Raw genomic sequence first — 112,360 nt, forward strand, 5'->3', positions numbered from 1 at the left:
GCTCCCCCGACCCAGTCATCACAACCAGGCCCGAAGGGCAACTTCTCTATCTTACTGATCTCGTTCCCGTTGTCAAATCGCTGTTTTCGCGACCTGCTCGAGAGAACAAGGCAGTTCCCGCAACCGGATGACCCTGACGAGTCTTCGTGGTTTTGGGAGGTGTTCGTTACTTGACGGGAGCCGGTCCGAGGACCTCCGCTCAACCGTTTGGGGCGAACAGGTAATAACTTACGCGGGATCCCGGGGTCCGGCAAATCACGCCCGTCGCCCGGGCGTGTCGCGTGCCACCGCAGGGGTCGCTGGCACACTGGTGGCCGGAAGAGGAGACCGCATGACCGCCCCCGCACCCCGCCCCCGCCGCCGCCTGCTCGGACGCATCGCGAGCTGGCCGGCCGCCATGATCATCCGCGCCGTCTTCACGCGCGACGCACGCGCGACGATCGACGAGATGGCGCGGCACGTTCCCTCCATACGTCTTCACGAGCGCCGCGGGGTCCCCTATGGAAGGCGGGGGCGCTCGACGACTCTCGACGTGTTCGCCCCGGCATCCGCCACCGGCCCCCTCCCCACCGTCGTCTGGATCCATGGCGGCGCCTGGATCTCCGGTTCGAAGGAGGACGTCGCCCCCTACCTGCGCATCCTCGCCTCCGAAGGTTTCGCCGCGATCGGTCTCAACTACACGCGGGGACCCGAGGGCGCATACCCGCTCGCCGTGCACCAACTCGTCGAGGCACTGCGCGTGATCGACGACCGCGCCGAGGAGTTCGGGGTCGACCGCCGCCGGATCGTGCTCGCCGGCGACTCGGCGGGGGCGCAGCTCGCGAGCCAGCTCGCCGCGTTGATCACGCACCCCGCGTACGCGCAGGAGATGGGCATCACGCCTCCCCTGCATGTCGACCAGCTCGTCGGGGTCGTGCTGAACTGCGGTGTCTACGATCTCGCCGCCCTCTCGCATGTGCGGGGGATCATCGGCTGGGGATTCCGCTCGGCGATGTGGGCGTACTCCGGCACGAGGGACTGGGCCGACGACGACAGCGGCGCGACGATGTCGACGATCGACCGGGTGACGGCCGACTTCCCCCCGACCTTCCTCTCCGGAGGCAACGGCGACGGGCTCACCCGCGTGCAGTCCCGTCCCCTCGCCGCGCGCCTCGCGGAACTCGGGGTCGACACGACCACGCTGTTCTGGCCGGACGACCACGAACCGGCACTCCCCCACGAGTACCAGTTCCACCTCGACCTCCCCGACGCGCGCGAAGCCCTGCGTCGGACGCTCGAGTTCCTGCGCACGCACACCCGCTGAACGGGCGGAGCGCGCGGCTCAGTCCCAGCTGTGCACGGGGCTGCCGTCTTCGGCCCGCACCAGGTAGTCCTGCAGCATGCCGTGCAGCGCCTGCGACCGCGACTCGCCGGCACGCTCGCGAGCGAACACGTTCTCGCGCTGCCACACCGCACCGTTGCGACCCGTCGCGCAGCGCTGCTCGATGATGCCGAGGTAGCGGTCGCGCGCGGCGGGGTCGACGCCGTAGGCATCGAGTCCTTCGGCGGCCATCGGCAGCAGCCGGCGCAGCACCAGCTCACGCGGGCTCACCCAGCCGACCTCCGGCCAGTACAGTCGGCCGTCGATGCCGTCGCGGGCACCCGCGTGCAGGTTCTCGGCTGCGGCGTCGAAGCTCATCTGCGTCCACAGCGGCCGGTCGGCCTCGGCGAGCGTGTGCACCAGGCCGTAGTAGAAGGCCGTGTCGGCGAGCACGTCGACCACGCTGGGTCCCGCCGGCAGCACCCGGTTCTCGACCCGGAGGTGCGCGGTGCCGTCGACCGTGTCGTAGATCGGCCGGTTCCACCGGTACACGGTTCCGTTGTGCATGCGCAGCTCGGCCAGCGACGGCGCACGCCCCTCGGCGAGCTCGGCGAAGGGGTCTTCGTCGGTCACCGCGGGGAGCAGCGCGGGGAAGTAGCGGGAGTTCTCCTCGAACAGGTCGAAGATCGAGGTCACCCAGCGCTCCCCGAACCACACGCGCGGCCGCACGCCCTGGTTCTTCAGTTCCTGCGAACGCGTGTCGGTCGCCTGCTCGAACATCGGGATGCGCGTCTCGTGCCAGAGCGCCCGGCCGGCGAAGAAGGGGGAGTTGGCGGCGAGCGCGACCTGCACGCCCGCGATCGCCTGCGCGGCGTTCCAGTACGAGGCGAACGCATCGGGCTCGACCTGCAGGTGCAACTGCACCGACGTGCACGCCGCCTCGGGGAGGATCGTGTCGGTGACGATGTCGAGGTGCTCCCGACCGCCGTCGGGCAGCAGGGAACCCTCGAGCTTCAACTCGATGTCCTCTCCGCGCGCCGCGAGCACCTGCTGTCCGAGTAGGCCGTACCGCGGGTCGGCCGAGATCCAGCGCTCGGTGAAGTGGTGCTCGTCGAGCGTCGGCAGCATCCCGATCATCGCGATCGAATTGCCGGTCGCCGCCCGCACCCGCTCGTCGGCCGCATTCATGGCGGCGCGCAATGACGTCTCCAGCTCGGGCATCCGTCCGCCGCCGATCGGACGCGGGGCGACGTTCACCTCGATGTTGAAGCGACCGAGCTCGGTCTGGAAGGCGGGGCTGGCGATCGCCTCGAGCGCCGACTCGTTCGCCATCGCCGGGTCACCCGACGGGTCGACGAGGTTCAGCTCGATCTCGAGCCCCAACTGCGGGTCGGTGCCCTCGAACCGTCCGTCGGCGAGCATCTCGCCCAACGCGTCGAGACACACCTCGGTCTTCGCCCGGAAGCGGGTGCGGTCCTGGCGCGTGAAGGTGCGCTGTTCGATGCTGTCGCCCATGCTTCGACGCTAGCGGCCCGCGGCTGGACACGGCCCGCGCCCGGCGGACGTTTCAGCATTGTGACGACCGGCACGTTCGTTATATGTTCGGGGCATGACCAGTGACAGCAGCCCGACGTCCGCGACCCCGATGGCGGATGCCGCGACGGCGACCCGCAATGAGCGCGCACTCGAGGGCGGCATCGTCACCGACCTCGAAGGCCGCATGACCTACGGCTCCTACCTCGCGCTCGACCAGCTGCTCACCGCGCAGCGACCGGTGAGCTCTCCCGAGCACCACGACGAGATGCTGTTCATCATCCAGCACCAGACCACCGAGCTGTGGCTCAAGCAGCTGTTGCACGAACTGTCGTCGGCCCGCGACCTGCTCGCCAACGACGACCTGCGCGAGGCGCTCAAGCGCATCGCGCGCGTCAAGCGCATCCAAGACGTCATGACGCAGCAGTGGGCGGTGCTCGCCACCCTCACCCCCACCGAGTACGCGCAGTTCCGCGGCGCGCTGGGCAACTCCTCGGGATTCCAGTCGGTGCAGTACCGCGCGGTCGAGTTCGCCCTCGGCAACAAGAACGAGAAGATGCTCGGCGTCTTCCGCGACCACCCCGCGAACCACGCGCTGCTGACCGCCGAGTGGCACAAGCCCACCCTCTACGACGAGTTCCTGCGCTTCGCCGCCCGCCGCGGCCTGCCCGTGCCCGCCGAGATCCTCGACCGCGATGTGCGGCTGCCCTACCGCGAGACGCCGGAGCTCGTGCCCGCGATCCGCGAGATCTACCAGGACCCGAGCCGGTACTGGGACCTGTACGAGGCGTGCGAAGACCTGGTCGACCTGGAGGACAATTTCCAGTTCTGGCGGTTCCGGCACCTCAAGACCGTCTCGCGCACGATCGGCATGAAGGTCGGCACGGGCGGATCGAGCGGCGTCGGCTTCCTGCAGCGCGCACTCGACCTGACGTTCTTCCCCGAGCTCTACACGGTCCGCACCGAGATCGGCGCCTGATGCGGGCGGCGACCTTCTTCGACGGCGAGGAATGGCGCGACGGCGTCGTCGAGATCGTCGACGGGCGGATGCGCGTGCGCGACGCCGTGCCCGACGACAGCCTCCCGCGGCTGGACGGCCTGATCACGGCGGGGTTCACCGACCATCACGTGCACCTGCAGCTCGTCGACGTCGCACCTCTCGCCCGGTCGGTACTCGGTCGGGTCGTCGACCTCGGCGCGAACCCGACGGTCGTGGCGCGGCTCGCCGCCCGCCACAACTCAGGACATGCGGTCGATGCCGGCGAGCCGATCCGGGCCGCGGCGGTCGCGACCCCCGGGCCGAGCGCCGTCGGTCCTGAGGTGGTGCTGCAGGTCGCCGACGACGGTCCGACGATCGAGTACGCCGGCGCCTTCCTCACCGCGCCCGGCGGCTACCCCTCCGACCGCGAATGGGCGCCGGACGGGTCGGTGCGCGAGGTGATCGATGCCGCGCAGGCGGCCGCCGCGGTCGACGAGATGGCGGATGCCGGAGCGCACACAATCAAGGTCGCGAGCAACACCGTTGCCGGGCCGGTGTTCGGCGATGCGCTCATCCGCGCGATCGTCGATCTCGCGGCCGCCCGCGGGCTGCCCGTCGTCGCCCACGCCGAGGGGCCCGGTGAAGCGCAGCGCCTCGCCGGTCTCGGCGTCGCGAGCCTCGCGCACGCCCCGTTCACCGAGCGCCTCGACGATGCCGAGGTCGTCCGCCAGGCGGCATCCGTGGCGTGGATCTCGACCCTCGCGATCCACGACCGGCCGACCCGCGACGTCGTGATCGACAACGTGCGCCGCTTCCACGCCGCCGGCGGCACCGTGCGCTACGGCACCGACATGGGCAACGGCCCCACCCCGGCGGGCCTGAACCCCGCCGAGATCGGCGCGCTGCGGGAGGCGGGGGTCACGGGCGCGGCGCTGCTGCGCGCCCTCGCCCCCGGCGACGCCCGAGCATCCGACGCGCGACTGCTCCTGCTGCCGGGCACAGCCCCCGCCGATGCCGACCCGCTGGCCGCCCGGCTCCTCTCCCCCGACGATCTGAAGGTGTGACATGACCGACCTCGCCGCCGTCCCGACCGAGGACTCCGCCACCGCGCTCCTCGACGAGGCCCGTGCGCTCGACGCCGCCGACCCGCTGCGCGCCCACCTCGACGCCTTCGTCGAGGCGCCGGGCGTGCGCGCCTACCTCGACGGCAACTCGCTCGGCCGCCCGCTGCGCGACATGCCCGAGAAACTCGCAGCCTTCGTGCGCGACGACTGGGGCACCCGCCTCATCCGCTCGTGGGACGAGCAGTGGATGGCGCTGCCGATGGAGCTCGGCGACCGGATCGGCCGCGTGGCCCTCGGCGCCGCGGCGGGACAGACCGTCGTCGCCGACTCGACGAGCGTGCTCATCTACAAGCTGATGCGCGCCGCCGCGGCGGCCGACCCGACGCGCACCGAGCTCGTGATGGAACAGGGCAACTTCCCCACCGACCGGTTCCTCACCGAGGGCGTCGCGGCCGAAGCGGGCCTGACGGTGCGCTGGATCGAGCCAGACCCGGTGCACGGCGTGCAGGTCGCCGACGTCGCCGCCGTCGTCTCGGAGCGCACCGCACTCGTCTCGCTCAGTCACATCGACTACCGCTCCGGCGCCCTCGCCGACATGCGCGCCATCACCGAGGCCGCGCATGCCGTCGGCGCGCTGGTGATGTGGGACCTCTGCCACTCGGCCGGCGTCGTGCCGATGCAGCTCGACGACTGGGGCGTCGACATGGCGGTCGGCTGCACCTACAAGTACCTCAACGGCGGGCCCGGTTCCCCGGCCTTCGCGTACCTGAACCGCCGCCACCACGGCGTGCTTCGTCAGCCGATCCAGGGGTGGTGGAGCGCCGCCGACATCTTCGCCATGGGACCGGAGTACGTGCCGGCGGGCGACATCCGCCAGCTGCTCAGCGGCACCCCTCCGGTGACCTCGATGCTGGCGATGCAGGGGATGCTCGACCTCATCGAGCAGTCGACGATCGACGCCGTGCGCCAGAAGTCGGTCTCGCTCACCGACCTCGCCGTGCGGGCGTACGACGTCGAGCTCGCTCCGCTCGGCGTGCGTCTGCTCAGCCCCCGCGACGCCGAACTGCGCGGAGGGCACGTCACGATCGGCCACCCCGACTTCCGCGACGTCACCCGGCGACTGTGGGCCGACGGCGTCATCCCCGACTTCCGGTTCCCCGACGGCATCCGCCTGGGGTTGTCTCCGTTGAGCACGTCGCACGTCGAGACGGTCATCGGCGTGCTCGCGGTGCGCGACGCGCTGCGCGCATGACGGCCCCGGTGGCGGTCGTGGAGGACGCGGCATCCGTCGTAGACGACATCGACGCCCGGCCCGGCAGCACCGCCTCGCTGCTGCGCACGGTCGTCGGGCTGTTCCTGCGCCCGCTGGGTGGATGGATCTCGGCTGCCGACCTGGTGACCCTCGCAGGCGACCTCGACATCGCGCCGGCGCTCGCCCGCACGGGCATCGCCCGACTCAAGCAGAAGGACCTACTGCTGCCCGAGCGCCGTGACGCCGTGGGCTACCGTCTGAACCCGGCCGCGCTGGCGATGTTGCAGCGCGGCGACCGGCGCATCTTCGCCATGCGGCAGATGGCGGACGCCGACACCTGGTGCCTCGTGTCGTTCTCGATCCCCGAGACCGAGCGGGCCGTGCGGCATCAGTTGCGCCGCCGCCTGCAGTGGATCGGGGCCGGGGCCGTGTCGTCGGCGCTGTGGATCTGCCCCGGCCATCTGCAGGACGAGGTGCCGCAGATCGTCGACGAGGTCGGCGCCCGGGCGTGGGTCACGCTGTTCCCGGCGGGAATGCCGGTCACCGACCGCACGCCGGCCGAGGCGGCGGCCGCGTGGTGGGATCTCGATGGCCTGGCCGACGAGCACCGCCGGTTCCAGGAGTCGCTGACCTCGCTGCCCGCCGAGCCGTTCGCCGCCTACGTGCACCTGATCGACCGCTGGCGCACCCTGCCGTACCGCGACCCCGGCCTGCCGCCGTCGATGCTGCCCGCCGAGTGGCCGGGCACCCGCAGTTTCGCCGAGTTCGAGTGGCTGTCGGGCACGCTCGAGGCGCCGGCCATGGCGCATGTGCGCCGCGTGACCTCGCGCTGACCCGCACTCCCTCCCCTCCCGCTCCCCTCGTCCCCGCTCCCACCTGGCCGTGAGGGGTCAAGACACGCCGTGTCGGGCGGGCGGGATGCGGCGTGTCTTGACCCCTCACCGGGAGTGAGCGGGCCTCGAGGGAGGGCGACCGGGCGGGCAGACCGTCAGGCGTCGAGGCCGGCGAAGAAGCCGCGCACGTGCTCGCGGAGACGCTCGATGCGCAGGTCGCGGGCGAGTTCGCGGTCGAAGCCCTCATAGGCCAGCGGGGGCAACCGACGCACGTTGTCCGAGCATCCGAAGTTCGCGCACACGAGGGTGCCGACGGTGTCGCCCTTGCGGCCGGCCGGGCCGGTCTTGCGGGCGACGAACAGCTGCACGTCGTTGCGGAGCGTGACGTCTTCGCACCACGAGCACTGGGCGCGGGCGACCACGCGCTGCTCGGCCCGCTGCAGCAGCACGCCGACCGGCGCGCCGTCGATCTCGGCGACGACGTACGCCCGGCGGGGGGCCTTGGGGTCGACCCAGCCGAGGTAATCGAGGCGGTCGAGGTCGATGTCGGCGAAGCCGGCGGGCAGGTTCAGGTCGGAGACCTCTTTGCGGGAGGCGTTGCGGAAGGAGGCGCGGATGGCGCGCTCGTCGAGGGGACGCATGATGTCGGATGCTTTCGTTCGAGTGCTCGCGCTCCCGACGGGAGCGACGAAGCGAGGTGGGGTGGAGGGGACGGGTCGCACGGACCCGGGTTCGACGGAACTCCGGAGACGGCATCCGCCTCCGGCCGATCGTCAGCCTCTGCCGGCGGCGCGGTGCGCGCCTGCGGCTCCTACCCGCGCCACCCGGGCGCTCCTCGAGAACATCACCCCGAGAGCCTATACCCGCGGGGACGCGCGAAGGCCCGCCCCGTGCGTGACGGGGCGGGCCTTCGGATGCCGGATGCTAGGCGGTCAGCGTGGGGACCTCGTAGCGACGCGGGGTGCCGAACCGGTGCGCCGAGATCGACACGGCCTGCTCGCGCAGGAAGGTCAGCATCTCGATGCGTCCGGCGCTGAGCACCGGGTTGCCGTACACGGCGACGGCCGGCGAGCCCCCCGTGCGGGCGGCGGTGTCGGCGAGGTCGCCGCCGACGAGGCGGATGCGTCCGCCGGTCTGCGCGAGGCGGGCGGCACGAGCCGTCCAGACCGTGTCGTTCTCGACGGCGACCGTGACGCCCGCGGCGCGCAGCCACGAGGTGACGGATGCCGGCAGCTCGCGCGCGGTGCTCACGGTGATCGACGCGCCCGTGCGCAGACCGGCGGCGAGCACCCGGACCGCGTGCAACGGCGAGGCGTCTTCGATGCGGACCGTGACCGGGACCGCCTGGTAGCGCAGCGCGTTCTGCTCGGTCTCGAGGCCCGTCGCGTCGACGACCGCCCCGAACTCGGCCTTCCACGCGGCGACATCGGTCGACAGGGCGCCGGACAGCCAGGCGCGCTCGTCGTCGGAGACGTCTCCCGCGGCTCGCAGCGCGGCCTTCGACAGCGCGTCGGCGGGAGCATCCGCCGTCACGGGGGCGTCGACCCAGTGCGAGAGTCCGATGAGGTAGCTCGGGCCGCCGGCCTTCGTGCCCGCGCCGACGGCCGCCTTCTTCCATCCGCCGAACGGCTGACGCTGCACGATCGCGCCGGTGGTGCCGCGGTTGACGTAGAGGTTTCCGGCCTGCACGTTGGCGAGCCACTGCGCGACCTCGTCCTCGTCGAGGGAGTGCAGCCCCGAGGTGAGGCCGTAGTCGATCGCGTTGACGAGGGCGGTGGCCTCGTCGAGCGTCTTCGCGGTCATGATGCCCAGCACCGGACCGAAGTACTCCGTGAGGTGGAACGGGCTGCCGGCGGCGACGCCGTCGCGGATGCCGGGGCGCCAGTACTGTCCGGCGTCGTCGAGCTTCTCGGGCTTCAGCACCCAGCTCTCGCCCGACTCGAGGGTCGTGAGGGCGTGGAGCAGCTTGCCCTCGGCCGGTCCGATGAGCGGCCCGATGCGGCTGGAGCCGTCCCACGGCTCACCGACCTTGTACGAGCCGACCGCGTCGACGAGCTGGCGGCGGAACCGCTCGCTCTCGGCGACCGTTCCGACGAGGATCACGAGCGACGCCGCCGAGCACTTCTGGCCCGCGTGGCCGAACGCCGAGTAGGCGACGTCCTTCGCGGCGAGGTCGAGGTCGGCGCTCGGGGTGACGATGATGGCGTTCTTGCCGCTCGTCTCGGCGAGCAGCGGCAGGTCGTTGCGGAACCCGCGGAACAGCTCGGCCGTCTCGTACCCGCCGGTGAGGATCACGCGCTCGACGGCCGGGTGGCTGATGAGCTGCGTGCCGAGCTGACGCTCCTCGAGCTGCACGTACTGCAGCACCTCGCGGGGCACACCCGCCTCCCACAGTGCCTCGACCATCACGGCACCCGAGCGCGCGGCCTGCGCGGCGGGCTTGATGACCACCGGCGACCCGGCGGCGAGGGCGGCGAGCGTCGAGCCCGCGGGGATCGCGACGGGGAAGTTCCACGGCGGGGTGACCACGGTCAGCCCCACCGGGCGGTGCTCCGCGCCGGGGATCTGCTCGGCGCGCTTCGCGCTCTCCGCGTAGTAGTGCGCGAAGTCGATCGCCTCTGAGACCTCGGGGTCGCCCTGCTCGAGCACCTTTCCGGCCTCCGAGCCCATGACCTCGAGCAGGTCGGCGCGGCGCGCCTCGAGCACGTCGCCCGCGCGGTGCAGGATCTCGGCGCGACCCGCCGCGCCCAGCGCGCGCCAGGCCTCGCCCGCGGCCACGGCCTCGTCGATCACGGCGTCGAGGGCCGCGGCATCCGAGAGGGTGTGCGTGCGCACCGTCTCGGCACCCAGGGCCGACGCCTGCATGCGCGAGCGGATGCCGTCGCCCCACGCGCGGTTCGCAGCGAGGCTCGGGTCGGTGTCGGGGGTGTTCTCGAAGCCGTCGCGGGGAGCCGGGGCGGGCGCCTGCGTGCGGTCCTGCGTGCGGTTGGGCCCGGGGACCTCGGTCGGCATGGATGCGATCGACGCGCGGAAGCGGTCGCGCTCGCGGGCGAACAGCTCGGGGTGCGTGTCGAGGTCGAACACGGCCGACATGAAGTTGTCGGTCGATGCTCCCTCTTCGAGGCGACGGATCAGGTAGGCGATCGCGACGTCGAACTCGGCCGGGTGCACGACCGGGGTGTAGAGCAGCAGCGAACCGACCGTGCGACGCACGACCGCGGCCTGCGCGGAGGCCATGCCGAGCAGCATCTCGAACTCGATGCCGGCGGTGGCGCCGCGCTGCTGCGCGAGGAGCCAGGCGAGGGCGATGTCGAAGAGGTTGTGGCCGGCGATGCCGATGCGCACGTTGCCGATGCGGTCGGCATGCAGCGCATAGTCGAGCACGGCCTTGTACGAGGCGTCCGACGCCTCCTTGCTGTGCCAGGTGGCGAGCGGCCAGTCGTGCGACTCGGCGTCGACGCGCTCCATGGGGAGGTTCGCGCCCTTCACGACGCGCACCTTGATCGGCGCTCCGCCGTCGGCCATGCGGGCCGCCGCCCACTCCTGCAGGCGGATCATGGCGCCGAGGGCATCCGGCAGGTAGGCCTGCAGCACGATGCCCGCCTCGAGTCCGCGGAACTCGGGACGCTCCAGGATGGTCGTGAAGACCGCGATGGTGAGATCGAGGTCCTTGTACTCCTCCATGTCGAGGTTGATGAACTTGCCGCGCTTCACGGCGATCGCGTACAGCGGGGCGAGGGCGTCGACCGCGTGCGCGACGGCGTCGTCGAAGGCCCACGGGCTGTGCGGCGCCACGGTCGACGAGACCTTGATCGAGACGTAGTCGACGTCGTCGCGCTCGAGCAGACGGCGGGTGCCGGCGAGCCGGCGGGCGGCCTCCTCCTCGCCGAGGATGGCCTCGCCGAGCAGGTTCACGTTGAGGTGCACGCCGTCGGTGGCCTTGATGCGCGCGATGGCCTTACCGAGCTTGGCGTCGGTCGCGTCGACGATGAGGTGGCGCACCATGCCGCGCAGTACGCGACGGCTGATCGGCACGACGATGCCGGGGAACGCGGGGGCGAGGGCGCCGCCCAGCTTGATGAGGCCGCGCAGGGCGCCGGGGAGGAACGCGGGCGTCAGCGGCACGAGGTCGCGGAGGTTCGCCGCTGCGACCTTCAGGTCTTCGGGGCGCACGACGCCGTCGACGAAGCCGACCGTGAAGTCGAGCCCGTGGGGGTCGCTCAGCACGCCGGCGAGGCGCTTGGCGGCGGTGTCGGCGGGAACCTCGCGGCTCTCGACGAGCCAGCGCTGCACGAGCGCGACGGCGTCGTCGGCGAGGGCGGCGAGCTCGTCGTGCCCGGTGGGAACGGCCGCGGCGCGGGGAGCGCTCGGGGCGGGAGTGGTCTGCGTCATCGGGATCCTCTGCAGTTCGGGCGCGCTCGCGCGCGTGCGTCGAGTCTCAGTGTGCGCTCCCGCATCCGTCATGAAAAGCGAACGTTTACGATGTATACCGTTCGGTTGCATCGACGATTGAGGAAGGGTTGGGATGTTCGAACTGCGCCGCCTGCGGCTCCTGCACGAACTGCGCCTGCGCGGCACGATCGCCGACGTCGCCGCGGCCCTCTCCTTCAGCCCCTCGACCGTGTCGCAGCAGCTCGCACAACTCGAACGCGAGGCGGGCGTCGCCCTGCTCGAACCCGATGGGCGCCGGGTGCGCCTCACCGCCCAGGGGCGCCTGCTCGCCGATCACGCCGCCCGCGCGCTCGAGCTCGACGAGTCGGCACGCGCCGAGCTGTCGTCGTCGCAGCACGCCCCCAGCCGGGTGCGCATCGCCGTCATGCCGACCGCCGCCGAGGCCCTGGTGCCGGTCGCGCTCACCCTGCTCGACGAGCGGATGCCGGGGCTGCGACTCGAGATGGTCGAACTGCCGCCCGAGATCGCGCTGTTCGAGCTGCAGGCCCGCGCCTTCGACCTGGTCGTCGCCGAGCAGTACCCGGGGCACTCGCGCGAGATCAGCGAGGGGGTCGACCGCACGCTGCTCGGCCGCGACCCGATCCGGCTCGCAGTGCCGCGCGACGATCGCGCCGGCGGACTCGCCGACCTGCACGACCGGGCCTGGGTGCTCGAGCCGCAGGGGGCGGCCGTGCGGCGGTGGGCCGTGCAGCAGTGCCGCGCCGCCGGGTTCGAGCCCGACGTGCGCTTCGAGGCCACGGACCTCGTCTCGCACGCGCGACTCGTGGCGGCCGGCCACGCGGTCGCGATGCTTCCCGATCTGGTGTGGACGGCGGGGCGGTCGAGCGTGCGACTGCTCGACCTGCCGGGGTCGCCCGTGCGCGAGATCTTCGCCGCGACCCGTTCATCGTCGCGCGACAGCGCCGCGGTGGTCACCGTGCGCGATGCCCTGGCCGACGCACTAGCCCGGCACGATCCGCGCTGACGGCCGGCGCGGTTGTCACGGGTGACGCGCATTGTCAATCCCATCGCCGCTTCCGAACGGCGGGTGCGAGGGTGGCATTTCACCGACCCACAGATGAAGGGAGATGCCATGAGCGGCACCGACGACATCAAGAACAACGCCGAGAAGCTGGCCGGAAAGGTCAAGGAGGGCGTGGGCAAGGCCACCGACAACGACCGTCTCGAGGCCGAGGGCCACGCGGACCAGACCGACGCATCCGTCAAGCAGGCGGGCGAGAACGTCAAGGACGCCGGCCGCAACGTGAAGGATGCGTTCGACCACTGATCCCGCCGGGCTGCGCTCTTCGTGCAGCTGCGCCGGACATGGAGAAGGCCCGCCACTCGGGCGGGCCTTCTCTTTCGGCTCTAGCTGCGTCGGCTGCCGCTGATCGATCGGATCAGCCACGCGATGACGGCGATCGCGAGGAGCACCAGACCCACCCACAGGAGGAACTGCAGCGACTGCACGAGTCCTCCGGTGATCGCGAGGATCACGGCGATGACGATGACGATGATGAGGAGGATGTTCATCGTTCTTCCCTTCTCTCCGAGGCGGGCGCCCCGATTGCTGTGACTGTCAAGGTAGCGATCGGAACGGCCCGAAGCAGAGGGGGTTGACGAGGACACCTCGACGATGCCATGAGGAGGGATCATGCCCGGAGGGCGTAACAACTCACTGAAGGACCCCGAGCTCTACGAGGAGCTCCGCGACGACGGAGCCTCGAAGGAGAAGGCCGCGCGCATCTCGAACGCCGCGGCCCGCGACGGACGGAAGAAGGTCGGCGCGCGCGGCGGGAAGAGCGGCGACTACGACGACTGGACCGTCGACGAGCTGCGCAAGCGCGCCAAGGAACTCGGCATCACCGGGTACAGCGGCAAGCGCAAGGCGGAACTCATCTCGATGCTGCGGAACCACTAGGCGACCCGGGTGGCACGCTTCGGCATCGAAGAGGAGTTCGTGCTCCTCGACGAGGACACCCTCGTTCCCCTCGTCGTCGTCGACGGCATCCACCAGCGGTTGCAGGGCCCGACGGGCGGCGGCCGCGTGATGGCCGAGTTCCTCACCTCGCAGTTCGAGTGCGTGACGGATCCCCTCGCCACCACGAGCGAGGCGCGCGCTCAGCTGAGCACGCTCCGCGGATTGATGAGCGCGCAGGCCGCCCCGGAGCGTGCGATCATCGCCGCCACCGGCACCCCCTTCGCGACCACGCGTCGCGTCTCGATCTCACCGTCGCCGCACTACGACGTCGTCGCCGCGCAACTGGCCCACATCACGCGCGGCCACGAGGTGAACGGCCTGCACGTGCACGTCGAGATCACCGACGACGACGAACGCGTGCGCGCGCTCAACCGGGTGCGCGGATGGCTTCCCGTGCTCTCCGCCCTCACCGGCAACAGCCCGTTCATCGAAGGACTGCCCTCGGGGTACGCGAGTTGGCGGAGCATCCTGATCCGTCGCCTGCCGACGTCGTGGTGCCCGCCGCTGGTGACCGACATCGCCGACTACCACGCGCACGTCGACCGGCTCATCGCCCTCGGGGCGATCGCGGAGGCGTCGTCGCTGGGCTGGGCCGCGCGCCTCTCGGATCGCTACCCCACCGTCGAGGTGCGCGTGAGCGACACCCAACTCGACGTCGACGACACGCTCTTCGCCGCCGCGCTCACCCGGGCGATCGTGTTGAGCGACGACGAGCGGGTGGCCCCCGGGACGATCGACGGCATCGACGCGTCGCTCTGGATGGCCGCGCGCTACGGCATGGACGCCCGTCTCGTCGACCCGACCAGCGACGGCGTCGCGGATGCCTGGGCCATCGCCGAGCGCATGCTCGACGCCGCGGGTCCCGTGCTGCAGGAGCACGGCGATGCCGAGTTCGTGGCGGAGCACCTGGCGAGGATCCGAGCCGACGGCACGGGTGCGCAGCGTCAGGAGAGGGCCTACGCCGAGGGCGGGCTGGCCGGGCTCCGCGCGCTGTATCGGGACGGGACGGCGGCACACGAGGGGTAGTTCCCGGGCGGGGGCTCCGGCGTGGGCGATGGAGGGGTTCGGCGTCGGTGGCCGGGCCCCGGGTCTGCGGGCCCGGCGTCGGTGGCCGGGAGTAATGTTCGCCTGTGAGTTCCTTCTCCCGCACGCAGCGTCTGGTCATCTCGATCGCGGTGCTCGCCTCGTTCGTGACGTTCCTCGACGGCACGGTCGTCAACGTCGCACTGCCGGCCATCAGCCGCGAGCTCGGCGGGGGCATCACCACCCAGCAGTGGGTCGTCGACGCCTACCTCATCACCCTGAGCGCGCTGATCCTGCTCGCCGGTTCCGTCTCCGACGCCTACGGGCGCGTGCTCGTGATGCGGGTCGGGCTCATCGCGTTCGGTGTCGCATCCGTCGCCGTCGCCGCGGCCCCCGATCCGCTGGTGCTCATCATCGCGCGCGCCGCGCAGGGGGCCGCGGGGGCGCTGCTCGTGCCGAGTTCGCTCGCCCTCATCACCGCGACCATGCGGTCGGACGTGCAGTCCCGCGCGATCGGCGTGTGGACGGCGTTCACCACCGCCGCACAGCTCGTCGGGCCGCTGCTCGGCGGGGTGTTCGTCGACTACCTGTCGTGGCGCTTCGTCTTCCTCATCAACGTGGTGCCCATCGCCGTCACCCTCGTGCTCCTGTCGCGCCTGCGGCTCGACGAGCGTCCGAGCGGACGCGGCGTCGACTGGTGGAGCGGGGCGCTCTGCGCGACGGGGCTCGGAGCCGTGGTCTTCGCCCTCATCGAGCAGCCGAACTACGGGTGGACGTCGCCGGTGATCTGGGTGCCGGGCGTCGTCGGCGCGGTGCTGTTCGCGTGGTTCCTGCTGCGGCAGCGCGGCTCCGGATCGCCCCTCATGCCGCTGTCGCTGTTCCGGGTGCGCGACTTCGGCTGGGGCAACCTCGCCACCCTCTTCGTCTACGCGGCGCTGTCGCTCAACGGTTTCGTCGTGGGCGTGTACCTGCAGCAGGGCGCGGGGCTGAGCGCGACCGCCGCGGGGCTGGCGAGCCTGCCGATGACGGTGCTGATGATCCTGGTCAGCTCGCGTGCGGGCGCCTGGGCGGGGCGGTGGGGTCCGCGCATCTTCATGACCGTGGGTCCGGCGATCATGGCGGTGGGCGCGCTCATGCTGCTGACCGTGTCGACGGACTTCGACTACTGGTGGCAGGTGCTGCCGGCGATGATCGTGATGGGCCTCGGGCTCGCCCTCACCGTCGCACCGCTCACCGCGGCGATCCTCGGGGCGATCGACCAGGAGCGATCGGGCATCGCCTCGGCCGTGAACAACGCCGTCTCGCGCGTCGCGGGTCTGCTGGTCGTCGCGATGCTCTCGACGATCGTCGGCGGATCGCTCGACCTCGGCGGCTTCCACAACGCCGCCTGGGTGACTGCCACGCTGCTCGTGCTCGGAGCGCTCGTGTCGTGGATCGGCATCCGCCGCAACCCCGCCGAGACCCCCGCCCCCGCCTGACCTGCCCCTGCCCCTGCCTGGGCCGCACGGTCCCGCAGATCTGCACGATCTCGCAGGGATACAGCCCAGAGGCTGCGACATCCCGCCGATCTGCGAGAGTATGCGCGACCGCGCGCGAGTTCGACAATCTGCACCATCACGCAGAACTGCTGGATCTCGCAGGGACACAACCCTGACGCTGCGACATCCCGCCGATCTGCGAGAGTCTGCACGAGCCCGCCGCCCCCCCGCTGCGGGATCGATGTGGGGCGGGGCACATCGATCCCGCGAGCGGGTCAGGAGCGGTGGCGACGGCGCAGGGCTGCGACGCCGGCCGTGGCGGCACCGGCGGCGACCAAGCCGCCCGCGAGCGCCAGTAGTCCGACGGGCACGGAGCCCCCGGTCGCAGCCAGGCCATCGGATGCTCCGGCCGAGCCCGCGGCACCACCATCGGCACCGCCCGCGCCGCCCGCCCCGTTGCCTGCTCCCCCGCCCGGGGTGCCCGGGGCGCCGGGGGTCCCGGGGGTCCCGGGCGTGCCCGGGGTTCCGGGGTCGACCGGCGTGCCAGGATCGGCCGCAGCGGCGACGGGTGCGCTCTCGACCGCCGCAGCGTCGAGCGCGGTCACGACCCACGTGTCGCCCACCGCGGCGGCAGCCGCGGCATCCGCGTCCGCAGCATCCGCATCCACCGCATCCGCCACACCCACCGGAAGCGTGAACGCGAGGTCGGCGGCGCCGCCGGCCCAGACCGTATCGACGAGCGTGCCTTCGCCGGCGACGATCTCGTCGGCGGTTCCCGTGCCGCGGTAGATCGCGTACTGCCGGGCTTCCGCCGTATCGCCCGCCTGCCAGGTGAGGCGGCCGTCGGCGACGGCGGCATCGACCGGGGCCGCGACCTCACCGTCGGACAGCCACGGCTTCGCCGGCACGATCGTCGGATGCGCGAACGCCTCGGCGCGGAGCAGCTCGATCGCGCTGTTCTTCGCCTGGTTCTTCGGCTGCTGGTCGGCGGGAAGCGCCGCGAGGTTGCTCGGCTTCATGTCGTTGTAGCTGAAGAGCACGCTGCCGTCGATGCCGTCGAGCTTCTGGTTGAAGCGGATCTGGTTCGGCACTTCCTCGGGGTTCATCCACGCGGCCTCCCACCCGCCGTTGTTCACGTGCTTGTAGAGCGCGTGCCCGACGTACACCTGGGTGCGACTGTCGGCGGCGGTGTCGCTCCACCACTGCGCGAGCTCGCCGTACGGCGCGGCCGCCTGGTCGAAGCTCCAGTAGATCTGCGGGGTGACGTAGTCGATCAGCTCGTCCTGCACCCAGCCGCGGGTGTCGGCGAACACGGCGCTGCTGTAGGTCTGTGACGAGCCGGTCGGCGTGTTCGATCCGGCGGGGTTCAGCGCCTTGTGCTCCCAGATGCCGAAGGGGCTGATGCCGAGCTGCACGGCCGTGCCCGCTTCGGTGTTGTGCGCGTCGACCGCGCCTGCGACCTGCTCGACGAGTCCGGTGATGTTGTCGCGGCGCCAGGCCTCGATGCCGGCGGCGGTGTCGGGGTATCCGGCGGTGAGGCCGAATTCCTCGAAGGTGGACCGGTCTTCTCCGGCCTGACCGAAGAACACGTTCACACCGTCGACCGTGATGCGGTACGGGTAGAAGTAGTCGTCGAAGTGGATGGCGTCGACGTCGTAGTTCTCGACGATCTCGGCGACGGAGGCGGCGACGTAGGCCGGAACCTCGGGCTGGCCGGGGTCGAGGAAGAGCTTCTCCTCGAACGACAGCACCCAGTCGGGATGCTGCACGGCGAAGTTGTCGTCGGCGAGGATGCCCGCCTCGTTCAGCGCCGCGATGTAGGCGGGGATCGAGAGCGCCTTCACCTCGTCGGCCGTCATGCCGAGGGCGGTGAGGATGGCGGGGGCCGTCATCTTCGTGTTCGTGACGCGGTAGGGGTTGAGCCAGGCGTGGAACTCCATGCCGCGCGCGTGGGTGGCGTCGACCATCTTCTTCAGAGGGTCGTATCCGGGGTCGGTGCCCTGCGGTCCGCCGAGGAACTCCGACCAGGGGTTGAGCGCCGAGGGGTAGTACGCATCGAGCAGCGGGCGCACCTGGAAGATGACCGCGTTCATGTTCCAGGACTCGAAGTCGTCGAGAACGGTGGCGTACTTCGCGTCGAAGTCCGCGGCATCCGCGGGCTTGCCGAAGTTGAGGTTGCCGATCGTGCCGACCCAGGCACTCGAGAAGCGGCGGTTCTCGGCCGCGAGCGACGTGGGGATCGAGACCTGCTCCCCCGAGCCGGGGTAGGTGTAGACCGGATCGGTGCCGTAGCCGTAGGCTCCGGCGGCGTCCTTCACGAACTTGTAGAGCGGCTCCTCGTCGGGAGCGGCGGCGGCAGCGGCGGTCGGGATGCCGAGCAGCAGGGCGGCGGCGGTCGCGGCGGCAAGGGTTCTTCTCGACATCGAGTCCTCGTTCACGTCGGTGTTCACGGCGATAATCTTTTCCACAACGAGCATTGTTAGTGGAACTAACTAACAGCGTGCCACAGCATCCGTGAGAAGGCCAGACCCCGCCGCCACCCCGAGACGACGAAGGGGCCCCGACCATCCGGTCGAGACCCCTCCGAGAAGACGTCGTCAGCTGACGGGGCTGAGCGTCTTCGCGATGTGCGTGTGCACGGCGGTCAGCCACGAGAGCAGGAACTCGGTGGTCGACTCGTCGGTCACCTCGCCGTCCTCGGTGATGAGACCCTCGCGCATGTGCACGTAGGCCTCGGGCTGCGCGAGCTCCGGCGACGCGAGGAACGAGAGGATCGAGCGCAGGTGCTGCTGGGCGACGGCGGTGCCGATGGCGCCGATCGATGCCCCGATCACGGCGGAGGGCTTGCCGGCGAAGCTGTTCTGACCCCACGGACGGCTCGCGGTGTCGAGGGCGTTCTTGAGCACGCCGGGCACGGAGCGGTTGTACTCGGGGGTGATCACGACGATGCCGTCGGATGCCTCGATGGCCTTCTTGAAGGCGGCGGCCTCGGCGGGGATCGCGCCGTCGTTGTCGGCGGAGTAGAAGGGCAGATCCGCGAGGGGGATCTCGGTGAGGTTGAGCCCGGCCTGCGGGGCGAGCTTGACGAGCGCCTTCGAGAGGCGGCGGTTGATCGAGGTCGACGAGATGCTGCCGACGAGGAACCGGACGTTGTAGGTGGTGGTCATGCGCGATCCTTCCGTTACATGCAGATGCATACACATCTAACCACTCCCACCCCCTCCCCTATTCCCCCGTCGGTTACTGTCCCCCTATGCCATCGCGGTCGCTCCCTCCCACCCCTTCCCGCTCCCGTCGCACTTTCTGTCGCCTGCCGGGCCGTCGGGCGACAGTTTTCGCGACGGGAGTGATGGTGGGAGTGGTGGGGGTGCTGGGGTTGGTGGGGTGCGGGACAGAGGACGGGGCGGCCGGGGCGGGCGGGGCGGGGATGCCGGGCGGGGCGCCGGACTACCAGCTCGGCGGCGCGTACGAACCCGCGGCGGGAGTGCGGATCGTGGGGCGCGATCACAGCGCGGAGCCCGCGGCGGATGCCTGGTCGATCTGCTACGTCAACGCCTTCCAGACGCAGCCCGGCGAACTCGACCTGTGGGACGACGACCTTCTGCTGCAGCGCGGCGGCGCACCGGTGTTCGATCCGGATTGGCCGGACGAGGCGCTCGTCGACACATCGGCACCCGAGAAGCGCGAGCGCATCGCGGCCCTCGTGACCCCGTGGATCGAGGGATGCGCGGACGCCGGCTTCGACGCGGTCGAATTCGACAACCTCGACTCCTTCACGCGGTCGGACGGCGCGCTGAGCCTCGACCACAACCTTGCCCTGGCGACCGTTCTCGTCGACGCCGCGCACGCCGCGGGCCTCGCCGCCGGACAGAAGAACGCCGCCGAACACGCCGAGGCCCTGCATGATCGCGCGGGCTTCGACTTCGCCGTCGTCGAGGAGTGCGCGGCGTACGACGAGTGCGACGCGTACACCGACGTGTACGGCGACCAGGTCGTCGACATCGAGTACACCGACGAACTGCCCCGCCCCTTCGCCGACATGTGCGCCGACCCCGCGTCGCCGGACTCCATGGTGCTGCGCGACCGCGACCTGCGCACCCCCGACGACGAGGGCTACGTGTTCGAGGTGTGCGCCGACTGAGGTTGCGGTCGACGGGACGTCCGGTCCCGCGCATCCGCCTTCCTCGACGGGACAGCCGGCCCCTGCATCCGCCCTTCCTCTGGCGACCGGAACACTGCCATGCTGTGCGCATGACCGAGACGACCGCGGCACGCGGCAACGCCTGGCAGCGCTTCTGGAACCGGGGCGGCTGGTGGAAGGCGCTGATCGCGGCCATCGCGTACCTCGCCCTCTACCAGGGCTTCAGCATCCTGGTCGTCGGCCCCGTCTGGGGAGGCGAGGTCGAGGCCGACACCTTCTCGACCCCGCAGAGCGTGTTCTTCGGCTTGTTCCTCCCGCTGCTCTTCGGCACGGTGGCGCTGATCGTGTTCGTCGGCTCACTCGACTGGTTCGGGCCGCTGTTCCGACGCCAGCCCGTGCGCGGACGGTGGTGGATGTGGATCGCCGTCGTGCTGGTGCTCCTCCCGATCGGCCTGCGCCTGGTCGGCATCGACTACGCGAGCTACGGGCTCCCCGTCGTCGCGCTGACCTTCGCCACCGGACTCCTCATCGGCGCCACCGAAGAGGTGCTGACGCGCGGCATCGCGGTGAAGCTCCTGCGTGACGCCGGGCATCGCGAGGTCGTCGTGGCCGTGATCTCGTCGGCGCTGTTCGCGTTGCTGCACGCGGTGAACATCTTCCTCGGCCAGCCCGTGCTCACCGTGCTCCTCACGATGGCGTTCACGTTCGGCTTCGGCATGATGATGTACCTCGTGCTGCGGGCGACGGGCAGCCTGATCTGGACGATCCTCCTGCACGGGCTGACCGACCCGACCACGTTCCTCGCCTCGGGGGGCATCGACGTGGCCCACGGCCCGACCGACCCGTTCCTCACCCTGGCCGGTCCGTTCAACCTGGTCTTCGTGGCCGCCGGGTTGCTCGCGCTGTTCTTCATCCGCGGGCGGGTCGGGAACGTTGTCAACCCGCGGACGGCAGGGCGACGGATGCCCCAGGCTGGAGCCTCGACAGGAAGGACTCTCATGAGTGACGACAGCACCGCGGGCCCGAGCGCCTACCCCGACCAGCGCAGCCCGTACGACGCCGCCGCGGATGCGGCCGCCGAGCCCGCGAACGACGACAAGGTCTTCACGCCGGACGACGGAGAGGACGCCGGCCCCGACGACACCGACGGTCTCGACCAGAGCCCCAGCCTGCGCCGCTAGGTCCGTCTCCCCCCGCCCCCGTCTCACACACGGATGCGGGATCGATATGTCAGGCCCAGGGCCGATTTAAGAAGACATATCGATCCCGCATCGCGGGGTCCCGCATCGCGGGGTCCCGGCCAGGGGCCGGGCGGGGGGTGCTCAGATGCGGTCGTCCTCGACGACCGTCGTCGTGCCGCGGGTGCGGCTGCGACGCGAGACGAGCAGGATGATGCCGATGATCGCCGTGATGGCGCCCGCGGCCATGAGGATGTAGCCGACGAGGTCGAGGTTCACCCAATCCACCTGCACGTTGAGGGCGAACGCGAGGATCGCGCCGATGACGAACAGGACGATTCCGGTTCCGATGCTCATAACGTGTTCTCCTTCCGGCGTCCCACGACGCCGTCGACCCATGGTGGCGCTCCCACCTCGCTCACAGGAAGGGGTTGACACGGCGGCATGGAGCATCCGGGCCGTCTCGTCAAGTCCCTTCAGACGGCGGCTCCGCGCGCGCGAGACTGCGACAGATCGATCCGACAGGAGCTCGCAATGTCTGCATCCGCCCCCACCCTCGACGCGCTCACCGGTGTCGGAGCGCCCCCGACCGGCGACGACGCCGTTCGCCTCACCCCGCGCGGCCCGCTCAGCGCCGCCGTGCTGAACCGCCTCACCGATTCGGCGCACGCCGGTGTGCGCCACGGCATCCCCCTGGCTGTGCAGGCCGCCGACGCGCTCGACGCGGCCGACGAGATCGTGCGCGACGACGACGTGCAGTTCGCACTCTTCCTGCTCTACTCGTCGTCGTACGGCTCGCTCCCCCAGCTCGACGCCGAGCTCGAGTGGGACGCCGAGCTCATCGAGGCCCGCCGCGTGCTCGAAGCGGGATTCGAGAGCGAGCTGCGCGCGACCGTGCCGGTGCCCGAGCTCCCCGAGCCGACGGTGGATGCCGTGGGCCGCGCGCTCTTCGCCCTCGCCGCCGCCGACTCGGGCCCCAGCCTGTCGCGCTTCATCGCGAAGAAGGCCACGCGCGAGCAGGCGACCGAGATGCTCGTGCAGCGCTCGGTGTACACCCTGCGCGAGGCCGACCCGCACTCGTGGGCCATTCCGCGGCTGACAGGTCGGGCGAAGGCCGCGCTCGTCGAGATCCAGTCCGACGAGTACGGCGGCGGGCGGCCCGACCGCGTGCACCAGAACCTCTTCGCGGCGGCGATGCGAGCCGCCGGCCTCGATGCGAGCTACGGCGCCTACGTCGACGACGTGCCGGCCATCACCCTCGCGTCGTTCAACCTCATGTCGTTGTTCGGCCTGAACCGCCGACTCGTCGGCGCCATCGTCGGTCATCTCGCCGCGTACGAGATGACCTCGTCGATCCCCTGCCGGTTGTACGCCGACGGGCTGCGCCGGCTCGGCTTCGACCACGACGTCGTGCAGTACTTCGATGAGCACGTCGAGGCGGATGCCGTGCACGAGCAGATCGCCGGACGCGACCTCGCCGGCGCGCTCGCCGAGGACCGCCCGGAACTGCTCGACGACATCTTCTTCGGCGCCGCCGCGTGCCTCACGGTCGACGGGTGGATGGGCGGGCACGTGCTCGACGCCTGGACCGCCGGGGAGTCGTCGCTGCGCGGGGCGGGTGCGAACGCGAGTGCGGGTGCGGAGGGCGCGTCGTGAGTGCCGACCGCGAGCGGGCGACCGTGACCCCGTACCCCGACGGGCCGCTCCTGGTGCGCGGCGACATCGAACTGCGCCGCGCCGACGGCGAGGTGATCGAGACGACGCGCCGCACGGTCGCCCTCTGCCGATGCGGTTTGTCGACCATCAAGCCGTTCTGCGACGGCACGCACAAGGCCTCCGGGTTCCGCACCGACGACGAGCTGCTGTAGCCCCGACGGCGTCCGCCACCTGCACGGAACCTCCCCACCTGCACGGAGGATTCGACGGATGCTCCGTGCATCCGTGCGAAGTCCGTGCAGCCGACCGCGGGGCCCCGCCGCCGTCACCTGCACGGAACCTTCCCGCCTGCACGGAGGAATTCGACGGACGCTCCGTGCATCCGTGCGAGGTCCGTGCAGCGGGCCGGTGCGCCCCGCCGCCGTCACCTGCACGGAGCCTCCCCACCCGCACGGAGGACTCGACGGATGCTCCGTGCATCCGTGCGAAGTCCGTGCAGCTGGCCGCCGCGGGGGCACCCCGCCGCCGGGCAACGGGCGACCGGTGGGGACCGGCGACGTCAGCCGGCGAGGGTCGCCAGGTGCCGGTCGAGCACGGCCGCGACGCGGGCAGCCTCGTCGGGCTCGCGACTCCAGAGCAGCTGCAGCGCGAGACCGTCGAGCAGGGCGTGCAGGCGATCGGCCTCGGCCTCAGCCTCGGCATCCGTCATCGCGCCCGCGGCGCCCGACCGGGCCAGCTCGCCGAGTGCGAGAACGCACACCCGTCGCACCCCGTCGCTGAGCTGTCGCACCGACTCCTGCAGCGAGGCGTCGGTCAGCGCGAGACTGCCGAGCTGCATCTGCACGATCATCTCGGCGCGCCGCGTCTCGTCGAGGGGCAGCACCTCCCGCAGAACGGCGCGCACGAGCGGCAGCCCCTCCCCGGAATGCGCACGGATGCGGTCGCCCACCACCTGCTGGATCCGGTCGAGGCAGAACGAGCGCAGCGCGGCCTGGGTCGGGAACGCCCGACGGAGTGACGCCGTCGCCAGCCCGGCCTCGTCTGCCACCTTGCGCACCGAGAGTCCGGCCAGTCCCTCACGGGCGAGCACCCGCCACGCCGCATCGCCGATCTCGCGGTCGCGTTCGGCGTGATCGATCAGTCGGGGCATCCCCTCACCGTACCGGCGCCGCCTGTGCGGCCGGCTTCTTCGGCCACAGGGTGTAGCTGATCGCCCAGATCAGGTCGATCGCCACGACGATGCCGAGGATGCGGAAGAACCCCAGCAACTGCTCCGTGCGAGCGGGGTCGCCGACCAGGAGGATGAGCCCCCCGAGGATGCCGGCGGCGATCGCGGCGGCGAGCAACGTGCGCACGACGTCCTTCCAGCACGCCGCCGTGTACGCCCATCCACTGAGCGGCACGCGGGGAGGGGCTCCGTCGAATCGCGTCGCGAACTTGGCATCGAGCCAGGCGATCATGCGGTGCCCGTAGGCGATCGAGATGCCGATGTAGAGCGCGGCCAGCCCGTGGTGCCACGACGCGGTGCCCCCGCCGAGCAGGTCGACGGCGACGAGTCCGAGCAGCACCACGTCGATGACGGGGGCGGCGATGAGCAATGCGGCTCCGAGCCGCGGCTTGCGAGCGATGTACCGCAGCGAGAGCCCGGCGATGAGAGCGAGCCAGAACCCGATCTCGCAGGCGATGATGGCGGCGAGGATCATGGGCGGGAGCATCCGTTCGTGGTCATGCATCCAAGTTAGCACGCACGTGCTAAAACGATCACGTCGTGCGATCTGCAGGCTCCGCGGCGAGATGCAGGCGCGACGCGAAGGCACACGCCTGCGGATGCTCGTCTCGCCTGCAGATCGCACCGCCGGGTGACGCGACGGCTGGCCGCGGCGGCGGAAGGCCGACGGGCGTCAGGCGCGCGGGGCCGCCGTCGAGGCGCGGACGATCAGCTGCGAGTTCAGGGTCGCGACGTCGCCGAGGGCCGCGCCGCCGATCGCCTGCAGCAGCAGGTCGACCGCGAGCGCCCCGCACCGCTCGATCGGCATCTGCACCGTGGTGAGCCCCGGGGTCACCGCTCCGGCGAGGTCGATGTCGTCGATGCCGACGATGCTGATGTCGTCGGGGCACGTCACCCCGAGCTCCGACATGCCCGCCTCGAGCCCGAGGGCGACGAGGTCGTTGTAGGCGACGACGGCGGTCGCCCCGCAGGCCGCGGCGAGCGCAGCGGCCGCACGCCCCCCTTGGATCGAGGCGGCGTGGTGGCTGAGGCGGGTGAGGCGGATGCCGTGGCGCTCGCAGGCTCGCGCGATGGTGTCGAAGCGCCGCACGTCGGCCCAGGACCCGCGCGGCCCCGAGGCGTAGGCGATGTGCGCGTGCCCCAGCGCGACGAGGTGCTCGACGGCCTGGGTCGGCCCGTACTCGGTGTCCATGACCACGCAGGGGACCCCGTCGATCACGCGGTTCGCGATGACGGCGGGAGTGCGCCCGATCAGGGCGCGCACTTCGTCGTCGGGCAGTCGGGGGGAGCACAGCAGGATGCCGTCGAGCTTGCGGGCCTGCTCGATCTGCTCGCGCTCGCGACGGAGGTCTTCGTCGGCGTCGAACAGCACGATGCGGTGGCGCCCGTGCCACGCCTGGCCCTGGATCGCCTTGAGCAGCATGCCGTACACGGGGTTGGCGACGTCGGGCACGAGCACGCCGATGGTGCGGGTGGCGGTGGCGGCCTGCGCCCCGACGTAGCCGAGGTCTCCGGCGGCTTCGAGCACGCGGCCGAGGGTGTCGGGGGCGAGGCGGTCGGGTTCACCGAAGGCGCGCGAGGCCGTGGCGATCGAGACGCCTGCGCGCTTCGCCACGTCGGTCAGTGTCGCCGCCATGTCCACCCCTCCGGTTCGCCGCAATCCTATGTCACGGCGCCTCACATGAAAGAGAGTTGACAAGTTTGTACAAATCGCTCACACTGATTTTCATGACGATCAACGCCGATCTCCGGATCCTCGTCCGCGCCACCCCCGCCGCGGTGGCCCCATCGGCCTCCCCCACCGGCGCCGGCATCCTGCACCTCGGTCTCGGCAGCTTCCACCGCGCTCACCAGGCCGTGTACACGGCCGCGGCGCTTCAACAGCAACCGGGCGACTGGGGCATCGTCGGCGTCGCCTCCCGCTCCCGCGCGATCGTCGACGGCCTCCACGCCCAGGACCTGCTCTACTCCGTGGCCACGATCTCCCCCGCCGGCACGACCCTCGCGATCCCCGGCGTGCACACCGACGCCTTCGTCGGGGCCGAGCAGCCCGACCGCGTCGTGACGCAGCTCGCCGACCCGGGCATCCGCATCGTGACCCTGACGGTCACCGAGAACGGCTACAGCTACTCGGCCGCGACCGAGCGCCTCGATCTCGACGACGCCGGCATCCGCGCCGACCTCGCCGGCGGCGCCCCGCGCACCACCATCGGACAGCTGGCCCGCGGCCTGCAGGCGCGCACCGCGAGCGGCGCACCCCTCTCGGTGCTCAGCTGCGACAACCTCGCGTCGAACGGCACGCACACCGAGAAGCTCGTGCGGGAGTTCCTGCAGGCGCTGCCGCACGGCGAGGCCGACGAGACGCTCGCCTTCCTCGATGCCGCCGTGACCTTCCCGTCGAGCATGGTCGACCGCATCGTGCCCGCCACCACGGCGGCGCTGCGCGACGAGGTCGACACGCTCCTCGGCGCGCGCGACGGTGTGCCCGTGCCGGCCGAACCGTTCACCATGTGGGCGATCGAAGACCGTTTCGCCGCCGGCCGCCCGGCCTGGGAGGCGGGCGGCGCCGTGTTCACCGACGAGGTGGGCCGTTACGAGCAGATGAAGGTGCGGCTGCTGAACGGCACGCACTCCCTCATCGCCTACCTGGGGGCCCTGCGCGGCGCCGAGACCATCCCGGCCGCCATCGTGCAGACGCCGATCGCCGCCGCCGCCCGCGCCCTGATGCGCGGCGAGTACGAGCCGTCGATCGAGATCCCGACCGGGGTCGACATCCGCGCCTACGAGGCCGAGCTCTTCGAACGATGGGCGAACAGCGCCCTCGGTCACCGCACCAGCCAGGTCGGCTCCGACGGATCGGTCAAGCTGCGTCAGCGCATCCCCGAGCCGGCACTGCTGGCCCTGGGCCAGGGGCGGATGCCCCACCTCATCGCCCTCACGGTCGCCGGCTACCTGTCGTGCCTCGCCCCGCTCGCCGGGTTCGAACCCGGACCGCATGCCGCGGCGATGACCGACCCGGCCCGCGAGCGGCTCGCCGCGTTCGCCGGCTCGGTGCGCGACGGCGCAGAGCTCGCCCGCCGCGTGATCACCGACCTGCAGCTCTTCGGCTCGGCGCTGGCGCACCAGGACGCGTTCATCGCCCGTGTCGGTCAGCTCGTCGACACCATCCACCGCAGCGGTGCCGACGCCGCCCTCGCCGACGCCACCTCGGCCGCCGAAGAGGGCATGCTCGACACACGCACCCCCACGAAGGAGACCCGCTGATGAAGTCGCTCGTCATCCACGGCAAGGAAGACATCCGCTGGGAGGACCGGGATGCCCCGGAGCCCCGCGACGGCGAGGTGCGGCTGCGCGTCGGTTTCGTCGGGATCTGCGGATCCGACCTGCACTACTACTTCCACGGCGCGAACGGCGAGTACACGATCCGCGAGCCCCTCGTGCCCGGCCACGAACTCTCCGGCGTCGTCGATCTCGACCCCTCCGGTCGCCTGGCCCCCGGCACACCCGTCACCGTGCACCCGGCCCGCTACGGCGCCTCGGTGCCCGGCCTCGAGGAGCGCCCGCACCTGCGCCCGGGCGGCGACTACCTGGGCAGCGCCGCCGCCGATCCCCACCGTCAGGGCGGGGCATCCGAGCTGCTCATCGTCGAGGACCACATGGTGCGCGTGCTGCCCGCGGGGCTCCCGCTCGAGCGCGCCGCCCTCGCCGAGCCGCTCGCCGTCGCCCTGCACGCCGTCGGTCTCGCGGGCGACATCAGCGGTCGGCGCGTGCTGGTGATCGGTGCCGGCCCGATCGGTCTGCTCGTCGTCGCGGCCGCCGTGCACGCCGGTGCCGCGGTGGTCGGCGCGAGCGATGTGCGCGCCGAGCCGCTCGACCGCGCGCAGACTCTCGGCGCCACCGAGGTCGCCCTCGTCGGCCGCGACACCATCGACCCCGAGTCGTACGACGTCGTGTTCGAGTGCTCGGGCGTCGGTGCGGCGCTCACCCAGGCCGTGCGCGCCGCGCGCCGTGCCGGCACGGTCGTGCAGGTCGGGATGCTGCCGAACGCCGAGATCGGCGTCAACCTCGCCCCGATGCTCGCGAAGGAACTCACGATCCGCGGGGCCTTCCGGTTCTCGACCGAGATCGACGACGCGGTGCGTCTGCTCGCCGAGTCGGATGCCCTCGACCCCGTCGTCTCGCACGTGATCCCGGCATCCGATGCCGTGCGCGCCTTCGAGCTGGCCCGCGATTCGTCGGCCTCCGCGAAGGTCCTGCTCTCCCTTTAGCATCACCCGCCGCCCCGCGGCACCCACCCGTTCCCCGGTCCGAAGGAGTACCCCATGTCAGACGCCCAGACCACGGCCCCGGCGGTCGATCCCGCCGAGAAGAGGTCGATCCGCGACCTCGTGCGGGCCGCCATCTCGGGATGGCTCGGCACCGCGCTCGAGTTCATGGACTACCAGCTCTACTCGCTGGCGGCCGCGCTCGTGTTCGCCGATCTGTTCTTCTCGTCCGAGAACCCCGCGGTCGCGGTCGTCGCCGCGATGGCGACCTACGGCGTGGGCTACGTCGCCCGCCCGGTCGGCGCATTCTTCTTCGCCCGTCTGGGCGACCGCACCGGCCGCACGAAGGTGCTGTTCTACACGATCCTGCTCATGGGCCTCGCGACCACCCTCATCGGCGTGCTCCCCACGTACTCGCAGGTCGGCATCCTCGCCCCGATCCTCCTCGTGCTGCTCCGCATCGCCCAGGGCTTCGGCGCGGGCGCCGAGATCTCGGGCGCCGGCGTGATGCTCGCCGAGTACGCCCCCGCCAAGCGCCGCGGAATCATCGCCTCGCTGGTCGCCCTGGGCACGAACTGCGGCACACTGCTCGCCTCGGGCATCTGGGCCATCCTCCTCGTCACGTTCAGCGAGGACGAGGTCATCGAGTGGGCCTGGCGCATCCCGTTCATCGCCAGCGCCGTCATCATGCTCTTCGCCATCTGGGTGCGCTTCAACCTCAAGGAGACCCCGGTCTTCGAGCAGCGCGACGACGTGGTCGACGGCAAGGCGCTGTCGAAGGAGGAGACGATCCGTCTCGCGACCGAGACGGGCGACATCCGCACCCTCGAGTCGATGCAGCGCAAGCCCTGGAAGGCGTTCTCGATCGCGCTGCTGCTGCGCTTCGGGCAGGCCGGCAACTCGGGCATGATCCAGACGTACCTCATCAGCTACATCACCGTCGTGCTGCTGCTCGACCGCTCGATCGGCGTCAACGCCGTGATCGTCTCGTCGCTCGTGGCCTTCATCACGGTGCCGCTGTCGGGCTGGCTCGGCGACCGGTTCGGCCGCAAGCGCATGTACATGGTGTGGGCCGTCATCGCGCTCATCGTGATCGTGCCGACGATGCTCATGATCAGCAGCAAGGACACCGCGCAGGTCTTCATCGGCTACGTGGTGCTGCACAACCTCGCGGTGATGAGCTTCGCGTCGCTCGAGAACCTCACGCTCCCCGAGATCTTCGGCGCCCGCAACCGCTACACCTACACCGCGATGGCCCGCGAGATCGCGGCGATCGTCGCGACCGGCGCCGGTCCTGTGATCGCCGCCGCGTGGGTGTCGGCCGTCACCGGCTCGTTCATCCCGATCATCATCATGCTCGTGTTCTTCACGCTCTGCGCGCTCGTCGCGTCGATCTGGATGCCCGAGGTCGCCGGTCGCGATCTGACCGACCCGCGCGACGCCATCTGACCCGCACACATCACCATCGGGGGGCGGTCCGCGACACCGCGGGCCGCCCCTCTCTCTTCGAGGAGGACGACATGGCCATCGCGCACGTCGACGTCATCATCACCAGCCCGGGGCGCAACTTCGTGACGCTCAAGATCACCACCACCGACGGCATCGTCGGGTGGGGCGACGCGACGCTCAACGGGCGCGAGCTCGCCGTCGCCTCGTATCTGTCCGACCACGTCGCCTCGACGCTCGTCGGCCGCGACGAGGACCGCATCGAAGACACCTGGCAGTACCTGTACCGCGGACCGTACTGGCGCCGCGGCCCCGTCACGATGGCGGCGATCGCCGCTGTCGACATGGCCCTGTGGGACATCAAGGCGAAAAAGGCGGGGATGCCCCTGTACCAGCTGCTCGGTGGGGCCAGCCGCGAGGGCGTGCGGGTGTACGCGCACGCCTCCGGCACCGACTACGCCGCGCTGAAGAACGCCATCACCGGCTACCAGGAGCTGGGCTACACCGCGGTGCGCGTGCAGACCGGGGTGCCCGGGCTCGGCCAGATCTACGGCGTCTCGAACGCCGGACCCGGCGTGCGCTACGACTACGAGCCCGCCAAGCGCTCGGGCGACCGTCCCGCCGAGGAGACGTGGGACACCCGCAACTACCTGAACCACATGCCCGGCGTGTTCGCGAGCATCCGCGAGGACTTCGGCTCCGACCTGCGCATCCTGCACGACGGCCACCACCGCATGTCGCCGATCGAGGCCGCCCGCTTCGCGAAGGACATCGAGCCCTACGACCTGTTCTGGCTCGAGGACTGCACCCCGGGTGAGGACCAGACCGCGCTGCGACTCGTGCGCCAGCACTCGACGACCCCGCTCGCGATCGGCGAGGTCTTCAACTCGGTGCACGACTACCAGACCCTCATCACAGAGCGCCTGATCGACTACGTGCGCTCGGCCGTCACGCACACCGGCGGCATCACCGCCATGAAGAAGCTCCTCGACTTCGCGGCGATCTACGGCATCAAGTCGGGCATCCACGGCCCCACCGACATCTCCCCCGTCGGCATGGCCGCCGCCCTGCACCTCGACCTGGCGATCCACAACTTCGGCATCCAGGAGTACATGCCGCACAACGCGCAGACCCTCGAGGTCTTCCGCACCTCGTTCACGTTCGACCAGGGCTTCCTGCACCCGGGCGACCAGCCCGGCCTGGGCGTCGAGCTCGACGAGGAGGCCGCGGCCGGCCACGAGTACACGAAGGCGTACCTGCCGGTGAACCGTCTGCTCGACGGCACCGTGCACGACTGGTAGGACCGCGCGCACACGGCGGCCCCGGCCGCGACCCCTGGTCGCGCCGGGGCCGTCGTGCGTCAGGCCTCGGGGAGTTCCAGCACCTCGTCGGTGAGGGTGATGCCGCCGGACGAGTTGGCCGACATCATGAGCTGCTCGATCCACTTCACGTTGAGCTGCGGCGGTTCGGGGTCGTCGAAGACGAATCGCAGCGGGATCGACGGATGCAGCCAGATGGTCTGGCGCCCGTGCTCACCGTTCGCGGGGTCGCGCCACGACAGCGTGAAGCTCTCGTTGCGTCGCAGCTTGGTGGCGATCGCGACCTTGAGGTGAGCGAGCGCGCGGTCGTCGATCGGGATGCCGTCGTTCGATCCGCCGTAGCGCAGAAGTCCCATGGCAGAACCCTAGCCGGGTCGTCGGCGCTGGGCGGGATCGCGCGCGGCGACGCGTGCGTGCGCACGCTCGATCCGATGACACCGCGCGCACTCCCCTCCGAATCCCGCCCTCCGCGCGCGCGGACATGGGACGATGGGAAGACCACGATGCGATCGCAGAGTCGCGCCTCATGACACGGGTTCCGGTGGCCGGAGTGAGGAGAGTCCCATGGGCAAGTTCATCTACGAGGGCGGCGTCAAGACCGAGATCGAGGACCGGGCGCTCACGCACCTGCAGCTGGTGATCACCGCCAAGCTCCGTCGCGGCGAGCCGTTCGCCTTCACGTGGAAGGAAGACCCCAGCATCGGCGGCGGTCGCACCACGGTGTGGATCCACGCGGGCAGCGCGATCGTCTACAAGTACCACGGCAGCCGTCAGCCGTCGGTGAACCGCGACTGGATCGAGGCGCTCGCCTTCACCGCCAACGGTCCGAGCGGCCTGTACCTCGTGCCCGAGCCCGCCGAGGGCATGGCGACCGAGCGCCTGGGTCTCTCGACGCACGCCTGACGACGCTGTCATCGCGTTCGCTATCAAGCGCTTCGCGATGACACAACCCCCTCAGTAACGCGAATCCGATGGAGTTAGCGTCACCTTATGGACGGGGCGAGGACGATGACACGGGCACACATCGAGATCGATGGCCACGACTTCGTGCTGGATCCCGATCGCGACCTCGTGGAGGTCATGGAGCTGATCGAGAACGCCGCGCGGTCGGAGCCGACCTTCGTCGACCTCTCCAGTGGCGAGGAGCTGGTGAGCGTGCTCGTCTCGCCCGGCGCGAAGGTGGTCGTCACCGTCGCGCATGAGAGCGTCGCCACCGCCGAGGAGGAGGCGCCCGTCGCGCCCTTCTCCGACTGGGAACTCTGACGCAGCGCGTCGCCGACGAGAGGACAGCAGCGTGAGCATCGAGCAGGAGGCCCGCCGGGCCGTCGTCACCGGAGCGGATTCGGGCATCGGGCGCGCGACCGCCGTCGCGTTGGCCGCCGCCGGCATCGACGTGGGCATCACCTGGCACAGCGACGAGCAAGGTGCGCAGCAGACCGCGGAAGAGGTGCGCAGCCATGGCGCCCGCGCCGTCGTCGCCCGCCTCGACGTCTCCGACATCCCCGCCTGCGGCGACGTGGTCGACGCCCTCATCGCCGAGCTCGGCGGCGTCGACGTCTTCGTGAACAACGCGGGCACCGGCACTCAGACGCCCTTCCTCGACCTGACGCTCGAGCAGTGGAACCGCGTGGTCGACACCGACCTCACGGGCGCCTTCGTGTGTCTGCAGCGCGCCGCGCGCGCCATGGTCGCCGCGGGCAACGGGGGCCGCCTGATCTCAGTCACGAGCGTGCACGCCCATCAGCCGATGATGGGATCGAGCGCGTACGACGCCGCGAAGCACGGACTCGACGGACTCATGAAGAACCTGGCCCTCGAACTCGGCGGTGCCGGCATAAGCGCCGTGAGTGTCGCACCGGGCGAGATCGCGACCCCGATGACGGGACAGGCCGATGAGGACCCGCGGGCTGCGGACCGCCCCGGCATCCCGCTCGGCCGTCCGGGCGACGCGCGCGAGGTGGCCGCCCTCATCGCCTTCCTCGCCTCGCCGGAGGCCGCGTACATCTCGGGCGCCTCCATCGTCATCGACGGCGGGATGCTGCAGATGGGGCCGCAGGCCGGCGCGAGCATCACGTCGCACGACTGGCGCTCGGTCTGAGCGCCGCACGACCGCCGATGGACGTGCACCGAGGCGGCCTCGCCACGACGGTCGTCATCCCCGTGAAGGACGACGCCGACCTGCTCGCCCGTTGCCTCGATGCGCTCGCCGTGCAGACGCGGAAGCCCGACGAGATCGTGGTCGTCGACAACGGTTCGACGGATGCCTCGGCCGCGGTCGCGCTCGACGCCGGTGCGCGGGTGCTCGAATGCGCCGAACCCGGCATCGCCGCGGCATCCGCGACGGGCTACGACGTCGCCCGCGGCGATCTCATCCTGCGCCTCGACGCCGACTGCGTGCCCGACCCGACCTGGGTGGCCGAGGTGCTGCACGCGTTCGCCGACCAGCCCGACCTCGCGGCGGTCACCGGTCGCGCCCGCTTCACCGACGGACCGGAGCGCCTGCGGGCCCCGCTCGCCGCGGTCTACCTCGGCGCGTACACGCTCATCACCGGCCTCGCGCTCGGGCACCGCCCGCTCTTCGGGTCGAACCTCGCGTTCCGCCGCGAGGCGTGGTGGGCGGTGCGCGACCGCATCCATCGCGACCCCGAGGTGCACGACGACCTCGACCTCGCCTTCCATCTGGGCGAGCACCACCGCATCGGCCTGCTGCCCGGCGACAGCATGGGCATGTCGATGCGACCGTTCACCTCGGGCCGGTTCGGGCGTCGCGTGCACCGAGGGTTCCGCAGCGTGCTCGTGCATTGGCCGCATGACTTCCCGCCCCTGCGCTGGACGCGGCTGCTGACGCGGCGAGCGCGCCGCTCGACCCGGGGCCCGGCCCGCTCCCGCGCATGACCGCGACGGCGCCTCCGCTGCTCGGCCCGCCGGGGCGGGACGACCTGCACGTGATGACGTTCAACGTGCGCCGTGCGATGGAAGGGCCGCTGGTGCGCCGGCACGACCGCTGGAGCCATCGCGCTCCGGCCGTCGCGGCGCTGCTGCGCACCGAGCGCCCGGCGGTGCTCGGGCTGCAGGAGGTGCGGCCCCGCATCCTTCCCGTGCTGCGTGACGCCCTCGGCCCGGGGTACCGGCGGATCGGTCGGGGGCGTGACGCCAACGGCGGCGGCGAGGGCAACCCGCTCTTCTTCAACGAGCAGCGGTTGTCGCTGCGCGACTCCGGGCAGGATGCGCTGTCGCCGCACCCCGACGTGCCCGGCTCGCTCGGCTGGGGCGGGCTGTTTCCCCGCACCGCCGTGTGGGGCGCGTTCGACGATCGCATCACGGGAGCACGGTTCCTCGCCGTCTGCACCCACCTCGATCCGTTCTCGCCGCGCTCCCGGCGGCGGTCGGCCACCGCTCTGCGCACTCTCGTGCACCGCCACCGGCTGCCCGCAGTGGTGATGGGCGACCTGAACGCCGGCGTGGACGCCCCCGCGGTGCGCGCGCTGCTCGCCGGCGGGATGCTGCGCGACGCGTGGGCCGCGGCGGAGCACCGCGCGACCCCGGCCTGGGGCACCTTCCCCGACTATCGCGCCCCGCGCGAGAACGGCCGCCGCATCGACCTCGTGGCCGTGACCCCCGGCATCCGGGTTCGCGCCGCGGGCATCGACGCGCGTAGGTTCGAAGGACGCACGCCGTCTGACCATCTCGCCGTGCACACCCTCCTGCACCTCGCAGGTCGAGAGGACCCGCATGAAGGACGACTTCCTCCGGCCGCCCCGCACCCCCGCTGAGTGGGCCGCCGACGCCCTCCGACTCCTCGGGGTGCTCGGCGTCGTGGCCGCCGCGATCTGGCTGCAGCCGACCGACGCCGGCATCGCCGCTCTCGCCCTGCCCGCGCTCATGCTGCCCCGCATGCTCGGTCTCGCCGCCTGGTTCGACGTCACCGCGTGCGTCGTGGTGCTCGTCGCCGCGTGGAGCAACGTGTTCGACCTCTACCGCTCGATCACCGGGTGGGACCTGGTGCTGCACTTCGCGTGCACGGGCGTGCTCGCGATCGTCGCCGCCGTCATCCTGACCCGCACCCGCGTGGTGCCGCTGACCCGAGACGACGGGGTCCGCCGGCGCACGCCGATCGTGCTGCTGCCGCTCATCGCCCTGGCGATCAGCGCCGTGTGGGAGATGATCGAGTGGCTCGGCTGGGCGTTCATCAGCGACGACATCTACGTCACGTATCAGGACACCATCGGCGACATGGCGCTCGGGGGTCTCGGCGGCGTCGCGGCGGGCATCCTGCTCTCCCGCGTGCGCGTCGCTCGCAGGGCTCACGAGCCCGCGACCCCGATCTCGTAGGCGAAGATCACCGCCTGCACCCGGTCGCGCAGTCCGAGGCCCCGCAGCACCTTGCCGACGTGCGTCTTCACCGTCGACTCCGACACGAACAGCCGCTCGGCGATCTCGGCGTTGCTCGCCCCCTCCGCCATCAGCAAGAAGACCTCGCGCTCGCGCTCGCTGAGCACGTCGAGGCGGCTCTCGTCGCGGGGCCTGCTGCGCGCGAGCGCCGGGGCGGCGAGCTGCACGAGCCGCGCCGTCACCCGCGGCGCGACCACCGCGTCACCCCGGTGCACCGCGCGGATCGCATCGACGAGCTCGCTCGGCCGGGCGTCCTTCAGCAGGAACCCGCTCGCCCCCGCCTGGAGGCCGCCGAACGCGTACTCGTCGAGGTCGAACGTCGTCAGCACGATCACGCGGCACGCCGGCTGCATCGCCGTGATCAGCTCGGTGGCGCGGATGCCGTCCATCCCGGGCATCCGCACATCCATCAGCACCACGTCCGGTCGCAGCGCCCGCACGGCCTCGACCGCCTCTCGACCGTTACCCGCCTCGCCGACGACCGTCAAGCCGTCCTCCGCGTCGAGCACCATGCGGAACCCCCGCCGCACCAACTGCTGATCGTCGACCAGCAGCACCCGGATGTCGTCGGTCATCTCTCCCCCTCGCTTCGCAGGGCGATCGTGACGCCCCACCCTCCGCCGGGCCGCGGGCCCGCCTCCACCGTTCCGCCGTAGAGCGCCGCGCGCTCGCGCATCCCCACCAGCCCCCGGCCGGCACCCTGAGAGGGCTGACCGGCACCGGGGCCGTCGTCGGCCACCTCGATCGCGACACCGTACGCCGACCAGTGCACGTCGGCGCTCACCGTCGCGTCTCCGGCGTAGCGCAGGGCGTTGGTGAGCGACTCCTGCAGCAGCCGGTAGACGACGAGGCCGAGCGACGGGTCGCCCGTCGGCGTCCCCGTGGTGCGGAACGCGACCTTAAGGCCCGCCGCACGGAAACCGTCGACGAGCTCGGCCAGCTGATCGGCCCCCGGCTGCGGCATCCGTTCGGCCGGGCGGCCGTCGTCCTCGTGCAGCACGCCGAGCAGGCGGCGCACCTCGGCGAGCGTGCGGCGGCCGGTGTCGCCCACCTCGCGCATCGTCTCGGCCGCCGCATCGGGCCGTGCACCGACCGCCGCGGCCGCCCCATCCGACAGCGCGATCATCACCGTCACGCTGTGCGCGATGACATCGTGCATCTCGCCCGCGATGCGGTTGCGCTCCTGCGCCGCAGCGATCACCGCCTGCTGGTCGCGCTCGAACGCGAGCCGCTCTGCACGGTCGATCAGCGCCTGCGTGTAACGGCGCCGCCCGCCGACGCTGGTGCCGATGAGCGTCGCGACGAGCAGCAGGATGACCACCGACCCGGCGCCCGTGAGCGTCTCCCAGAAGTTCGGCGCCGGGTTGGCGGCGAACAGCATCACCTGGGCGCGCGAACCGGTGAACGCACCGACGAGCCCGGCCGCCGTCGCCACCCCGAACCCGGTCCACGCTGCCCTCGACGACCGATAGGCGCCGAGCGCGTACAGGCCGAACAGCAACGGCAGCAGCTCGGTCGCGGTCGGGATCGGCAGCGGCACGAGCAGGTACGCGCACCCGACGACGACGAGCAGCCACGGCCGCGAGCGCCGCAGCGCCACCGCGACGACCGCGAGCACGACGAGCGCGGCGGTCGGCGCCACCCAGGCCTGCGGGAGGGGCAGCCCCCACACCAGCGTGCGGTCCTCGGAGATGGAGTACCACGAGGCCGCGACCGCACCCGCGAGCGTCGGGATCGCGTAGACGAGCACGACGACCGTGTCGAAGAGCCGCGGATGCCGGTGCAACCAGCTGCGGAACCCTCCGGGCGGCTTGGGCAGGGGAAGGTCCCCGGTCGTCGCGACGACCGGGGACCTTCCTGCGCGACGGATGCTCAGGCGTCCCGTCCCTTCAGCACGAAGGCGCCGGCGACCAGCGGCACCGCGGCCCAGATCGCCAGGGTCAGCAGGGCGTCGGCCGTGCCGATCGCCGGATCGCCGAACATCGCGTTGCCCGGGATCGAGGTGAGCACCGATCCCGCGTTGGTCATGAGGTACGGCGACAGGTCGCCCACCCACTCGAGGAACCCGCCGAGCAGCAGGAACACCGTCGGCAGGGCCAGCACGATGCCGACGACGATCGTGATGCCGCCGGCACCCGAGCGCACGAGGGCGCCGATGCCGACGCCGAACAGGGCGACGAGGCCGACGAAGAGCGGGGCGCCGAGCAGGGCGGTGAGCACCTCGACGTCGAACTGGGTCGCGTAGCCCTTCGCGTCGAGGATCGCCGTCGCGGCCCCCCACGAGGCGAACACGCCGATGAGGCTCACGAAGAACGTCCACACGAACACGACGACCGACTTCGCGGCGAGCACCGGCAGGCGGCGCGGGACCGCGGCGAAGCTCGACCGGATCTGCCCGGTGGAGTACTCGCCCGAGAAGGCGAGCACACCCTGGATGCCGGCGACGAGGATGCCCACCTGCACGCCGATCGTCGCGGGGAACACGGCGAGGTACTGACGCAGCTCCTCGGTGTCGGGCACGTCGCCGAAATCGGCGGTGCTCGCGAGCAGCACGGCGAGGCCGACCCACAGCACGAGGATGATCGCGGTGGTCCAGAACGTCGAACGCAGGCTCGTGAACTTGATCCACTCCGAGCGCAGCACGCCGGTGAGGCGCAGGCGGGCATCGGGGCGGATAGATGCCGGGGCGGAAGCGACGGCGGTCATCGTGCACCTCCCGTCGTGGCCGGGACTCCGCCGGCGCGGTACTCGACCTCGTCCTGCGTGAGGGCGAGGTACGCCTCTTCGAGCGAGCTCGAGACGGGCGTGAGTTCGTGCAGCGGTATACCGGCATCGGCAGCAGCGTCGCCGATCTGCTCGGCCGAGACACCCTGCAGACTGATCGCCCCGTCGGGGAGCTGCGTGCCGACGATCCCCGGGAGCGCCGCGGCCAGGCGGTCGGGGTGCGGGGTGCGGACGCGCACGGTCTGCCCGCCCGCCCCCGCGATGATCTCCGACACCGGGGCGTCGGCGAGCACCTGACCGCGGCCGAGCACGATGATGTGGTCGGCGGTCTGCGCCATCTCGCTCATCAGGTGCGACGACAGCAGCACGGTGCGCCCCTCCGCGGCGAGTCCGCGCACCAGACGCCGCACCCAGGTGACGCCCTCGGGGTCGAGACCGTTGACCGGCTCGTCGAGGATGAGCGTCTGCGGGTCGCCCAGCAGCGCCGAGGCGATGCCGAGCCGCTGGCCCATGCCGAGCGAGAAGCCGCCGACGCGCTTGCGCGCCACGCTCTCGAGCCCGGTCAGGGCGATGACCTCGTCGACCCGCTGGCGGCCGATGCCGTGCGTCGCCGCCTGAGCGCGCAGGTGGTTGTACGCGGTGCGGCCCGTGTGCACGGCCTTCGCGTCGAGCAGCACGCCGACCTCGCGCAGCGGAGCGCGGTGCTCGGCGTACGGCTTGCCGTTCACGGTGACCGTGCCGCTCGTCGGCCGGTCGAGTCCGACGATCATGCGCATGGTGGTCGACTTGCCGGCCCCGTTCGGGCCGAGGAATCCGGTGACGCGACCGGGCTGCACCGAGAAGTCGATGCCCCCGACCGCGGTCTTCGTGCCGTAGCGCTTCGTCAGCGCACGTGCCTCGATCATGTGTGTCCTCCACATCGGTGGTGGGGAAGAACCCCCGTGCACACCACGCTAGAGACGGGCATCCCTCCTCCGCGTCCATCGCTCGACGGAACCTGGGGAATGCCATTGGTACCTGGGTACCAGACAGAGCAGCCGTCGGGCCACTCGCAGGTGCATGCCAGGTGGGCGCGATAGCGTGCGGGGGACCACCGCGATCCCCCACCGCAGAGGACACGATGAGCCACGCCCTCCCCCTTCCGGCCGCCGCCGCGACCTCGTCGTCCGAATACGAGGGGTTCATCGGCTGGGTGCTCGGCCTGATCGAGTCCCTCGGCGAGCTCGGTGTCGGGCTCGCGGTCTTCATCGAGACGTTCGTGCCGCCCATCCCCTCGGAGGCGATCCTCCCCGTGGCGGGCTTCCTCGCCTACGAAGGACGCATGAGCTTCTGGGGAGCTTGGCTCGCCTCCACCCTGGGCGCGCTGCTCGGCGCCCTGCTCTGGTACGCGATCGGTGCCGCGATCGGCCGAGACCGCACGCGACGCCTGGTCGGGCGCATCCCGCTGCTCGACCACGACGACTTCGACAAGGCCGAGGCGTTCTTCGACCGGTGGGGCGTGCGCGCGGTGCTGTTCGGGCGCTGCGTGCCGCTGGTGCGCTCGTTCATCTCGATCCCCGCGGGCATCGAGCGCATGCGGCTCTGGGCCTTCGCGCTCTACACGACCGTGGGGTCGGCGGTCTGGAACGGCATCTGGATCGGGCTGGGCTACGCGTTCGGCCCCGCCATCAAGCCCGTGCTCGAACAGTGGAGCGGCGTCATCTCGAACGTCGCCGTGGGGGCGATCGCGCTTCTCGTGCTGTGGTTCATCGCCGCGCGCATCCGCCGTCGTCTGCGCGACCGCGCCGACGACCGCTCCCTGCAGCCCGACGCCGACTAACCCGTTCCCCTGCCGCGCTGCGCGCTGCTGCGTGAGGGGTCAAGACACGCCGTATCGCGGGGGTCGGAAGCGGCACATTGTGACCCCTCACGAGGGTGGGGGCGCGCCGCGGGGTCGGGGCGCCTGGGGTGAAGGCTCAGGCGTCGGCGCGGGCGGCGCGCTTGGCGTCTTGGAAGACGCGGATGGCCTCGTAGCGTTCGGCGGACCGCGCCTGACGTTTCGCGGCCTGCTCGGCACGATCCTTGGGTGGCGCGGTGGTGACGAGACCGTCGAGCAGGTCGCGCACCGAGCGCTCGATCTCGGCCACGGCCCGGTCGAAGACCTCGCGGTTCGCTCGGGAGGGCGCATTCGTGCCCGAGATCTTGCGCACGAACTGCACGGCCGCATCATGACACTCGTCGTCGGTGGCGGGCGGTTCGAGATTGTTCAGAGGGATGATGTTGCGGCACATGCCAGCCACGCTAGGCCGGTGCCGCCAGGAGTCAAGAGCATCCGTCACGCGGGGAGCGGGCCGCGGAGGGCGGCGTCGATGCGGGAGACGACGTCGGCGGGGGCGGCGACCGCGGCGAGCTCGGGGCGCAGCGCGCGACCGGGCACCCAGCGGATGTACGCGTCGAACTCGGTCGCCATCGCGGGCGAGTGCTCCGCGAGGACGCCCGAGACCAGAGCGCACACCCCGGGACTGTCGGCGAGCACCGCGAGGTCGGTGTCGACCCCGCCCGCCAGCTCGGCGCCACGGGCAGACGGATGCACCGCCCCCGACCCCACCTCGACCACCCACTCGTGCGTGCCGGAGCCCACCTCGAACGGCGCACGCCCGGGCAGCACCACCTCGGCATCCGTCCCGGTCGGCACCTCGGCCGTCACGATCACCCGGTCGCCGTCGCGCCGCCATGCCACGCGCGCGAGCCCGTACGGGGTCTCGTGTCGAACCTCGGCGTGCGCGAGCCGCGACGGGAACCACGGATGCACGCGCAGCCGCCGATACCCGGGCGCCGCCGGGGCGAGGCCCCCGATCCGCCGATGCAGTACGTCGGCCACCGCTCCGAACGCGCAGTGGTTCAGCGACACCATGCCCGAGGGGTGCAGCGTGCCGTCGGGGCGCACGGCATCCCACCGCTCCCACATCGTCGTCGCCCCCTGAGTCACGGGGTACAGCCACGATGGGCACATCGTCTGAAACAGCAGCTGCTCGGCGGCGTGCTCCTGCCCGTTGTCGAGCAGCGCGTCGAGCACCACGGGCGTGCCGAGGAATCCGGTCGCCATGCGGTAGCCGCCGGCGCGCAGCAGGAAGGCGAGACGCTCCGCCATGGCCCCGCGCAGGTCGGCGGGAAGCAGGTCGAGGGCGAGCACGAGGGCGTATGCCGACGGAGCATCCGACATGAGCCGCCCCTCGGCGGTGAGGTACGCGCGCCCGAACGCCGCCGCGGCGAGCCCCGCGATGCGCGCCGCCTCGTCCGCGCCCGCCTCGTCGCCGGCCGCGCGCAGCGCATCTGCGGCGAGCCGCGCGGAGGCCACGCGGAAGGCCCCCGCGACGAGCCCCGGATCGGCCTTCGCCTTGTCGGGCCGCGCCGAGGTGGGGTCGAGCCAGTCGCCGTACTGGAAGCCGCGCTCCCAAAGTCCCCCGGCATCCGCCAGACTCTCGCACGCCGCGACCCAGGCGCCCATGGCGGGGGCGAGTCGCGTGCGCACGCCGTCGTCGCCGTAGCGCTCCCGCAGCAGGTTCGGCACGATCGTCACGGCATCGCCCCACCCCGCCGCGGCGACCTCGGCGAACGCGCCGAGCGGATTCGGCACGACCGTCGGCACGACACCGTCGAGCGCGCGTTGCTCGAGCGCGAGGTCGTCGAGCCACGCCCCGTACAGGGCGTCGACGTCGAAGATCGAGGCGGCCGCCGCGGCGAACACCTGCGCGTCGCCCGTCCACCCCAGGCGCTCGTCGCGCTGCGGGCAGTCGGTCGGCACGGCGAGCAGATTGCCGCGCAGGCTCCAGACGACGTTCTCGTGCAGCCGGTCGAGCAGCGGGTCGGACGAGGCGAACCATCCGTTACGACGCACATCGGTGCCGAGCACGATCGCGCGCACGTCGGCCGGATCGAGCGGATGCTCCACCCCCGACACCTCGGCGTACCGGAACCCGTGGAACGTGAACTCCGGTTCGAACTCGCGCGGTCCGGCACCGTCTCCGACGATGCGGTCGGTCGCCTCCGCGGCACGCAGCGGCCACGTGCACAGCTCGTCGCCGTCGAGCACCTCGGCATGGCGGATCACGACCTCGGCACCCTCGGGCAGATCGAGCCGCAGCCGCACGCGCCCGACGAGGTTCTGGCCGAAGTCGATCAGCGTGCGTCCGCCCGGCCGCGCCTGCAGCGACACCGGCGCGACCTCGGCGACGCGGCGCACCGGCTCCACGTCGAGCAGCTCGACCCGCACGCCCGGCGGCAGGGGGAGAACGGATGCCGGCGGCCAGGCCGCGTCATCGAAGCCCGGGAGCAACCACCCCGCACTCTCCTGACGGAGGTCGCGGCGCTCGCCCGCGTACAGCCCGCTCGCGACGAGGGGTGGTGCCGGGTCGACCCGCCACGCGGTGTCGTCGAGCTCGGTGACCCGCCCGTCGGTGTGCATCAGGCGCAGTCGCACCGAGACGGCGGGCTGATCGCCGTAGACGCGGGTGGCGTTCGCGCCGAAGCCGTAGCGTTCGGTGAACCAGCCACCCGCCGCACGAACGGTCAGCGCGTGCACGCCTGGCGTCAGCGTCGCCGTCGCGTCGGTGACCGTGAGCGGCAGCCGGTCGCGGTACGACGTCCACCCCGGCTTCAGCACGTGGTCGTCGACGTCGACGCCGTCGATGGCCACCTGGTGCACGCCGTGGCCCGTCGAGGCGACCGTCGCCGACACCACATCGGCGGGAACGTGCACCTCTCGGCGCAGGTGCATCGTCGCCGCCTCGCCGTCGGGTGCGGGGTGCGCGAGCATCCCGCGGTCCCATGAACCGTCGGCCAGGTGCACCGCGAACGGCAGCGGGCTCCACGCCGTCCAGCGGCCGTCGTCGCCCTGCACGCGCACCGCCAGCGTGTGCGCCGCGCCGTCGATCAGGGGCGCGAAGGGCCACCGCACGAGCACCGAGCCGGCGTCGAGCATCCGCTCCTCGCCGTCGTCGAGGCGCAGCTGCGCACGCTCGGGGCGCCAGCCGGGCGGCCCCTCGACGGTCCACGAGACCGCAGGGGTCGGCACGACGGCGACCGAGAGATCGCGTCGGCGTCCGAGCCGGAGGCCGGTGACGACGGGGGTCACGCGAGGCGTTCCCGCAGCCAGCGGATGCCTCGTTCGTCCTGCACAGCCCCGCCGCCCTCATGACCGTTGTCGGGGTAGATGACGATGTCCTTGTCGGCGCCGCCGTGGCGGTGGAACGCCGCGAACACGGTCGACGGCGGGCACACCGCGTCGAGCAGCGCCACCGAGAACAGCGCAGGGCAGGTGGCCATCGGGGCGAGGTTCGCCACGTCGCTGTACGACAGGGTGCGCAGGGCCTGCTCGCGCAGGGTGCGCTGCGAGGCGAAGAACCGCGGCAACTCGTCGTACGGGCTGGTCGAGGCGAGGTCGAGGGCGCGGGGCAGATCGGTGAGGAAGGGCACGTCGACCGTGGCGGCGGCGACGGCCGGATGCAGGGCGGCCGCGGCGAGCGCGAGCGCTCCGCCCTGGCTGCCTCCGCGCACAGCGGCGCGGGTCGCCCCGGTGAGGGCGAGCGCAGCGTCGACCGCGAGCACGGCGTCGGCGAGCAGCCGGCGGTAGTAGTGGTCGTCGGGGCTGGCGAGGCCGCGCGTGAGGAAGCCGGGGGCCGAGGGGCCCGAGCCGACGGGGTCGGGGGTGTCGCCCACGGCGTGCACCCCGCCCTGGCCGCGGTTGTCCATCACGAGGGTGGTGTAGCCGGCGTGCACCTCGAGCGGGATCTCGTGTGCGAGGCCTCGCCCCGACCCGTAGCCCTGGTATCGCACGACGACGGCTGAGGTGTCTCCTTCGCGGGGCGTGTGCAGCCACGCGCGGATCGGATGTCCGCCGAACCCGCTGAACTCCACGTCGCGGGTGCGCACACCGCGCACGACCGTGTCGACTGCCGTCGCGCGAGGCGGGGCGGCGAGGGCGCGCGACTCGTCGAGCGTCCGCCGCCAGAAGTCGGCCAGGTCGGCGGGCGGTTCGGAGACCGCCCGGTAGGCGTACAGCTGCGCGAGCGGCAGGTCGAACAGGGGCATGGGGTCTCCGTCGGGGTCGGGAAGGGATGCCCGGTGCCGCAGCGGGGTGGCTGCGGCACCGGGCGAGGGGGTCAGCGCGCGGCGTGCGCCCGGCGCCGTCGGGCGACGATCACCCCGCCACCCAGCAGGAGCGCGAGGCTCAGCAGGGCGAGCGCGATCGGGGCGGACGCACCGGTCTGGGCGAGCGGGTCGGTGGCGGCCGCAGCGGCGGACCCGCCGCCCGTGCCCGTGCCGCCCGCGCCGCTCCCGGTCCCGGTGCCGCCGGTGCCGTCGCCGCCACCGGTGCCGGGGGTTCCGGGGTCGTCGTCGGCGGCGAGCAGGCGCACGGGCAGGAACTGCGCCGAGTCCTTCTCGGCCGCGATGCCGCCGCCCCAGGCGAGGTAGCCGTCGCGGCCGGCGCCGTCGGCCTCGTTGACGATGAGCGCGCTGCTCACGAGGGCGGAGTCGGGGTTGACGCCCCCGAGCCGCACCCACGGCACCGCCGCTTCGTACACGGTGGTGCCGGCATCCTCGTCGCGCTGCACCGCCACCTGCGATCCGGCCACGGTGCCCGGGCCCTCGCCGACCGCCAGCCAGCGGTACATCTGCGGGCCGACGGGCGTGAGCGCGAGTCCGAGCTCGTGCCAGGTCGACGCCGCACCGGGCGCGCCGCCCGCGACGGTGAACTGCACCGAGTCGCCCTGCCAGATGTTCGCGCCGGCGGCGGGCTGGTCGTGCACGTCGTCGGTCACCTCGATGCTGACGTACAGGTTGTCCTCGTCCCACGTGTACCAGAACCGCGCCGACTGGTCTTCGGACGGCGCGAGCGCCGCGAGAGCACCGGCCTCGGCATCCTGCCCGGCCAGCACGACGGGGGTGAGGTCGTCGAGGTCGTCGAGCACGCCGTCGACCGCGATCGTGCGGTGGGCGGCGTCGAGCGCGGCGTCGACGTCGAGCGGGGCCACGGCGCCGGATGCCCGGAGCTCGCGGTCGCCGATCGTGGCGGTCGCCGTCCACGCCGTGCGGGTGGTCACCCCGTCGAGCGGCACGTCGACCGTGAGGGCCTCGTGCGGCGCGACCTGCTCGCCCTCGGCGAGGGTGCTGGCCGTCTCGCCCAGCACCGCGGCGAGGGAGTCGACGGTGAGCGCGGCGTCGGAGGCGTTGCGCAGGGTCAGCCGCAGCACGGATGCCCCGTTGGCGGTGATCGTCTGATCGCCGCTGAGGGTCACCGGCTCGCTGACCGTGGTCGACGCGGTGAGGGCGCCGAGGAAGGTCGTGCCGCGGTACAGGTCGGCGTCGACGACGTACTCGCCGAGCGCCGTCGCCGCGGGCAGCGTGAAGTCGACCGTGGCCGATGCTCCCGCGGAGACCGTCTGGGCGACCTCCTGACCATCGGCGAACACGAGGCGGTAGTCGCCCGCCGCGGTGCCCGCGGCGTTGTCCATCGTCCAGTGCGCGTCGATCGGCTGACCGAGGTACGCGGGGTCGAGCGTGAGCGTCGTGGCGTTGGCGGCCACGCCGGTCAGCTCGCCCTGCACGTACACGGGCCCCTCGCGCAGGTCGAGCACGATGCTCGTGCCCGCGCCGGCGGCCACCTGACGCGAGCCGCCGTACATGTCGACGAGGGTCACATCGCCCGTCAGCTCGACCGTGACCGAGCGGGCCCAGGTCGACCACAGCGCGGTCACCGGCCCCGACGGGGTCGTGAACGCGACGTTCCACAGGTCGGCGATCGAGGTGTCGCGGGCCGCGAACTGGGCACCCGCGAGCACGTCGGCCGCGGTCGAGTACGACGCGAAGGCCGGCTTCGGGGTGAAGGCGCCGAGCGGGTCGCGCGGGTTGTGCAGCAGGCCGAAGTTCTCCTCGGTCTCGTTCGCGTTCACGCCGTCGTTGACGAGGTCGTACACGTAGTAGCGCTCGACGTCGTGCATGGCCGTGATGACCGCGGACTTCGCGATGTTGGCCGCCTGGCTCTGCTCGCTGATCGCACGGGCGTTGGTGCCGGTCGGCCAGCCGTGCTCGGTGATCCACAGCGGGATCGACTCGCCGTCGTTGTACTGACGCACGAGCGCGTCGATGCGGGTGAGGGTCTCGTCGAGCGCCTCGGCGCTGACCGGGTAGCTGTACGGGTGCAGCACGATGCCGTCGAGGTAGTCGAGCGCGCCGAGACGGAAGGTGTTCTCGAGCCAGTCGGCGTTGAGGATGGCGACGGCCGGGCCGATGACGGGCAGGTCGGGGTCGACGGCCTTCACCGCGGGCGACGCCGACTTCAGCAGGTTGACGTAGTTCTCGGGCGCGACGTTCGTGTTGCCGCCGAGCCCCAGGTCCCACTCGTTCCAGATCTCGATGCCGGTCGACATGTCGCCGAACTGCCGGGCCATCTCGGCGGCGTACGCCGAGTAGGCCGCGACGGCGGTGGGGCTGACCGGTCCGTTGCCGCCGTCATAGAGCGGGTTGCCGTAACCGGCGAGCAGCAGCGGCTTCACGCCGGTGGCACGGGCCCGATCGAGGAACTCGGCGCGGGCGAGCGACCAGTCGTACACGCCGGGGGTCTTCTCGACCTCGCTCCAGTAGACCTCGTCGCGGAACTGCGCGACGCCGCCGAGCTCGAGCGCCTGCATCGAGGCGGGGTCCCAGTTCTGTCCGTAGTGGGTCGCGGCGCCGTAGCGTCCGTTCGCCGTCTGAGCGACGTCGGTGTCGGCGAGCACGGCGAAGGTGGTCTGTCCACCGCCGATGCGCGCCCCGTCCTGATAGGCGTCGACGGTCAGCGTCGCCCATCCACGGCTCGCCCCCGCGAGCACGAGCGAGCCGTCGTTCGGCTCCTCGCCACTCGCGAGCGTGCGGCCGTCGGCCGAGGTGGTGCGCCAGCGCACGGTGTCGGCTGTGGTGTCGTAGGGGAAGGCGACGGTGTCGCCCTCGGTGAAGAGGTTGCCGAACGTGCCGGAGCCGAGGGTGAAGGCGGGCTCCTCGGCCGCTGCCGACACCACGATGTCGTCGACGAGCACGGTCGCGGTGGGCAGCGAGGCATCCGGCCGTGCCCAGCCGTTCACGACGAAGCCGATCTGCTGCGCGGGTCCGTGCCACTCGCCGTCGCCCGCTCCGCCCCACGCGCTGTGGCTGGGCTCGCCGGTGACCGAGGGAAGGCTGATCTGCTGCCAGCCGTCGACGTCCGGCACCGGCAGGAAGCTCTGGTGGGTCTGCCCGGTGACGTCGACGAGCTGCACCCCGATCGTGTGCAGGTTGTCGGCGTCGACCCAGAACGAGACGCTGTCGAGGTCGGTGTTCGACAGGGCGCGCACGCCCATCTCCCACCCGTCGACGCCGCGCACGGCGGTGTCGAGCTGGATCTGCACCGACGAGGCGCCGGTGTGGCCGCGGTCCGCGGCGGTCACGGTGCTCGGCGCGACGGTGGTGCCGTCGAAGGCCACCGCCGACCAGCCGTCGAGGTTCTCCACCGCGATGGGGGTGTCGGCGGCGACCGCCGCCGACGGGAGGGCGAGCGTGCCGACGACGAGCAATGCCGCCCCCGCGCTCAGGGTCCGCCCACGTCGCGCGGGGCGCGGCAGGTGCGTTCGTGATCTCACTGGTGTCTCCTCTTCGAGCCGGATATCGCGAAAATCGGGAAATCGTTTTCCCTCCGGCATCCTTGCGAGCGGAGTGCGCGCGTGTCAAGCGTGGTCTACGCGGTGAAACCCGAGTCAGAGCATCCGTAGAATTGCTTTTGACGAACCGGGCGCGCACCTGGTAGACATCCGTAGAGCAATCGCTTTTCCCGATACTCAGCACCCGAACGAAGGAGTTCCCATGTCGAATCGCATCCGCGCAGCAGCGGCTCTGCTCGCGCTCGGCGGCCTCACCGCCGGCGTCGCGGGCTGCGCGTCCTCCGACCAGCCCGCCGACTCGGACGGCGGCCAGGTCACGATCCAGATCGGCGACCGCCCGTCGTCCGACCGCCCCGAAGACCGCAAGTACTTCGACGAGCGCGTCGAGGCGTTCGAGAAGGCCAACCCCGACATCGACCTCGAGGCCGTCGAGACCGGGTACGACGCCACCACGTTCCAGGCGCTCGCCGCCGGCGGCACCCTGCCCGACGTGCTCAGCGTGCCGCTCACCGAGCCGCAGGGCCTCATCGCCCGCGGCCAGGCCGCCGACATCACCGATGCGCTCAAGGACGAGGGCCTGCTCGACTCGCTCAACCCGTCGATCCTCGAACTCGCGTCCGACGACGACGGCAAGGTCTACGCCGTGCCGACCAACGCCTACTCGTTCGGCCTGGTCTACAACCGCTCGCTGTTCACCGCCGCGGGTCTCGACCCCGACGCCCCGCCCACGACGTGGGAAGAGGTGCGCGAAGCCGCGAAGCAGATCAACGAGAAGACCGGCGCCGCCGGATTCTCGGTGCTCACCACCGCCAACACCGGCGGATGGCAGTTCACCGGCATGACCTACTCGTTCGGCGGCACCGTCGAGAACGAGGACGGCTCGAAGGCCACGTTCGACGACGCCCCCTCGGCCGACGCCCTCGCGATGCTGCACGACATGCAGTTCGAAGACGGCACCCTGCCCGCGAACACGCTGTACGACATGGATGCACAGGGCCAGGACTTCGCCGCCGGCAAGATCGGCATGATGATCGGCGCGAGCGACCGCTACTACGGCGTCGTGCAGAACCTCAAGCTGCCGGCCGAGGACTTCGGCATCGGCGGCATGCCGCAGGACGGCGGCCCCAACGGCACCCTCTCCGGCGGCAGCGTGCAGATCGTCAACCCGAAGGCCACGGATGCCGAGAAGGCCGCCGCGGTGAAGTGGATCGAGTTCTTCTACCTGCAGCGCTACTTCGACGAGGACACCGCCGTCGCCGACGCCAAGGCGTCGAACGAGGCCGGCTCCGTCACCGGCCTGCCGGGTCTCGCCGTCGTGAACACCGAGGCGTACGACCAGTACTTCGAGTGGATCGCGGACTACATCAACGTGCCGTCCGACAACTTCACCCCGTACCTTGACGCCTCGACCGAGATCCCGGTCGTGCCCGAGCCCGTGAACAACGCGCAGGAGGTCTACAGCGCGCTCGACACCGTCATCCAGACCGTGCTGACCGACGAGAACGCCGACATCGACGCGCTGCTCGCGAAGGCCCAGGAAGACGTCCAGGGTCGTCTGACCCGCTGACACACCCCCGATCGGGGCGGATGCTCCGGCATCCGCCCCGATCATCCCCGTGGAGGGACCGATGTACCAGAAACAGCCCACCGGCGGGCACGCGACCCGGCCGGCCACCGGACTCCGGCGCTGGCGCCGGATGCGCCCCGGCCTCGTCGCCCTCGGCATCGCCGCCCCCGCGATCCTCGTCTACCTCTACTTCTCGTGGGGTCCGATCGTGTCGTCGCTCGTCATGAGCGTGCAGGAGGTCGTTCCCGGCCAGGCGGCCGAATGGGTCGGCTTCGACAACTTCGCCTACGTGCTCAGCGACCCGAACCTGCCGCAGGCCGCCCTGAACACCCTCTACTACACGCTGCTCGCGATCCTCTTCGGCTTCCCCGTGCCGCTCGCCCTCGCCGTGTTCATCGCCGAGCTGCGCGGCCACCGCTGGTACTTCAGCGCCCTCGCCTACCTCCCCGTGATGGTGCCCCCGGTCGTCGCCATCCTGCTGTGGAAGTTCTTCTACGACCCCTCGTCCGACGGCGTCTTCAACACGATCCTCAGCGCGATCGGCATCGGCCCGGTCCCCTGGCTCACGAACCCCGCCTTCGCGATGCCGTCCATCGTGCTCGAGACGACCTGGGCCGGAGCGGGAACCGCGGTGATCATCTACATCGCCGCGCTCACCAGCATCCCGACCGAGCTGTACGAAGCCGCCGAGCTCGACGGCGCCGGCATCTGGAGCCGCGTCTGGCACGTCGCCCTGCCGCAGATGCGCGGCATCATCGGCACCATGCTGCTGCTGCAGGTCATCGGCACCATGCAGATCTTCACCGAGCCGTTCCTGTTCACCGGCGGCGGCCCGCTCGGGTCGACCAAGACGCTGCTCATGACCATCTACGACTACGCCTTCGTGCGCGTCGACTACGGCGCCGCCACCGCCCTCAGCGTGCTGCTCGCCGCCGTGCTGTGCATCGTCGCCTTCCTCTACACCCGCCTCACCCGTCGTTGGAGTGCCGCATGAGCGCCCCCGCCCGCACGCCGCTGCGCCGCCCTCGCCCCGAGGCCGCCGCTTCGCGCACCAACATCTCCGACTCCGACCGACGCCGTCCCGTCGTGCGGGTGACCCTGGGCATCGCCCAGGCGCTCGTGCTCGCCGGACTCGTCATCGCCGGTCTCGGCCCACTCGTGTGGCTGGCGCTCGCCGCCGTCTCGCCCACGCAGGACCTCATCCGCGAACCGTTCGCGTTCTTCTCGAGCGGTGTCGTGCAGTGGGAGAACATCGGCATCGCGTGGGAGCGGGGCCGCATCGGCCACTACCTGCTGAACACCGCCGTGCTCGCCCTCGGCGCCACCGTCGCCACGCTGATCGTCTCGACCACCGCCGCGTTCGTCATCACCGTGCTGAAGCCGCGATGGGGCAAGCTGCTCTCGGGCGCCATCCTCGCGACCCTGTTCGTGCCCGGCATCGTCGCCCTCGTGCCGCTGTACCTCACCGTGCGCGAGCTGCCGGTGTTCGGCGTCTCGCTGCTGAACACCCCGTGGGCGATCTGGCTCCCGGCTGCGGCGACCGCGTTCAACGTGCTCATCATCGCCCGCTTCCTCGAGTCGATCCCGGCCGACCTCTACGACGCCGCACGCATCGACGGCGCGGGCGCCCTGCGCATCCTGTGGAGCATCGTGCTGCCCCTGTCGCGCCCCATCCTCGGCGTCGTGGGACTGCTGGCCGTGGTCGCATCGTGGAAGGACTACCTGTGGCCGCTGCTCGTGCTGCCCGACCCCGACAAGCAGCCGGTGTCGGTGGCGCTGCCGCGTCTCGCGGCGCAGACCGAGCTGAGCGTGCAGATGGCGGCGCTGTTCCTGTCGCTGCTCATCCCGGTGGTGCTGTTCCTGCTCTTCCAGCGGCAGTTCCTGCGCGGCGCGAGCATGGCGGGCGGGGTGAAGGGATGACCCGCGTCCTCGTCACCGGCGCCGACGGAGAGATCGGTCGCGCGGTCAGCGGCGCCCTCGTGCGCGCCGGCTACGACGTCACCGCCCTCTCGCTGTCGTACGCGTCGCCGCACCCCGCCGATCGCGTGCTCACCGGCGACACCACGTCGGTCGCCGACGTGGCCGCGGCACTCGATGGGGCGGATGCCGTGGCGCACTTCGCCGCGATCCCGCACCCGACCCTCGGCACGCCGTACGAGGTGTTCCGCGTGAACACCGACTCGACGTTCAACGTGCTGCAGCAGGCCGGTGAGCGCGGCATCCGCCGGGCCGTCATCGCGAGCAGCATCAACGCGCTCGGCTACCCGAACAACCTGCACCGCGCGTTCCCGCCGTCGTTCCCGCTGCGAGAGGACACGGCCCCCGACGTGGCGGATGCGTACTCGCTCTCGAAGGGCGTCGACGAGCAGACCGCCCGCTACGCGCACCGCCGCTACGGCATCGACGTGGTGGCCCTGCGGTTCCCGCTGGTGAAGTGGCCGGAGGTGCTGCGGTCGGCGGCCGCCGAGGTCGCGGCCGACCCGGCGAGCATGGCCCGCGAGGGGTGGGCGTACCTGACCATGGCGGATGCCGCGCGCGCGGTGCTCCGCGCCCTCGAGGCCGACGTCACGGGCGTGCTCGTGGCCGGGCTCAGCGCCGACGACATCCTGCTCGACGAGCCCACGGCGGCCCTGCTCGCCGCGCACGCCCCCGGGGTCCCGACCGAGCATCCGATCGACGGCTCCGACAGCCTCATCGACACCAGCGTCGCGGCGACCGTGCTCGGGTTCCGCCCGACCGAGTCGATCCACGACGGCACCGCGTCCGCTCCCCCGATCGCCCTGAGGAACCCCCGATGATCGACGTCCCCGCCCCGACCTTCGCCCAGCCGTGGGAGCCGCGCGACGACGTGCGCATCACCGACATCCGCACCATCGTCACCGCCCCCGAGGGCATCCCGCTGGTCGTGGTGAAGGTGCTCACGAGCGACGACGGGCTCTACGGCCTCGGCTGCGCGACCTTCACGCAGCGGTGGCAGGCGGTCGCGGCGTACATCGAGCACCTGCGTCCGCTGCTCGTCGGCCGGTACCCCGGCGACATCGAAGACCTCACGCGCCTCATCCGCTTCTCGTCGTACTGGCGCGAGGGCCCGGTGGGCAACAACGCCCTGTCGGGCATCGACATGGCGCTGTGGGACATCGCCGGCAAGCGCGCCGGCATGCCCGTCTACGAGCTGCTCGGCGGGCGCGTGCGCGCCGCGGCCGACGTGTACCTGCACGCGGAGGGGGCGGATGCCGAGGCCACCGCCGCCCACGCCGAGGAGCTGCGCGAGGCCGGGCTGCGCCACATCCGCGTGCAGAGCGGGCAGCAGGGCATCGGCCACTACGGCGCCCCGCCCACGATCGGCGAGTACGGGTGGGCGAAGAACCCCCGAGGCTGGCGCGTCGACGAGTACCTGCGCCGGACGCCGCAGCTGTTCGCCCGCATGCGCGAGCTGCTCGGCGACGACGTGGCCCTGCTGCACGACGTGCACTCGCGGCTCATCCCGCGGCAGGCGGTCTCGCTGCTGCGCGACCTCGAGCCGTATCGCCCGTTCTTCATCGAAGACGTGCTGGCACCCGAGCACTGGGATCGTCTGCCCGAGCTCGCCGCCGTGTCGTCGGTGCCGATCGCGGTCGGCGAGCTGGCGACGTCGTTCACCGAGGCCGCGCGCCTCGTGCGCACCCATGCGGTCGACTACCTGCGCTGCCACATCTCCGACGTCGGCGGACTCAGTGCCGCCCGGCGTCTCGCGGTGCTCTGCGACATCGAGGGCGTGCGCACGGCGTGGCACTCCCCCGGCGACGCCTCGCCGTTCGCCGTCGCCGCCGCGGTCGCCCTCGACGTCACGAGCCCGGCCTTCGGCATCCAGGAGGGGCACGTCTACAACGAGGCCACGCACGAGGTCTTCCCCGGAATGATCGACATCGAGAACGGGTGGCTCACCCCGCGCGACGAGCCCGGTTGGGGCGTCGACGTCGACGAGGCAGCCGCCGCCCGGTACCCGGCGGCCCTGTCGGGCCATGACGCCTGGGCGGCGGGCGTGCGCTCCACCGATGGCGCCCTCATCGCCCCCTGACCTCCGCTCCTCCCCTCCCCCTCCGACGTCTGGACGATCCATGCCCCGCTGGTCTCTCGCGCCCTCGCGCCGCTCCCTGCTCCGCGACGGAGCCCCGACCTTCCTCCTCGCCGACACCACCTGGGCCGCGTTCATCGGCCCGACCGACGAGGAGTGGTCGGACTACCTCGCCCTCCGCCGACGGCAGGGCTTCAACGGTCTGCTCATCAGCGTGCTGCCGATCGAGCACGACCGCTCCGAGGGCGGGCTGTCGCCGTACCGCGTGATCGACGGACGCCTCGACCTCTCCGCCGGTGACGAGGAGTACTGGCCGCGCGCCGAGCGTCGTCTCGCCGAGGCGGTCGAGCACGGCTTCACCCCGATGCTCGTGCTGCTGTGGAACAACTTCGTGCCCGGCACGTGGGGTGCGGGCCTCACCCCCGACCTGGTGCTCGACGCCGACCAGACCGTGGAGCACGTGCGTTCGACCGTCGAGCGCTTCGCCCGCTTCGATCCAATCTGGATCGTGTCGGGCGACGACGACCTGAACGACGAGACCGCCCTCGCGCGCTACTCGCTCGCCGCCGAGACCGTGCGGCAGCACGCACCCGACAGCCTCGTCACCTGGCACAGCACCCCGACCGCGCGCATGCCGCAGGCCCTGGCCGACGGGCCGCTGCTCGACCTGCACGGCCTGCAGCCCGGGCACAACGACGACTGGGACACCCTCCCCCGCGATCTCGTGCGCTACTACGACGACCTCGCGGTCGAGCGCCCGACCATCAACCTCGAACCCTGCTACGAGGGGCTCGGACGGTTCGCCGGACGCGCCCGCCACTCGCAGGCCGACGTGCGCCGAGCCAGCTGGACCGGCATCGTCGCCGGTGCCGCCGCCGGGCTCGGGTACGGCGCGCACGGCGTGTGGAGCTGGCACCGCCGCGGCAGCGCGTTCACCGCCGAGGCCGTGCACGGTCTTCCTTTCCCGTTCTCCGCCGCCCTCGCCTTCCCCGGAGCCGACGACGTCGCCTTCCTGCGCCGCGTGGTCGAGGCCGAGCAGCTGCTCGACCTGCGGGAGGACCGCGAGGTGCTGGTGGCCGAGGCATCCGGCGCGGTCGTCGGGCGCACGGGCACGACGCTCGCGGTCTACGCGCCGACGGCGTTCCCGCTGACGCTGAGTGTCGACCCAGCGACGGTTGCGGAGGTGCGGCTGTACGACCTCGCCGGACGACGGATCGACGCGGCCGACTGGTCGGCGGTCGTGCTCGAGGGTGGGGCGGATTCCGGAGCGGATGCGGGGGCGGATTCCGCGGATGCTGCGGATGCCGGAGCGTCCGCCCGCGGGGTGCGCCTGGAGCAGCCCGAATTCCCGGGCGACGCGCTGTTCGTGCTGCGGCTCGCCGAGTGACCACCCGCGTGAGCGCTGAGCGCGCGGGTGCCGCCGGGCACGCGGGTACCGACGCGTGTCCGGATGCCGAGGTGCTCGACGCCCACGGCATCCGCGTCGTCGTCGCGCCCGACGGCGGCCGCATCGCCTCCATCCGGGCGCACGGCGTCGAGCTGCTCGCCCGCACGCCCTGGGCCGATGAGCTCGACGACGCCTGGTCGATGACCGCGAGCAGCGCCGAATGGCACCGCCGATACCGCGGTGGCTGGCACGTGCTCGTACCCGCCGCCGGAGACCCCTCGCCGGATGCCGTCGTCGAGCAGCCCTTCCATGGCGAGGCCGCGTGGCGCACCTGGCGGCTGGAGCACCGGGTCGACGCGGTCGTCGCGCGCGTGCTGCTGCGCACTCTGCCTCTGCACGTCGAGCGTTCCGTGTCGATCGCTCCCGGGCGCGTGACCGTCGAGACGCGCGTGCGCAACGAGGGTCCCGACGAGGCGCCGATCGTGTGGGTCGAGCATCCGGCGTTCGCGGGCGCCCTGTTCGATGACGCCGACGTGCGGCTCGGCGACGCGGCGGTGCCGATCGTCACCGCTCCCGGCGGGGAGTTCGCCGATGTCGACGGCGCGGCGGGTGCGGTCGAGGTGCAGTCGCGATCCGCCGGGCTCGACCTGCGCATGACGTGGGATGCCGACCTCCTCCCCCGCCTGTACGTGTGGCAGGAACGCCGCGGGTCGACCGGGTTCCCCTGGTGGGGCGCCGTCGACGCGGTCGGGATCGAACCGGCATCCGACGCCTACGGCACGGCGACGGCCGGAACGGGCTCGGTGCGGATCGCTGCCGACGCCGAGATCGTCTCGACGGTCGTGCTGGAGATCCGGCCGCGCCGGTGAGCTCTGCGACCGCTCATCGATACAATCGATCTGCGATGTCAAAGAAAGCGATTTCCCTCAAGGACGTGGCCGCCATCGCGGGAGTGTCCGTCTCGACCGCGTCGAAGGTGCTGCGCGGTCAGGGCAAGGCGTCGGATGCGACCCGGGAGCGGATCATGGAGGCCGCCGCGCGCCTCGACTACGAGCCGAACGCGCTCGGGCAGTTCCTCGCGCAGGGCCGCAGTGCCACGATCGGCGTGCTCACCCTCAACGCTCCCGGCGCTTTCACCATGCCCGTACTGACCGGGGCCACGACCGCCCTGGGTGCCCGCGACCTGTCGGTGCTCGTCGCCGACTCGCGACTCGACCGGGCCCTCATCGCCGCGACCGTGCGCAAGTTCCGGGCGCGCAAGGTCGATGGACTGCTCGTGGTCGGCGACGGCAGCGGCACGGCGATGCGATCGGTGACCGACGGCTTCACCGTGCCGGTCGTGTACGCGTATGGCCTCTCGGACGATCCCGCCGACGTGTCGTTCCTGCACAACGGGTTCGTCGCCGGCGAGCTCGCCGGCCGTCATCTGCTGAGCCTCGGACGCCGTCGCATCGCGCACTTCAGCGCCTCGCTCGACGACCAGTCGGCCCGCGAACGCGCCGACGGGCTGCGGTCGGTGCTCGCCGCGGAGGGGCTCGACTTCGTCGGGGGGCACGGCTTCCACGGCGACTGGTCCCGCGCCTGGGGGCGGCGCGCCGCCGAAGAGCTCCTCGCCTCGGGCGAGCAGTTCGACGCGGTGTTCTGCGGCAACGACACCATCGCGGTCGCGGCATCCGAGGTGTTCCGGCAGGCGGGCCTGCGCATCCCCGACGACGTCGCGATCGTCGGCTTCGACAACCTCGCCGGCCTCATGGACCAGCACGACCGCGCGCTCACGACCATCGACCCGCTGCTCAGCGAGGTCGGCACGCGCGCGGCCGAGTACCTCGCCGAGGCCATCGACGGCGGCGAGTTCACCCCCGGCGTGCACCGGGTCGACGGCGTGCTGATCGAGGGCGATTCGACGGTCGGTCCGCTCCCCCGCTGACCCCTGCTCTCTCCCCTCCCTCCGTCCCCCTCTCCCTCTCTCCACCCTCACGTGAGGGGTCAAGACACGCCGTGTCACGCCGCGCTCATGCGGCGTGTTGTGACTCCTCACGCACGGGGCGAGGCCTCACACCGTGACGCGGCCGTCCGCGAGGCGGATGATGCGGTCGGCGTCGGCGAGCACCGCGGGGTCATGCGACACGCAGACCACCGCGACCCCGCGATCGGCCTCGGCGCGCAGCACCGCCCGGATGCGCGCACCGCTCTCGGCATCGAGGCCCGTCGTCGGCTCGTCGAGGAGCAGCAGATCGGCACCCCGCGCCACCCCCTGCGCGAGCAGTGCGCGCTGCTGCTGACCACCCGAGAGCGTGGCGAACGGGCGTGCGGCGAGCGGCAGGATGCCGAGCCGATCGAGTGCGTCGTCGACGCGCATCCGCAACGCCTCGCGGGGCGTGCGCGATCCGCGGCGCCCCCACGTTCCGATCGCGACGACGTCGCGCGCCGACACCGGCAGGCGCTCCGACACCGCCGCGCGCTGGGGCACGAACGCGGCCTCACCCGTGACCACGCGTCTCCCCTCCCGCGCCTCGAGGGTGCCGGCGAGAACCTCGAGCAGCGTCGACTTGCCGGCGCCGTTCGGGCCCGCGATCACGGTGATCGCGCCGGGCTCGATCTCGACGTCCACGCCGTGCAGCACGTCGCGTCCGTCGAACGCGACCCGGATGCCATCGAGGCGGGCGACGGCACCGGGGTGGAGAGGGTGAGGAAACATGGCTCCAGTTTATGGAATTGATAATCATTCTCAAATACGTCTAGGCTCGTGGCTCGTGACCGATCTCCTCGCCCCCTTCGCCCTGGACTTCTTCCAGCGCGCCCTGCTCGGCGGCGCCCTCGTTGCGCTGCTGTGCGCGGTCGTGGGCACCTGGGTCGTGGTGCGCGGCATGGCGTTCCTCGGCGAGGCACTCGCCCATGGCATGCTCCCGGGCGTCGCTCTCGCAACCGTGCTCAGCCTTCCCGTCATCGCCGGCGGAGCCCTGAGCGCCCTCGCGATGAGCGTCGGCATCGGCGCCCTGCAGCGGCGAGCGCGCCTGTCGTACGACACGAGCATCGGACTGCTGTTCGTGTCGATGCTCGCCCTCGGCGTGATCGTCATCTCGCACTCGGGCAGCTTCGCCACCGACGCCACCGCGATCCTGTTCGGCGACATCCTCGCGATCGGATCGGACGACCTCGTGCTGCTCGCGATCGCCGTGTCCACCGGCCTCGTCGTCGCCGCGGTCTTCCACCGTCCCCTGGTCGCTCTGGCTCTCGACCCGCGCATCGCCCAGGTGCTCGGGCTGCGCCCGCGCCTCGCCCAGGCGGTGCTGGTCGGCCTCGTGACCCTCGCGGTCGTCGCCTCGTACCAGGCGGTCGGGTCGATGCTCGTCGTCGGGCTGCTGCTCGCTCCCGCGGTGGCTGCCGGTCCCTGGACGCGTCGCCTTCCCACGCGGATGCTCCTCGCCGCAGTGCTCGGGATCGTCGCCGTCGTGGGCGGGCTGCTCGCCTCGTGGTTCGCGGCGACGGCGGCGGGGGCATCCGTCGCCGCGTCGGCGATCGCTCTCGCCGCCGCGTCGTGGATGCTGCACGCCGCGGTCGTGCGCCTTCGGTCCGCGCTGACCGCGTCGACCCCCTCCGCGCCGACGGCGACCCCCGCACGGGCATCCGCCACCCCCGCAGGCACACCCGCCACGCCCGCCGCGACCCCCGCATCCACCGGCACGGCGGCCCCCGCCCTCGACTCCGCCCCGCGCACCGACCGCGTGGCGACCGCTTCCTCCCGCCCCTGACCCAGAAAGCACCACCGTGCCCTCCCGCATCACCCCCGCCGTACTCGTCGGCGCCCTCTCGCTCGTCCTCGTCTCCTGCGCCGCTCCGGCTCCGACCACGCCCTCCCCCGCCTCGACCCCGGAAACGGGCGACGGGCACGGCGCGATCGCGGGCGCCGAAGAGGTCGCCGAGCCGCCGCTGGGCCTCACGACGATCTCTTCCGAGGGCGTCGTGCGCCACCTCGACCTGCTCGACGAGAGCGTGTCCGACCTCGGCGCGGTCACCGCCCCGACGGCGATGGCGACCGACGGGCGCTACCTGTTCGCCGACTCCGGCGCGGGCGTCGAGGTCGTCGACAGCGGCGTGTGGACCTGGGACCACGTCGACCACTTCCACTACTACCGGGCAGCCCCGGCCCTGCTCGGCACGGTAGAGGGCGACGGCACCGCGACGGTCGCGACGACGAACAGCTCGACCGCCGGTGGCACGGGTCTGTCGTTCGCCGACTCCGGCGACGCCGTGCTGCTCGACACCGAGGCACTGTCGAAGGGCGAGATCCGCGAGTCGTTCCGCCTCGACCGCGAACCCCACGACGGGATGGTCGTGCCGGTCGGGTCGTTCGCGCTCGTCACCGAGGTCGAGGGCGGCGTCGCCACCGAGGTCGTCGCGTACACCGCCGACGGCGGCGCCACCGGCCTGCGCGAACCGTGCACCCAGCCGGCCGGCACCATCACGACCCGTGTCGGAGCGGTGATCGGATGCTCCGACGGCGCACTGCTCGCGCACGTCGACGACGGCGACCTCGTCGTCGAACGCATCCCGTACCCGGCCGGCACGACGGGCGCGGTGACGGGCTTCGACAACCGCGAGGGCCGTCCGACCGTCGTGGGGCTCGCGGGGAGCACCGACATCCGCCTGCTCGACACCCGGGCGCGCAGCTGGACGATGCTCACGGCTCCCGTCCCGCTCGTGCACGTCACGGCGGTCGACGACGACGACGACACCCTGCTGGCCCTGGCGCAGGACGGCCGGATGCTCGTGCTCGACGCGGCGACCGGCGCAATGCGCGCCGAGACGGCGCCGCTCGTCGCCGATTCGCTCACCGCGGGAGCAGCCCCCACGCTCATCGCCGATCAGCACCGCGCCTACCTCTCGGCCCCCGCCGAGCACCGCCTGTACGAGATCGACTACGCCGACGGCGCCCGCATCGCGCGCACGTTCGACACCGACGCCGAGCCGGCGTTCACCGCCGAGACGGGACGCTGACATGCACATTCAGCCTCCGCGCATCCGTTCGTCCCGCCGCGCCGGGCACCCGCGCGCCGCCGGTCACCCCGCGCACTCCCGCCCGCGTCGCCTCGTCGTCGCCGCCCTGCTCGCTGCCCTCCCGCTCGGCGCGCTCACCGCCTGCGCCGCCCCCGCCGACGAGCGCCCGCTCGTGGTCGTGTCGACGAACATCCTGGGCGATGTCGTGTCCGAACTCGTCGGCGACCAGGCGCGCGTCGTCACGCTCATGAAGCCCAACGCCGATCCGCACTCGTTCGAGATCTCCGCCCAGGAGGCGGCGACCCTGCGCGGCGCCGATCTGCTCGTCTCGAACGGTCTCGGTCTGGAGGAGGGGCTGCAACAGCACCTCGACGGTGCGGTCGCAGCCGACGTCCCCGCGTTCGTCGCGGGCGACGCGATCGAGGTGCTCGACTACGCCGAGGGTGACGCCGCCGGCATGCCCGACTCGCACTTCTGGACGGACCCCGCGCGCATGATCGACGTCATCGATGCGCTCGAACCGGCGCTCGCCGAGATCGACGGCATCGACGTCGATCAGCTCGCCGCCGACACCGACGCCTACCGCGACGAAGTGGCCGCGGTCGACGCGGAGATGACGGATGCTTTCGCGGCGATCCCCGACGAGCGCCGCGCCCTCGTCACCAACCACCACGTCTTCGGCTACCTCGCCGACCGTTTCGACTTCGAGGTGATCGGCGCGGTGATCCCCGGGGGGACGACGCTCGCCGCCCCCTCGGCATCCGACCTCGCCGACCTCGTCACCGCGATCAAGACCACCGGTGTGCCGGCGATCTTCGCCGAGTCGTCGTCGCCCGACCGACTCGTGCAGGCCCTGGCGAGCGAGGCGGGGAGCGACGTCGAGGTCGTCGAGCTCTTCACCGAGTCGCTCACCGACGCCGACGGCGGCGCCCCCGACTACCTGACCATGATGCGCGTCAACACCGAGCGCATCACCTCCGGCCTCACCCGCTGAGGCCCCTTCCCCACAGAAAGAAGCACCATGAACAAGACACCCCTGCGTCGGGCGCTGCTCGCCGCCGTGGCCGTCGGAGCGGCCGTGACCCTGGCCTCCTGCTCCTCGACCGGCGCCGGCAGCGACGCCCCCACGACCGGTTCCGACAGCGCGGCCGCGGCCGGCGCGCGCGTCGCGATCTCGTACGAGGGCGGCATCCTCGTGCTCGACGGCGACACCCTCGAGACCGTCGCCGACTTCGACTCCGAGGCCTTCACCCGGCTCAACCCGGCCGGCGACGGACGCCATGTGATGGTCACGATGAGCGACGGCTTCCAGCTGCTCGACACCGCGGCCGGCACGGACGAGGATGCCGAACTCACCGACACGGTCTTCGAGGCCGACACCCCCGGCCACGTGGTGCGCCACGGCGGCAAGACCGTGCTGTACGCCGACGGCACGAGCGACACCACGATCTTCGACACCGCCGACCTCGCCGAGGCCGACGGGCTGCCCGAGACCGAGACGATCGAGGGTGTCGAAGCGCACCACGGCGTCTCGGTGGTGCTCGAAGACGGCACGTTCCTGACCACGGTGGGCAACGCCGACGGACGCAACGGCATCGTCGTGAAGGATGCCGAGGGCGCCGAGATCGCGACCTCCGACCAGTGCCCGGGTGTGCACGGCGAGGGCACGGCCGCCGACGAGGCCGTCGTGTTCGGTTGCGAAGACGGCGCGCTGGTCTACGCCGACGGCGAGATCACCAAGCTCACCGCCCCGGACCAGCCGTACGGACGAATGGGCAACGCCTACGTCAGCGAGACGAGCCCGATCGTCGTCGGTGACTACAAGAACGACCCGGATGCCGAGGGCTACCTGCTGAGCGCCGTCACCCTCATCGACACGGCGGCGAAGACCTACGAGGTCGTCAACCTGCCCGAGGGCGTCGAGTACACGTTCCGCGACGTGGTGCGCGGGCCGGACGACCTGGCCTACATCCTGTCGGCGGACGGCTCGATCCACGTGGCCGACCCCGAGACCGGCGAGATCACCGCGGAGTACCCGGTCGTCGAGGCGTGGGAGGGACCGGCGGAGTGGCAGGACCCGCACCCCGCGATCGTCGTCGCCGGGGACATCGCGTACGTGACCGAGCCCGCTGCGAAGAAGGTGCACGCGGTCGACCTCACCACCGGCGAGGTCGTTGCGACCACCGAGCTCGACGTCACGCCGAACGAGATCGCTCCCGCCGCGGGCTGAGTTTTCGCTGCTGGCCGTGAGGGGTCACGACACGCCGCATCCCACCCGGGACGCACGGCGTGTTGTGGCCCCTCACGCGTGTTCAGCTCAGCGACGGAACCCCGAGCGTATGCGCACCCATAGGGGGTCGCCCTCGGCGACGGCCGAGACGACGCGCATCACCCCGCCCATCTGCACGACGCCGGCGATGAGTGCGATCGCGCCGACCGCGACCGCCGCGGGAGTGAACGACGACGGACCCTCCACCGCGTCGTAGATCAGGACAGACAGGCCCATCACGCCCATCAGACACGCGAGGCTCGATGTCGTGATGCGCACGAAGATCCGCCCCTCGAAGTTCACGGTGCGGGCCTCGATCCACCCGGCTGCGCGCCGCTGCCGCACCCCGGTCGCGTACGGCAGGCGCATCCACCACGACGCGGCCCGCAGGATGCGCCGACCGGAGCGCCACAGCGCGACGAGCATCCCGATCCCCGCGACGCCGAGGAGCGCCGCGATCACGACGACCGCGACGTCGAGCGGTGCCGGAACCCCGCCGAGCATCGCGATCGTGGTCGTCAGGCCGAGCGCCACGAACACCCCGACGACCGCGAGCACGAAGGCGAGGAGCCCCAGCCCCCAGCGCGACCAGCGCTCGTAGTCGGCCCGCAGTGCTGCGGCGGCGCGGTCGGCGTCAACCGCCCGGGCATCGGCCGCGCCCGCACTCTCGATATACGCACGGGACGCCGGAAGCACGAACGCGAAAGCCATGCCCCCCAGGCTACGAGGCGACGACACCGGCCCGCGCCGCGTACCCGCTCGTCAGGCCCGTGCGTCGTGGAGTTCGGCGCCGCTGATCGCGAACGAGAGTCCACGCCGACCCCGCGAGAAGGGCACCGAGGCGACGGCCGCGATCAGCACGAGCGTGCTGATCAGCCCGACGACGTTCGTGACCGTGGTCGCGACCGCGGGCACACCGTCCGGTAGCTGCTGCAGCACGGTCGCCACGGTGTACGGCAACGCCACGACGGATGCGCGGGCGAGCCGGCGCCCGGACGACCCCCGCTTCCCCGACCATCGCGGTTCGAGCCACACGATGCGCTGACCGAGCGATGCCCCCGACGACACGAGTGCCGGCACGACGACGACGAGCACCACCGCGCAGCATCCGATCACCGCCGTCTCGATCAGCGCCTCGTCCGGGCCCACCGCCCGGTCGGGCGCCAGCAGCACGCGCGGCACGAAGAGGAACACCGACACCGTGCTGATGGCGACCTGCACGATGATCGCGTCGAGGATCATCCCGAACCAGCGGCGCCAGACCGTGACCGGCCGAGGCTGCCGTCGTTCCGCACGGAGAGCGTCGGAACTGGGCATCCAGGCCAGCAGGAGGGGCGCCAGCGCCACACCGATCGCGGCCCCCGCGGTGTTCGCGAGCAGGTCGTCGACATCGGCCACGCGGTACGCGCACGCATAGAGTCCCCATACGCCGGTGAGCTGCGTGAGCTCGATCCCGAGCGATACGGCCGCCCCGAGCAGGATCGAGACGACGGGTCCGCGGTTCCAGTACCGCCGCGCGATGACGCCGAGGGGCACGAACAGCATCACGTTGAGGACGACCTGCATCGTGGCGCGGCTCGTCAGGGTGCCGGTGATCGAGAGCCCCTCGGTCTCGCGCAGGATGTCACCGATCGAGTGCCCGGGGATGAGTTCGATGCCGGCGGCGCCCGCGCCGCAGTTCGCTCGCATCTCGGGCAGCGGCAGAAGGGTGTACGCCACCAGCGCTACCGCGTAGACGCTGACCGCCGCGGCACCGAGCAGCCGTCGGAACGACAGGCCGCCGTATCGGCGCACCTGAATCACGAGCAACGGCACCAGTACGACCCAGAACAGGATGCCGCCACCGATGAGACCGAACTGCGCCTGCCACGTCCACTCACCCATCCGTCCCATCCTAGGAGGGGGGCCTCCCGCGACCGGCGCCCGGACGCAGCAAGCGGCTACCGCGAGGGGTCAGGACACGCCGTGCCGCAGGCGGAACATGCGGCGTGTCGTGACCCCTCACGCGAGGAGCGCGCGAGCTACGCGGAGCGCGACTCGGCGAGCGCGGGGTAGTCGGTGTAACCCTCGGCGGTGAAGCCGTAGAACAGCTCCGGGCGCGGGGCGTTCAGGTCGGCGCGGTTCTGCCACCGCTCGACGAGGTCGGGGTTCGCGATGACGGGACGCCCGACGGCGACGGCATCCGCCCATCCTTCCTCGACGAGTTCCTCGGCCTCTTCGCGGGTCGTCTCGGCCGAGAAGCCGGAGTTGACGATCAGCGGCGCCTTCGCCGACGCGCGGATGCTCTGCACGAGCTCTCCCCGCGGATCGGCCTGCAGCACGTCGACGAACGCGAGTCCGAGGGCCGCGAGCCCGTTGGCGACGGCCGTGTACGTGGCGCGCACATCATCGGCGTCGTCCTCGATCACGCCCTGGATGCCGTGGGCGGGCGACAGGCGGATGCCCGTGCGCTCACCGCCGACGGCGCCGGCGACCGCCCGGGTGACCTCGATCGCGAAGCGGGCGCGGTTCTCGGGCGATCCGCCGTACTCGTCGTCGCGCACATTCGAGACCGGCGACAGGAACTCGTGCACGAGGTAACCATTCGCTCCGTGCACCTCGACACCGTCGAGGCCCGCGGCGATCGCATTGCGGGCGGCCTGCGCGAACTGCTCGACGACCTCGGGCAGCTCGTCGGCGGTGAGCGCGTGCGGCACCGGGAGGTCGGCCTTGCCCGACGGGGTGTGCGTCTGACCGGGCGCGGCCACCGCGCTGGGAGCGACAACGCGGTCGACGCCCGAGATCTCGGGGTGCGAGATGCGACCGCCGTGCATGAGCTGCATCACAATGGTGCCGCCCGCCTCGTGCACGGCATCCGCGATCCGTCGCCATCCCTCGATCTGCTCGGGCGTGACGATGCCCGGCTGCCCCGGGTACGACTTCCCCTCCACAGCGGGCCACGTTCCCTCCGTGATGATGAGCCCCTGGCCGGCGCGCTGGCGGTAGTACTCGACCATGACGTCGGTCGGCACACCGTCTTCGTCGGCCCGGGTGCGGGTGAGGGGTGCCATGACGACACGGTTGGACAGCTGCAGGGCGCCGAACTCGGCGGAGGAATAGAGGGTCACCCTGAGGCCAGCACACCGATCGACCGGAGTATTCCCCGCGCCGCACCCGAAGAGGTGGATGCCCCACCCCGCCACCGCCCGCGACGACGCAGATGCCCTCGCGCGCCCGTGCCCGCCATGCGACCATCGAGCCATGCGGCGCGATGCGGCCGCCCCTCCCCTTCGATTCCCGAGAGGTCCTGCCATGAAGCTCCAGACCGTCAGCATCTTCGTCAACGACCAGCAGCGCGCCGTCGACTTCTACACCTCGCGCCTCGGGTTCGAGGTCACCGCCGACATACCGATGGGCGAGTACCGCTGGCTCACGATCGTCGACCCGGCCCGCCCGGACGGCACGCAGATCTCCCTCGAACCGAAGGATCACCCCGCGGCGAAGGCCTTCACCGACGCGCTGGTGGCCGACGGCCTGCCGTTCTGTACGTTCGGCGTGGAAGACCTGCAGGCGGAGTACGACCGCCTCTCCGGACTCGGCGAGACGTTCACTCAGCCGCCCACACCGATGGGCCCCGTGCTCACCGCCGTGCTCGACGACACCTGCGGCAACCTCCTGCAGCTCGCGCAGTGGGTCGGCCCCGACGTCGCCGGCTGATCCCTCGGGCCGCGGACGTCAACGGTCGCTCGATCGTGCACGGCAGTCGGCACAGCGGGTTGACGGCACTGTCGGCCCAGATGTCGCCCACGCCCCACGCACCGAGGCCCACCACCCGGATGGGGCGGTGGGCCTCGACGGATGCCGCGGCTACGGCTTCAGCTGGAACGTCACCGTCGTCGCGTTGCCGGCGACGTCGTGCACGACGAGCGTGTTCGCACCGCCCACCGCGCCGAACTTGCCGGCCTTGACGGCGTTGAGGTCGGACCAGACGTTGTCGGACAGATCGGTCGTCACGCCGTTCAGCACGACGCGGTCGATCTTCCGCGCGTCGTACAGCTTGAACGACACGGTCGTGAAGACCCGGTCCGCGCCCTGCCCCTTCGGGTCCGGTTTGACCGTGACGGTCGGCGCCGTCGCGTCGAGCGTGAACTCGACCGTCGCCTCGTTGCCGGCGACGTCGCGCACGATCAGGGTGTTCGCGCCTTCCACGGCGCCGAACACTCCCGGCTTCACCCCGTTGAGGTCGGACCAGACGGCATCCGTCAGGTCCTTCTCCACGCCGTTCAGGAACACCCGGTCGACCTTGCCCTCGTCGTGCAGCGTGAACGACACCTGGCTGTACACGCCGTCGCGGCCGACCGTGGCGCCCGCCTCGGTCTTCACCGTCGCGGTCGGCGCGACCTCGTCGGGCGACGTCGTCGTGACCGTCAGGTCGCGGATGCGGCCGAAGTTGTCGAACGAGCCGAAGCCCACCCGCCCCGTGGGGAACGTGGTGTCGGTCGCCGTCATCAGCGGAGCATCCGAACCGTCGACGTACACGGCCACCTGGCCGGTGTCGGCGCAGCGGACGACGCGCACATCGTGCCACTCCTCATCGGTCACCGCGGGCGGGGCGCCGACGGCGCCGTCCCACTGATCGTCGATGCGCACCCGGTCGGCGTTGTCGACCTTGAAGATGCCGTTGTGCGGATAGATGGTGTTGTCCTTCGACAGATGCGCGTAGTAGTACTGCGTGTCGGACTGCCACCCGAAGACGATGATGACGTCGCGGTTGTTCACCGACGCCTTCTCGTCGAGCCGCACCTGCGCGTTCAGATCGAATGATCCCAGCTCGGGCCCCTCGGTGAGCACCGCGTACTCGAACGGTCGGCGGATGCCGTCGTTCGGGTTGGTGCCCGCCTCGGTGAGCACGACCTGGTCGCCCGGGAACTCCCACTTCGCGGGGGTGCGCGGCGCCCAGTCGTCGGCCGACATGACGTCGGCGATCTCGAGGCCGGTCGGCGTGCACGGCGGGTCGACCGGCGGCTGCGCCGGCGCGGCACCGTACAGGGCGAATTGCGCCGCGACCTGGTCGGCGGTCGGCACCGTGTCGAGCAGCATCACGTCGTCCATGCGGCCGTGGAACGGGTTCGCCTCGCGCGTGTTCTGCGGGAAGCTGCCGCCGATCTTGATGCCGGCCGGAGTGGTGTCGCTCGTCGCGCCCGCACCCCAGGGGTTCGATGCGGTGTACCGCCCGGCGAGCTCCTCGCCGTTCATGTACAGCTTCATCTCACCACCCGCGAAGTCGAAGGTCGCGGCGAGGTGCACCCACTGCCCCTTCTTCAGGATCTCGTCCCACGGCAGGTCGGCGGCGAAGGTCCACGACCCCGCACCGTCGACCCGACGACCGAGGGCGACGAGCTTCAGCTCGCCGTCGACCGTGATGACCTCGAGCAGAGCCCGTACCGCGTGCCCGTCGGAGGTACCGGTGAGCACGCCCGCGAGGCCGATCGCGTTGTACACGTCGTCGGGGTCCGTGGTGTTCGAGTTCGGCGCGGGATGGTCGCCCGTCGGTTTGAACCAGCCCATCACCGAGACCTCCTCGGCGCCGGCGAACGCGTCGAGTGAATCGACCCCGGAGGCGTCGTACACTCCCGCCTTCCAGTCGTCGTTCGATGCCGTCGTCGGGCTCATCTGCTGCGTCTGCAGGGCGCGTCCCGCCCCGGGGTACGCCCGGTCGGTCACCCGCTGTTCGACCCCGCCGTTGATGAGCGAGATGTCGGTGCCCGAGAGCCCCTGGTCGAGCTCGACCTTCGCGTCGGTCGCGGGGTGGTCGAAGTCGTAGTGCGTCACCAGGTTCGGTGCGAGATCCGGCAGCACGAACGGAGAGGCCGGGCCCGCCTCGCGCGCACCGGTCACCTTCCAGATCTTGCCGTTCGCCTTCGAGACGAGGTACAGCTCGCCGTCGGCATCCGATCCGAACCGCAGGTCGACGCGCGTGTCGCCGACGAGGTCCTGGAACGTGGTCTCCTGGCCGTCGGCGAACACGCGCAGCTGCTCGATCGTCGCGAGATCCTCAATGTCGCCGTCGTTGCGCACCATCTCGTCGGCCTGGGTCGAGAGCACCCAGCCCCGCACGAGGTCGGTGAACAGGTACCGGCCCTGCAGCGCTTCGATGTCTCCGCGGTACACGAACCCGCCGTTCACGGCGACGCCCGCATCACCGGTCTGACCGGGGTCGCGGTTGTGGTCGTACGCGGCGACCGGATACGTAAAGCCGAACTCGGCGTCGTTCTCGGGCAGCGGGAAGATCTGCCGGTTCTCGGCGAGGAACGAGCCCTCGCGCACCGACCAGCCGAAGTTGTCGCCCGGTTCGACGGCGTAGATCGACTCGACCTGCCACTCGCCGATGTGCGCGAGGTACATGGTGTGGTCGCCCTCGGGGTCCCAGCTGATGCGGTGCGGGTCGCGCAGACCCACCGCGTAGATCTCGGGCAGTGCGCCCTCCTCGCCCAGGAACGGGTTGTCGGCCGGGATGCCGTACTCGCCGTTCGCGCTGTCGTCGCCGGTGGGGTCGATGCGCAGCACCTTGCCCTGCGGCGTCGAGAGATCCTGCGGGTTGCCGTTGCCGACGCCGTTGCCGCCGTCGCCCACGAGGATGTACAAGATGCCGTGCTCTGCACTGCCCTCGTCGGCGGTCGGGTTGAACGAGATCTGCTGCACCGTGTGCACGCGCCCGCCGAACGGGATGCGCATGACCTCGCGGTGCGTGCCCTCGAACGTCGCCGCCGACGGGTCGGATGCCTTCCACTCGGTGATCACGCTGTGGAACTGCGTGTTGCCGTAGGCCGGGAAGTCGGGGGTGTCCTCCGTGAGCGCCGTGGTGCCCTCGGTGTGCACGGTGTAGAACAGGCCGTTCTCGGCGAAGTCCGGGTGGAACTCCGCCGCGCCGAGACCGGTGCCGAGGCCGGCACTGTTGTGGAAGTTGTCGACGAACTGGTCGCGCACGTTGAGGTACGGCACGTACTCGCCCGACTCCTTGTCGACGAGGTAGAGGATCGCGTTGTTGTCGGGCACCATCAGCCGGCCCGAGCCGTCGGGCACCTCGTCGAGGTGGGTGATGCGGTTGTGGCGTACGAGACGCTGATCCTGCGTCGCCGGGGTCGTCTGCGACTGAGGTAGCTGGGCCAGCTCGGTCACCTCGATGCCGAGCGTCGACAGCGCCGGGTCGGGCAGCGGGTTGAGCAGCGGCTGCTGCACCGTCTCGCCGGGGGCGCAGTCGCCGGGGTTGCCGGTGGCGATCGCGAGGTTCTCGCCCGTGTTGTCGACCGACACGTCGTCGAGCAGCAGGCGGCCGTTGCTCGTCGCGCCGTTCTTCCAGAAGAAGCGGTCGAGATCGCCGTTCACCGCCTGACGGAAGCCGAACTGCTTCTCGGTGCCCTCGGGCAGGCGGGTGCGCTCGGCGTAGGGGCCGCCCTGGCTGTAGACGGTCACCTTGTCGGTGGCGTTGTCGGCGACGATCCATACGCACTGCCACGCGTCCTTGCCCCACACTCCCGCGGGGGCGAAAGCGCCGCCGTCGCGCACGCGCAGCACGTCGTCGTTCTGGTTGTTCACGTACGCGCGGCTGTTGACGTAGTCGTTCGGGGCGTCGATGTCGGTGAGCCCGAACGAGGTGTCGACGGTGCCCGTGCGCAGGAAGCGGAAGAACAGCGTCCCCGTGGTTCCGTCGGCGATCGCGGGGATCTGGCGGAACGCCTGCTGGCCTCCGCCGACGGATTCGACGACCTGGTTGTTGCCGTTGAGCGGATCGGCGACGACCTTCGGAGCAGCCGAGGCGGTCCAGCCGTCCTGGTCGTTCAGCGCGACGCGCTCGTACTCCTCGAAGTCGATCACCTCGGTGAACGGCTCGTCGGCCATGGCCGGGGCGGCGGCGAACATCGTGCCGATCATGGCCGTGACCACGGCGGCCGCGGCGATCCCTCGTCGCCGTCGCGCGCCCGGGGGCACGGCATCCGTCCGCGGAGCGGAGTGCGGGGACGGCATGGTTCTTCTCTGCATCGGAGACCTCTCAACGTCATCGTCGTGTGGTGTCGTGCCAGGAGTGGTGTCACGCTCCTCCCCGGGGCGGCACTGCAGAGGGGAGGGCGATCAGCGGTGCATCCGCGCAGCGTAAGCGCTTTCGCAACCGCTTTCGTGCGAGGCTAGCGCGCTCCCCGACCAAGGGCAAGAGGGCGGCCGAATTGCAGTGTTGGCAAACCTTGCCAACCGACGTATGATCCGGAGATGGCCACCATGAACGTTTCGCTCCCCGACCCTCTCAAGGACTTCGTGGAAGAACAGGTCGTCGAGCGCGGCTTCGGCACGAGCAGCGAGTTCGTCCGCGATCTGATCCGCAGCGAGCAGGATCGCACCCGCCTTCGCGCCCTTCTCGAGGCCGGAATGGCCTCGGGGCCGGGTTCCGAGTTCGACGACGCCTACTTCGAACGCCTGCGTGCGCGCGTCCGCGCGAGCGCTTCCGCGTCGCAGTGAGTGCGCGCCGGGTCGTCACCACCCGTCAGGCCGACGACGACATCGAGGCGGCACTGGACGACCTCCTCCGCGAAGGGCGCCCCGACACGGTGCGGGCATTCGTCGACGAACTGCAGCTCATCCGCGATCTGCTCGCCGAGTTCCCCTCGATCGGCTCGTCTCGGTTCGCACTCGAGACGCACATCCCCGGTCTCCGAGATGTCGCCATGAAGCGATTCCCCTACGTCGTCTTCTACACCGACGACGAAGACGCCGTTCGCGTCCACCGCATGCTGCACAGCAGCCGCGACATCCCCTCGACGCTCACCGGTCGCTGAGAAGCGGGGCGCTGCGACGGAGTCAGCGACCCCGTTCCTTCCGGCTCCGTCGGGCAGTCCCGAGATCAATCGATCACGTGGGCGAGCTGCGCCCCCGCGGTACGCAGCCAGAAGACCGCATCCCGCATCGCGGACTCGCCCGACCCGGCGAGGTCGGTCAGCGAGACGGCGGCGGTGAACGACGAGGTATCGGCGTCGGGGGCGATGCGGCCGGCGACGAGCAGCGCGGGCACGTCGGACGCGCCCGCCGCGACGGATGCGACGTACGACGGCACCTTGCCACCGGCGGACTGACCGTCGAACGCACCCTCGCCAGTGACGACGCACGCCGAGCCGACCGCGGATGCCTCGGCCAACGCCCGCGGCAGACCCACCAGTTCACCCACCTCCCCCGAACCCGCCACGAGCCGCGCACCCCAGGCCGACAGGCCGAACCCGGTGCCGCCGGCGGCACCCGTCCCCGGGCTCGCCGGGTCGGCGGGCAGCAACGCCGCGAGACGCCCGAGCGCGGCATCCGCCCGCGCCACCCCGTGCGCGTCGAGCCCCTTCTGCGGGCCGAACACCGCCGCCGCGCCGCGCGGCCCGAGCAGCGGATTCGTCACGTCGCTCAACACGAGCACCCCGCCCGGCGGCCGCGGGCGCAGCCCGGAAAGGTCAGCCGAGACGACCTCGGCCACCCCGCGCGCACCGAGACCGATCGGCTCCCCCGAGGCACGGAAGAACCGCGCACCGAGCGCCGTGAGCATCCCGACGCCGCCGTCGGTCGAGGCGCTCGACCCGATCCCGAGCACGAGGCGCGAGACCCCTGCATCGAGGGCGGCGGCGATCGCCTGCCCGAACCCGAGCGTGTGCGCCTCCTCCCCGATGCGCCGCTCGGCGAGCAGTTCGATCCCGCTCGTCGACGCAAGCTCGACGACCCCCGTGCCGCCGGGGTGGGAGTCGGAGGCGGGCAACCGCAGCCATGCGGCATCCGTCGACGATCCGTCCGGCCCCGTGACCCGCACCGGCATGCGTTCCGCACCGTCTATCGCCGCAGCGAACGCGTCGACCGTGCCCTCTCCCCCGTCGGCCATCGGCCGCAGCACGGCGTGGTCATCGGTCCGCACCGACACCCAGCCCGCGGCGAGCGCCGCAGCCGCCTCGGCCGCCCCGATCGAGCCCTTGAAACTGTCGGGGGCGAAGACGACGGTGTGCACGGTCACGACACTAGCCCCGACCGCTCACTCGCGAGCCCTCGGGCCGCCCCCGCGCCATGGCCGCGTCATACGGGCGTGCCCACGGGCGCGAGGAACGGCGCGACGCTCGCCCCGAAGGTCTCGGCCGTGCGCCGCACGACGGCGGCGGGGTCGTCGGCCCAGATGTCGGCGTGGAAGATCTCGACCTCGATGTCGCGGTCGTACCCGGTCGCCATGACGGCCTCGGTGAGCGTGCACAGGTCGATGACCCCCTCGCCCGGATAGTGGCGGCTGAGCAGCACGTCGGCCGGCAGCGGGGTCTTCCAGTCGCACACCTGATAGGTCGAGATGCGCCCCTCGCGTCCGGCCCGCGCGATCTGGGCGAGCACGTCGGGGTCCCAGAAGATGTGGAACGTGTCGACCGCGGCGCCGACGACGTGCGGGGCGAAGTCGGCGGCGAGGTCGAGTGCCAGCCCGAGCGTCGACACCACGCAGCGGTCGGTCGCGTACATCGGATGCAGGGGCTCGATCGCGAGCGTGACCCCGGCGGCCTCGGCGTGCGGGGCGAGCTCGCCGAGCGCGTCGCGCACCCGCGAACGCGCGCCGGCGATGTCGCGCGACCCCTCCGGCAGTCCCCCGGCGACGAGCACGAGCACGGCGGTCGAGCCCTCCGCGCCGGCGGCGGCGAGGGCGGCGGTCTCGTCGATGGCCCTCCGGTTGTCGTCGATCGATGCGCGCCGCTCCGCGCCCTCCGGCACGGTGAAGAACCCGCCGCGGCAATGGGTCGTGAAGCGCAGGCCCGAATCGGCGAGCATCGCGGTGGCGGTTTCGAGACCGACCGCGTTCACGGGTTCGCGCCAGAGGCCGATGGCCTCGATGCCCGCCGCGCGGGTCACGTCGAGCGCGGTGCGCAGGTCGGCGTGCTTGATGGTCGCCTGGTTGATCGACAGGCGGGGGTGCGGGGCGGTCATGCGTCGACTCCGTTCAGGCGCAGCATCGCGTGCCAGCGTTCGGCCGCGAGCTCGGGCTTTTCGAGGGCCCGCGCGTCGTTCGCCAGCTCGACGATGCGCGACAGGTGCGGCAGGCTGCGCGCCGAGTGCAGACCGCCCACCATCTGGAAGGCGGGTTGATGGCCGTTGAGCCACGACACGAACGCCACGCCGGTCTTGTAGTAGAACGTGGGGGCGGCGAATATCTGGCGGCTCAGCTCCTCGGTCGGTCCGAGGATCGCGAGGTAGCGGTCGGGGTCGCCGTCGTCGAGCGCCTGGATGGCGGCGGATGCCGAGGTGGTGAGCGCCGCGAACGCCCCGAGCAGCGCATCCGAGTGCCGCCGCGGCGATGCCGCCTCGCTCACCGGTTGCGTCGCCTCGGGCACGTCCGCCCCGCCGATCAGGCCGACGTAGTTGAAGTCGTCGCCGGTGAACATGCGCACCCCGTCGGGCAGGCGGTCGCGGACGGCGACCTCGGATGCCGCGTCGAGCAGGCTCATCTTCACGCCCGACACCTTGTCGGGGTTCTCGGCGATGATCTCGATCAGCACATCGGCGGCGGAGCGCCAGTCCGACGAACCGAAATACCCCTCGAGCACCGGGTCGAAGGCGGTGCCGAGCCAGTGCAGCACCACGGGGGTCGTCGCCGACGACAGCACCTCGCGGTACACGCGCCGGTAGTCGTCGGCCGATCCGGCCGCACGCGCGAGGTGACGCGAGGCCATCAGCACCGGCCCCGCGCCCTGCTCCTCGGTGAAGTGCAGCTGCGTCCTGTAGGCGTCGATAACGGCTTCCACCGAGATGACCTCGTCGTCGACGTGGTCGGTGTTCACCCCCACGACGAGCGCACCGCCCTCCTCGCGCGCCACCTCTGCCGATCGCGAGATCAGCTCGCGGGTGGCCGCGGCGTCCAGCCCCATGTTGCGCTGGGCCGTGTCCATGGCGTCGGCGACGCCGAGACCCCACGTGTACGCGTGCCGGCGGAACGCGAGCGTCGCATCCCAGTCGACGTCGGCCGGCCGCCCCGGGGTGTTGTCGCCCGCGGTGCGGGGCACGACGTGGGCGGCGGCGTAGGCCACCCGGCTCCGCAACGGGCCCGAGGGCGGGGCGTGGCCGGGGGTGTCGGCGAGGTCGACGGTCGACGTCGCGCCATCGGCGGAGAGGAGGGTCAGCGTGCTCATGCGGTCACTCCGCGGCGAGGGGGCTGAGCACGATCTTGCGTCCTTCGCGCCACGACTCGAGGCCCGCTTCGGCGAGCTGCACGCCCCGCGCGCCCGCCATCAGGTCGAACTCGTAGTCGGTGCCGAGCACGTACGACTCGAGGAACTCCTCCCACTGCTGCCGGAACCCGTTCTGGAACACCTCGTTCGTGGGCACGCCGGCCCAGTCGGCCGCGTAGTCGTGGTCGTCGGCGAGGTCAGGATTCCACACCGGCTTCGGCGTGGCGTTGCGGTGCTGGATCTTCGCGCCGAACAGTCCGACCACCGCCGACCCGAGGGTGCCGTCGACGTGGAACTCGACCAGCTCGTCGCGGTGCACGCGCACCGCCCACGACGAGTTGATCTGCGCGATCGCCCCGCCCTCCAGTTCGAAGATGCCGTACGCGGCGTCTTCAGCGGTCGCGGTGTACCGCTCGCCGTTCTCGTCCCAGCGGTCGGGGATGTGCACGGCGGCCTGCGTGTAGACGCTCTCGACGCGGCCGAAGAGGTTCTCGAGCACGTAGTTCCAGTGCGGGAACATGTCGACGATGATGCCGCCGCCGTCCTCGGCGCGGTAGTTCCAGCTCGGGCGCTGCGCGGGCTGCCAGTCGCCCTCGAACACCCAGTACCCGAACTCGCCCCGCACCGACAGGATGCGCCCGAAGAAGCCCGAGTCGATGAGCCGCTTGAGCTTCTGCAGACCCGGCAAGTAAAGCTTGTCGTGCACGACGCCGGTCTTGACCCCGGCCTCGCGGGCGAGGTTCGCGAGCTCGACGGACTCCGCGAGCGATTCGGCGGTGGGCTTCTCGGTGTAGATCGTCTTGCCCGCGGCGATCGCCTTGCGCAGCGCCGACGCGCGGGCCTTGGTCACCAGGAAGTCGGCGTAGATCTCCCAGCGCGGGTCGGCGAGCGCGGCGTCGAGGTCGGTCGTCCAGTCCTCGATGCCGTGGCGGTCGGCCAGCTCGGCGAGCTTGGTCTCGTTACGCCCCACGAGCAGGGGACGAACGGTGACCTTCGTGCCGTCGCTCAATTCGATGCCGCCCTCGTCGCGGATCGCGAGGATCGAGCGCACGAGGTGCTGCCGGTAGCCCATGCGCCCGGAGACGCCGTTCATGATGATGCCGATCTCGCGGGTCGCGCGAGCCGGGGTCTCGGTCGTCGAGGCGGTGGTGGTCAGGGACATCTTCGTTCCGTTCTTCGTCGTGTGAGCATTCTTCGCAACGGCATCCCCGCGGGATGCCGTGAGGGGGCGCCGACGGGGCGCCGGGGTCAGGTCAGGCGCCCGCGCCGGCGGCGGCCGGCTTGCCTCCGAGATACAGGGCGGCGAGCGTCGGGTCGGCGAGGAGTTCGGATGCCGGGCCCGAGATGTGCACGCGGCCGAGGTCGAGCACGCAGCCGATGTCGGCGGTCTCGAGGGCGCGTCGGGCGTTCTGCTCGACGAGCAGCACCGCCGTCCCGGCATCCCGCATGCGCACGACCTGCTCGAAGACCTTCTCGGTCGTCTTCGGGTCGAGTCCCATCGACGGCTCGTCGAGCAGCACGACCTTCGGGCTCACCATGAGCGACCGCGCGAACTCGACCTGCTTCTGCTGTCCGCCCGAGAGGAGCCCGGCGAGCTGCTTCCACCGCTCTCCCACGATGGGGAACAGGTTCTGCACGAACTCGATCCGCTCCTGCACGACCTTCTGGTCCTTGATGGTGAAGGCGCCGAGCATCACGTTCTCGCCCACCGTCATCTCGCGGAACACGCTGTGCCCCTGCACGACATGCGAGAGGCCGTTGTGCAGCATCTTCTGCGGGCCGTCGCCGGCGACGCCCTTGCCGTCGATGCGGATGCTCCCCGACCGGGGCTTCAGCATGCCGCTGGCGACCTTGAGCACGGTCGACTTGCCGGCGCCGTTCGGACCGACGAGGCACACCACCGACGACGGCGGCACATGCACGGTGAGCCCGCGCAGCACGAGCGCGGCCCGGCCGTAGCCGGCTTTGATGTCGTCGAGCTCGAGCAGGTTCTTCGCTTCAGACTCCAAGGTAGGCCTCCAGGACTCGCGGGTCTTGCTGGATGATCTCGGGGGTGCCCTCGGCGATCGGACGCCCCCGGTCGAACACGATGACGTGGTCGCACAGGCTCATGACCATCTCCATGTTGTGCTCGACGATGATGAAGGTCTTCCCCTCGTCGTTCAGCTCGCGCACCAGCGTCGAGATGCGGCCGATGAGGGCCGGGTTCACCCCGCCCGCCGGCTCGTCGAGCATGATCGTGTCGGGTTCGCCCATGAGCACGCCGGCCAGTTCGAGCAGCTTCTGCTGCCCGTAGCTGAGGTTGCGCGCCTCGGCGTGCTCGAGGTGGTCGATGCCGACGCGGCGCAGCCAGCTGCGGGCCCGTTCGAGTTCGTCGGGGTCGTGTGCCGAGCGCAGCTGCTGGCGGATGCTGGTGCTGCGCACCGCGACGAGCATGTTCTCCATCACGGTCATGCGCGGGAAGACCCGGCACAGCTGGAAGCTGCGGCCGATGCCCGTGCGGGCGATGCGGTCGGGCGACTTGCGGGTGATCGCCTGCCCCCGGTACCGCACCTCCCCCGAGTCCGGCTTGATCATGCCGGTCACGCAGTTGAAGAAGGTGGTCTTGCCCGAGCCGTTCGGTCCGATCAGCCCGTTGACCTTGCCGTCGAGGAACGTCACCGATGCGGCATCCACCGCGGTGACGCCACCGAAGGCCTTGGTCATCTCGATCGTGCGGAGGCCGTCGGTCGACGTCGCCGCCTGCAGGGTGGGAGCGTTCACGACGCACCGTCCTCTCTCGAAGCGCCCGATCGGGACGCGGATGCGGATGCCGGTTCGGGGGCGGGTGCCGCGGCGTCCGCCGATCGCTCCGCCGCCGCCGCGCGGGCGGTGTTCTGCTCGAGCAGCTCCTCGGCGGTGACCTCGCGGATGGAGGCCTGGTCGGACTTTCGGTGGAAGAGGTTCTTCACCGCGGGGATGACGCCGTCGGGCATGAACAGCACGACGATGCCGAGCAGGATGCCGGTGGCGATGAGATGGAACTGCGTGTCGCCGAACTCGAGCTTGAAGTACTCCAGCGCCACGCCGACCACCACGGCGCCGAGCAGCGGGCCGAAGAGGTTGCGCACCCCGCCGAGCAGCGCCATGAGCACCATGTACGAGCCGATGAGGATCGAGAACTGGAAGATCGGGTCGAGGTCGCCGAACCACAGCGCGTAGAGCCCGCCGCCGAGCGACACGAACAGCGCCGACAGCACGTAGGCGATGAGCTTGTAGCGGGTGGTGGGGACGCCGAGCGCCTGCGCCTTGTCCTCGTCCTCACGGATCGACTTGAGCGCCGTGCCGAACTTGGACCGGTCGATGATCCACCACGCCACGAGGGCGACGGCGAGCAGACCGGCGAACAGGAAGAAGAACACGCGGTGGTGCTCGGGGCGCAGCATGTCGGGGAACGGGCGGGGCACGTTGAGCCCCTCCGAGCCGCCCGTGACATCGCGCCAGCTCTGGAACACCAACAGCATGATCAGCACGAAGGCGATCGACACGATCACGAACGACGCCCCGCGCACCCGGAGGGCGGCGATGCCGATCGGGATCGCGATGACCGCGACGAGCAGCGACGCGACGACCCAGGCGAGGAAGCCGGGCAGGGCGAGGTACTTGATGAGCAGGCCCGTGCCGTAGGCGCCGAGCCCGAAGTACGCGGCGTGACCGAGCGAGATGTACCCGGTGAACCCGCCCATGAAGTTCCACCCCGTCGACAGCACGGCGTAGTTGAGGATGACGACGCCCGCCGACAGGATGTACGGGTTCGGGGCGATCGCGGGGAACGACAGGATGAGCGCCGCGCCGACGACGATGAGCACGAGGCTCACCCACTTCGCGGATGCTCTCCGCCGCGGGGCGGGAGGAGCGATGACGACCGTCTCGGTGGCGATCGGCTCTCTGCTAGAAACGCTGGGCAAGACGACCTCCGAAGAAACCTTGCGGACGGAACATGAGGGTGGCGAACAGGGCGACGTAGAACACGGTCTGCGCCCAGGTCGGCCCGAGCGGCAGCTGCAGCAGGCTCTGCGCGATGCCGAGCAGCAGGGCCGCGATGGCCGCGCCGGGGATGCTGCCCAGACCGCCGACGACGATGATCGCCATGAGCGGGCCGATCCAGTGCCAGTGCAGCGACGGGTAGATCGTCGCGTCGAGCGAGAGGGCCGTGCCGCCGATCGCGGCGGTCGCGAGCCCGAGGCCGAAGCCGTACCCGGCCACGCGGTCGGTGTTGATGCCGACCAGCCGGGCGGCCTCCGGATGCTGGATCGTGGCGCGCAGCGCCCGTCCGAACCGGGTGTACTTCAGCAGCACGAACAGCAGGGCCAGCGAGACGCCCGCGAGGCCGAAGGCGATCAGCTTCACCAGCGGCACCTGCGCCCCGAAGAAGCTGAAGCTCTCACTCGCGTACGGCAGCGGGATGCGCCGCTGCGTGCCGCTGAAGACGAAGCCCAGCGCCCCCTCGATGATGAGGGCCACTGCGAAGGTGAGCAGCACCGACATCATCGTGAGCGTCAGGGGCTTGAGGCGCGAGACGAGCAGTCGCTGCATCACGACGCCGGTGACGAAGAACAGCGGCACGGTGACGACGAGCGAGAGCAGCGGGTCGAGCCCGGTCTCCTTGTTGAACCACCACGCGAGGTAGGCGGCGAGGATGAGGAACGCGGAGTGCGCGATCATCACCACCCGCATGATCCCGAAGTACAGGGTGAGCCCGGCGGCCAGGAGGGCGTAGAGCCCTCCCAGCAGCACACCGAGGACGAGGCTTTGCAGCAGCAGTGAACCACTCACGCGCGGATCACCAGGCCGGCTTCGGGTAGAGGAAGTCGGTCTCCTTGACGTCCTCGGGGAGGACGATCTGGATCTGCCCGTTCACCCACTGCTGGATGAGGTGCGCACCGGTCGGCTTGCCCTTGTCGTCCCAGCTGAGCGGACCCACGACCGTGTCGACGGTGTTCTCGCGCAGCCAGTCGATGAGCTGCTGCTGGCACTCGCCCTGCTCGGCGCATCCGACCGCCTCGACGGCCGCGGCGACGACCTGGCCGGTCGTGTAGGCGTTGGCCTCGTCCTCGGCGGGCGGGTTGCCGTGCATCTCGGTGTACTTCTCGACGAACTCGACGTTGCTCTCGAACGTCGACATCGGCGAGTACCCCGTCGGGGCGAGGATGCCCTCGGTGGAGCCGCCGATCGCCGAGGCGAACTCGGGGTTGGTCGGGGCGGTCGAGAAGGCGGCGAGCTCGGGCTGGTAGTCGAGCTGCTGCAGGGCGATGATCAGGTTCACCGCGTCCTGGTACTGCGTGCCGCCGATCACGATGTCGGCGTCGGCCTGCGCGATCTTCGCGGCGATGGTCGAGAAGTCGGTGGTGTTGGGCGGGTAGACCTCGTCGACGAGGATCTCGACGCCGGCCTCCTCCAGCTTGTCCCGCAGGCCGTAGGCGGTGCCCTGCGCGAACGGGTCGTCCATCGCGGCCACGGCGGCCGTCTCGGGACGCTGGTCGTCTGGCAGCGCGAGCAGGTACTCGGCGAGGTTGTTGTAGTGGTCGTTCGCGATCGCGGGTGCGGCGTAGAAGAGGTTGTCGAAGCCCTGCTCGAAGACCTCGGCCGCGGCCCCCGCCGGCTCGACGAAGAGCATGCCGTACTCCTGGGCGACGCGGGCCGACGGCACGACGAGGCGGGTGGAGAACGGACCGAAGACGAGATCGACCCCGTCCTGCGCGATGAGCGACTCGTAGTCGGAGACCACGCGGTCGGCGTTGGACTGGTCGTCGAGAATCTTCAGTTCGACCGGGCGGCCGAGCAGACCGCCGTTCTCGTTGACGATGTCGCGCCAGGCCTCGTAGCCGCGCTCGACGCCCTTGCCCGGCTCCGAGAAGTCGCCGGTGAGCGGCAGCGAGATGCCGATGACGATGGGGTCGTCCGATCCACCCCCTTCCCCGGAGTCTCCGCCGCCGGAGCAGGCGGAGACCGTGAGAGCGGCGATGCCGAGCGATGCGATCGCTGCGGCCGTCCGTCGACGGTGTCGGGGTGCAGTCATTGCGGGTCTCCTACGTCATCGTAGCGAAAGCGCTTTCGTAAGCGCTTCCGCCACTATAGTAGGAGGTCAGAACGAGAGCAACCCACAGCGCGATCAGCGTCGATTTTGCTCATAGGGGAGGTTTTCGTGAAGCGTACAGGCACGCCACGACTCATCGACGTGGCCGAAGCCGCGGGCGTCTCATTGGCGAGCGCGTCGCGCGCGATGTCGGGCGGCTCGGGCATCTCCCCCGAGGTCGCGGCGCACGTGCGGCAGGTCGCGCAGAAGCTCGGTTACGAGCCCAACCTGCACGCCCGCGGTCTCGCCGGAGGGCTCGTCCCCACCATCGGCCTGCTCGTGCACGAGATCGGAGACCCCTACTTCTCCGAGATCGCCAGCGGAGTGATCCGCAGCGCCACCGCCGAGAACCGCTCGGTGCAGATCGCGCAGGCCGACCGCACGCCCGAGAGCGAGCTCGCGCAGGTGCAGGCGCTGCTGCGCCAACGCGTCGGCTCGATCATCATCGCCGGGTCGGGCTACAGCGATCCGCACCACGAGGAGCGCATGACGCAGGCGCTCGCCGACTTCACGCTCGCCGGCGGTCGCGCCGCGGTGATCGGGCGCCACCACCTGCCGATCGACGCCGTGCTGCCGGACAACCGCCGTGCCGGAGCATCCGTCGGCCGCCACCTCGCCGACCTCGGCCACCGCCGCATCGGCGTGGTCGCCGGGCCGCTCGAACTCAACACCGTCTCCGACCGCATCGCCGGGCTGCGCGAGGCCACCGAGTCCGACGGCATCGAACTCGTCGTCGTGTCGAAGGCGTTCACCCGCGAAGGGGGCATCGCCGGGGTGCGCGAACTGCTCGACCGCGAGGTGACCGCGATCGTGGGCCTCAACGACGCCATGGCCATCGGCATCCTCAGCGAGCTGCGCCAGCACGGCATCCGCGTGCCCGACGACATGTCGGTCGTGGGCTTCGACGACATCGCCGTCGCCGCTGACGTCGCCCCCGCCCTCACGACCGCCCGCATCCCCATGTTCGAGATGGGGCAGCACGCCGTCTCGCTGATCCTGCGCCCCGCGAGCGACGAGCCCCGTACCATCACGACCGCCCACGAGCTGATCGTGCGCGGCTCCACCGCCCGCCCCCGCTGACATCCCCGGCCGCACGGGCCGAGCGGGCATGCGAGAGGGGCGGATGCCCGGCATCCGCCCCTCTCGACGCGATCAGTTCTTGAACGCGTCCTTCACGTTCTCGCCGGCCTTCTTCACGTCGGACGTGGCCTGGTCGGCCTTGCCCTCGGCCTCGAGGCGCTCATTGCCGGTCACCTTGCCGACGGCCTCCTTCGCCTTGCCGGCGATGTCCTCGGCAGCGTTCTTGATCTTGTCATCGAGTCCCATGAGGGCTCTCCTTTCGTGAGGGGTGCAACGACGGAAGGGCTTCCGTCGTCCCTTCGCCGGACGGCGAGGAGTTCGAAGCGCGGCTCGGGCGCCGGGGCGCCGTCATGAGAGCCGCCGGGTGTCGCGGGCCAGCCGTGCGCGCAGCCCCGAGTGCACCGAGACGTAGGCGGCGGTGTCGCGACCGGTCAGGGTCGCCAGGTTCGCGAGCAGCATGTCGACGTGATCGACCAGCGCGCGGGGATCGGTGTTCTGCCGCGGGGTGACCGACACGTGCAGCACCGGCTGCTTCTTGACGTCGTCGGCGGTCACATGGGTCGAGAGCACCTCATCGCGCCCGGCGAGCGAGTTCTTGATGGCATCCGACACGAACGCCTCGTCGACGGTGATGCGACCGATCTCGTTCTGCGCCCCCGACGAGCGGAACACGGTCTTCGACCGGCGGCCGATCACACTCGTCAGGGCCAGCACCAGCAGCACGATCACGATGACGATCGCGGCAACGGCGACGAGCCCCACACCCGTCACCGTGCCGCCGGCGATGGCGGTGGCCGCGTTGGCCTGGTCCAGCCATGACCGGGCACCCGTGCTGGCGGACTCCCAGATGTCCGCCGCGGGGCGCCAGCTCATGATCGCGATCCCCGCGGCTCCCATGCCGAGCAGGATCAGCCCGATCACGAGCAGCAGAGCGCGGTTCAGCGCGCGATTCGTACGGTTCACAGGTCGGCCTCCTCCGGAGCAGGGCGTTCGATCCGCACCCGGGTGCGGGTGGCGCCGATCAGGCGATAGCGGTCGATGGCGGCATCCGTCAGTCGGCGCACATCCGCCTCGTCGAGCGGGATGCCCGCGCCGGGGCGCACCGTCACATCGACGCTGCGGTGGCCGACGCCGACCACCACACGGTCGCGGGCGATTCCGGTCTCGTCGGACACGTGCTGCGCGAGGGCGCTGGCGATCACGCCGTTGTCGACGACGACCGCACGGTCGCCCGCGTCGAGCACGCGCTTCGAGAGCCGGCCGGGGGTGATCGCCAGCCAGACGAAGATCACGCCGAGCACGGCGAGCACCGCGCTGCCGGCGACGATCAGCCCGACGGGCTGCGTCGGCAGCCCGACCAGCCAGCCCGCGACGGCCGAGGGCGCGAAGAGCAGTGCGGGCTGCGCGGCCAGGCTCAGCACGAGCTCGATGCCGACGAAGACGAGAGCCGCGATCACCAGGATGACGGCGACGAACATCGCCGTGGTCCGCGGCGAATGGGTCTCGCGCCGCACGACGCGGCGGAGGGCGGGACTGCTCATCGGACTCTTCTCCTTTCGGGGACGCGGGCGCCGGTGACGACGAGGTCGATGCGGACGACGTCCCGGCCGAACAGCCGTGCGAGGTCCTCGCGCAGCCGGTCCTGCAGGCGGCGGCCCTGCTCGATCACGGGCAGGGCGGCGGCGATCGCCGCGGTGTCGTCGAGAGCGGGAACAGGAAGGGGGGCGGAGACGCGGACGGCGATTCCGCCGACACGCTCCGCGACGTCGACCTTCACGTCGCCGCGCGGAACACCGATCAGGGTCGCTGACGCCTGCTCGGTGACCGTGCGGTAGACGCGTTCACGAACGTCGGTGCGGCCACGGACGGGCTCCGCCCCGGTGGCGCCCCGCACGGGGACGCCACCGCTGGCGAGGTTCTGGTCGACGGCGGTCATCAGGAGGTGCGCCGCCCGCTGACGACGTCGGCGAGGCCGCGGACGTCGAGCTTGCCGGACAGGATCCGGCCGATCAGCGCCCCGATGCCGGCGAACAGGGCCGCGAGGAGGAATCCCCAGAACCCGAACATCAGCGCCGCGAGGGCGAGAAGGGCGCCGACGACGGCGCCGGTGGCGGTGGCACTCATGCGACTCGCGACTCCTCGTTGTCGTCGTTGTCGTCGCCGGGCACGTGCACGTCGTTGACCTCGACGTTGACCTCGACGACCTCGAGGCCGACCAGGCGGCTGATCGCGCCGGCCACGGCCGCGCGCACGTTGCTCGCCACGTCCTGGATGGGGGCGGGGTACTCGACGACGATCGTGATGTCGGCCGCGGCCTGGGTCTCGCCGACCTCGACCTTGACGCCCTGCGCGAGGTCGGTGGCGTTGATGACGTCGCGGATCGCACCGAAGGCGCGCGCTCCGCCGCCGCCGAGCGCGTACACACCGGCAACCTCACGGGCCGCGATGCCGGCGACCTTGGCGACGACGCCGTCGGCGATCGTGGTCTTGCCCGCGGCGTCGGCGTCGGCCGGAACACGTGCGGTCGACACCGAGGGGGAGCGGTCGACGCGCGACGCCGGGGTGCCGGGGGTGGGCACGACGGCGGGGGTCTTCTCGTCGACGACGGTCTTCTGGTCCTGTGCAGCCATGATGTCCTCTATCTCACTCGGTGACCGGATTCAAGGCCTCGGTGGCCCTTTCCGGGAGCGGTAGGTTCGCTCACAAGTAAGACGCGTGGGGCGTCTGATTCGTCACGAAAAAGTTCTGACGAGTTCCGAGGGGAGGGATCATGGACCGCGCAGACGACCGTCCGCGGGTGGACTATTCCCCTCTCTCCGACGCCGCACTCGTGGGTCGGGCGCAGGACGGGGATTCCGATGCGTTCCGCGAGATCGTGCGCCGGCACAGCGGATCGATGCGCGCCTACGTCTCGCGCGTGGTGGGGTCGCTGAGCGAAGCGGATGACGTCGTGCAGAACGCGCTGCTGAACGCCTGGCGCCAGCTCGACACGCTCCGGGATGCCGCCGCGGTGAAGTCGTGGCTCATGCAGATCGCCAGCCGCGAGGCGTTCGCCCTCCTCCGACGCCGCCCGGCCGACCAGTCGCTCACGGGGTACGATCGCCCGTACACCGGAGTCGATCAGCCCGAGCAGGCGGCCATCCGCAACGCACAGCTCGCCGCGCTCTCCCGAGCGCTCGAGACGCTTCCCGAGGATCAGCGACGGTGCTGGCTGCTGCGCCAGGTCGCAGAACTCAGCTACGCCGAGATTGCAGAGGAAATGGAAACGTCACCCAGTACGGTCCGGGGCCTCCTCTCCCGCGCCCGCACGAGCATCACCGTGCAGATGGGAGGGTGGCGATGAGCGATCACGACGACCCGACGACCGCCCTCGACTGCGGCCGCACGATCGAGGAGCTGGCCGACTACCTCGACGCCGGGCGCGTCCCCGCCGACCCGCACATCGAGACGTGCCCCGAATGCCTCAACGCGCTCGAAGCGCTGGAACGCGTCGGGCGGCTGTCGCGCGACCTGATCGAAGACGACGCCGCGCACCTCGCCCCGCCGCCGGAGTCGTGGTTCGAGCGCATCTTCACGACCATCCACGAAGAGCTCCGCGCCGGTCGCAGCTTTCCGATCAGCCACCCGGATCCTCGTGTGCGCATCACCGTGACCGAGGGTGCGGTGCGGGCGCTGCTGCGTGACAGCGGAGACGCCATCGACGGCGTGTTCGTGAGCCGCACCGAGATCGTCGGCGACGCCGAGACGCCGGGCGCCCCGGTGCAGATCCACCTCACCGCGTCGGTGCGCTTCGGCACGAGCATCCAGCACCTCACCGAAGAGCTGCGCGCCACGGCGTACGCCGTGCTCGCCGCGCACACCGAACTGGCCGTCACGGCCGTCGACATCACCGTCGAAGACATCTTCACCGACACCAAGGACACCCCATGAGCGCACCCGCACCCCACGATCCCGCCGAACTCGCGGCGCGCGTGCGCACCGTGCCCGGCGTGACGAGCGTGTTCGCACCGCGCCCCACCCTCGCCCAGATCCCCCAGGTGCTCGCCGCGGCCACCGCCACGGCCGACGACGGTCCGGTCGCCGACCTGCTGATCAGCACGGATGCCGAGGGCGCCGTCACGGTGTCGACACGCATCTCGACCTCGGCGGAGGACAGCTCGGTCGAGACCGCGCGTCGCGTCGCCGACGCGCTGCTCGCGCAGACGCCCGAGAGTGCGGAGATCGTCCTCCAGGTCGCCCGCATCCGCTGAACGGGGTCCGGTCAGCGGACCAGCGGGTCCGCGGGTCGGCGCGGCATCGCGCAGGCGGGCGTGCCGCCGGGAAGGCGATGGCGGAACCGAGCGATCAACCGGTACCCGACGGCTGCCACCCACGAGAACGGGGGCGTGACGAGCATCCGACCCGCGAAGCGCAGCACCCAGCGGTCCTGCATCTGCAGCAGACCCGCGACTGCCGCGTGTCCCCGCCACCGGCGCCCGCCGGCCAGCAGCCAGGCGTAATGGGTCACGTCATCGCGGCTGAGTTCCACCTCGTCGAGGTCGAGCCATTGCCAGGGCTCGGCGGGCGGGAACCGGCGCAGCCGCTGCTGCAGCCACTGCACCGAGGTCGTGCAGAATCCGCAGTCCCCGTCGAAGACGAGCAGCGGCCGGCCGGCCGCGATGGATGCGGATGCCGGTGCCGCTGCGTCGCTCATCCCCCGACCCTACGCCGCACTCGCTGCGATCCCTCGGGCGTCGACAGCCCCGGGCACCCCCACTAGGGTGGCGAGATGGATGCCGCCGTCATCGATGCCCCCGCGCCCGCCCGAACCGGCGAGCCCTGGTACCTGCGGCGGCGACTCATCCTGCTGGCATCCGTCGTCGTCGTGCCCGTCGCACTCACCGCCGCGCTCAACAGCTACGGCCCGCTCACCGAGGAATCGGCCCTGCGGATGGCGTTCGCCACGGTCGCCGGCATGACCGCGGCCGTGCTCGGCGCCGTCGCCGCCCTCGTCGTCACCCTCGCCCGGCGTCGCAGCATCCCGGGCGTCATCTTCTTCGCACTGGTGCTCGTGTTCGTGACCACCTGGGCCCTCGCCGCGGTCTCCGGCGCCGGCGACCTCCTGCTCGAACGCCTCGCGCTCATCGACGACGTCGCCGGGCCGGGCTGAGCGGACGCACCACAGGGGCGGGAATCGTGCAACCCCCTGGAAGCGTCGGCGGGAGGCGACGGAGCCTGGGGTCATGAGCCACCACCCGGATGACATCAAGCAACCCCTCGACCACCTGCCCCCGCAGGACGAGCGCGACAAGGCGGTGGAGGTCGAAGAGCCGAGCTATCCGACCTCCGAGGCGCCGGCCGGACACTCGGCCGCCTCGCCCGAGACGGCGGCCGAGCCCGACAAACCGAACCGCCACGGCGTCGACAAGCTGCCGCCGACGTCGCGCTAAGCGACCCGATCGCGGGAGTCTTCCGCCGCGCACGCTCAGCCGCGGCACTCGCGGGTGAGGTGGTCGGCGAGCTGCTCGAGGAACGCCTGCACGGCCTCGGCCTCGGCGGCGGGGAGCTGCGCGGCGTATTCGAGCATCGCCAGCGCCGTGGCATCCAACCCCTCGGCCGGGTCGATGCGGCGCAATGGCACGAGGAACTTCGAGCGACTGTCGGAGGGGTTCCGCTGGGTCGTGATGATGCGGGCGGTCTCGAGCTTGTCGATCGCCTGCGTGATCGCCGCCGTCGTGACCTTCAACTCCTTGGCGAGGTCGCCGGGAGTGAGGGCCTCGTGGCGGTCATCGGCTTCGGCGATGAGTCGGGTGATCTCGCGCAGCAGCGGGCTCGGTCCACAGGCCGACTGACGGCGTCGGGCGAGCTGGTCCTCCGCGAGCCGCACGCGTTCGACGGCCTTCACGACGTCGAGGGCACGGGTGTCGTCGACGGCCGTCCAGATCCCGGAGTCCGCCTCGGCAGTACTCACGGTCAGTCCCCGTGGTTGATGACCTGGAGCCACTGGCCGAACTCGCCGCGCGGCTCGGTGGTCTCGTCGACGTCCGGGCTGATCTGGTTCTGCTGAGACATGTCCAGGCTCCTTCACGCGGTAGGCCGCTGGATCGCTCCGATCGGAGCGTCCGGCGGCGAGTTGGGTTACTAGTCTAACTAGATATTCAGACGCCGGGCGAAATGAAGTTCCACAACGGTTGCGGTTTTCGTCATTCCCTCTCGGGTGAAACAAAGCTACAGTCAATGCCCAAGCGGCAGATATTTTGTACAACCGGTCATCGACGATTCACCGCGCAGGCGCCGCGTGTTCACTCCCCCTGCCCAGGCTGAGGTCGTCCCCCGACCTCGTCTCAGGAAGACCATGCCCACTCGACATGCTCCCCCGCGCGCCCGCGCCTCCCGCCTGACCGCGATCCTCGCGGCCGCCTGCTCCCTCGCCCTCGTCGGCGCCCTCTCGCAGCCCGTCACCGCCCAGGCGTTCGACGACCCCACCGTGATCGACGGCATGGTGCTCGACGGCCGCGGCACCTACGTCGTCGACGACGTCGAGCACACCCGCCTCGCGCCCGGCCTCGACCAGGTCGAGTTCGAGCGCCTCGGCCCCGACGGACGCCAGCTGCTGCACGTGCTGCGCGTGCAGCTCGCCGACTCGAACCTCGAGGTCGACTACATCGGCAACGACGCGCTCACCGACCCGGGAACCGTCAGCGAGTTCGTCGACGGCTCGGGCGCCATCGCCGGCGTCAACGGCGACTTCTTCGACATCAACAACTCCTCCGCACCCCTCGGCACCGCGATCAGTCGCGACGACGGGCTGTTGAAGTCGCCCGAGGTGTCACGCAACAACGTGGCCGGATTCACCGACTCGGGCCTCGGCGGCATCGTCGAGGTATTCCTCGAAGGAACCGTCACCCTGCCGTCCGGCGCGCTGCGCCTTGCGGGCATCAACCGCGTGACCGGCGAGGCCGACAGCGTCGTCGTGTACAACGCGCACTGGGGCACGGGCAACCGCGGCCGCAGCATCCCCGCCGGGCAGACCGGGGTCGAGGTGCTCGTGAGCGCCGATGGCACCGTCACCCGCACCGCACAGGCACCCGGATCGGAGCAGCTGGCCGACGGCGTGCAGGCCGTGGTCGCCGCGCCCGGCGCCACCGCCGATGCCCTCTCGGCACTGAAGGCCGGCGACCCGGTCGCCGTGTCGTACACGCTGAACCCCGAGGCGGTCGACCTCGCCGCCGCCGTCGGTGGCCACGCATCCTCCGAGCCGCTCATGCTCGAAGACGGCGAGCTCGGCGACGCCGTGTCCGACCTGTCGCGCCTGCGCCACCCGCGCACGGGCGTCGGCTTCTCGGCCGACGGCACCACGGCGTACTTCGTGGTGGCCGACGGACGCCAGAGCACCGTGCCCGGACTCACGGTTCCCGAGCTCGGGCAGCTGATGCTCGACCTCGGCGCGTGGGACGCGCTCAACCTCGACGGCGGCGGCTCGTCGCAGATGAACGCCCGTCAGCCCGGTGACGCCGGCGCGAGCGTGCTGAACGCACCGTCCGACGGCTACGAGCGCAGCGATGCGAACGGCCTCGGCATCTTCCTGCGCACCCCCGGTTCGAGCGCCCCGGCGAGCTTCGACCTGCGCACCGGCATCGACGTCGACGACGCGGCACGGGTGTTCCCGGGCCTGCACCGCCGCATCGAGGCGGTCGGCGTGACCGAGAACGGCTCGGCTTCGGATGCCGTCGCCCCCCAGTGGTCGGCGACCGGCGGTGCCACCGTCACGGCCGACGGCGCATCCGCCACCGTCACTGGCGTCACGCCGGGCGCGGCCACGATCACGGCGACGCACGGATCGGCCACCGGCGAACGGGCACTGCAGGTGCTCGGCCCCCTTACGCGCGTCACGGCATCGACCGGCCTGCTCGCCCTCGCGGGCCGCGACGACGCCCGCGTGCTGACCATCACCGGTCACGACGCGAACGGCTTCCAGGCTCCGATCGACCCCGCGGATGTCGAGATCGGCGGCGCCGACGCGTCGCTGCTGTCGTTCGCCCCGCACACCGACGGCACCTTCGAGGTGCGCGCGCTCGGCGACCTCGGCAGCGCCTCGCTGACCTTCACGGTCGCGGGCCACGCGGTCACGGTGCCGGCCACGGTGGGTCTCCACGAGATCCTCTTCGCCGACCTGGCGGATGCCGCGCAGTGGACCTCTGCCAACGACCGCGCTCCCGGGGGCTCCGTCGCCCCCGCACCGGGCCACGAGGGCGACAACGGCCTCGCCCTGCGCTACGACTTCACGCAGTCGACCGCGACGCGCGGCCAGTACGCGGTCGCGCCGAACGGCGGGGTCGTGCTGCCCGGTCAGCCGCAGAAGCTGACGATGTGGATCGAGGGCGACGGCAAGGGCGCGTGGCCGCGCCTGCAGTTCCGCCAGGCGAACGGAACCACGTCGAACCTCGACGGGCCCGAGGTCACCTGGACCGGCTGGCGTCAGGCCGAGTTCACGGTGCCGGCCGGCGTGCAGTACCCGCTCACCTTCCAGCGCTTCCGCCTCATGGAGACGAAGGCCGGAGCGCAGTACACGGGCGGCATCACGATCAGCTCGCTCGCGGTCGCCGTCGCCCCAGACGTCGAGATGCCGCCGACGGCCGTCGTGCCCGATCCGATCATCGTCGCCGACGGCGCGACCGACGCGTCGCCCCTGCGGGTGGCGGTCATGAGCGACGCGCAGTTCGTGGCCCGCAACCCCGACAGCGACCTCGTCGCCGGGGCCCGTCGGGCCCTGCAGGAGATCGTCGCGGCCGACCCCGATGTGCTCGTCATCAACGGCGACTTCGTCGACGAGGCGTCTCCGGCCGACTTCGCGCTGGCCCGCAGCATTCTCGACGAGGAGCTGGCCGGCACCGACTTCCCCTGGTACTACGTTCCGGGCAACCACGAGATCATGGGCGGCGACATCGCCAACTTCGAGCAGGCCTTCGGCGAGAACTCCCGCGTCGTCGACCAGCAGGGCACGCGCTTCATCATGCTCGACTCGTCGACCGGCTCGCTGTCGGGCAAATTCGACCAGATCGAGATGTTCCGCGACGCGCTGGCGGATGCCGCGACCGACCCTGCCGTGACCGGCGTGGTGCTGCTCCAGCACCACCCGCTCGACGACCCGCTCGCCACGAAGTCGAGTCAGCTCGCCAACCGGTCCGACGCGGCGCTCGTGCGCGACTGGCTGGAGCGCTTCCGCGAGTCGAGCGGCAAGTCGGCCGCCTTCGTCGGGTCGCACGTGGGCGTCTTCCACGCGACGCGGGAAGACGGCATCCCGTACCTGATCAACGGCAACTCCGGGAAGGCGCCCGCCGGCGCCCCCTTCGGGCAGTTCACGGGCTGGACGATGCTCGGCATCGACCCGGCTGCCGGGGCGTGGGCGGATGCCACCTCACCCTGGTTGCAGGCCGAGGTGCAGACCCGGGTCGACGCGATCCGCTTCGACGAGATCCCCGCGACGCTCGAGGCCGGGACGCGCACGTCGCTCGCCCCCTCGATCGCCCAGCCCGGGCAGGACGAGGTGCCGGTCGCGTGGCCGATGAGCTACCGCTGGACGGCCTCGGCGGGCGTGTTCATCGGGGCGGCGACGGATGCTCCGGCCGGCAGCATCGCCGCGCTCGACCCTGCGTCGCACGTGCTCACGTCGCTCGCGGAGGGTGAGGGCAGCGTGACGCTCACGATCAATGGTGTCAGCGAGACGGTGGCGTTCGCGACGGATGACGCGACCGTTCCGGGCGGCGGCGACGGCGGCTCCGGAGGCGACGGCGGCTCGGGCGGCGCTGGCTCCGGTGGCGGTGCGGGCGGCGGGTCGAGCGGCGGTGCCGACGGCGCGGGTGACGGCTCCGCATCCGATGACGAGCTCGGCGCGACCGGCGGCGGCATCGCCCCGTGGGTCGTCACGGTCGGCATCCTGATGCTGCTCGCCGGCAGCGGCCTCGCGGCGATGCGTCTGCGCCGCCGCACCGCGGTCGAGACGTCGGACGCCGGAATCGACGACCTCGTCTGACGCGCGGCGATCTCCGAGGCCCCGTCTTCCGCTCCGGCGGAGGCGGGGTCTCGTCGATGCGCGGCGGGTCGCGCCTCAGGTCAGGAGCGTGCGGATCTCGAGCATCGCCGCGAACCGCGCATCCGGGTCGTCGAGGTCGAGTCCGCTCACCTCGGCGACGCGGCGCAGCCGGTAGCGGAACGTGTTCGGATGCACGAAGGCCGAGGCGGCGGCCGCAGCGATGTCGCCCAGGTGATCGAGCCACCCGCGCAGGGTGTCGACCAGATGCGCGCCGTGCTCGGCGTCGTACGCCACGAGCCGGGCGAGCGGATCGGGCACCTCGTCGCCGCGCGCTCGGCGCAGATCTTCGAGGTCGAGCAGCAGCGACGCGGTCTGCACCTCGGCGATGGGGGCGACATGGCGCTCGCCCGGACGCTCGACGAGCACCCGCAGCGCCCGATGCGCCTGCGCTCGCGAACGGGCGATCTCGGCTGCCGTCGACGCCGGCCGCCCGATGCCGATCACGGCGGGGATGCGGTCGCCCACGCGACGGAGGAAGTCTTCGGCCAGGCGCAGCGCACGCTCCTCGGCGAGCGCGTCGTCGACGGGCAGGATGCCGTAGACGGTGTCGCCCACCAGTGCGACGGCGGCGCCCGGCTGCACGGCGGAGAGGTGCAGCGCGAAGGCGTCGGCGAGCCGCTCGCGTTCGGCGATCGCCTCATGCCCCGCCGTGTCGTCGCCCCGCGTCACGATCGCGGCGGCCGCGACGGCGACCCGGCGCGCCGTCAACCCGAGGCGACCCAGCGCGTCGGGCGCCTCCGGGCCTCCGTCGACGGCACGGCTCACCAGCTCGGCACGCAGGCGTCGTTGTGCGTCGGCGCCCGCGCGGATGCGCAGCAGGTGCAGGGCGACGAGCTTCGTCGCCTCCCGCAGCGTGACATCGCGCTCGCGCGTGAGCGGGCCGTCCATCGCCGCCCAGATCGACCCGAGCACCTCGTCCCCCGCGCGCACCGCGATCGCCACGCGCTGCGTCGAGACGCCCTCGCCCAGTTTCACGGGGTCGACGACGACCGGGGCGTCGTCGCGGTACAGGTCGCGGAACACGCCCATCTCGGTGAGCACCCGCGCGTACCGGTCGGGCACCTGACGTCCGATGATCGTCTCGACGCGCGACGGGTCGGCCCGCTCCTGCCCGCCCGAGAACGCGAGCACGCGCGACGAGCGGTCCTCGATCGTGACCGGGGCGTCGAGCATCGCGGCGATGGCGTTCGCGACGGCGAACAGGTCGCCAGACGGAACGCCGCCGAGCGACTCGGCTGGGGTGCGGCCGACATCGTCCTCGGCGAGAAGCGAGCGCAGCAGAGCCGCGAGCTGCGTCCAGGTGGCGCCGCGGGCGAGCGACAGCACGGCGACGCCGGCCCGGTCGGCGGCCTCGCGCACGGATGCCGGCAGCCCGCCGGCGGTGCGGGCGATCACCGCGACCGCACCGGCCGACCCGGCCGTCTCGATGAGGCCGACGAGCGCATCGGCATCGTGCACGGCGATCGCGAGCACCACGGCGTCGGCCGGATAGACCGGCGGGTCGATCGGATCGTGGATGACGACGCCGCCGATGTGCCGGTCGACGTCGATGCGTCCGTGCGCGACTTCGAGCAGCGTCACACCGAGATCGTCGAAGACCCTCCCCCAGCTCGATCGCGCCAGCCCGCTCATACGGGCGAGCCTAATGTCCCATCGGGATCCACTCGGTCCACGTCGTGAGCTCGTCGAGGATCTCGGGCACCGGCGCCACGCCCAGCCCCGGCCCCTGCGGCACGTCGAGGTGGCCGTCGCGCATGACCCACGGCTCGGTGAGGTCGGTGCGGTAGAACCGGTCGCTGGCCGACACGTCACCGGGCAGCACGAAGCCCGGCAGGGCGGCGAGCGCGATGTTCGCGGCGCGCCCGAGGCCCGACTCGACCATGCCCCCGCACCACACGGGCACGCCGTGGGCCGCCGCGAGGTCGTGGATCCGCCGCGCCTCGAGGTAGCCGCCCACGCGGCCCGGCTTGATGTTGATGACGCTGGTCGCCCCGAGCGTCAGCGCCTGGGCCGCGGTCTGGGCCGAGGTGATCGATTCGTCGAGGCAGATCGGCGTGCGCAGCATCCGTGCCAGCTCCGCGTGCCCGAGGATGTCCTCCTCTTCCAGCGGCTGCTCGATGAGCAGCAGGTCGAAGGCGTCGAGCTGGGCGAGATGGCGGGCATCGCGCAGCGTGTATGCGGTGTTCGCGTCGACCTGCAGGCCCACGTCGTCACCGAACCGCTCGCGCACGGCACGCACGACGTCGATGTCCCACCCCGGCTCGATCTTCAGCTTGATGCGCACGTAGCCCTCGGCGAGGTAGCCGTCGACGGCGTCGAGCAGCCGCGGGATCTCGTCCATGATGCCGACAGACACTCCGCACGGCACCTGAGTTCGGACGGCCCCGAGCTCACGGGCGAACGAGCGCCCCTCGGCGCGCAGCTCGGCGTCGAGCACGGCCATCTCGACCGCGGCCTTCGCCATGCGGTGCCCCTTGAACGGCGCGAGCCGCTCGCCGACCATGTGGGCGCCGGCGAGGTCGACCCCGGCGAGCGCGGGCAGGATGTTGCGGCGCAGCATGTCGACCGCGCCCTCGGTGTACTCGGCCGAGTAGACGGGGTCCGGCAGGGTGACGCACTCCCCCCAGCCCTCCGCGGCGTCGGTGACGGCGCGCACCAGAAGGATGTCCTTCGCGGTCTGCGTGCCGAACGACGTGCGGAACGGCGACACCAGCGGCATCGCGACCCGGCGCAGTTCGATTCCCTCGAGCTTCATGCACTCTCCTCGTGCGGGCGCACGAGGTAGCCCTCGGCGCGGTCGAATCCGACGACGGTGAATCCGGCGTCGAGCAGGGTGGTGAGCTTCTCGCGCACGTCGCGGCGCCAGCGTCGCGCCTCGGCGGGGTCGTCGCGGCGGATGCGGGCGATGTCCGACGGCACGAGGACCCGTTCGTCGCCGGCGCGCGCCTCCGCCGGCGCGGGCGACGTTCCGGAGGCCCGGTCGGCCACCCCCGCGTCGCGCAGCGGCCAGCTCACCAGCAGCCGGTCGGTCTCGTCGTCGCCGTTTACCCCGTCGGTCATGGCGCCGTAGAAGTTGGCCAGGTACTCCTGCGGTCGCGCGCCGAGCTTCACGATGTTGAAATGCGCGTTGCGTGCGACGAGGGGGTCGAACGTCCACTCGATCACATCGATGCCGCGCCCGAGCGCCCAGGCCCGCTGGTGCTGCTTCAAAGCGAAGCCGACGGAGCGCCCGATCGACTCGGGCGAGATGCCGGTGATGTGGCTGTGCAGGGCGTGGCGCTCGGGGTCGGCGTGGAACGCGATCGCGACGCCCACGAGCATCGCGTCCGCGAACGCGCCGCCCACATAGCTGCCGGCCTTGCTCAACGCCCGCAGCAGCTCCGGCGGCACGGCCGGGTTGTCGGCCGTGCGCTGCCAGATGCGCGACAGCAGTGCGATCGCATCGGCCTGCTCGGCCACACCGGTCAGTTCGCGTACCTCGACGCCCGCGTGCGCGGCGGCGCGCTCGGCGTCGAGCAGCGCACGCGTGGCGACGACGTCGTCGTGCATCAGCCGAGCCATGACCCCTCCGATCCGATGAGCTCCGTGACCAGGGCGGTCAGGAGCCGGGTGCGCGGCAGCAGCTCTGCCACCACGACGTGCTCGTCGTCGGCATGCGCGCCCCCGCCGACCGCGCCGAGCCCGTCGAGCGTCGGGATGCCGAGGGCGCCCGTGAAGTTGCCGTCGCTGCCGCCGCCCACCTCGACGGCGGTCACCGGGGCGAGACCCAGGCCGTCTGCGAGACGCTCGGCGAGGGCGAGCAGGTCGCGCGACATCGCGCGCTCGAGCGGCGGGCGGTTGATGCCGCCGCCGATCGTGAGCCGTGCCCCGTCGACGGGCGAACGATAGGCCCGTAGGGCGCTGTCGACCCGTGCGAGTTCGCCGGCCGACCACGAGCGTGCGTCGATGTGCAGGTGGGCACGGGCGGGCACGGTGTTGCCCGTCGTGCCCGATGCCGCCGTGGTCGGGGTGACCGAGGTGCCCGTCTCGGCGTCGGCGAGGGCGAGGGCGGCGAGCACCAACTCGGCCAGCGCCGCGGTGGCGTTGACGCCGCTCTCGGGTTCGAGCCCGGCGTGCGCCGCGCGCCCGTCGATCTCGACGTCGTACATCGCCGCCCCCTTGCGCGCGGCCTTCAGCGCCCCACCGTCGGCCGACGCCTCGAGCACGAGCACCGCGGCGGCGCCCCGCGCGGTGCTCTCGATGAGTTCGCGCGACCGCGCCGATCCGATCTCCTCGTCTCCCGTGACCAGCAGGGTCACACCGTCACGGTCGTCGAGCGCGGCCAGCGCGTGGAACGCCATCGCCAGCCCGGCCTTCATGTCGAAGGCGCCGGGGCCGCGCAGCACCCCGCCGTCGACCCCGAACGGCAGCCGCGCGAGGGTGCCGGCCGGCCACACCGTGTCGTGGTGGGCGAGCAGCAGCACGCGGGTCTCGGGCCCGAAGTGCCAGCGCAGATGCGAGCATCCGTCGACGACGATGCGCTCGGGCTCGGCCCGCAGCAGTGCGCGGCCGATCTCGGCGACGAGGTCGGCCGACCTCGCCACGGCCGCATCGTCGGACGACGGCGACTCGCACTCCACGAGCCGTCGGATGGTGTCGACGAGCGCCGCCTCGGTGAGGCGGTCGGCGCTCGTCGCGGATGCCGTGCTCATGCGCCGCTCGACACCGTCGGGGCGGGGATGGACACCGCAGGGGCGTCGCTCGACACCTTGGGGGTGGCGCGGGCGCCGAAGTGGATGTACTCCTCGCCGGTGGGCAGCGTGTAGAACGTCGCCGTCATCCACGTCTGCGTGCCCGGGGCGCGCAGCGCGAACACGCCGGGGCTGTAGGGCACGAGGGCGTACTCGTCGACCGGGTTCGGTTCGACTTCGGCGAGCGGCCCGAGCACGGTGGTGCGCAGCACGGGCCCGTCGTCGCCGACGTACACCTCGGAGCGCACGGATGCCCGCTCGTAGGTGCCGACGAAGGGCGTGATGTCGACGTCGACCGGCGGCGACGGCGGCTGCACCGACTCCTGCATGCGCACACCGGACAGCTCGGCGAAGATCTCGCGGTAGAGGTCTTCGTACAGGTCGCGGGTGTGCCCGCCGTTGGTGAGCAGCGTCACCGCAACGCCCGATTCGGCGTGCACGCGCAGGAATGCCGCCTGCCCGAACGTGTTGCCGTCGTGGCCGTACAGCCGCTCGCCGTTCCAGTCGAAGCGGATCCAGCCCAGGCCCCACGAGTCGCCGAGCACGTGCTTGTCGGGCACCTCGGCCTGGAAGGCCTGCATGTCGGCGACCGTCGCCTCGTCGAGCAGGCGCGTGCCGTCGGCGGTCACCCCGCCGGCGAGATGCAGCCGGGCGAAGGCGAGCACATCGGCGGCGCGCGCGGTGATGAGACCGGCCGGCCCCATCGACCGCTGCAGCTGCCACACGGGGGTCACGATCGTCTCCTCGCCGGTGTCGACGTGGCCGACCGCCGCCGAGAACAGGATCGCCTCCTCCGGCAGCGTGACCGTGTGCGTGAGACCGAGCGGCGTGAAGAGCAGCTCGCGCATCGCGGTGTCCCACACCTGGCCGGTCACCTGCTCGATGATGCGCCCGAGCAGCACGAAGCCCGAGTTGCAGTACGACCAGGTCGCGCCGAGCGGGTGGTTCTGTCCGACCTCGGGGAACAGGGCAACGTACTTCTCGAGGCAGTCGTCGCCCCGGCCCGTGTCGGTGAACACGTCGCCGTCGATGCCGCTCGTGTGGGTGAGCAGGTGCCGCACGGTGACGCCGTCGGTGAGCTCGTCGTTCACCAGCTGCAGATCGGGAAGGATCTGCTTCACCGGGGTGTCGAGGGTGAAGCGCCCCTGCTCGACGAGCCGCAGGATGACCGTCGCCGTCCAGACCTTCGAGATCGAGCCGATCTGGAACACCGAGTCGGGCAGCGCCTCGGCCGAGCGCTCGGGCAGGCTGCGGTTGAGCGTGCCCGTGGCGAGGGTGACGACGTCGTCTCGGCCGTCGGGGTCGTAGCGCAGGATGCCGAGCTGCGCGCCGGGCACACCGTGCAGCTTCGCCAGCTCGTCGAGCCGGTGCTGCCAGTGCGCGGCGTCGATCGCGGCGGGGCGCGCGCCGTTCGCGCTGCCGGCGAAGCGCTCGACCCACTCGACGACACGACGGGCGTAGTCGACGCGGTGGCTCGGGCGCCCGAGCAGCGGGAAGACATGGCTGCCGTCGGGGTACAGCACGAGCTCGGTGGGCACGCCGCGCTCGCGCAGCGCGTAGTGCCACTGCTGCGCCTGGTGCACCGGGCAACGCAGGTCCTTCTCGCCGTGCAGCACCAGCGTGGGCGTGGTCACGTTCTCGACCGCCGAATAGGGAGACATCGCGGCCAGGCGCTCACGGCCGGCCGACTCCCACGGCATGATCCCGATCTCGAACAGGTTGAGCAGGTGCGCGTCGTCGCTCGTGCCGCCCATGCTGACCATGTCGGCCACGATGCCTCCGGCGACGGCGGCGGCGAAACGGTCGTCGTGCCCGGTCAGGTAGGCGGTCATGTAGCCGCCGTAGCTGTACCCGGTCACTGCGAGGCGCGCCGGATCGGCGATGCCCTCGGCCACGAGCTGATCGACCGGCTCGAGGAAGTCCTTCGCGTCGGCCACGCCCCACGCCCCGTTGACGCCCCGCCAGAACTCCTCGCCGTAGCCGTCGCTGCCGCGGGGGTTGATCATCACGATCGTCCAGCCGTGCGCGGCGAGCTCCTGGTGGAAGACGTGCATCTCGTCGACCGCGCCGTTCCAGGCGTTGTGGGGGCCGCCGTGCACGTCGACGAGCAGCGGGGTGGGCCCATCGACCGCGGGGTCGCGCACGATCCAGGCCTGCACGGTGGTGCCGTCGCTGATCGGGAACTCGCGGCTCTCGCGCACGTACAGCTCGGCATCGTGCGGAGCGGCACCGTGCGCGGTGAGGACGGATGCCGTGCCCGCCGCCACGTCGAGCAGCACGATCTCGCCGAACGAGGTGGGGGTCGACAGGGCGATGGCGGCGCGGTCGCCGACGACCGAGAGTCCGCTCACCACCTCGTCGGTGCCGCCGTGCACGAGGCGCGGCTCGCCGCCCGTCAGGGGCACGCCGTAGAGGTGGGTCGCCCCGCGGTCGCGGATCGCGAACAGCACCTCGCCGCTCGCGGTGACCTGCGGCAGCGCGCCGGGGTAGGCGGGGGCGCCGGGCATGACGTTGCGGTCGAGTGCACCCGCGAGATCGGTGACGTCGCCCGAACCGAGGTCGACCCGGAAGAGCCCCGCGTGGCCGTCGGGGTCGCCGGTCCAGCCGATCACGATCAGCTGCGATCCGTCGGGTGCGAACGAGACCGTGCCGGCGAATCCCTCCGCGAACCCGAGCACGCGCGGTCGGGCGGCAGGGTCGTGCGGGTCGACCGCGTGCACCGCGGAACGGAAGGCGAGGTCGTCCGTTCCCGCCGGACGCGCGACGTAGGCGAGCGTGCCCCCGTCGGGCGACCACGCGGGGCTGTCCACCCCCGCGACGCCGTCGGTGAGCCGGCGCACCTCGCCGCTCGCGACGTCGAGCACGTGGAGCTGAGCCTGCACGCCGCGGGTGAACCAAGCCCCGTCGACGAGGTAGTCGATCGCCTCGGTGGCGATGGGGCCGTGCTCGCGCTGGCGCTCGGCATCCACGCCTCGGGCCACCGGCGGCGCGACCGACGCCGTGAACGCGATCCGCGCTCCGTCCGGACTCCACACCGGCGCCCCCGCGCCGAGGGGCAGGTCGGTGCGGCGCTGCGCCTCTCCCCCGCCGACCGGCAGGGTCCAGATCTGCCCGTCGCGGACGAACGCGACCTCCCGCCCATCGGGCGAGAACGCGGGGCTGGAGTCGGTGGTGCCGCGGGTCAGGCGCCGCGCGCCGTCGTCGTCGGCGATCCACAGCGACCGGGTCGCCTCGTCGGCGTCGACGTCGACGCCGGAGAGCACATAAACGGTGCGGTCGCCCGAGGGGGCGAGGGCGGGCTGGCTCGGAACGGTCAGCGCCAGGACGTCGTCGATGGTCATTCTGCGGGTCACGGCGTGCTCCTTCGATTCAGACGCGGCGCGCGTCGGGCGTGTAGTGGATCGGTCGCGGGATCGCCGCGAGCAACTCGCGGGTGTAGTCGGCCTGCGGCTGGTCGAGCACCGCGAGGGTGTCGCCCTGCTCGACGACCTGTCCGTCTCGCATCACCACGATCTGCGAGGCGACGTACCGCACGACGGCGAGGTTGTGCGAGATGAAGAGCATCGAGAACCCCAGCTCGGTCTGCAGCTCGCGCAGCAGGTTGAGGATCGCGCCCTGGATGAGCACGTCGAGCGCCGAGGTGATCTCGTCGGCGATCAGCACCTGCGGGCGCCCGGCCAACGCGCGCGCGATCGCGATGCGCTGCCGCTGCCCGCCCGAGAAGCGCGCGGGGCGGTGATCGGCCTGGCGGGCGTCGAGGTGCACGAGTTCGAGCAGGCGTCCGACCTCCGTCGCACGCTCGCGCCGGGTCATCGATGCCGGCATCATCTCGGCGATGCTCGCGCCGACCGACATCCGCGGGTCGAGCGACGAGTACGGGTCCTGGAAGACCATCTGCAGCGGGCGCGGGCCGCGACCCGGGATCGGTGCGCCGTCGAGCAGGATGCGGCCGCCGCTGAGCGGCACCAGCCCCACCGCCGCGCGGCCGAGGGTCGACTTGCCCGACCCCGACTCGCCCACCACGCCGGTGACGCCGCCCTCCGGCACCACCAGCGACACCCGGTCGACCGCGGTCACGGCGGCACGGCGCAGCCCGTAGCGGATGGTCACGTCGTCGAAGCGGAGCTCGCTCATCGGCTGCGCACCTCCTGGGCGTCGGGGAACGTGTCGGGAACGGCATCCGTCGCCTCGTCCGGCTGCGGCGCCGGTTCGACGTCCGTTCCGGTGAGCGAGGCGAGCGTCGCGAGCGGCCGATCGAGGTCGGTGCCCATGTGGGGGACGGCGGCGAGCAGCGCGCGGGTGTACGGATGCTGCGCCGACGAGAGGTCGGCCGCGTCGAGCTCTTCGACGATCTCCCCGGAGCGCATCACGAGCACCCGGTCGCAGAGTTCGGCGACCACCGAGATGTCGTGGCTGATGAAGAGGATGGCGGCACCGTCGTCGTCGCGGATCGCACGCAGGAGGTCGAGCACCTGCGCCTGCACGGTGACGTCGAGGGCCGTCGTCGGCTCGTCGGCGATGATGAGCCGCGGCGAGACCATGAGGCCCATCCCGATCATCGCGCGCTGGCGCATGCCGCCGGAGAACTCGTACGGGTACTGGCGCGCGCGGCGCGCGGGGGCGGTGATGCGCACGGCGGCGAGCCGGTCGACCGCTCGGCGCAGCGCGTCACGGCGTCGCATCCCGGCGTGCTCCACCGCGACCTCGGCCAGCTGATCGCCCATCCGCATCGTGGGGTTGAACGACGACATCGGGTCTTGGAAGACCATCGCCATCGAGGTGCCGAGCATCCGACGCATCCGCGGCCCGGTGGGCGCCTGCAGGTCCTCGCCGAGGAAGCGCAGGGTTCCCGCCTGCACCCGCGCAGGCTCCGACACGAGCTTCGCGACGGCGAGCGCCGTCATCGACTTGCCCGACCCCGACTCGCCGACGATGCCGACGATCTCGCCGGCCGCGACCGAGAAGCTCACGCCCCGTACCGCGTGCACATCGCCCCCCGCCGTGGGGATGTCGACCCGCAGGTCGGCGACCTCGAGCACCGCGTCGGCGCTGCCGTCGGAGGTCGAGGGCGCCGGGGCCGGAGCAGCCGGCAACCGACGGCGGCGGCGCACCCGCCGGGCTCCCGTGAGCGTGACGTCGTCGATGCCGAGGCTGCGCGCCGCCGCCTCTCCCGTGAGGTTGAACGCCAACCCGGCGATCACGACCGCGAGCCCAGGGGCGAGCGCGGCGAGCGGGTTGCTGTAGATGCCGCGCAGCCCGTCCATCATCAGGCGGCCCCAGTCGTACTCCGGCGGCTGCACGCCCAGCCCGATGAACGAGAGTCCGGCGAAGGCGAGCAGCGCGCCGCCCGCCCCCACCGTCGCGTTGACGATCAGCGGTTCGGCGATGTTCGGCAGCACGTGGCGGAAGAGCACCCGCACCCGGCCGATGCCGCCGACCCGCGCCGCGGCGATGAAGTCGCGCGCCTCGATGCCGGCGATGAGGTTCTGGCACAGGCGGGCGAACGACGGCGCCCCGGCAAGACCGATCGCGAAGACCGCTGCCGTCGCGGTGCTGCCGAAGATCGCCGCGAAGAACAGGGCGAGCAGCAGGCCGGGGAAGGCGACAGCGATACCGGTGAACCAGGTGACCGCCCGCCCCACCACCCGTCCGAGCAGCAGCGGGGCGACGCCGAGGATGATCCCCGCGCCCACCGCCACCGCGGTCGCCGACAGGGCGAGCACCACCGACAGGCGGGTGGCGACGAGGGTGCGCAGCAGCAGATCGCGGCCGAGGTTGTCTGTCCCGACCCAGTGCTCGGCCGACGGGCCCGCGAGCAGGTCGCCGGTGTCGGTGACGTCGGCCTGGGCTCCCCAGAGCCACGGCGCGACGATCGCGGTGACGAACACGAGGGCCAGCAGCGACAGCGCGGTCGCCCCGAGCGGGGTGCGGGCCATGCGAGTGAGCGTGCGCATCATCCCTCCGCCGCCGTCGACTGCGGATCGAGCACCGCGAGCGCGGCGTCGACGAGGGTGTTCACGAGCAGCACCCCGACGCCGTACACGAGCACCGTGCCCTGCACGAGCGGGTAGTCCTTGGCCTGGATCGAACTGACGATCGTGCTGCCGAGGCCCGGCCAGGCGAACACCGTCTCGACGAGCACGGTGCCCGCCACCAGTCCGCTCAGCAGCAGTCCGCCCAGGGTCAGGGTGGCGGTGACCGCGTTGGGCAGCACATGGCGCAGGTCGATGCGCGAGGCCCGGAGCCGCTTGGCATGCGCGGTGCGCACGAAGTCGGCGTCGAGCACGGTCAGCACTTCGATGCGCAGGATGCGGGCGAGGATCGCGGCCGGTCCGATCGCGAGAGCGAGCACGGGCAGCACGTACGACAGCGGCCCCTCGCGACCCGCCACCGGCAGCCATCCGAGCTGCACACCGAAGATCGCGACCAGGGCGACGCCGAGCAAGAAATCGGGGATCGACCCGAACAGCACGCTCGTCGAGCTGAAGCCGACCTCGAGCCCTCGCGCCCGGCCCCGCTGCGTGGCGATCGCGACCGCCATGCCCAGCGGCAGGGCGATGAGCACCGCCACCGCGAACGCCAGCACCGCGAGCAGCAGCGTCGCCGGCAGGCGCTGGGCGATCGTGTCGGCCACCGGCAGCTGCGACCCGATCGACACCCCCAGGTCACCGGTGAACACGCCGCCCAGGTAGTGCAGGTACTGCTGCCAGATCGGGTCGTCGAGTCCGAGCGAGTCCCGGCGGGCCTGCACCACCGCGGCGGATGCCGTCGGGCCGAGCGCCGCGCGGATCGGGTCGCCCGGCACCAGGTGGATCATGAGGAACGACGCCGTGATGAGGATCCACAGCGACACCACGAGTCGGCCGAGGCGCCGCGCCGCGAAACGCAGCCACCGATGGTCGCTGAGCCCGCGCGCGTCCTCCTCCGCGAGGCGTGTGGTCACCGTGGTCATGTCATCCGTTCCGATTCCCGCGCCGGTCAGGGCGCTCAGCCCTTCAGGCGGATGCTCGTGGGCTCGATCACACCGAGCCACTCGAACTCGGCCCCGTTGCCGAACAGCGACACCGTGGTGTTCGCGAAGGGCACGAGGTCGGCCGCCTCGAACAGCGCCGTCTCGGCCTTCTTCCAGGTGTCGCATCCCTCGGCGCCGTCCATCTGCGAGGCCTCGGCGACCGCGGCCGTGTACTCCTCGTTCTGGATGCCGGAGAAGTTCGATCCTCCGTCGGCCGGGGTGGGTCCGCTCACGAAGCCGACGACCTGGTCGGGGCTGTTCACGCTCAGCGTGACCCAGCCGATGTCCCACGCTCCGGTGCCGAACAGCGCCTCGAGCAGCACGCTCTCCTCCTGCTGACGGCCGTCGACCTCGACGCCGATCTCCTGCCAGGCCGAGATCGCCAGCTCGGCCGCCGCGGCGCCCGCGGCTCCGAGGTCGTTGTCGTAGAGGAACGTGAGGCTCAGCGGCACGCCGTCCTTCTCGCGCACACCGTCGGCACCCTCGACCCAGCCGGCCTCGTCAAGAGTCTTCTGTGCGGCATCCACGTCGAACTCGGGTACGGCGCCGGAGACGGCGTCGTACGTGCACACGGTCGGGTCGACCGTGGCGAGGGAGGTCGCCGGTCCGCCCTTGCCCGCGGTGACGACGCCGGCGAGCTCGTCGAGGTCGACGGCCTGCGTCAGCGCCAGCCGCACGGCGGGGTCGGCGGTGGGGTGGCCTTCGGCGTGGTTGTACCACTGCTCGCCGGCCATCGCGGTGTTCTGCCGCGAGAAGAGGTTCGCGCCCTCGGCGCGCTCGGCGTCGGGCCCGGTGAGCTGGGCGGCGTTGACCTCGCCCGACAGCAGCAGGTTGGCGGCCGTCGTGCCGTCCGACACGATGCGCACGACCACCTCGGCCGGAATGCCCGCCTCGTCGACGCCGGCGCCACCCGGGCCCCAGGCGTACTCGTCGCGCAGCTCGTAGGTGTAGCGGTCGCTCGGCACCGCCTCGGTGAGCACGTACGGGCCGGTACCGATCGTCTGCGTGGCGAGCGCCGACCGGTCGGTGAGCCCCGCCTCGCAGACCATCGGCAGGCCGGAGAGGCCCAGCAGCAGGAACGGCGCCGGCGAGGCGAGCGTGATCGTGACCGTGTCGTCCGTGGCGACGGCGGATGCTCCCGGCGGCAGGAACGCGCCGAGGAACGGGCTCTGATTCTCGGGGTCGGCCACCCAGTTGATGTTGTCGGCGGCGGTCTGCGCGGTGAACGGGGTGCCGTCGCTGCAGGTGATCCCGTCGTTCATGGTGAGGGTCGCGGTCGTCCCCTCGACGTTCCACTCCTTCGCGAGCTGGCTGCGCACCTCGCCGTCGGCGTCGACGCTCACGAGCGTGTCGTACGCGAGCTTGCTGAGGTCGAAGAGCGCGCTGCCCGCCGACATCTGCGGGTCGAGGTTGCCCGGGTCGGCGCTGGAGACCTGGGTGAACGTCCCGCCTTCGACGGTTTCACCGTTGCCGCCCCCGCCCGAACCGCACCCGGCGAGCGCGGCGGTGAGGACGACCGCCGAGACGGCGGCGATGGAGGCACTGCGTTTCGTTGTCATGACCTTCTCCTGGCGTGTGAGGTGACTCTCTGACCGCTGACTGCAGGGGGATGGAACCGGGGCACGGACTCAGCTCGACCGTGCGACCGCGCGCCCGACGTGGAGGAAGGAGGCGCGGCCGTCGTCGCCGGGCTCGAGGAACGCGAGCACGACGTGCATGCCGTCCTTGCGCTCGCGGAGGATGAGAGCATCGCCCGAGAAGCGCACGAGCTCGTCGCGCGAGGGCTCGGCGCCCAGCGCCCGCAGCTCGGGGCGGGGGCGCTGCTCGAGCCACAGGCGGCCCGCGTCGTCGCGTTCGACTTCCATCTCGACCGTGGAGTTCGCGTACACCCCGAGGAAGGCATCCGCCCCGTCGGTCGTCGCGTCGGCGGCGGGTACCGGCTCCTCGGGCAGCCCGTGCCCGGTGAGACCGCGCAGCAGCGGATCGACCACGTCGTGGAACAGCCCCGCGGCGTCGCCGCCGTTCGTGAGCAACACGATCGCGACCCCGGCGTCGGGGGCGATGCGCAGGAACGACGACTGCCCCACCGTGTTGCCGTCGTGTCCGAAGAGCAGGGCGTCGCCCTCGCGGGCGATCTCCCAACCCAGCCCCCACGCCGCCCCCATGCCGGCGAGGCGGGGCAGGCGCACCTCGGTGCGACGCATGGCCGCGACGGAAGCCGGCGACAGGATGCTCCCGCCCTCGGGGGTCGCCCCGTCGCGCAGGTGCGCTCGTGCGAAGACCGCGAGGTCGTGCGCCGACATCGCCAGCATCGATCCGGCGGGTTCGTTCGAGCGGGCGAGCGCCCAGAACGGGGCAGGCGTCTGCACCCCGTTCTCGTCCGGGCCGACGTGTCCCACCGCCGCGCGATGCAGGATCGCCTCGTAGGGGCTGGGTGACACGGTGCTCAGTCCCAGCGGGGCCGCGAGGCGCTCGACGAGCGCCTGCTCCCAGGTGGTGTCGCGCATCCGTTCGATCAGCCGTCCGAGCACGACGTACCCGGCGTTGCTGTACGAGAACAGGGCCCCGGGGGTGAAGATCTGGGCGGCGCTCGCGAGCAGGTCGACGTACTTCTCGACGGCATCGCCGCCGCGGCCGGTGTCGGTGAAGATGTCGCCCTCGAAGCCCGACCGGTGACTGAGCAGGTGCCGTACCGTGATGGCGGCGGGTGCGTCGTCGTCGGCCAGACGCAACTCGGGCAGGTACTGCGTGATGGGCGCATCGAGGTCGACGAGGCCGTCGTCGACGAGTTGCATCACCATCGTTGCCGTCCACACCTTGGTGATCGAGCCGATCTGGAAGACGGAGTCGGTCGTGGCGGTCACGCCCGTCGCGGTGCTGAGCTGCCCGACGGCGTGCTCGACGATCTCGTCTCCCACGACGACGGCGACCGCCGCCGCGGGCACGCCCCTCGCCTCGGCGTGGCGAGCGAGGGCGGCGCGAAGGTCGTCGACGAGGGCGGAAGTGTCGGACATGCGCCCACTGTAGGGAGACGGTGGGAGGCGTGGTCGTGTGGTTCTGGACCAATGCGGCGGCATGTATTCGTCGCATCGGACAAACGAGAAGGGACGGATGCGGGATGGTCGTGATGTCCGAGGTGCCGCGTACCGTCTCCTCCGTGGCCGAGCCAGTTCTGCAGTGGTGGGCGCGACGTCAGTTCTCGCGCGGCCGCGCCGTGCCCTACGACGTGGGCGAGTTCCGAGCCGGGTGGGCGGCGTACCCCGAGCTGATCCGCCAGTACCACCCCGAGCTCAATCATGGCATCGTCCTGTCGCAGGTGCCGCTCGCCGCCGACGTGCTGCTCTGCTGGGAGTGCCCACTGGGTCACCGATTCGCGGCCACCCCGTCGGAGCAGCGGGAGCGCCCGGGTCGGGTGCGTCGACGATCGGCCTGGTGCCCGGAGTGCTCAGCCCTCGCGCTTCCGAAGCCCGTGATCCTCGGCGAGCCCCGCGCCATCCCCGCGAAGCCGAAGCGCGCTGCGCCTCCGCTCTGCACGAAGACCCCCGATATCGCGACCGGAACCCCGTTCCTCAGCGTGTGCGCGCCGAAGCCCGCCTCCGCCGCCGAGGCGCGACTGCGTGCCGCGCTCGCCGACCGACTGGCCTTCGCGCCCGATCACAACGCCGTCAAGGTCGCCCGCCCGTTCTTCCGCCACACCGAGGTATGGCCCGACATCGTGCTCCCCGAGCTGCGCGTCGCCATCGAGTACGACACCGTCGGCCGGCACGGGCTCGAGCACGTCGGCAAGCGAGAGGCCGCCGATCGCCGTAAGGACCGCGCCCTCCGCGCCGCCGGGTGGGAGGTCGTGCGCCTCCGCATGGGCCGCCTCGAACCGCTCGGTCCGCACGACCTGCAGCTCTCCTCCGTCGGTGCGGCGGGCGTCGCGCGGGTGATCGACCGTCTCCGCGACATCCGCGGCGCCCTCCTCGTCGACGCCTACCTCCGCTGAGTGCGGCTGCCCCTCCCCCGATCCGACGCAGATCTCGCGATCGAAGGGACGATCTCGAAGGATCGCTCCTTCGGAGCAGGTGATCTCCTTTTCAGCGGGCGCTTCCTTCGGAGCGGAAGGAGGCGCGGGTCAGTCGCCGAAGGCGGCGAGCAGGGCGGAGAAGTGGTCGAGGTCGGCGGGCGACCACGGGCGCAGCCGGTCGGCGAGGCGCGCCTCGTAGCGGGAGCGGGCGAGTGCCACGCGTTCCTGGGCGAGCGGCGTCGCGACGAGCACCCGTGCCCGACGGTCATCGGGGTCGGGCACGCTCTCGACCAGCCCGAGCTGTTCGAGCTGGCGCACGTGGCGGCTCACGGCCGACTTGTCGGTCTGCAGCCGCTCGATGATCGCACCGGCCGATGTCGCCTTGCCGCTCGCGATCGACGTCAGCACCTGGTACCCCAGCGGCTGCAGATCGGGATGCACGGAGGCGGCGGCCTCGCGCCAGCTCACCCGGATGCGCGCGAACAACCGACCGAGTTCGTGCTCGACGCGATGCACCGCGGCGGCGAGCTCTGGGTCGTCGAGACCGGCGGTCTCGCCCTCGCGGGCGGGGTCGTCGGGTGCGCTGCTCATGCCCGCCAGCTTACGGCGAAGCCCCGCCGTCACGGAGACGGCGGGGCTTCGACGGAAGGGGGTCTCAGACCTCCGCGAGCAGACGGAACACCTTCGAGGCCGCAGCGATCTCGTCGGGCGTCAACTCCTCGACGACTTCCCGCAGACGGATGCTGTGATCGCGCCGCAGCTCGGCGAGCGCCGAGCAGGCCTGCGCGGTCGGGGTGAGCACCCGCAACCGCCCGTCGCGCTCATCGGGGCGGGACTCGAGAAGCCCCAGCTCCTCGAGCATCCGCACCTGCCGGCTGATGACCGACTTGTCCATCTCGAACCGGTCGGCGAGCTCGTGAGCGCTCGCCGTGCCGGCCCGATCGATGAACGTCAGCAGTTTGTATCCGCCGACCTGCAGCTCGGGGTCGATCCGCGCAGCCGACTCCTTCCACAGCGTCCGCGTGCGGGCGAAGATGAGGTTCAGGTGCGTCTGCAGGTCGGCCAGCGCGCTGTCGACCTCGGGCGATGCCGCCGTCTGCGAGGCAGTCACCTCAGCGCCCCGTCTCCCGATCCTCGCGTTCGAGAACCGTGACCGAACCGGTCGATGTCGAGACGCCGTCCGCACCGTGGGTGCGGATCGAACCGGTGTGCAGCGACGCGCCGACCTCGGCCTCGGCCACCTCGATGGCGGAGTCCTCGGCCTGCTCGCGCATCTGCTCCGCGGCGTTCTTGGTCGACAGCGGCTTGTTCTTGATGAACGCGATGGCGATGACCGCGATCACGGCGAGCGGGATGGCGATGATGAAGGCATCCGCGATGCCGTGGCCGTACGCGCTCTCGACGATCGAGCGCACCGTCTCGGGCAGCTGGCCGACCTTCGGAACGTCGCCCGAGCCCAGGTGCTGCAGAGCGTCGACCTCGTCCTGCGAGGTGGGCACGAAGCCCTCCAGACCGTCCTTGACGTAGGTGGCGACGCTGCTCGACAGCAGCGACCCCATGATCGTCACGCCGATGGTGCCGGCGATCGTGCGGAAGAAGTTGACGTTCGACGACGCTGCACCGAGCTGCTGCGGGGCCGTGTCGTTCTGCACGATCAGGGTGAGGTTCTGCATCACCATGCCGAGGCCGGCGCCGAGCACGAACATGTAGGTCGCGACGAGCGGGAACGGGGTGTCGTAGCGCAGGGTCGACATGAGGCTGACGCCGACGGTGGCGAGCACCGATCCGACGAGCATCCAGCTCTTCCACTTGCCGAACCGGCTGACGAGCTGTCCGATGATGATCGACGCGCCCATCTGGCCGATGATCATGGGGATGGTCATGAGGCCCGACTCGGTCGGCGTGGCACCGCGAGCCAGCTGGAAGTACTGGGCGAGGAACACCGAGGTCGCGAACATCGAGACGCCGATGGCGATCGACGCGATCACCGAGAGGGTGAAGGTGCGGTTGCGGAACAGCGACATCGGGACGATCGGTTCCTTGACGAAGAACTCGACCGCGATGAACCCGGCGATCGCGACGCCGGCGAGCACGGCCAGCATGATGCTCGTCGAGGAGTCCCACTCGAACTGGTTGCCGCCCATCGAGACCCAGATGAGCAGGCTCGAGACGCCGACGGCGAGCAGCACGATGCCGAAGTAGTCGATCGACACCTTGCGGTCGCGCTGCGGCTTGGGCAGGTGCAGGGTGAACTGGAGCAGCACGAGGGCGAGGATCGCGAACGGAACCCCGACGAAGAAGTTCGAGCGCCAGCCCCACACGTCGGTGAGGAGTCCGCCGAGCAGCGGGCCGCCGATGGTGCCGAGGGCCATGATGCCGCCGACGACGCCCATGTACTTGCCGCGCTCGCGAGGCGAGATGATCAGCGCGACGGCGATCATGACGAGCGACATGAGGCCGCCGACGCCGATGCCCTGCACGACGCGCACCGCGATGAGCATGTTCGTGTCGGTCGAGAAGCCCGCGATCACGGTGCCGACGGTGAAGAGGATGAGTGAGATCTGCACGAGGATCTTGCGATCGACGAGGTCGGCGAGCTTGCCCCAGATCGGGGTCGAGACGGCGGTGGCGAGCAGGCTCGCGGTGATGACCCAGGTGTACTGGGACTGCGTGCCGCCGAGGTCGGCGATGATGACCGGCATCGAGGTCGACACGACCGTGCCCGAGAGCACGGCGACGAACATGCCGACGACGAGGCCGGAGATGGCGGTGAACACCTCGCGGGCCGAGCGCGTGGCTTCGGCCGCGGGAGGGGAGGAATGCGTTGTCACGTGTGGATGCTCCTGAGTAGGAAGTTGATAAGTGTCAACTATAGACCGTTAGTTGCGAAAGTGCAACTGTTGACCGCGAGCAACCGGTGGCGCATCACGGAAGGCGATGCGTACGTGACGTACGTACCGTACGCTGGAGTCCGAAGCACCGACCCGAGGAGACCCCATGAGCCAGCAGGCGGTCATCGACTACCCCAGTTACTCGAGCGCCCGAGCGCACTTCAAGGAGGTACTCGACGCGACCGAGCACGGCCGATCCGTCACCGTCTCCCGCGACGGGCAGGTATCGGTGGTCATGCCTGCAGATCGCCTCCGCCTCTTCTTCTTCCGCGCGGTGTCGCCGCGCGTCGAGATCGCCCGCGAAGACGGCCGTGTGCTCGCTCTCATGTCGGGCCGACCGTTCGTGTCGGAGGGGTGCTCCGTCGATGACGCGCTCGCCGACCTCGCGCTGTCCCTCCGCGAATACGCCGAGGACTGGGAGGCGCGGCTCCAGAACGCGCCGAACCACCGAGACAACTGGGGACTCGTCCAGCTCGTCAAGCTCTCCTCGGACGAGCAGCTCCTGGAATGGTTCGAGCGCGGCGGTGAGTGAGAAGCATCCCGTCCCGACCCGCGAGGACCACGAGGACTTCTGCACCGTCGAGAAGTGGCGCCTCGTACGCGGCTCGACGGGCAAACCGGTCAGACACCACAAGACCTTCGAGCTGGAGCTGTGGGACGGGCGAATCCTGCGCACCCGTATCTCTCGGCCCGTCGACCGCACCGATTACTCGGCACGCATGTGGTCGCACATCCTGCGTGAGCAGCTCGACGTCACGGCGGACGAGTTCTGGGCGTGCGCCCGCGACGGCATACTCCCCGACCGCGGCGCCCCCGAGGCGGCCGCTCCTCGGAAAGCAGTGCCGCTGTATCTTGTCCGGGAGCTGAGTCGTCTCGGCGTGGATGAGGAGCAGATCCTCGCCCTTGACGCGGCGCAGGCTGCCCGACTGCACGCCGACCTCCTCTCCAACGACTGACCGGCTGACGCCCGCCGCAGGGCCGGTACACAGCCGGGGCGGGCGAGTCACGGTCCTGCAGGGAAGACCGCCGCTAAGTAACACTTAATCAAACAAGTGTTAGTAAGCTGTCGGCATGGCCACACCTCCCGCGGTGCGAATCCCGATCGACGCCGTGACGACGGAGCCCGTGGAATGGACGCCGCGCGCGCCCGAGCTTTACTCCCGGGCAGAGGTACGACGGCAGACCGGCCCGTACGAAGCGACCATCCCCGCGGTCATCTCGGACTGGACTCCCGCCATCTCGCACACCGACGCCGCTGACATCGAAGATGCCACCCGCCAGCTGGTCGGCTTCGATGAGCACGCGCAGAGGATGCTCGGTACCGACAACCCCGCGCTCGGGCCCATGTCGGCGATTCTCCTTCGCACCGAGTCGGCGTCGAGCTCTCAGATCGAGCAGCTCACGACCTCCGCGAAGCAGCTCGCCCTGGCCGAGATCGACGAGGGGGACAAGGCCAACGCACTCACCGTCATCGGTAACGTGCGGGCGATGGAGGCGGCGCGCGCGCTCGCGGCCGACATCTCCACAGACACCAACCTGAAGATGCACGCTGCGCTGCTGCGACATCACCCGACGCTCGCGCACGAAGCCGGTCGCTACCGGCGGGAGCAGGTGTGGATCGGACCCGGCGACGCCGGCCCCCGCGCGGCCGAGTTCGTCGCGCCCCGTCATGACCGCATCCCCGACGCCATCGGAGATCTGATCGCATTCGTCGGACGGCAGGACCTTCCCGTATTGGCGCAGGTCGCTGTCGCCCACGCTCAGTTCGAGACCGTCCACCCGTTCGTCGACGGGAACGGACGCACCGGTCGAGCACTCGCGCAGTCGATCTTGCGCAACAAGGGTCTCGTCGGGTCGACGGCCGTGCCGATCTCCGCAGGCCTGCTCGTACACACGAAGCGCTATTTCGCCGCTCTCACCGCGTTCCGCGCCGGAGACGCCGGACCGATCGTGCGCGAGTTCGCGTCGGCCAGCCGCATCGCGGCCAGCACCGGTACGCGCCTCGTCGACGACCTCGTCGCTCAACTCCGCGACTCGCGGGAATCGATGCGGGGCATCCGCTCGGATGCCGCGGCCTGGAGGATTCTGCCCGTGCTCATCGGTCAGCCCGCG

105 protein-coding genes (1 of these 105 cut by a window edge) are annotated in these 112,360 nt (G+C 71.4%); 51 read left to right on the top strand and 54 right to left on the bottom strand.

Annotated features, from left to right (window positions below; all coding sequences use genetic code 11):
• Positions 1–331 precede the first annotated feature (331 nt).
• Entirely contained in the window at positions 332–1,303 is a 972-nt protein-coding gene (locus tag RWS82_RS09920; protein ID WP_314649539.1) for an alpha/beta hydrolase, read from the top strand.
• Between the two features lie 18 nt (positions 1,304–1,321).
• Here the strand turns inward: RWS82_RS09920 and RWS82_RS09925 are convergent, their stop codons facing one another.
• Positions 1,322–2,815 (bottom strand): glutamate-cysteine ligase family protein, encoded by a 1,494-nt coding sequence (locus RWS82_RS09925; RefSeq protein WP_314649542.1) that lies wholly within the window; start codon positions 2,813–2,815, stop codon positions 1,322–1,324.
• Between the two features lie 94 nt (positions 2,816–2,909).
• Between RWS82_RS09925 and RWS82_RS09930 the strand changes: the two genes are divergently transcribed.
• From RWS82_RS09930 to RWS82_RS09945, 4 genes are read left to right on the top strand one after another with little or no spacing between them, the layout of a single operon-like run.
• Positions 2,910–3,812: a tryptophan 2,3-dioxygenase gene (locus RWS82_RS09930; RefSeq protein WP_400190084.1), complete on the top strand. Its 903-nt coding sequence runs from the start codon at positions 2,910–2,912 to the stop codon at positions 3,810–3,812.
• The gene (locus RWS82_RS09935) at positions 3,812–4,876 is read left to right on the top strand and encodes an amidohydrolase family protein (protein ID WP_314649543.1); all 1,065 of its coding nucleotides are present in this window, start codon (positions 3,812–3,814) and stop codon (positions 4,874–4,876) included. Before RWS82_RS09930 ends, RWS82_RS09935 begins: the two co-directional genes overlap by 1 nt.
• Position 4,877: 1 nt before the next feature.
• Positions 4,878–6,128 carry an aminotransferase class V-fold PLP-dependent enzyme gene (locus RWS82_RS09940; RefSeq protein ID WP_314649546.1) on the top strand — a complete coding sequence of 417 codons (1,251 nt, stop codon included), beginning with the start codon at positions 4,878–4,880 and terminating at the stop codon, positions 6,126–6,128.
• Entirely contained in the window at positions 6,125–6,961 is an 837-nt protein-coding gene (locus tag RWS82_RS09945; protein ID WP_314649549.1) for a PaaX family transcriptional regulator C-terminal domain-containing protein, read from the top strand. The genes RWS82_RS09940 and RWS82_RS09945 overlap by 4 nt, the downstream gene beginning before the upstream one ends.
• A 155-nt stretch (positions 6,962–7,116) precedes the next feature.
• On the opposite strand, the gene RWS82_RS09950 is transcribed toward RWS82_RS09945, so the two are convergent.
• Positions 7,117–7,602 (bottom strand): FBP domain-containing protein, encoded by a 486-nt coding sequence (locus RWS82_RS09950; RefSeq protein WP_314649551.1) that lies wholly within the window; start codon positions 7,600–7,602, stop codon positions 7,117–7,119.
• 283 nt (positions 7,603–7,885) lie between these two features.
• Entirely contained in the window at positions 7,886–11,353 is a 3,468-nt protein-coding gene (locus tag RWS82_RS09955) for a bifunctional proline dehydrogenase/L-glutamate gamma-semialdehyde dehydrogenase (protein ID WP_314649553.1), read from the bottom strand.
• A 133-nt stretch (positions 11,354–11,486) separates the two neighbouring features.
• Here RWS82_RS09955 and RWS82_RS09960 point away from each other — a divergent pair, with 133 nt between their 5' ends.
• Positions 11,487–12,377: a LysR family transcriptional regulator gene (locus RWS82_RS09960; RefSeq protein ID WP_314649555.1), complete on the top strand. Its 891-nt coding sequence runs from the start codon at positions 11,487–11,489 to the stop codon at positions 12,375–12,377.
• Between the two features lie 108 nt (positions 12,378–12,485).
• A complete protein-coding gene (locus tag RWS82_RS09965; RefSeq protein ID WP_314649557.1) occupies positions 12,486–12,680 on the top strand; it encodes a CsbD family protein in 195 nt (64 codons plus the stop codon).
• Positions 12,681–12,760: 80 nt separating this feature from the next.
• On the opposite strand, the gene RWS82_RS09970 is transcribed toward RWS82_RS09965, so the two are convergent.
• A complete protein-coding gene (locus RWS82_RS09970; protein WP_314649559.1) occupies positions 12,761–12,925 on the bottom strand; it encodes a hypothetical protein in 165 nt (54 codons plus the stop codon).
• Between the two features lie 121 nt (positions 12,926–13,046).
• Here RWS82_RS09970 and RWS82_RS09975 point away from each other — a divergent pair, with 121 nt between their 5' ends.
• The 3 genes from RWS82_RS09975 (at position 13,047) to RWS82_RS09985 (ending at position 15,874) form a co-directional block, all read left to right on the top strand.
• Entirely contained in the window at positions 13,047–13,313 is a 267-nt protein-coding gene (locus RWS82_RS09975) for a Rho termination factor N-terminal domain-containing protein (RefSeq protein WP_314649561.1), read from the top strand.
• 9 nt (positions 13,314–13,322) lie between these two features.
• The gene (locus tag RWS82_RS09980) at positions 13,323–14,399 is read left to right on the top strand and encodes a YbdK family carboxylate-amine ligase (RefSeq protein WP_314649564.1); all 1,077 of its coding nucleotides are present in this window, start codon (positions 13,323–13,325) and stop codon (positions 14,397–14,399) included.
• 104 nt (positions 14,400–14,503) lie between these two features.
• Positions 14,504–15,874, top strand: a complete 1,371-nt coding sequence (locus tag RWS82_RS09985) for an MFS transporter (protein ID WP_314649566.1) — start codon at positions 14,504–14,506, stop codon at positions 15,872–15,874.
• Between the two features lie 275 nt (positions 15,875–16,149).
• Here RWS82_RS09985 and RWS82_RS09990 read toward each other — a convergent pair whose 3' ends face one another.
• Positions 16,150–18,324: a family 10 glycosylhydrolase gene (locus RWS82_RS09990; protein ID WP_314649569.1), complete on the bottom strand. Its 2,175-nt coding sequence runs from the start codon at positions 18,322–18,324 to the stop codon at positions 16,150–16,152.
• 147 nt (positions 18,325–18,471) lie between these two features.
• A complete protein-coding gene (locus RWS82_RS09995; RefSeq protein WP_314649571.1) occupies positions 18,472–19,041 on the bottom strand; it encodes an NADPH-dependent FMN reductase in 570 nt (189 codons plus the stop codon).
• A gap of 182 nt (positions 19,042–19,223) precedes the next feature.
• Between RWS82_RS09995 and RWS82_RS10000 the strand changes: the two genes are divergently transcribed.
• Both RWS82_RS10000 and RWS82_RS10005 read left to right on the top strand, forming a co-directional pair.
• On the top strand, positions 19,224–20,015 hold the full coding sequence (locus RWS82_RS10000; protein ID WP_314649574.1) for an endo alpha-1,4 polygalactosaminidase: 792 nt from the start codon (positions 19,224–19,226) through the stop codon (positions 20,013–20,015).
• 110 nt (positions 20,016–20,125) lie between these two features.
• Positions 20,126–21,196 carry a CPBP family intramembrane glutamic endopeptidase gene (locus RWS82_RS10005; RefSeq protein WP_314649577.1) on the top strand — a complete coding sequence of 357 codons (1,071 nt, stop codon included), beginning with the start codon at positions 20,126–20,128 and terminating at the stop codon, positions 21,194–21,196.
• 141 nt (positions 21,197–21,337) lie between these two features.
• Here RWS82_RS10005 and RWS82_RS10010 read toward each other — a convergent pair whose 3' ends face one another.
• Entirely contained in the window at positions 21,338–21,550 is a 213-nt protein-coding gene (locus RWS82_RS10010) for a DUF6458 family protein (RefSeq protein WP_314649580.1), read from the bottom strand.
• Positions 21,551–21,727: 177 nt separating this feature from the next.
• On the opposite strand from RWS82_RS10010, the gene RWS82_RS10015 reads away from it, so the two are divergent.
• Both RWS82_RS10015 and RWS82_RS10020 read left to right on the top strand, forming a co-directional pair.
• Positions 21,728–22,849 (top strand): iron-containing redox enzyme family protein, encoded by a 1,122-nt coding sequence (locus RWS82_RS10015; protein WP_314649582.1) that lies wholly within the window; start codon positions 21,728–21,730, stop codon positions 22,847–22,849.
• On the top strand, positions 22,846–23,061 hold the full coding sequence (locus tag RWS82_RS10020) for a CDGSH iron-sulfur domain-containing protein (RefSeq protein ID WP_314649585.1): 216 nt from the start codon (positions 22,846–22,848) through the stop codon (positions 23,059–23,061). The genes RWS82_RS10015 and RWS82_RS10020 overlap by 4 nt, the downstream gene beginning before the upstream one ends.
• A 347-nt stretch (positions 23,062–23,408) precedes the next feature.
• Here the strand turns inward: RWS82_RS10020 and RWS82_RS10025 are convergent, their stop codons facing one another.
• The 3 genes from RWS82_RS10025 to RWS82_RS10035 all read right to left on the bottom strand — a co-directional run bounded on the left by RWS82_RS10025 (position 23,409) and on the right by RWS82_RS10035 (position 25,713).
• The gene (locus tag RWS82_RS10025; protein WP_314649588.1) at positions 23,409–23,999 is read right to left on the bottom strand and encodes a TetR/AcrR family transcriptional regulator; all 591 of its coding nucleotides are present in this window, start codon (positions 23,997–23,999) and stop codon (positions 23,409–23,411) included.
• Positions 24,000–24,003: 4 nt separating this feature from the next.
• Entirely contained in the window at positions 24,004–24,552 is a 549-nt protein-coding gene (locus RWS82_RS10030) for a hypothetical protein (protein ID WP_314649590.1), read from the bottom strand.
• 198 nt (positions 24,553–24,750) lie between these two features.
• Entirely contained in the window at positions 24,751–25,713 is a 963-nt protein-coding gene (locus tag RWS82_RS10035; protein ID WP_314649592.1) for a LacI family DNA-binding transcriptional regulator, read from the bottom strand.
• Positions 25,714–25,805: 92 nt separating this feature from the next.
• On the opposite strand from RWS82_RS10035, the gene RWS82_RS10040 reads away from it, so the two are divergent.
• The 4 genes from RWS82_RS10040 (at position 25,806) to manD (ending at position 31,089) form a co-directional block, all read left to right on the top strand.
• Positions 25,806–27,341, top strand: coding sequence for a mannitol dehydrogenase family protein (locus RWS82_RS10040; protein WP_314649594.1), 1,536 nt, complete (start codon positions 25,806–25,808; stop codon positions 27,339–27,341).
• Entirely contained in the window at positions 27,341–28,345 is a 1,005-nt protein-coding gene (locus RWS82_RS10045) for an L-idonate 5-dehydrogenase (protein WP_314649597.1), read from the top strand. Before RWS82_RS10040 ends, RWS82_RS10045 begins: the two co-directional genes overlap by 1 nt.
• Positions 28,346–28,399: 54 nt before the next feature.
• The gene (locus RWS82_RS10050; RefSeq protein ID WP_314649600.1) at positions 28,400–29,791 is read left to right on the top strand and encodes an MFS transporter; all 1,392 of its coding nucleotides are present in this window, start codon (positions 28,400–28,402) and stop codon (positions 29,789–29,791) included.
• Positions 29,792–29,862: 71 nt separating this feature from the next.
• The gene (manD, locus tag RWS82_RS10055) at positions 29,863–31,089 is read left to right on the top strand and encodes a D-mannonate dehydratase ManD (protein ID WP_314649602.1); all 1,227 of its coding nucleotides are present in this window, start codon (positions 29,863–29,865) and stop codon (positions 31,087–31,089) included.
• A gap of 59 nt (positions 31,090–31,148) precedes the next feature.
• Here the strand turns inward: manD and RWS82_RS10060 are convergent, their stop codons facing one another.
• Positions 31,149–31,463 carry a hypothetical protein gene (locus RWS82_RS10060; RefSeq protein WP_314649604.1) on the bottom strand — a complete coding sequence of 105 codons (315 nt, stop codon included), beginning with the start codon at positions 31,461–31,463 and terminating at the stop codon, positions 31,149–31,151.
• Between the two features lie 208 nt (positions 31,464–31,671).
• Here RWS82_RS10060 and RWS82_RS10065 point away from each other — a divergent pair, with 208 nt between their 5' ends.
• The 6 genes from RWS82_RS10065 (at position 31,672) to RWS82_RS10090 (ending at position 35,439) form a co-directional block, all read left to right on the top strand.
• Positions 31,672–32,010 carry an ATP-dependent DNA ligase gene (locus RWS82_RS10065; RefSeq protein ID WP_314649607.1) on the top strand — a complete coding sequence of 113 codons (339 nt, stop codon included), beginning with the start codon at positions 31,672–31,674 and terminating at the stop codon, positions 32,008–32,010.
• A gap of 105 nt (positions 32,011–32,115) precedes the next feature.
• Positions 32,116–32,370 carry a hypothetical protein gene (locus RWS82_RS10070; protein ID WP_314649608.1) on the top strand — a complete coding sequence of 85 codons (255 nt, stop codon included), beginning with the start codon at positions 32,116–32,118 and terminating at the stop codon, positions 32,368–32,370.
• A 31-nt stretch (positions 32,371–32,401) separates the two neighbouring features.
• The gene (locus tag RWS82_RS10075; protein WP_314649610.1) at positions 32,402–33,205 is read left to right on the top strand and encodes an SDR family oxidoreductase; all 804 of its coding nucleotides are present in this window, start codon (positions 32,402–32,404) and stop codon (positions 33,203–33,205) included.
• 17 nt (positions 33,206–33,222) lie between these two features.
• Entirely contained in the window at positions 33,223–34,002 is a 780-nt protein-coding gene (locus tag RWS82_RS10080; RefSeq protein ID WP_314649612.1) for a glycosyltransferase family 2 protein, read from the top strand.
• Positions 33,999–34,880, top strand: coding sequence for an endonuclease/exonuclease/phosphatase family protein (locus tag RWS82_RS10085; RefSeq protein ID WP_314649615.1), 882 nt, complete (start codon positions 33,999–34,001; stop codon positions 34,878–34,880). Before RWS82_RS10080 ends, RWS82_RS10085 begins: the two co-directional genes overlap by 4 nt.
• Complete coding sequence (locus RWS82_RS10090) at positions 34,840–35,439, top strand: DUF2238 domain-containing protein (protein ID WP_314649618.1); 600 nt, start codon at positions 34,840–34,842, stop codon at positions 35,437–35,439. Before RWS82_RS10085 ends, RWS82_RS10090 begins: the two co-directional genes overlap by 41 nt.
• Here the strand turns inward: RWS82_RS10090 and RWS82_RS10095 are convergent.
• The 4 genes from RWS82_RS10095 to RWS82_RS10110 all read right to left on the bottom strand — a co-directional run bounded on the left by RWS82_RS10095 (position 35,412) and on the right by RWS82_RS10110 (position 39,128).
• Positions 35,412–36,074 carry a response regulator transcription factor gene (locus RWS82_RS10095; RefSeq protein ID WP_314649621.1) on the bottom strand — a complete coding sequence of 221 codons (663 nt, stop codon included), beginning with the start codon at positions 36,072–36,074 and terminating at the stop codon, positions 35,412–35,414. The two genes, RWS82_RS10090 and RWS82_RS10095, sit on opposite strands and share 28 nt — an antisense overlap.
• On the bottom strand, positions 36,071–37,285 hold the full coding sequence (locus tag RWS82_RS10100; protein ID WP_314649622.1) for a histidine kinase: 1,215 nt from the start codon (positions 37,283–37,285) through the stop codon (positions 36,071–36,073). Before RWS82_RS10100 ends, RWS82_RS10095 begins: the two co-directional genes overlap by 4 nt.
• Before the next feature lie 86 nt (positions 37,286–37,371).
• Positions 37,372–38,205 (bottom strand): ABC transporter permease, encoded by an 834-nt coding sequence (locus tag RWS82_RS10105; RefSeq protein ID WP_314649624.1) that lies wholly within the window; start codon positions 38,203–38,205, stop codon positions 37,372–37,374.
• A complete protein-coding gene (locus RWS82_RS10110; RefSeq protein WP_314649627.1) occupies positions 38,202–39,128 on the bottom strand; it encodes an ATP-binding cassette domain-containing protein in 927 nt (308 codons plus the stop codon). Before RWS82_RS10110 ends, RWS82_RS10105 begins: the two co-directional genes overlap by 4 nt.
• 215 nt (positions 39,129–39,343) lie before the next feature.
• Between RWS82_RS10110 and RWS82_RS10115 the strand changes: the two genes are divergently transcribed.
• Complete coding sequence (locus RWS82_RS10115; protein WP_314649629.1) at positions 39,344–40,042, top strand: DedA family protein; 699 nt, start codon at positions 39,344–39,346, stop codon at positions 40,040–40,042.
• A gap of 136 nt (positions 40,043–40,178) precedes the next feature.
• Here the strand turns inward: RWS82_RS10115 and RWS82_RS10120 are convergent, their stop codons facing one another.
• The 4 genes from RWS82_RS10120 to RWS82_RS10135 form a co-directional block, all read right to left on the bottom strand.
• On the bottom strand, positions 40,179–40,493 hold the full coding sequence (locus RWS82_RS10120) for a DUF2277 domain-containing protein (RefSeq protein ID WP_314649632.1): 315 nt from the start codon (positions 40,491–40,493) through the stop codon (positions 40,179–40,181).
• A 44-nt stretch (positions 40,494–40,537) separates the two neighbouring features.
• Positions 40,538–43,336: a family 78 glycoside hydrolase catalytic domain gene (locus RWS82_RS10125; RefSeq protein ID WP_314649635.1), complete on the bottom strand. Its 2,799-nt coding sequence runs from the start codon at positions 43,334–43,336 to the stop codon at positions 40,538–40,540.
• A complete protein-coding gene (locus RWS82_RS10130; protein ID WP_314649637.1) occupies positions 43,333–44,292 on the bottom strand; it encodes an alpha/beta fold hydrolase in 960 nt (319 codons plus the stop codon). Before RWS82_RS10130 ends, RWS82_RS10125 begins: the two co-directional genes overlap by 4 nt.
• A 71-nt stretch (positions 44,293–44,363) precedes the next feature.
• The gene (locus RWS82_RS10135; RefSeq protein ID WP_314649640.1) at positions 44,364–47,855 is read right to left on the bottom strand and encodes a sugar-binding protein; all 3,492 of its coding nucleotides are present in this window, start codon (positions 47,853–47,855) and stop codon (positions 44,364–44,366) included.
• Positions 47,856–48,075: 220 nt separating this feature from the next.
• Here RWS82_RS10135 and RWS82_RS10140 point away from each other — a divergent pair, with 220 nt between their 5' ends.
• From RWS82_RS10140 to RWS82_RS10175, 8 genes are all read left to right on the top strand, one after another.
• Complete coding sequence (locus tag RWS82_RS10140) at positions 48,076–49,440, top strand: extracellular solute-binding protein (RefSeq protein WP_314649643.1); 1,365 nt, start codon at positions 48,076–48,078, stop codon at positions 49,438–49,440.
• Positions 49,441–49,501: 61 nt separating this feature from the next.
• Entirely contained in the window at positions 49,502–50,434 is a 933-nt protein-coding gene (locus RWS82_RS10145; protein ID WP_314649645.1) for a sugar ABC transporter permease, read from the top strand.
• Positions 50,431–51,360: a carbohydrate ABC transporter permease gene (locus RWS82_RS10150; RefSeq protein ID WP_314649648.1), complete on the top strand. Its 930-nt coding sequence runs from the start codon at positions 50,431–50,433 to the stop codon at positions 51,358–51,360. Before RWS82_RS10145 ends, RWS82_RS10150 begins: the two co-directional genes overlap by 4 nt.
• On the top strand, positions 51,357–52,238 hold the full coding sequence (locus RWS82_RS10155; RefSeq protein WP_314649651.1) for an NAD(P)-dependent oxidoreductase: 882 nt from the start codon (positions 51,357–51,359) through the stop codon (positions 52,236–52,238). The genes RWS82_RS10150 and RWS82_RS10155 overlap by 4 nt, the downstream gene beginning before the upstream one ends.
• Complete coding sequence (locus RWS82_RS10160; RefSeq protein ID WP_314649653.1) at positions 52,235–53,497, top strand: enolase C-terminal domain-like protein; 1,263 nt, start codon at positions 52,235–52,237, stop codon at positions 53,495–53,497. Before RWS82_RS10155 ends, RWS82_RS10160 begins: the two co-directional genes overlap by 4 nt.
• A 40-nt stretch (positions 53,498–53,537) precedes the next feature.
• Positions 53,538–54,881 (top strand): DUF4038 domain-containing protein, encoded by a 1,344-nt coding sequence (locus tag RWS82_RS10165; RefSeq protein WP_314649656.1) that lies wholly within the window; start codon positions 53,538–53,540, stop codon positions 54,879–54,881.
• Complete coding sequence (locus RWS82_RS10170) at positions 54,878–55,750, top strand: hypothetical protein (protein WP_314649658.1); 873 nt, start codon at positions 54,878–54,880, stop codon at positions 55,748–55,750. Before RWS82_RS10165 ends, RWS82_RS10170 begins: the two co-directional genes overlap by 4 nt.
• A gap of 35 nt (positions 55,751–55,785) precedes the next feature.
• Positions 55,786–56,808, top strand: a complete 1,023-nt coding sequence (locus RWS82_RS10175; protein ID WP_314649660.1) for a LacI family DNA-binding transcriptional regulator — start codon at positions 55,786–55,788, stop codon at positions 56,806–56,808.
• 126 nt (positions 56,809–56,934) lie between these two features.
• Here RWS82_RS10175 and aztA read toward each other — a convergent pair whose 3' ends face one another.
• The gene (gene aztA / locus RWS82_RS10180) at positions 56,935–57,579 is read right to left on the bottom strand and encodes a zinc ABC transporter ATP-binding protein AztA (protein ID WP_314649663.1); all 645 of its coding nucleotides are present in this window, start codon (positions 57,577–57,579) and stop codon (positions 56,935–56,937) included.
• Between the two features lie 55 nt (positions 57,580–57,634).
• On the opposite strand from aztA, the gene aztB reads away from it, so the two are divergent.
• From aztB to aztD, 4 genes are read left to right on the top strand one after another with little or no spacing between them, the layout of a single operon-like run.
• Entirely contained in the window at positions 57,635–58,633 is a 999-nt protein-coding gene (gene aztB / locus RWS82_RS10185) for a zinc ABC transporter permease AztB (RefSeq protein ID WP_314649666.1), read from the top strand.
• Positions 58,634–58,649: 16 nt separating this feature from the next.
• Positions 58,650–59,879, top strand: coding sequence for an ABC transporter (locus RWS82_RS10190; protein WP_314649669.1), 1,230 nt, complete (start codon positions 58,650–58,652; stop codon positions 59,877–59,879).
• A gap of 1 nt (position 59,880) precedes the next feature.
• On the top strand, positions 59,881–60,873 hold the full coding sequence (aztC, locus tag RWS82_RS10195; RefSeq protein ID WP_314649671.1) for a zinc ABC transporter substrate-binding protein AztC: 993 nt from the start codon (positions 59,881–59,883) through the stop codon (positions 60,871–60,873).
• Between the two features lie 27 nt (positions 60,874–60,900).
• A complete protein-coding gene (aztD, locus tag RWS82_RS10200) occupies positions 60,901–62,109 on the top strand; it encodes a zinc metallochaperone AztD (protein WP_314649675.1) in 1,209 nt (402 codons plus the stop codon).
• An 87-nt stretch (positions 62,110–62,196) separates the two neighbouring features.
• Here aztD and RWS82_RS10205 read toward each other — a convergent pair whose 3' ends face one another.
• The 3 genes from RWS82_RS10205 to RWS82_RS10215 form a co-directional block, all read right to left on the bottom strand.
• Positions 62,197–62,859, bottom strand: a complete 663-nt coding sequence (locus RWS82_RS10205; protein ID WP_314649677.1) for a hypothetical protein — start codon at positions 62,857–62,859, stop codon at positions 62,197–62,199.
• A 51-nt stretch (positions 62,860–62,910) separates the two neighbouring features.
• A complete protein-coding gene (locus tag RWS82_RS10210) occupies positions 62,911–64,032 on the bottom strand; it encodes a VanZ family protein (protein WP_314649680.1) in 1,122 nt (373 codons plus the stop codon).
• A gap of 137 nt (positions 64,033–64,169) precedes the next feature.
• Complete coding sequence (locus tag RWS82_RS10215) at positions 64,170–65,255, bottom strand: alkene reductase (RefSeq protein ID WP_314649682.1); 1,086 nt, start codon at positions 65,253–65,255, stop codon at positions 64,170–64,172.
• A 184-nt stretch (positions 65,256–65,439) separates the two neighbouring features.
• Between RWS82_RS10215 and RWS82_RS10220 the strand changes: the two genes are divergently transcribed.
• Positions 65,440–65,844 (top strand): VOC family protein, encoded by a 405-nt coding sequence (locus RWS82_RS10220; RefSeq protein WP_314649684.1) that lies wholly within the window; start codon positions 65,440–65,442, stop codon positions 65,842–65,844.
• Between the two features lie 150 nt (positions 65,845–65,994).
• Here the strand turns inward: RWS82_RS10220 and RWS82_RS10225 are convergent, their stop codons facing one another.
• Positions 65,995–70,152, bottom strand: a complete 4,158-nt coding sequence (locus RWS82_RS10225; protein WP_314649687.1) for a PQQ-dependent sugar dehydrogenase — start codon at positions 70,150–70,152, stop codon at positions 65,995–65,997.
• Between the two features lie 240 nt (positions 70,153–70,392).
• Here RWS82_RS10225 and RWS82_RS10230 point away from each other — a divergent pair, with 240 nt between their 5' ends.
• Together RWS82_RS10230 and RWS82_RS10235 are read left to right on the top strand one after the other, a co-directional pair.
• Positions 70,393–70,638 carry a type II toxin-antitoxin system ParD family antitoxin gene (locus RWS82_RS10230; protein WP_314649690.1) on the top strand — a complete coding sequence of 82 codons (246 nt, stop codon included), beginning with the start codon at positions 70,393–70,395 and terminating at the stop codon, positions 70,636–70,638.
• Complete coding sequence (locus RWS82_RS10235; protein ID WP_314649692.1) at positions 70,635–70,955, top strand: type II toxin-antitoxin system RelE/ParE family toxin; 321 nt, start codon at positions 70,635–70,637, stop codon at positions 70,953–70,955. The genes RWS82_RS10230 and RWS82_RS10235 overlap by 4 nt, the downstream gene beginning before the upstream one ends.
• A 65-nt stretch (positions 70,956–71,020) precedes the next feature.
• Here the strand turns inward: RWS82_RS10235 and RWS82_RS10240 are convergent, their stop codons facing one another.
• The 9 genes from RWS82_RS10240 to RWS82_RS10280 form a co-directional block, all read right to left on the bottom strand.
• Complete coding sequence (locus RWS82_RS10240; RefSeq protein WP_314650632.1) at positions 71,021–72,151, bottom strand: glycerate kinase; 1,131 nt, start codon at positions 72,149–72,151, stop codon at positions 71,021–71,023.
• Positions 72,152–72,216: 65 nt separating this feature from the next.
• Positions 72,217–73,101: a sugar phosphate isomerase/epimerase family protein gene (locus RWS82_RS10245; protein ID WP_314649695.1), complete on the bottom strand. Its 885-nt coding sequence runs from the start codon at positions 73,099–73,101 to the stop codon at positions 72,217–72,219.
• Entirely contained in the window at positions 73,098–74,300 is a 1,203-nt protein-coding gene (locus RWS82_RS10250) for a dihydrodipicolinate synthase family protein (RefSeq protein ID WP_314649700.1), read from the bottom strand. The genes RWS82_RS10245 and RWS82_RS10250 overlap by 4 nt, the downstream gene beginning before the upstream one ends.
• Positions 74,301–74,304: 4 nt before the next feature.
• Positions 74,305–75,501 carry a Gfo/Idh/MocA family oxidoreductase gene (locus tag RWS82_RS10255; protein ID WP_314649702.1) on the bottom strand — a complete coding sequence of 399 codons (1,197 nt, stop codon included), beginning with the start codon at positions 75,499–75,501 and terminating at the stop codon, positions 74,305–74,307.
• 91 nt (positions 75,502–75,592) lie between these two features.
• Entirely contained in the window at positions 75,593–76,348 is a 756-nt protein-coding gene (locus RWS82_RS10260) for an ABC transporter ATP-binding protein (RefSeq protein WP_314649705.1), read from the bottom strand.
• Complete coding sequence (locus RWS82_RS10265; protein ID WP_314649707.1) at positions 76,338–77,102, bottom strand: ABC transporter ATP-binding protein; 765 nt, start codon at positions 77,100–77,102, stop codon at positions 76,338–76,340. The genes RWS82_RS10260 and RWS82_RS10265 overlap by 11 nt, the downstream gene beginning before the upstream one ends.
• Entirely contained in the window at positions 77,099–78,286 is a 1,188-nt protein-coding gene (locus RWS82_RS10270; protein ID WP_314649709.1) for a branched-chain amino acid ABC transporter permease, read from the bottom strand. Before RWS82_RS10270 ends, RWS82_RS10265 begins: the two co-directional genes overlap by 4 nt.
• Entirely contained in the window at positions 78,270–79,154 is an 885-nt protein-coding gene (locus RWS82_RS10275; RefSeq protein WP_314649711.1) for a branched-chain amino acid ABC transporter permease, read from the bottom strand. Before RWS82_RS10275 ends, RWS82_RS10270 begins: the two co-directional genes overlap by 17 nt.
• A gap of 7 nt (positions 79,155–79,161) precedes the next feature.
• On the bottom strand, positions 79,162–80,397 hold the full coding sequence (locus tag RWS82_RS10280; RefSeq protein WP_314649714.1) for an amino acid ABC transporter substrate-binding protein: 1,236 nt from the start codon (positions 80,395–80,397) through the stop codon (positions 79,162–79,164).
• 126 nt (positions 80,398–80,523) lie between these two features.
• On the opposite strand from RWS82_RS10280, the gene RWS82_RS10285 reads away from it, so the two are divergent.
• Positions 80,524–81,534, top strand: coding sequence for a LacI family DNA-binding transcriptional regulator (locus RWS82_RS10285; RefSeq protein ID WP_314649717.1), 1,011 nt, complete (start codon positions 80,524–80,526; stop codon positions 81,532–81,534).
• 72 nt (positions 81,535–81,606) lie between these two features.
• Here RWS82_RS10285 and RWS82_RS10290 read toward each other — a convergent pair whose 3' ends face one another.
• The 6 genes from RWS82_RS10290 to RWS82_RS10315 all read right to left on the bottom strand — a co-directional run bounded on the left by RWS82_RS10290 (position 81,607) and on the right by RWS82_RS10315 (position 84,164).
• Positions 81,607–81,780, bottom strand: coding sequence for a CsbD family protein (locus RWS82_RS10290; protein WP_314649720.1), 174 nt, complete (start codon positions 81,778–81,780; stop codon positions 81,607–81,609).
• 102 nt (positions 81,781–81,882) lie between these two features.
• A complete protein-coding gene (locus RWS82_RS10295; protein WP_314649723.1) occupies positions 81,883–82,497 on the bottom strand; it encodes a hypothetical protein in 615 nt (204 codons plus the stop codon).
• A complete protein-coding gene (locus RWS82_RS10300; RefSeq protein WP_314649724.1) occupies positions 82,494–83,075 on the bottom strand; it encodes a DNA/RNA endonuclease G in 582 nt (193 codons plus the stop codon). The genes RWS82_RS10295 and RWS82_RS10300 overlap by 4 nt, the downstream gene beginning before the upstream one ends.
• On the bottom strand, positions 83,072–83,470 hold the full coding sequence (locus RWS82_RS10305) for a hypothetical protein (RefSeq protein ID WP_314649727.1): 399 nt from the start codon (positions 83,468–83,470) through the stop codon (positions 83,072–83,074). The genes RWS82_RS10300 and RWS82_RS10305 overlap by 4 nt, the downstream gene beginning before the upstream one ends.
• A complete protein-coding gene (locus RWS82_RS10310; RefSeq protein ID WP_314649730.1) occupies positions 83,470–83,658 on the bottom strand; it encodes a DUF2273 domain-containing protein in 189 nt (62 codons plus the stop codon). Before RWS82_RS10310 ends, RWS82_RS10305 begins: the two co-directional genes overlap by 1 nt.
• Complete coding sequence (locus tag RWS82_RS10315) at positions 83,655–84,164, bottom strand: Asp23/Gls24 family envelope stress response protein (protein ID WP_314649733.1); 510 nt, start codon at positions 84,162–84,164, stop codon at positions 83,655–83,657. The genes RWS82_RS10310 and RWS82_RS10315 overlap by 4 nt, the downstream gene beginning before the upstream one ends.
• 140 nt (positions 84,165–84,304) lie before the next feature.
• On the opposite strand from RWS82_RS10315, the gene RWS82_RS10320 reads away from it, so the two are divergent.
• Genes RWS82_RS10320 through RWS82_RS10330 form a run of 3 tightly spaced genes read left to right on the top strand, consistent with a single transcriptional unit; the run spans position 84,305 to position 85,784 of the window.
• Complete coding sequence (locus tag RWS82_RS10320) at positions 84,305–84,877, top strand: RNA polymerase sigma factor (RefSeq protein WP_314649735.1); 573 nt, start codon at positions 84,305–84,307, stop codon at positions 84,875–84,877.
• Positions 84,874–85,464 (top strand): Asp23/Gls24 family envelope stress response protein, encoded by a 591-nt coding sequence (locus RWS82_RS10325; protein WP_314649737.1) that lies wholly within the window; start codon positions 84,874–84,876, stop codon positions 85,462–85,464. Before RWS82_RS10320 ends, RWS82_RS10325 begins: the two co-directional genes overlap by 4 nt.
• Positions 85,461–85,784 (top strand): hypothetical protein, encoded by a 324-nt coding sequence (locus RWS82_RS10330; protein WP_314649739.1) that lies wholly within the window; start codon positions 85,461–85,463, stop codon positions 85,782–85,784. The genes RWS82_RS10325 and RWS82_RS10330 overlap by 4 nt, the downstream gene beginning before the upstream one ends.
• A gap of 11 nt (positions 85,785–85,795) precedes the next feature.
• Here RWS82_RS10330 and RWS82_RS10335 read toward each other — a convergent pair whose 3' ends face one another.
• Positions 85,796–86,227 (bottom strand): DCC1-like thiol-disulfide oxidoreductase family protein, encoded by a 432-nt coding sequence (locus RWS82_RS10335; RefSeq protein WP_314649742.1) that lies wholly within the window; start codon positions 86,225–86,227, stop codon positions 85,796–85,798.
• 75 nt (positions 86,228–86,302) lie between these two features.
• Here RWS82_RS10335 and RWS82_RS10340 point away from each other — a divergent pair, with 75 nt between their 5' ends.
• Both RWS82_RS10340 and RWS82_RS10345 read left to right on the top strand, forming a co-directional pair.
• Complete coding sequence (locus tag RWS82_RS10340) at positions 86,303–86,683, top strand: hypothetical protein (protein ID WP_314649745.1); 381 nt, start codon at positions 86,303–86,305, stop codon at positions 86,681–86,683.
• Positions 86,684–86,756: 73 nt separating this feature from the next.
• Positions 86,757–86,963: a hypothetical protein gene (locus RWS82_RS10345; protein ID WP_314649748.1), complete on the top strand. Its 207-nt coding sequence runs from the start codon at positions 86,757–86,759 to the stop codon at positions 86,961–86,963.
• Positions 86,964–86,998: 35 nt separating this feature from the next.
• Here RWS82_RS10345 and RWS82_RS10350 read toward each other — a convergent pair whose 3' ends face one another.
• On the bottom strand, positions 86,999–87,484 hold the full coding sequence (locus RWS82_RS10350; RefSeq protein ID WP_314649750.1) for a MarR family transcriptional regulator: 486 nt from the start codon (positions 87,482–87,484) through the stop codon (positions 86,999–87,001).
• A gap of 384 nt (positions 87,485–87,868) precedes the next feature.
• Here RWS82_RS10350 and RWS82_RS10355 point away from each other — a divergent pair, with 384 nt between their 5' ends.
• Positions 87,869–91,546, top strand: coding sequence for a phosphodiester glycosidase family protein (locus RWS82_RS10355; protein ID WP_314649753.1), 3,678 nt, complete (start codon positions 87,869–87,871; stop codon positions 91,544–91,546).
• Between the two features lie 75 nt (positions 91,547–91,621).
• Here RWS82_RS10355 and RWS82_RS10360 read toward each other — a convergent pair whose 3' ends face one another.
• From RWS82_RS10360 to RWS82_RS10405, 10 genes are all read right to left on the bottom strand, one after another.
• The gene (locus RWS82_RS10360) at positions 91,622–93,238 is read right to left on the bottom strand and encodes a helix-turn-helix domain-containing protein (RefSeq protein ID WP_314649756.1); all 1,617 of its coding nucleotides are present in this window, start codon (positions 93,236–93,238) and stop codon (positions 91,622–91,624) included.
• 10 nt (positions 93,239–93,248) lie between these two features.
• On the bottom strand, positions 93,249–94,361 hold the full coding sequence (menC, locus tag RWS82_RS10365) for an o-succinylbenzoate synthase (protein ID WP_314649757.1): 1,113 nt from the start codon (positions 94,359–94,361) through the stop codon (positions 93,249–93,251).
• Complete coding sequence (locus RWS82_RS10370; RefSeq protein WP_314649760.1) at positions 94,358–95,167, bottom strand: GNAT family N-acetyltransferase; 810 nt, start codon at positions 95,165–95,167, stop codon at positions 94,358–94,360. Before RWS82_RS10370 ends, menC begins: the two co-directional genes overlap by 4 nt.
• A complete protein-coding gene (locus tag RWS82_RS10375; RefSeq protein ID WP_314649764.1) occupies positions 95,155–96,297 on the bottom strand; it encodes a M20/M25/M40 family metallo-hydrolase in 1,143 nt (380 codons plus the stop codon). Before RWS82_RS10375 ends, RWS82_RS10370 begins: the two co-directional genes overlap by 13 nt.
• Positions 96,294–99,689 (bottom strand): serine hydrolase, encoded by a 3,396-nt coding sequence (locus RWS82_RS10380; RefSeq protein ID WP_314649766.1) that lies wholly within the window; start codon positions 99,687–99,689, stop codon positions 96,294–96,296. Before RWS82_RS10380 ends, RWS82_RS10375 begins: the two co-directional genes overlap by 4 nt.
• Before the next feature lie 16 nt (positions 99,690–99,705).
• Positions 99,706–100,470: an ATP-binding cassette domain-containing protein gene (locus RWS82_RS10385; RefSeq protein WP_314649768.1), complete on the bottom strand. Its 765-nt coding sequence runs from the start codon at positions 100,468–100,470 to the stop codon at positions 99,706–99,708.
• Positions 100,467–102,272, bottom strand: coding sequence for a dipeptide/oligopeptide/nickel ABC transporter permease/ATP-binding protein (locus tag RWS82_RS10390; protein WP_314649770.1), 1,806 nt, complete (start codon positions 102,270–102,272; stop codon positions 100,467–100,469). The genes RWS82_RS10385 and RWS82_RS10390 overlap by 4 nt, the downstream gene beginning before the upstream one ends.
• A 17-nt stretch (positions 102,273–102,289) precedes the next feature.
• On the bottom strand, positions 102,290–103,288 hold the full coding sequence (locus RWS82_RS10395; protein ID WP_314649772.1) for an ABC transporter permease: 999 nt from the start codon (positions 103,286–103,288) through the stop codon (positions 102,290–102,292).
• A gap of 35 nt (positions 103,289–103,323) precedes the next feature.
• Positions 103,324–104,907, bottom strand: a complete 1,584-nt coding sequence (locus RWS82_RS10400) for an ABC transporter substrate-binding protein (protein ID WP_314649775.1) — start codon at positions 104,905–104,907, stop codon at positions 103,324–103,326.
• Between the two features lie 69 nt (positions 104,908–104,976).
• Positions 104,977–106,362 (bottom strand): serine hydrolase domain-containing protein, encoded by a 1,386-nt coding sequence (locus RWS82_RS10405; protein WP_314649777.1) that lies wholly within the window; start codon positions 106,360–106,362, stop codon positions 104,977–104,979.
• A 143-nt stretch (positions 106,363–106,505) separates the two neighbouring features.
• Here RWS82_RS10405 and RWS82_RS10410 point away from each other — a divergent pair, with 143 nt between their 5' ends.
• Positions 106,506–107,336 (top strand): zinc-ribbon domain-containing protein, encoded by an 831-nt coding sequence (locus RWS82_RS10410; protein WP_314649779.1) that lies wholly within the window; start codon positions 106,506–106,508, stop codon positions 107,334–107,336.
• 129 nt (positions 107,337–107,465) lie between these two features.
• On the opposite strand, the gene RWS82_RS10415 is transcribed toward RWS82_RS10410, so the two are convergent.
• The 3 genes from RWS82_RS10415 to RWS82_RS10425 all read right to left on the bottom strand — a co-directional run bounded on the left by RWS82_RS10415 (position 107,466) and on the right by RWS82_RS10425 (position 110,188).
• Positions 107,466–107,948: a MarR family transcriptional regulator gene (locus RWS82_RS10415; RefSeq protein ID WP_314649781.1), complete on the bottom strand. Its 483-nt coding sequence runs from the start codon at positions 107,946–107,948 to the stop codon at positions 107,466–107,468.
• 64 nt (positions 107,949–108,012) lie between these two features.
• Positions 108,013–108,468, bottom strand: a complete 456-nt coding sequence (locus tag RWS82_RS10420) for a MarR family transcriptional regulator (RefSeq protein WP_314649784.1) — start codon at positions 108,466–108,468, stop codon at positions 108,013–108,015.
• A 1-nt stretch (position 108,469) separates the two neighbouring features.
• Positions 108,470–110,188 carry an MDR family MFS transporter gene (locus RWS82_RS10425; RefSeq protein ID WP_314649787.1) on the bottom strand — a complete coding sequence of 573 codons (1,719 nt, stop codon included), beginning with the start codon at positions 110,186–110,188 and terminating at the stop codon, positions 108,470–108,472.
• A gap of 166 nt (positions 110,189–110,354) precedes the next feature.
• On the opposite strand from RWS82_RS10425, the gene RWS82_RS10430 reads away from it, so the two are divergent.
• From RWS82_RS10430 to RWS82_RS10440, 3 genes are all read left to right on the top strand, one after another.
• Positions 110,355–110,780, top strand: coding sequence for a type II toxin-antitoxin system prevent-host-death family antitoxin (locus tag RWS82_RS10430; RefSeq protein WP_314649789.1), 426 nt, complete (start codon positions 110,355–110,357; stop codon positions 110,778–110,780).
• Entirely contained in the window at positions 110,773–111,204 is a 432-nt protein-coding gene (locus RWS82_RS10435) for a cytotoxic translational repressor of toxin-antitoxin stability system (protein WP_314649791.1), read from the top strand. Before RWS82_RS10430 ends, RWS82_RS10435 begins: the two co-directional genes overlap by 8 nt.
• A gap of 115 nt (positions 111,205–111,319) precedes the next feature.
• On the top strand, positions 111,320–112,360 hold the 5' portion of the coding sequence (locus RWS82_RS10440) for a Fic family protein (RefSeq protein WP_314649794.1). The gene runs 201 nt beyond the window's last position; the window shows 1,041 of its 1,242 coding nt (coding positions 1–1,041); its start codon is at positions 111,320–111,322; its stop codon lies off the right edge, out of view.

Source organism: uncultured Microbacterium sp. (genome assembly GCF_963528945.1).
GTDB lineage: Bacteria > Actinomycetota > Actinomycetes > Actinomycetales > Microbacteriaceae > Microbacterium.

Excerpts from the sequence above, each read along its gene's own strand:
- RWS82_RS10090 (WP_314649618.1), top strand. The coding sequence starts at position 34,840 with ATGAAGGACGACTTCCTCCGGCCGCCCCGCACCCCCGCTGAGTGGGCC.
- RWS82_RS10230 (WP_314649690.1), top strand. The coding sequence starts at position 70,393 with ATGGCCACCATGAACGTTTCGCTCCCCGACCCTCTCAAGGACTTCGTG.
- RWS82_RS09920 (WP_314649539.1), top strand. The coding sequence starts at position 332 with ATGACCGCCCCCGCACCCCGCCCCCGCCGCCGCCTGCTCGGACGCATC.
- RWS82_RS10415 (WP_314649781.1), bottom strand. The coding sequence starts at position 107,948 with ATGAGCAGCGCACCCGACGACCCCGCCCGCGAGGGCGAGACCGCCGGT.
- RWS82_RS10335 (WP_314649742.1), bottom strand. The coding sequence starts at position 86,227 with ATGAGCGACGCAGCGGCACCGGCATCCGCATCCATCGCGGCCGGCCGG.
- RWS82_RS10005 (WP_314649577.1), top strand. The coding sequence starts at position 20,126 with ATGACCGAGACGACCGCGGCACGCGGCAACGCCTGGCAGCGCTTCTGG.
- RWS82_RS10345 (WP_314649748.1), top strand. The coding sequence starts at position 86,757 with ATGAGCCACCACCCGGATGACATCAAGCAACCCCTCGACCACCTGCCC.
- RWS82_RS10130 (WP_314649637.1), bottom strand. The coding sequence starts at position 44,292 with ATGCCCCTGTTCGACCTGCCGCTCGCGCAGCTGTACGCCTACCGGGCG.
- menC (WP_314649757.1), bottom strand. The coding sequence starts at position 94,361 with ATGAAGCTCGAGGGAATCGAACTGCGCCGGGTCGCGATGCCGCTGGTG.
- RWS82_RS10065 (WP_314649607.1), top strand. The coding sequence starts at position 31,672 with ATGGGCAAGTTCATCTACGAGGGCGGCGTCAAGACCGAGATCGAGGAC.
- RWS82_RS10080 (WP_314649612.1), top strand. The coding sequence starts at position 33,223 with ATGGACGTGCACCGAGGCGGCCTCGCCACGACGGTCGTCATCCCCGTG.
- RWS82_RS10000 (WP_314649574.1), top strand. The coding sequence starts at position 19,224 with ATGGTGGGAGTGGTGGGGGTGCTGGGGTTGGTGGGGTGCGGGACAGAG.
- RWS82_RS09965 (WP_314649557.1), top strand. The coding sequence starts at position 12,486 with ATGAGCGGCACCGACGACATCAAGAACAACGCCGAGAAGCTGGCCGGA.
- RWS82_RS10025 (WP_314649588.1), bottom strand. The coding sequence starts at position 23,999 with ATGCCCCGACTGATCGATCACGCCGAACGCGACCGCGAGATCGGCGAT.
- RWS82_RS10290 (WP_314649720.1), bottom strand. The coding sequence starts at position 81,780 with ATGGGACTCGATGACAAGATCAAGAACGCTGCCGAGGACATCGCCGGC.
- RWS82_RS10220 (WP_314649684.1), top strand. The coding sequence starts at position 65,440 with ATGAAGCTCCAGACCGTCAGCATCTTCGTCAACGACCAGCAGCGCGCC.
- RWS82_RS09940 (WP_314649546.1), top strand. The coding sequence starts at position 4,878 with ATGACCGACCTCGCCGCCGTCCCGACCGAGGACTCCGCCACCGCGCTC.
- RWS82_RS10280 (WP_314649714.1), bottom strand. The coding sequence starts at position 80,397 with ATGACTGCACCCCGACACCGTCGACGGACGGCCGCAGCGATCGCATCG.
- RWS82_RS10110 (WP_314649627.1), bottom strand. The coding sequence starts at position 39,128 with ATGATCGAGGCACGTGCGCTGACGAAGCGCTACGGCACGAAGACCGCG.
- RWS82_RS10370 (WP_314649760.1), bottom strand. The coding sequence starts at position 95,167 with ATGGCTCGGCTGATGCACGACGACGTCGTCGCCACGCGTGCGCTGCTC.
- RWS82_RS10210 (WP_314649680.1), bottom strand. The coding sequence starts at position 64,032 with ATGGGTGAGTGGACGTGGCAGGCGCAGTTCGGTCTCATCGGTGGCGGC.
- RWS82_RS09960 (WP_314649555.1), top strand. The coding sequence starts at position 11,487 with ATGTTCGAACTGCGCCGCCTGCGGCTCCTGCACGAACTGCGCCTGCGC.
- RWS82_RS09995 (WP_314649571.1), bottom strand. The coding sequence starts at position 19,041 with ATGACCACCACCTACAACGTCCGGTTCCTCGTCGGCAGCATCTCGTCG.
- RWS82_RS10330 (WP_314649739.1), top strand. The coding sequence starts at position 85,461 with ATGAGCGCACCCGCACCCCACGATCCCGCCGAACTCGCGGCGCGCGTG.
- RWS82_RS10120 (WP_314649632.1), bottom strand. The coding sequence starts at position 40,493 with ATGTGCCGCAACATCATCCCTCTGAACAATCTCGAACCGCCCGCCACC.
- RWS82_RS10225 (WP_314649687.1), bottom strand. The coding sequence starts at position 70,152 with ATGCCGTCCCCGCACTCCGCTCCGCGGACGGATGCCGTGCCCCCGGGC.
- RWS82_RS10385 (WP_314649768.1), bottom strand. The coding sequence starts at position 100,470 with ATGAGCGAGCTCCGCTTCGACGACGTGACCATCCGCTACGGGCTGCGC.
- RWS82_RS10320 (WP_314649735.1), top strand. The coding sequence starts at position 84,305 with ATGGACCGCGCAGACGACCGTCCGCGGGTGGACTATTCCCCTCTCTCC.
- RWS82_RS10360 (WP_314649756.1), bottom strand. The coding sequence starts at position 93,238 with ATGAGCGGGCTGGCGCGATCGAGCTGGGGGAGGGTCTTCGACGATCTC.
- RWS82_RS10155 (WP_314649651.1), top strand. The coding sequence starts at position 51,357 with ATGACCCGCGTCCTCGTCACCGGCGCCGACGGAGAGATCGGTCGCGCG.
- RWS82_RS10015 (WP_314649582.1), top strand. The coding sequence starts at position 21,728 with ATGTCTGCATCCGCCCCCACCCTCGACGCGCTCACCGGTGTCGGAGCG.
- RWS82_RS10115 (WP_314649629.1), top strand. The coding sequence starts at position 39,344 with ATGAGCCACGCCCTCCCCCTTCCGGCCGCCGCCGCGACCTCGTCGTCC.
- RWS82_RS10070 (WP_314649608.1), top strand. The coding sequence starts at position 32,116 with ATGACACGGGCACACATCGAGATCGATGGCCACGACTTCGTGCTGGAT.
- aztD (WP_314649675.1), top strand. The coding sequence starts at position 60,901 with ATGAACAAGACACCCCTGCGTCGGGCGCTGCTCGCCGCCGTGGCCGTC.
- RWS82_RS10405 (WP_314649777.1), bottom strand. The coding sequence starts at position 106,362 with ATGTCCGACACTTCCGCCCTCGTCGACGACCTTCGCGCCGCCCTCGCT.
- aztA (WP_314649663.1), bottom strand. The coding sequence starts at position 57,579 with ATGTTTCCTCACCCTCTCCACCCCGGTGCCGTCGCCCGCCTCGATGGC.
- RWS82_RS10030 (WP_314649590.1), bottom strand. The coding sequence starts at position 24,552 with ATGATCCTCGCCGCCATCATCGCCTGCGAGATCGGGTTCTGGCTCGCT.
- RWS82_RS10400 (WP_314649775.1), bottom strand. The coding sequence starts at position 104,907 with ATGACAACGAAACGCAGTGCCTCCATCGCCGCCGTCTCGGCGGTCGTC.
- RWS82_RS10045 (WP_314649597.1), top strand. The coding sequence starts at position 27,341 with ATGAAGTCGCTCGTCATCCACGGCAAGGAAGACATCCGCTGGGAGGAC.
- RWS82_RS09925 (WP_314649542.1), bottom strand. The coding sequence starts at position 2,815 with ATGGGCGACAGCATCGAACAGCGCACCTTCACGCGCCAGGACCGCACC.
- RWS82_RS09975 (WP_314649561.1), top strand. The coding sequence starts at position 13,047 with ATGCCCGGAGGGCGTAACAACTCACTGAAGGACCCCGAGCTCTACGAG.
- RWS82_RS10205 (WP_314649677.1), bottom strand. The coding sequence starts at position 62,859 with ATGGCTTTCGCGTTCGTGCTTCCGGCGTCCCGTGCGTATATCGAGAGT.
- RWS82_RS10035 (WP_314649592.1), bottom strand. The coding sequence starts at position 25,713 with ATGGCGGCGACACTGACCGACGTGGCGAAGCGCGCAGGCGTCTCGATC.
- RWS82_RS10300 (WP_314649724.1), bottom strand. The coding sequence starts at position 83,075 with ATGAGCAGTCCCGCCCTCCGCCGCGTCGTGCGGCGCGAGACCCATTCG.
- RWS82_RS10305 (WP_314649727.1), bottom strand. The coding sequence starts at position 83,470 with ATGACCGCCGTCGACCAGAACCTCGCCAGCGGTGGCGTCCCCGTGCGG.
- RWS82_RS10085 (WP_314649615.1), top strand. The coding sequence starts at position 33,999 with ATGACCGCGACGGCGCCTCCGCTGCTCGGCCCGCCGGGGCGGGACGAC.
- RWS82_RS10315 (WP_314649733.1), bottom strand. The coding sequence starts at position 84,164 with ATGGCTGCACAGGACCAGAAGACCGTCGTCGACGAGAAGACCCCCGCC.
- RWS82_RS10355 (WP_314649753.1), top strand. The coding sequence starts at position 87,869 with ATGCCCACTCGACATGCTCCCCCGCGCGCCCGCGCCTCCCGCCTGACC.
- RWS82_RS10175 (WP_314649660.1), top strand. The coding sequence starts at position 55,786 with ATGTCAAAGAAAGCGATTTCCCTCAAGGACGTGGCCGCCATCGCGGGA.
- RWS82_RS10060 (WP_314649604.1), bottom strand. The coding sequence starts at position 31,463 with ATGGGACTTCTGCGCTACGGCGGATCGAACGACGGCATCCCGATCGAC.
- RWS82_RS10390 (WP_314649770.1), bottom strand. The coding sequence starts at position 102,272 with ATGGCCCGCACCCCGCTCGGGGCGACCGCGCTGTCGCTGCTGGCCCTC.
- RWS82_RS09970 (WP_314649559.1), bottom strand. The coding sequence starts at position 12,925 with ATGAACATCCTCCTCATCATCGTCATCGTCATCGCCGTGATCCTCGCG.
- RWS82_RS10095 (WP_314649621.1), bottom strand. The coding sequence starts at position 36,074 with ATGACCGACGACATCCGGGTGCTGCTGGTCGACGATCAGCAGTTGGTG.
- RWS82_RS09955 (WP_314649553.1), bottom strand. The coding sequence starts at position 11,353 with ATGACGCAGACCACTCCCGCCCCGAGCGCTCCCCGCGCCGCGGCCGTT.
- RWS82_RS10140 (WP_314649643.1), top strand. The coding sequence starts at position 48,076 with ATGTCGAATCGCATCCGCGCAGCAGCGGCTCTGCTCGCGCTCGGCGGC.
- RWS82_RS10145 (WP_314649645.1), top strand. The coding sequence starts at position 49,502 with ATGTACCAGAAACAGCCCACCGGCGGGCACGCGACCCGGCCGGCCACC.
- RWS82_RS10165 (WP_314649656.1), top strand. The coding sequence starts at position 53,538 with ATGCCCCGCTGGTCTCTCGCGCCCTCGCGCCGCTCCCTGCTCCGCGAC.
- RWS82_RS09935 (WP_314649543.1), top strand. The coding sequence starts at position 3,812 with ATGCGGGCGGCGACCTTCTTCGACGGCGAGGAATGGCGCGACGGCGTC.
- RWS82_RS10050 (WP_314649600.1), top strand. The coding sequence starts at position 28,400 with ATGTCAGACGCCCAGACCACGGCCCCGGCGGTCGATCCCGCCGAGAAG.
- RWS82_RS10395 (WP_314649772.1), bottom strand. The coding sequence starts at position 103,288 with ATGACCACGGTGACCACACGCCTCGCGGAGGAGGACGCGCGCGGGCTC.
- RWS82_RS10150 (WP_314649648.1), top strand. The coding sequence starts at position 50,431 with ATGAGCGCCCCCGCCCGCACGCCGCTGCGCCGCCCTCGCCCCGAGGCC.
- RWS82_RS10310 (WP_314649730.1), bottom strand. The coding sequence starts at position 83,658 with ATGAGTGCCACCGCCACCGGCGCCGTCGTCGGCGCCCTTCTCGCCCTC.
- RWS82_RS10160 (WP_314649653.1), top strand. The coding sequence starts at position 52,235 with ATGATCGACGTCCCCGCCCCGACCTTCGCCCAGCCGTGGGAGCCGCGC.
- RWS82_RS10430 (WP_314649789.1), top strand. The coding sequence starts at position 110,355 with ATGAGCCAGCAGGCGGTCATCGACTACCCCAGTTACTCGAGCGCCCGA.
- RWS82_RS10340 (WP_314649745.1), top strand. The coding sequence starts at position 86,303 with ATGGATGCCGCCGTCATCGATGCCCCCGCGCCCGCCCGAACCGGCGAG.
- RWS82_RS09945 (WP_314649549.1), top strand. The coding sequence starts at position 6,125 with ATGACGGCCCCGGTGGCGGTCGTGGAGGACGCGGCATCCGTCGTAGAC.
- RWS82_RS10255 (WP_314649702.1), bottom strand. The coding sequence starts at position 75,501 with ATGTCCCTGACCACCACCGCCTCGACGACCGAGACCCCGGCTCGCGCG.
- RWS82_RS10250 (WP_314649700.1), bottom strand. The coding sequence starts at position 74,300 with ATGAGCACGCTGACCCTCCTCTCCGCCGATGGCGCGACGTCGACCGTC.
- aztC (WP_314649671.1), top strand. The coding sequence starts at position 59,881 with ATGCACATTCAGCCTCCGCGCATCCGTTCGTCCCGCCGCGCCGGGCAC.
- RWS82_RS10105 (WP_314649624.1), bottom strand. The coding sequence starts at position 38,205 with ATGACCGCCGTCGCTTCCGCCCCGGCATCTATCCGCCCCGATGCCCGC.
- RWS82_RS10040 (WP_314649594.1), top strand. The coding sequence starts at position 25,806 with ATGACGATCAACGCCGATCTCCGGATCCTCGTCCGCGCCACCCCCGCC.
- RWS82_RS10010 (WP_314649580.1), bottom strand. The coding sequence starts at position 21,550 with ATGAGCATCGGAACCGGAATCGTCCTGTTCGTCATCGGCGCGATCCTC.
- manD (WP_314649602.1), top strand. The coding sequence starts at position 29,863 with ATGGCCATCGCGCACGTCGACGTCATCATCACCAGCCCGGGGCGCAAC.
- RWS82_RS10375 (WP_314649764.1), bottom strand. The coding sequence starts at position 96,297 with ATGAGCACGGCATCCGCGACGAGCGCCGACCGCCTCACCGAGGCGGCG.
- RWS82_RS10245 (WP_314649695.1), bottom strand. The coding sequence starts at position 73,101 with ATGACCGCCCCGCACCCCCGCCTGTCGATCAACCAGGCGACCATCAAG.
- RWS82_RS09930 (WP_400190084.1), top strand. The coding sequence starts at position 2,910 with ATGACCAGTGACAGCAGCCCGACGTCCGCGACCCCGATGGCGGATGCC.
- RWS82_RS09950 (WP_314649551.1), bottom strand. The coding sequence starts at position 7,602 with ATGCGTCCCCTCGACGAGCGCGCCATCCGCGCCTCCTTCCGCAACGCC.
- RWS82_RS10325 (WP_314649737.1), top strand. The coding sequence starts at position 84,874 with ATGAGCGATCACGACGACCCGACGACCGCCCTCGACTGCGGCCGCACG.